109 protein-coding genes, 1 rRNA gene and 2 pseudogenes are annotated in these 111,375 nt (G+C 69.1%); 71 read left to right on the top strand and 41 right to left on the bottom strand.

From position 1 onward, the window contains the following. The 10 genes from rrf to ABZX79_RS25865 form a co-directional block, all read left to right on the top strand. Nucleotides 1-93 (top strand): 5S ribosomal RNA (gene rrf / locus ABZX79_RS25910); the annotation flags it as partial. Nucleotides 94-161: 68 nt separating this feature from the next. Continuing rightward, on the top strand, nt 162-806 hold the full coding sequence (locus ABZX79_RS25905; RefSeq protein ID WP_355262255.1) for an HAD family hydrolase: 645 nt from the start codon (nt 162-164) through the stop codon (nt 804-806). A gap of 43 nt (nt 807-849) precedes the next feature. Next, nucleotides 850-2,043, top strand: a complete 1,194-nt coding sequence (locus tag ABZX79_RS25900; protein WP_355262252.1) for an MFS transporter — start codon at nt 850-852, stop codon at nt 2,041-2,043. Beyond that, the gene (locus ABZX79_RS25895; RefSeq protein WP_355262249.1) at nt 2,012-3,187 is read left to right on the top strand and encodes an acetoin utilization protein AcuC; all 1,176 of its coding nucleotides are present in this window, start codon (nt 2,012-2,014) and stop codon (nt 3,185-3,187) included. The genes ABZX79_RS25900 and ABZX79_RS25895 overlap by 32 nt, the downstream gene beginning before the upstream one ends. Nucleotides 3,188-3,537: 350 nt before the next feature. Then, nucleotides 3,538-4,044, top strand: a complete 507-nt coding sequence (locus ABZX79_RS25890) for an FBP domain-containing protein (RefSeq protein WP_214973177.1) — start codon at nt 3,538-3,540, stop codon at nt 4,042-4,044. A gap of 101 nt (nt 4,045-4,145) precedes the next feature. Beyond that, nucleotides 4,146-4,961, top strand: a complete 816-nt coding sequence (locus tag ABZX79_RS25885) for a phosphatase (RefSeq protein WP_355262245.1) — start codon at nt 4,146-4,148, stop codon at nt 4,959-4,961. Nucleotides 4,962-5,088: 127 nt separating this feature from the next. Next, on the top strand, nt 5,089-5,301 hold the full coding sequence (locus ABZX79_RS25880) for a helix-turn-helix domain-containing protein (RefSeq protein WP_014046653.1): 213 nt from the start codon (nt 5,089-5,091) through the stop codon (nt 5,299-5,301). A 110-nt stretch (nt 5,302-5,411) separates the two neighbouring features. Beyond that, nucleotides 5,412-5,510 carry an AURKAIP1/COX24 domain-containing protein gene (locus ABZX79_RS25875; RefSeq protein ID WP_003948845.1) on the top strand — a complete coding sequence of 33 codons (99 nt, stop codon included), beginning with the start codon at nt 5,412-5,414 and terminating at the stop codon, nt 5,508-5,510. 210 nt (nt 5,511-5,720) lie between these two features. Then, nucleotides 5,721-6,800, top strand: coding sequence for an NAD-dependent epimerase/dehydratase family protein (locus ABZX79_RS25870; RefSeq protein ID WP_355262242.1), 1,080 nt, complete (start codon nt 5,721-5,723; stop codon nt 6,798-6,800). 1 nt (nt 6,801) lies between these two features. Further along, nucleotides 6,802-7,905 carry a lysophospholipid acyltransferase family protein gene (locus ABZX79_RS25865; protein ID WP_355262239.1) on the top strand — a complete coding sequence of 368 codons (1,104 nt, stop codon included), beginning with the start codon at nt 6,802-6,804 and terminating at the stop codon, nt 7,903-7,905. Between the two features lie 76 nt (nt 7,906-7,981). Here ABZX79_RS25865 and ABZX79_RS25860 read toward each other — a convergent pair whose 3' ends face one another. The 3 genes from ABZX79_RS25860 to ABZX79_RS25850 all read right to left on the bottom strand — a co-directional run bounded on the left by ABZX79_RS25860 (nt 7,982) and on the right by ABZX79_RS25850 (nt 11,531). Further along, complete coding sequence (locus ABZX79_RS25860) at nt 7,982-9,202, bottom strand: DUF5667 domain-containing protein (RefSeq protein WP_355262236.1); 1,221 nt, start codon at nt 9,200-9,202, stop codon at nt 7,982-7,984. A 273-nt stretch (nt 9,203-9,475) separates the two neighbouring features. After that, complete coding sequence (locus ABZX79_RS25855; RefSeq protein ID WP_069927590.1) at nt 9,476-10,258, bottom strand: ECF subfamily RNA polymerase sigma factor, BldN family; 783 nt, start codon at nt 10,256-10,258, stop codon at nt 9,476-9,478. 328 nt (nt 10,259-10,586) lie between these two features. Then, the gene (locus ABZX79_RS25850) at nt 10,587-11,531 is read right to left on the bottom strand and encodes an HAD-IB family hydrolase (protein WP_355262232.1); all 945 of its coding nucleotides are present in this window, start codon (nt 11,529-11,531) and stop codon (nt 10,587-10,589) included. A 177-nt stretch (nt 11,532-11,708) separates the two neighbouring features. On the opposite strand from ABZX79_RS25850, the gene ABZX79_RS25845 reads away from it, so the two are divergent. The 3 genes from ABZX79_RS25845 to ABZX79_RS25835 all read left to right on the top strand — a co-directional run bounded on the left by ABZX79_RS25845 (nt 11,709) and on the right by ABZX79_RS25835 (nt 14,696). After that, nucleotides 11,709-11,990, top strand: a complete 282-nt coding sequence (locus ABZX79_RS25845) for a glutaredoxin family protein (protein ID WP_355262229.1) — start codon at nt 11,709-11,711, stop codon at nt 11,988-11,990. 280 nt (nt 11,991-12,270) lie between these two features. Then, complete coding sequence (locus ABZX79_RS25840) at nt 12,271-13,083, top strand: redox-sensing transcriptional repressor Rex (protein WP_355262226.1); 813 nt, start codon at nt 12,271-12,273, stop codon at nt 13,081-13,083. Further along, nucleotides 13,080-14,696 carry a glutamyl-tRNA reductase gene (locus ABZX79_RS25835; RefSeq protein WP_355262223.1) on the top strand — a complete coding sequence of 539 codons (1,617 nt, stop codon included), beginning with the start codon at nt 13,080-13,082 and terminating at the stop codon, nt 14,694-14,696. The genes ABZX79_RS25840 and ABZX79_RS25835 overlap by 4 nt, the downstream gene beginning before the upstream one ends. 44 nt (nt 14,697-14,740) lie before the next feature. Here the strand turns inward: ABZX79_RS25835 and ABZX79_RS25830 are convergent. Beyond that, nucleotides 14,741-14,833: pseudogene (locus ABZX79_RS25830) on the bottom strand (hypothetical protein); the annotation flags it as partial. Here ABZX79_RS25830 and hemC point away from each other — a divergent pair. The 4 genes from hemC to ABZX79_RS25810 all read left to right on the top strand — a co-directional run bounded on the left by hemC (nt 14,789) and on the right by ABZX79_RS25810 (nt 20,562). Then, nucleotides 14,789-15,727, top strand: a complete 939-nt coding sequence (gene hemC, locus ABZX79_RS25825; protein ID WP_355262279.1) for a hydroxymethylbilane synthase — start codon at nt 14,789-14,791, stop codon at nt 15,725-15,727. The pseudogene ABZX79_RS25830 and the gene hemC sit on opposite strands and share 45 nt — an antisense overlap. Then, the gene (locus tag ABZX79_RS25820) at nt 15,724-17,391 is read left to right on the top strand and encodes a bifunctional uroporphyrinogen-III C-methyltransferase/uroporphyrinogen-III synthase (RefSeq protein ID WP_355262220.1); all 1,668 of its coding nucleotides are present in this window, start codon (nt 15,724-15,726) and stop codon (nt 17,389-17,391) included. Before hemC ends, ABZX79_RS25820 begins: the two co-directional genes overlap by 4 nt. A 168-nt stretch (nt 17,392-17,559) precedes the next feature. Beyond that, a complete protein-coding gene (gene hemB / locus ABZX79_RS25815) occupies nt 17,560-18,561 on the top strand; it encodes a porphobilinogen synthase (protein ID WP_355262217.1) in 1,002 nt (333 codons plus the stop codon). Nucleotides 18,562-19,371: 810 nt separating this feature from the next. Continuing rightward, nucleotides 19,372-20,562 (top strand): alpha/beta hydrolase, encoded by a 1,191-nt coding sequence (locus ABZX79_RS25810; protein WP_355262215.1) that lies wholly within the window; start codon nt 19,372-19,374, stop codon nt 20,560-20,562. 922 nt (nt 20,563-21,484) lie between these two features. On the opposite strand, the gene ABZX79_RS25805 is transcribed toward ABZX79_RS25810, so the two are convergent. Then, nucleotides 21,485-22,462, bottom strand: coding sequence for a winged helix-turn-helix domain-containing protein (locus ABZX79_RS25805; protein WP_355262212.1), 978 nt, complete (start codon nt 22,460-22,462; stop codon nt 21,485-21,487). 83 nt (nt 22,463-22,545) lie between these two features. On the opposite strand from ABZX79_RS25805, the gene ABZX79_RS25800 reads away from it, so the two are divergent. Next, nucleotides 22,546-23,697: an alpha/beta fold hydrolase gene (locus tag ABZX79_RS25800; protein ID WP_355262209.1), complete on the top strand. Its 1,152-nt coding sequence runs from the start codon at nt 22,546-22,548 to the stop codon at nt 23,695-23,697. 766 nt (nt 23,698-24,463) lie between these two features. On the opposite strand, the gene ABZX79_RS25795 is transcribed toward ABZX79_RS25800, so the two are convergent. Further along, nucleotides 24,464-24,715 carry a DUF397 domain-containing protein gene (locus tag ABZX79_RS25795; RefSeq protein WP_355262206.1) on the bottom strand — a complete coding sequence of 84 codons (252 nt, stop codon included), beginning with the start codon at nt 24,713-24,715 and terminating at the stop codon, nt 24,464-24,466. After that, the gene (locus ABZX79_RS25790) at nt 24,712-25,536 is read right to left on the bottom strand and encodes a DUF5753 domain-containing protein (RefSeq protein ID WP_355262203.1); all 825 of its coding nucleotides are present in this window, start codon (nt 25,534-25,536) and stop codon (nt 24,712-24,714) included. The genes ABZX79_RS25795 and ABZX79_RS25790 overlap by 4 nt, the downstream gene beginning before the upstream one ends. Nucleotides 25,537-25,647: 111 nt before the next feature. On the opposite strand from ABZX79_RS25790, the gene ABZX79_RS25785 reads away from it, so the two are divergent. After that, nucleotides 25,648-26,055 carry an ATP-binding protein gene (locus tag ABZX79_RS25785; RefSeq protein ID WP_355262200.1) on the top strand — a complete coding sequence of 136 codons (408 nt, stop codon included), beginning with the start codon at nt 25,648-25,650 and terminating at the stop codon, nt 26,053-26,055. Here ABZX79_RS25785 and ABZX79_RS25780 read toward each other — a convergent pair. Next, on the bottom strand, nt 26,045-26,941 hold the full coding sequence (locus tag ABZX79_RS25780; RefSeq protein WP_355262197.1) for an NAD(P)-binding domain-containing protein: 897 nt from the start codon (nt 26,939-26,941) through the stop codon (nt 26,045-26,047). The genes ABZX79_RS25785 and ABZX79_RS25780 overlap by 11 nt on opposite strands. A 172-nt stretch (nt 26,942-27,113) precedes the next feature. Between ABZX79_RS25780 and ABZX79_RS25775 the strand changes: the two genes are divergently transcribed. After that, nucleotides 27,114-27,386, top strand: coding sequence for a DUF1876 domain-containing protein (locus ABZX79_RS25775; protein ID WP_355262194.1), 273 nt, complete (start codon nt 27,114-27,116; stop codon nt 27,384-27,386). A gap of 85 nt (nt 27,387-27,471) precedes the next feature. Here ABZX79_RS25775 and argS read toward each other — a convergent pair whose 3' ends face one another. Further along, the gene (gene argS, locus ABZX79_RS25770; RefSeq protein WP_355262191.1) at nt 27,472-29,241 is read right to left on the bottom strand and encodes an arginine--tRNA ligase; all 1,770 of its coding nucleotides are present in this window, start codon (nt 29,239-29,241) and stop codon (nt 27,472-27,474) included. A 176-nt stretch (nt 29,242-29,417) separates the two neighbouring features. Between argS and lysS the strand changes: the two genes are divergently transcribed. After that, nucleotides 29,418-31,160, top strand: coding sequence for a lysine--tRNA ligase (gene lysS / locus ABZX79_RS25765; RefSeq protein ID WP_355262188.1), 1,743 nt, complete (start codon nt 29,418-29,420; stop codon nt 31,158-31,160). Nucleotides 31,161-31,507: 347 nt separating this feature from the next. Then, complete coding sequence (locus ABZX79_RS25760; RefSeq protein WP_355262185.1) at nt 31,508-31,651, top strand: hypothetical protein; 144 nt, start codon at nt 31,508-31,510, stop codon at nt 31,649-31,651. 114 nt (nt 31,652-31,765) lie between these two features. Here ABZX79_RS25760 and ABZX79_RS25755 read toward each other — a convergent pair whose 3' ends face one another. The 3 genes from ABZX79_RS25755 to ABZX79_RS25745 all read right to left on the bottom strand — a co-directional run bounded on the left by ABZX79_RS25755 (nt 31,766) and on the right by ABZX79_RS25745 (nt 34,904). Then, nucleotides 31,766-33,109 carry a DUF2637 domain-containing protein gene (locus ABZX79_RS25755; RefSeq protein WP_355262182.1) on the bottom strand — a complete coding sequence of 448 codons (1,344 nt, stop codon included), beginning with the start codon at nt 33,107-33,109 and terminating at the stop codon, nt 31,766-31,768. Nucleotides 33,110-33,269: 160 nt separating this feature from the next. Continuing rightward, nucleotides 33,270-34,001: a DUF3558 domain-containing protein gene (locus ABZX79_RS25750; RefSeq protein WP_355262179.1), complete on the bottom strand. Its 732-nt coding sequence runs from the start codon at nt 33,999-34,001 to the stop codon at nt 33,270-33,272. A gap of 12 nt (nt 34,002-34,013) precedes the next feature. Next, nucleotides 34,014-34,904 (bottom strand): DUF3558 domain-containing protein, encoded by an 891-nt coding sequence (locus ABZX79_RS25745; RefSeq protein WP_355262176.1) that lies wholly within the window; start codon nt 34,902-34,904, stop codon nt 34,014-34,016. A gap of 161 nt (nt 34,905-35,065) precedes the next feature. On the opposite strand from ABZX79_RS25745, the gene ABZX79_RS25740 reads away from it, so the two are divergent. The 4 genes from ABZX79_RS25740 (at nt 35,066) to ABZX79_RS25725 (ending at nt 38,217) form a co-directional block, all read left to right on the top strand. Further along, nucleotides 35,066-36,259 (top strand): RtcB family protein, encoded by a 1,194-nt coding sequence (locus ABZX79_RS25740; RefSeq protein ID WP_355262174.1) that lies wholly within the window; start codon nt 35,066-35,068, stop codon nt 36,257-36,259. Between the two features lie 228 nt (nt 36,260-36,487). Then, on the top strand, nt 36,488-37,135 hold the full coding sequence (locus ABZX79_RS25735; RefSeq protein WP_355262171.1) for a hypothetical protein: 648 nt from the start codon (nt 36,488-36,490) through the stop codon (nt 37,133-37,135). Nucleotides 37,136-37,138: 3 nt separating this feature from the next. Continuing rightward, complete coding sequence (locus ABZX79_RS25730) at nt 37,139-37,564, top strand: phage holin family protein (protein WP_355262168.1); 426 nt, start codon at nt 37,139-37,141, stop codon at nt 37,562-37,564. Continuing rightward, nucleotides 37,540-38,217 carry a DUF3618 domain-containing protein gene (locus tag ABZX79_RS25725; RefSeq protein ID WP_355262165.1) on the top strand — a complete coding sequence of 226 codons (678 nt, stop codon included), beginning with the start codon at nt 37,540-37,542 and terminating at the stop codon, nt 38,215-38,217. Before ABZX79_RS25730 ends, ABZX79_RS25725 begins: the two co-directional genes overlap by 25 nt. Nucleotides 38,218-38,296: 79 nt before the next feature. On the opposite strand, the gene ABZX79_RS25720 is transcribed toward ABZX79_RS25725, so the two are convergent. From ABZX79_RS25720 to ABZX79_RS25710, 3 genes are read right to left on the bottom strand one after another with little or no spacing between them, the layout of a single operon-like run. Next, nucleotides 38,297-38,431: a hypothetical protein gene (locus tag ABZX79_RS25720; RefSeq protein ID WP_355262162.1), complete on the bottom strand. Its 135-nt coding sequence runs from the start codon at nt 38,429-38,431 to the stop codon at nt 38,297-38,299. Next, a complete protein-coding gene (locus ABZX79_RS25715) occupies nt 38,428-39,183 on the bottom strand; it encodes an SDR family NAD(P)-dependent oxidoreductase (protein ID WP_355262159.1) in 756 nt (251 codons plus the stop codon). The genes ABZX79_RS25720 and ABZX79_RS25715 overlap by 4 nt, the downstream gene beginning before the upstream one ends. Nucleotides 39,184-39,192: 9 nt before the next feature. Continuing rightward, nucleotides 39,193-39,543 carry a YnfA family protein gene (locus ABZX79_RS25710; RefSeq protein ID WP_355262156.1) on the bottom strand — a complete coding sequence of 117 codons (351 nt, stop codon included), beginning with the start codon at nt 39,541-39,543 and terminating at the stop codon, nt 39,193-39,195. Between the two features lie 61 nt (nt 39,544-39,604). Between ABZX79_RS25710 and ABZX79_RS25705 the strand changes: the two genes are divergently transcribed. The 3 genes from ABZX79_RS25705 to ABZX79_RS25695 all read left to right on the top strand — a co-directional run bounded on the left by ABZX79_RS25705 (nt 39,605) and on the right by ABZX79_RS25695 (nt 41,303). Then, nucleotides 39,605-40,075: a hypothetical protein gene (locus tag ABZX79_RS25705; protein ID WP_355262153.1), complete on the top strand. Its 471-nt coding sequence runs from the start codon at nt 39,605-39,607 to the stop codon at nt 40,073-40,075. Between the two features lie 74 nt (nt 40,076-40,149). Further along, nucleotides 40,150-40,752 carry a TetR family transcriptional regulator gene (locus ABZX79_RS25700; protein ID WP_355262150.1) on the top strand — a complete coding sequence of 201 codons (603 nt, stop codon included), beginning with the start codon at nt 40,150-40,152 and terminating at the stop codon, nt 40,750-40,752. Nucleotides 40,753-40,796: 44 nt separating this feature from the next. Beyond that, on the top strand, nt 40,797-41,303 hold the full coding sequence (locus tag ABZX79_RS25695; protein ID WP_355262147.1) for a MarR family winged helix-turn-helix transcriptional regulator: 507 nt from the start codon (nt 40,797-40,799) through the stop codon (nt 41,301-41,303). Nucleotides 41,304-41,306: 3 nt separating this feature from the next. On the opposite strand, the gene ABZX79_RS25690 is transcribed toward ABZX79_RS25695, so the two are convergent. From ABZX79_RS25690 to ABZX79_RS25680, 3 genes are all read right to left on the bottom strand, one after another. Next, nucleotides 41,307-42,056 carry a Mut7-C RNAse domain-containing protein gene (locus ABZX79_RS25690; RefSeq protein WP_355262144.1) on the bottom strand — a complete coding sequence of 250 codons (750 nt, stop codon included), beginning with the start codon at nt 42,054-42,056 and terminating at the stop codon, nt 41,307-41,309. A 269-nt stretch (nt 42,057-42,325) separates the two neighbouring features. Further along, complete coding sequence (locus ABZX79_RS25685; protein WP_355262141.1) at nt 42,326-42,565, bottom strand: hypothetical protein; 240 nt, start codon at nt 42,563-42,565, stop codon at nt 42,326-42,328. A gap of 130 nt (nt 42,566-42,695) precedes the next feature. Continuing rightward, nucleotides 42,696-43,277: a hypothetical protein gene (locus tag ABZX79_RS25680; protein ID WP_214973260.1), complete on the bottom strand. Its 582-nt coding sequence runs from the start codon at nt 43,275-43,277 to the stop codon at nt 42,696-42,698. Between the two features lie 130 nt (nt 43,278-43,407). Here ABZX79_RS25680 and hemL point away from each other — a divergent pair, with 130 nt between their 5' ends. The 8 genes from hemL to ABZX79_RS25640 all read left to right on the top strand — a co-directional run bounded on the left by hemL (nt 43,408) and on the right by ABZX79_RS25640 (nt 51,716). Continuing rightward, nucleotides 43,408-44,724 carry a glutamate-1-semialdehyde 2,1-aminomutase gene (gene hemL / locus ABZX79_RS25675; RefSeq protein ID WP_355262138.1) on the top strand — a complete coding sequence of 439 codons (1,317 nt, stop codon included), beginning with the start codon at nt 43,408-43,410 and terminating at the stop codon, nt 44,722-44,724. Further along, complete coding sequence (locus tag ABZX79_RS25670; protein WP_355262135.1) at nt 44,721-45,398, top strand: histidine phosphatase family protein; 678 nt, start codon at nt 44,721-44,723, stop codon at nt 45,396-45,398. Before hemL ends, ABZX79_RS25670 begins: the two co-directional genes overlap by 4 nt. 141 nt (nt 45,399-45,539) lie before the next feature. Beyond that, nucleotides 45,540-46,796 carry a hypothetical protein gene (locus tag ABZX79_RS25665; RefSeq protein ID WP_355262132.1) on the top strand — a complete coding sequence of 419 codons (1,257 nt, stop codon included), beginning with the start codon at nt 45,540-45,542 and terminating at the stop codon, nt 46,794-46,796. A gap of 118 nt (nt 46,797-46,914) precedes the next feature. Further along, complete coding sequence (locus tag ABZX79_RS25660) at nt 46,915-47,487, top strand: TlpA disulfide reductase family protein (RefSeq protein WP_355262275.1); 573 nt, start codon at nt 46,915-46,917, stop codon at nt 47,485-47,487. A 4-nt stretch (nt 47,488-47,491) separates the two neighbouring features. Then, the gene (locus tag ABZX79_RS25655) at nt 47,492-48,259 is read left to right on the top strand and encodes a cytochrome c biogenesis protein CcdA (protein ID WP_355262129.1); all 768 of its coding nucleotides are present in this window, start codon (nt 47,492-47,494) and stop codon (nt 48,257-48,259) included. A gap of 5 nt (nt 48,260-48,264) precedes the next feature. Continuing rightward, nucleotides 48,265-50,010: a cytochrome c biogenesis protein ResB gene (locus ABZX79_RS25650; RefSeq protein ID WP_355262126.1), complete on the top strand. Its 1,746-nt coding sequence runs from the start codon at nt 48,265-48,267 to the stop codon at nt 50,008-50,010. Then, nucleotides 50,007-51,086: a c-type cytochrome biogenesis protein CcsB gene (gene ccsB / locus ABZX79_RS25645; RefSeq protein WP_355262123.1), complete on the top strand. Its 1,080-nt coding sequence runs from the start codon at nt 50,007-50,009 to the stop codon at nt 51,084-51,086. Before ABZX79_RS25650 ends, ccsB begins: the two co-directional genes overlap by 4 nt. 51 nt (nt 51,087-51,137) lie before the next feature. Further along, the gene (locus ABZX79_RS25640) at nt 51,138-51,716 is read left to right on the top strand and encodes a hypothetical protein (protein ID WP_355262120.1); all 579 of its coding nucleotides are present in this window, start codon (nt 51,138-51,140) and stop codon (nt 51,714-51,716) included. On the opposite strand, the gene ABZX79_RS25635 is transcribed toward ABZX79_RS25640, so the two are convergent. The 3 genes from ABZX79_RS25635 to ABZX79_RS25625 form a co-directional block, all read right to left on the bottom strand. Next, nucleotides 51,686-53,242, bottom strand: a complete 1,557-nt coding sequence (locus tag ABZX79_RS25635; protein WP_355262117.1) for a hypothetical protein — start codon at nt 53,240-53,242, stop codon at nt 51,686-51,688. The genes ABZX79_RS25640 and ABZX79_RS25635 overlap by 31 nt on opposite strands. An 8-nt stretch (nt 53,243-53,250) precedes the next feature. Next, a complete protein-coding gene (locus ABZX79_RS25630; RefSeq protein ID WP_355262114.1) occupies nt 53,251-55,296 on the bottom strand; it encodes a hypothetical protein in 2,046 nt (681 codons plus the stop codon). Between the two features lie 780 nt (nt 55,297-56,076). Further along, nucleotides 56,077-56,490: a PLD nuclease N-terminal domain-containing protein gene (locus tag ABZX79_RS25625; RefSeq protein ID WP_355262111.1), complete on the bottom strand. Its 414-nt coding sequence runs from the start codon at nt 56,488-56,490 to the stop codon at nt 56,077-56,079. A gap of 90 nt (nt 56,491-56,580) precedes the next feature. On the opposite strand from ABZX79_RS25625, the gene ABZX79_RS25620 reads away from it, so the two are divergent. Both ABZX79_RS25620 and mqnP read left to right on the top strand, forming a co-directional pair. Then, complete coding sequence (locus ABZX79_RS25620; RefSeq protein ID WP_355262108.1) at nt 56,581-58,038, top strand: menaquinone biosynthesis decarboxylase; 1,458 nt, start codon at nt 56,581-56,583, stop codon at nt 58,036-58,038. Continuing rightward, nucleotides 58,035-58,937 (top strand): menaquinone biosynthesis prenyltransferase MqnP, encoded by a 903-nt coding sequence (gene mqnP, locus ABZX79_RS25615; RefSeq protein WP_355262105.1) that lies wholly within the window; start codon nt 58,035-58,037, stop codon nt 58,935-58,937. The genes ABZX79_RS25620 and mqnP overlap by 4 nt, the downstream gene beginning before the upstream one ends. Here the strand turns inward: mqnP and ABZX79_RS25610 are convergent. Further along, nucleotides 58,927-59,526 carry a rhomboid family intramembrane serine protease gene (locus ABZX79_RS25610; RefSeq protein ID WP_355262102.1) on the bottom strand — a complete coding sequence of 200 codons (600 nt, stop codon included), beginning with the start codon at nt 59,524-59,526 and terminating at the stop codon, nt 58,927-58,929. The two genes, mqnP and ABZX79_RS25610, sit on opposite strands and share 11 nt — an antisense overlap. Nucleotides 59,527-59,627: 101 nt before the next feature. On the opposite strand from ABZX79_RS25610, the gene ABZX79_RS25605 reads away from it, so the two are divergent. From ABZX79_RS25605 to ABZX79_RS25570, 8 genes are all read left to right on the top strand, one after another. Next, the gene (locus ABZX79_RS25605; protein WP_355262099.1) at nt 59,628-60,296 is read left to right on the top strand and encodes a UbiX family flavin prenyltransferase; all 669 of its coding nucleotides are present in this window, start codon (nt 59,628-59,630) and stop codon (nt 60,294-60,296) included. 119 nt (nt 60,297-60,415) lie between these two features. Continuing rightward, nucleotides 60,416-60,871 (top strand): Lrp/AsnC family transcriptional regulator, encoded by a 456-nt coding sequence (locus ABZX79_RS25600; protein ID WP_069927547.1) that lies wholly within the window; start codon nt 60,416-60,418, stop codon nt 60,869-60,871. 49 nt (nt 60,872-60,920) lie between these two features. Further along, on the top strand, nt 60,921-62,084 hold the full coding sequence (gene mqnE, locus ABZX79_RS25595; protein WP_215136535.1) for an aminofutalosine synthase MqnE: 1,164 nt from the start codon (nt 60,921-60,923) through the stop codon (nt 62,082-62,084). A gap of 75 nt (nt 62,085-62,159) precedes the next feature. Continuing rightward, nucleotides 62,160-62,843, top strand: a complete 684-nt coding sequence (locus ABZX79_RS25590) for a UdgX family uracil-DNA binding protein (protein ID WP_355262095.1) — start codon at nt 62,160-62,162, stop codon at nt 62,841-62,843. A 19-nt stretch (nt 62,844-62,862) separates the two neighbouring features. Beyond that, complete coding sequence (locus ABZX79_RS25585; RefSeq protein WP_355262092.1) at nt 62,863-63,387, top strand: GNAT family N-acetyltransferase; 525 nt, start codon at nt 62,863-62,865, stop codon at nt 63,385-63,387. Between the two features lie 100 nt (nt 63,388-63,487). Beyond that, nucleotides 63,488-63,778: a DUF4229 domain-containing protein gene (locus ABZX79_RS25580; RefSeq protein ID WP_355262089.1), complete on the top strand. Its 291-nt coding sequence runs from the start codon at nt 63,488-63,490 to the stop codon at nt 63,776-63,778. A gap of 395 nt (nt 63,779-64,173) precedes the next feature. Then, the gene (locus ABZX79_RS25575; protein WP_355262086.1) at nt 64,174-65,565 is read left to right on the top strand and encodes a dicarboxylate/amino acid:cation symporter; all 1,392 of its coding nucleotides are present in this window, start codon (nt 64,174-64,176) and stop codon (nt 65,563-65,565) included. Between the two features lie 160 nt (nt 65,566-65,725). Beyond that, complete coding sequence (locus ABZX79_RS25570; protein WP_355262273.1) at nt 65,726-66,358, top strand: TetR/AcrR family transcriptional regulator; 633 nt, start codon at nt 65,726-65,728, stop codon at nt 66,356-66,358. On the opposite strand, the gene ABZX79_RS25565 is transcribed toward ABZX79_RS25570, so the two are convergent. Next, nucleotides 66,335-67,204: a MaoC/PaaZ C-terminal domain-containing protein gene (locus ABZX79_RS25565; protein WP_355262083.1), complete on the bottom strand. Its 870-nt coding sequence runs from the start codon at nt 67,202-67,204 to the stop codon at nt 66,335-66,337. The genes ABZX79_RS25570 and ABZX79_RS25565 overlap by 24 nt on opposite strands. Before the next feature lie 71 nt (nt 67,205-67,275). Here ABZX79_RS25565 and ABZX79_RS25560 point away from each other — a divergent pair, with 71 nt between their 5' ends. Next, nucleotides 67,276-69,192, top strand: coding sequence for an AMP-dependent synthetase/ligase (locus ABZX79_RS25560; protein ID WP_355262080.1), 1,917 nt, complete (start codon nt 67,276-67,278; stop codon nt 69,190-69,192). Nucleotides 69,193-69,704: 512 nt separating this feature from the next. Here ABZX79_RS25560 and ABZX79_RS25555 read toward each other — a convergent pair. Both ABZX79_RS25555 and ABZX79_RS25550 read right to left on the bottom strand, forming a co-directional pair. Next, the gene (locus ABZX79_RS25555; protein WP_355262077.1) at nt 69,705-70,937 is read right to left on the bottom strand and encodes a lipase family protein; all 1,233 of its coding nucleotides are present in this window, start codon (nt 70,935-70,937) and stop codon (nt 69,705-69,707) included. A gap of 768 nt (nt 70,938-71,705) precedes the next feature. Beyond that, nucleotides 71,706-72,299, bottom strand: coding sequence for a TetR/AcrR family transcriptional regulator (locus ABZX79_RS25550; protein WP_355262075.1), 594 nt, complete (start codon nt 72,297-72,299; stop codon nt 71,706-71,708). Between the two features lie 76 nt (nt 72,300-72,375). Between ABZX79_RS25550 and ABZX79_RS25545 the strand changes: the two genes are divergently transcribed. Beyond that, complete coding sequence (locus tag ABZX79_RS25545) at nt 72,376-72,792, top strand: VOC family protein (RefSeq protein WP_355262072.1); 417 nt, start codon at nt 72,376-72,378, stop codon at nt 72,790-72,792. A gap of 65 nt (nt 72,793-72,857) precedes the next feature. Here the strand turns inward: ABZX79_RS25545 and ABZX79_RS25540 are convergent, their stop codons facing one another. Then, on the bottom strand, nt 72,858-73,904 hold the full coding sequence (locus ABZX79_RS25540; RefSeq protein WP_355262069.1) for an AraC family transcriptional regulator: 1,047 nt from the start codon (nt 73,902-73,904) through the stop codon (nt 72,858-72,860). A gap of 95 nt (nt 73,905-73,999) precedes the next feature. On the opposite strand from ABZX79_RS25540, the gene ABZX79_RS25535 reads away from it, so the two are divergent. Beyond that, nucleotides 74,000-75,769 (top strand): AMP-dependent synthetase/ligase, encoded by a 1,770-nt coding sequence (locus ABZX79_RS25535; RefSeq protein WP_355262066.1) that lies wholly within the window; start codon nt 74,000-74,002, stop codon nt 75,767-75,769. 100 nt (nt 75,770-75,869) lie between these two features. Here the strand turns inward: ABZX79_RS25535 and ABZX79_RS25530 are convergent, their stop codons facing one another. Beyond that, nucleotides 75,870-76,073, bottom strand: a complete 204-nt coding sequence (locus ABZX79_RS25530; protein ID WP_003984261.1) for a cold-shock protein — start codon at nt 76,071-76,073, stop codon at nt 75,870-75,872. Between the two features lie 341 nt (nt 76,074-76,414). Between ABZX79_RS25530 and ABZX79_RS25525 the strand changes: the two genes are divergently transcribed. Both ABZX79_RS25525 and ABZX79_RS25520 read left to right on the top strand, forming a co-directional pair. Next, complete coding sequence (locus ABZX79_RS25525) at nt 76,415-77,278, top strand: menaquinone biosynthesis protein (RefSeq protein ID WP_355262061.1); 864 nt, start codon at nt 76,415-76,417, stop codon at nt 77,276-77,278. A gap of 70 nt (nt 77,279-77,348) precedes the next feature. Beyond that, the gene (locus ABZX79_RS25520) at nt 77,349-78,965 is read left to right on the top strand and encodes a serine/threonine-protein kinase (RefSeq protein ID WP_355262058.1); all 1,617 of its coding nucleotides are present in this window, start codon (nt 77,349-77,351) and stop codon (nt 78,963-78,965) included. Between the two features lie 47 nt (nt 78,966-79,012). Here the strand turns inward: ABZX79_RS25520 and ABZX79_RS25515 are convergent, their stop codons facing one another. Both ABZX79_RS25515 and ABZX79_RS25510 read right to left on the bottom strand, forming a co-directional pair. Then, nucleotides 79,013-79,414: a PIN domain-containing protein gene (locus ABZX79_RS25515; RefSeq protein WP_355262055.1), complete on the bottom strand. Its 402-nt coding sequence runs from the start codon at nt 79,412-79,414 to the stop codon at nt 79,013-79,015. Beyond that, complete coding sequence (locus ABZX79_RS25510) at nt 79,411-79,662, bottom strand: hypothetical protein (protein WP_355262052.1); 252 nt, start codon at nt 79,660-79,662, stop codon at nt 79,411-79,413. The genes ABZX79_RS25515 and ABZX79_RS25510 overlap by 4 nt, the downstream gene beginning before the upstream one ends. Nucleotides 79,663-79,788: 126 nt before the next feature. On the opposite strand from ABZX79_RS25510, the gene mqnC reads away from it, so the two are divergent. Together mqnC and ABZX79_RS25500 are read left to right on the top strand one after the other, a co-directional pair. After that, entirely contained in the window at nt 79,789-80,985 is a 1,197-nt protein-coding gene (gene mqnC, locus ABZX79_RS25505) for a cyclic dehypoxanthinyl futalosine synthase (protein ID WP_355262049.1), read from the top strand. 21 nt (nt 80,986-81,006) lie between these two features. Beyond that, nucleotides 81,007-81,648, top strand: a complete 642-nt coding sequence (locus ABZX79_RS25500; RefSeq protein ID WP_355262046.1) for a hypothetical protein — start codon at nt 81,007-81,009, stop codon at nt 81,646-81,648. A 25-nt stretch (nt 81,649-81,673) separates the two neighbouring features. On the opposite strand, the gene ABZX79_RS25495 is transcribed toward ABZX79_RS25500, so the two are convergent. The 6 genes from ABZX79_RS25495 to ABZX79_RS25470 all read right to left on the bottom strand — a co-directional run bounded on the left by ABZX79_RS25495 (nt 81,674) and on the right by ABZX79_RS25470 (nt 86,151). Continuing rightward, nucleotides 81,674-82,648, bottom strand: coding sequence for a DUF3152 domain-containing protein (locus ABZX79_RS25495; protein ID WP_355262043.1), 975 nt, complete (start codon nt 82,646-82,648; stop codon nt 81,674-81,676). Then, nucleotides 82,638-83,492 carry a hypothetical protein gene (locus ABZX79_RS25490; RefSeq protein ID WP_355262040.1) on the bottom strand — a complete coding sequence of 285 codons (855 nt, stop codon included), beginning with the start codon at nt 83,490-83,492 and terminating at the stop codon, nt 82,638-82,640. Before ABZX79_RS25490 ends, ABZX79_RS25495 begins: the two co-directional genes overlap by 11 nt. Before the next feature lie 9 nt (nt 83,493-83,501). Beyond that, nucleotides 83,502-84,047, bottom strand: a complete 546-nt coding sequence (locus ABZX79_RS25485; protein WP_355262037.1) for a SigE family RNA polymerase sigma factor — start codon at nt 84,045-84,047, stop codon at nt 83,502-83,504. A 67-nt stretch (nt 84,048-84,114) separates the two neighbouring features. Further along, nucleotides 84,115-84,384: a LuxR C-terminal-related transcriptional regulator gene (locus ABZX79_RS25480; RefSeq protein WP_355262034.1), complete on the bottom strand. Its 270-nt coding sequence runs from the start codon at nt 84,382-84,384 to the stop codon at nt 84,115-84,117. Nucleotides 84,385-84,657: 273 nt separating this feature from the next. Further along, entirely contained in the window at nt 84,658-85,623 is a 966-nt protein-coding gene (locus ABZX79_RS25475) for a hypothetical protein (RefSeq protein WP_355262031.1), read from the bottom strand. A 114-nt stretch (nt 85,624-85,737) separates the two neighbouring features. Beyond that, nucleotides 85,738-86,151, bottom strand: a complete 414-nt coding sequence (locus ABZX79_RS25470) for a peptidase inhibitor family I36 protein (protein WP_355262028.1) — start codon at nt 86,149-86,151, stop codon at nt 85,738-85,740. Nucleotides 86,152-86,423: 272 nt separating this feature from the next. On the opposite strand from ABZX79_RS25470, the gene ABZX79_RS25465 reads away from it, so the two are divergent. The 9 genes from ABZX79_RS25465 to ABZX79_RS25425 all read left to right on the top strand — a co-directional run bounded on the left by ABZX79_RS25465 (nt 86,424) and on the right by ABZX79_RS25425 (nt 98,363). After that, nucleotides 86,424-86,966, top strand: coding sequence for a hypothetical protein (locus tag ABZX79_RS25465; RefSeq protein WP_355262025.1), 543 nt, complete (start codon nt 86,424-86,426; stop codon nt 86,964-86,966). A 30-nt stretch (nt 86,967-86,996) separates the two neighbouring features. After that, nucleotides 86,997-88,520, top strand: a complete 1,524-nt coding sequence (locus ABZX79_RS25460; RefSeq protein WP_355262022.1) for a peptidoglycan-binding protein — start codon at nt 86,997-86,999, stop codon at nt 88,518-88,520. Continuing rightward, nucleotides 88,517-89,206 (top strand): ABC transporter ATP-binding protein, encoded by a 690-nt coding sequence (locus ABZX79_RS25455; RefSeq protein ID WP_355262019.1) that lies wholly within the window; start codon nt 88,517-88,519, stop codon nt 89,204-89,206. Before ABZX79_RS25460 ends, ABZX79_RS25455 begins: the two co-directional genes overlap by 4 nt. Before the next feature lie 86 nt (nt 89,207-89,292). Next, nucleotides 89,293-90,450, top strand: a complete 1,158-nt coding sequence (locus ABZX79_RS25450; protein WP_355262270.1) for an ABC transporter permease — start codon at nt 89,293-89,295, stop codon at nt 90,448-90,450. 72 nt (nt 90,451-90,522) lie between these two features. Continuing rightward, on the top strand, nt 90,523-91,218 hold the full coding sequence (locus ABZX79_RS25445) for a demethylmenaquinone methyltransferase (RefSeq protein ID WP_355262016.1): 696 nt from the start codon (nt 90,523-90,525) through the stop codon (nt 91,216-91,218). 46 nt (nt 91,219-91,264) lie between these two features. Then, nucleotides 91,265-92,176, top strand: coding sequence for a glutaminase (locus tag ABZX79_RS25440; RefSeq protein ID WP_355262267.1), 912 nt, complete (start codon nt 91,265-91,267; stop codon nt 92,174-92,176). A gap of 2,290 nt (nt 92,177-94,466) precedes the next feature. After that, a complete protein-coding gene (locus ABZX79_RS25435; RefSeq protein ID WP_355262013.1) occupies nt 94,467-95,429 on the top strand; it encodes a zinc ribbon domain-containing protein in 963 nt (320 codons plus the stop codon). Between the two features lie 120 nt (nt 95,430-95,549). Further along, nucleotides 95,550-96,833, top strand: coding sequence for a geranylgeranyl reductase family protein (locus tag ABZX79_RS25430; protein WP_355262010.1), 1,284 nt, complete (start codon nt 95,550-95,552; stop codon nt 96,831-96,833). A 108-nt stretch (nt 96,834-96,941) separates the two neighbouring features. Continuing rightward, the gene (locus ABZX79_RS25425; protein WP_355262007.1) at nt 96,942-98,363 is read left to right on the top strand and encodes a DUF234 domain-containing protein; all 1,422 of its coding nucleotides are present in this window, start codon (nt 96,942-96,944) and stop codon (nt 98,361-98,363) included. Here the strand turns inward: ABZX79_RS25425 and ABZX79_RS25420 are convergent. Continuing rightward, complete coding sequence (locus ABZX79_RS25420; protein WP_355262004.1) at nt 98,347-99,195, bottom strand: AraC family transcriptional regulator; 849 nt, start codon at nt 99,193-99,195, stop codon at nt 98,347-98,349. The two genes, ABZX79_RS25425 and ABZX79_RS25420, sit on opposite strands and share 17 nt — an antisense overlap. Nucleotides 99,196-99,244: 49 nt before the next feature. Between ABZX79_RS25420 and ABZX79_RS25415 the strand changes: the two genes are divergently transcribed. After that, nucleotides 99,245-99,628, top strand: a complete 384-nt coding sequence (locus ABZX79_RS25415; protein WP_355262001.1) for a cupin domain-containing protein — start codon at nt 99,245-99,247, stop codon at nt 99,626-99,628. A gap of 25 nt (nt 99,629-99,653) precedes the next feature. Here ABZX79_RS25415 and ABZX79_RS25410 read toward each other — a convergent pair whose 3' ends face one another. Together ABZX79_RS25410 and ABZX79_RS25405 are read right to left on the bottom strand one after the other, a co-directional pair. Continuing rightward, nucleotides 99,654-99,869: a DUF397 domain-containing protein gene (locus tag ABZX79_RS25410; protein WP_355261998.1), complete on the bottom strand. Its 216-nt coding sequence runs from the start codon at nt 99,867-99,869 to the stop codon at nt 99,654-99,656. Beyond that, nucleotides 99,866-100,471, bottom strand: a complete 606-nt coding sequence (locus tag ABZX79_RS25405; RefSeq protein ID WP_355261995.1) for a DUF5753 domain-containing protein — start codon at nt 100,469-100,471, stop codon at nt 99,866-99,868. Before ABZX79_RS25405 ends, ABZX79_RS25410 begins: the two co-directional genes overlap by 4 nt. A 763-nt stretch (nt 100,472-101,234) precedes the next feature. On the opposite strand from ABZX79_RS25405, the gene ABZX79_RS25400 reads away from it, so the two are divergent. Further along, entirely contained in the window at nt 101,235-102,101 is an 867-nt protein-coding gene (locus tag ABZX79_RS25400) for a hypothetical protein (protein WP_355261992.1), read from the top strand. 12 nt (nt 102,102-102,113) lie between these two features. Here the strand turns inward: ABZX79_RS25400 and ABZX79_RS25395 are convergent, their stop codons facing one another. After that, nucleotides 102,114-103,505 (bottom strand): serine hydrolase domain-containing protein, encoded by a 1,392-nt coding sequence (locus tag ABZX79_RS25395; protein ID WP_355261989.1) that lies wholly within the window; start codon nt 103,503-103,505, stop codon nt 102,114-102,116. A gap of 222 nt (nt 103,506-103,727) precedes the next feature. Between ABZX79_RS25395 and ABZX79_RS25390 the strand changes: the two genes are divergently transcribed. Continuing rightward, nucleotides 103,728-105,380: an FAD-binding protein gene (locus ABZX79_RS25390; protein ID WP_355261986.1), complete on the top strand. Its 1,653-nt coding sequence runs from the start codon at nt 103,728-103,730 to the stop codon at nt 105,378-105,380. A gap of 8 nt (nt 105,381-105,388) precedes the next feature. Here ABZX79_RS25390 and ABZX79_RS25385 read toward each other — a convergent pair whose 3' ends face one another. Then, nucleotides 105,389-106,384 carry a helix-turn-helix domain-containing protein gene (locus tag ABZX79_RS25385; RefSeq protein ID WP_355261982.1) on the bottom strand — a complete coding sequence of 332 codons (996 nt, stop codon included), beginning with the start codon at nt 106,382-106,384 and terminating at the stop codon, nt 105,389-105,391. 126 nt (nt 106,385-106,510) lie between these two features. Between ABZX79_RS25385 and ABZX79_RS25380 the strand changes: the two genes are divergently transcribed. After that, nucleotides 106,511-107,380 carry an NAD(P)-binding domain-containing protein gene (locus ABZX79_RS25380; protein WP_355261979.1) on the top strand — a complete coding sequence of 290 codons (870 nt, stop codon included), beginning with the start codon at nt 106,511-106,513 and terminating at the stop codon, nt 107,378-107,380. Between the two features lie 130 nt (nt 107,381-107,510). Here the strand turns inward: ABZX79_RS25380 and ABZX79_RS25375 are convergent, their stop codons facing one another. Continuing rightward, complete coding sequence (locus ABZX79_RS25375) at nt 107,511-108,347, bottom strand: C40 family peptidase (RefSeq protein WP_355261976.1); 837 nt, start codon at nt 108,345-108,347, stop codon at nt 107,511-107,513. 720 nt (nt 108,348-109,067) lie between these two features. Here ABZX79_RS25375 and ABZX79_RS25370 point away from each other — a divergent pair. The 4 genes and pseudogenes from ABZX79_RS25370 to ABZX79_RS25355 all read left to right on the top strand — a co-directional run. Next, on the top strand, nt 109,068-109,427 hold the full coding sequence (locus ABZX79_RS25370; protein ID WP_003956195.1) for an NADH-quinone oxidoreductase subunit A: 360 nt from the start codon (nt 109,068-109,070) through the stop codon (nt 109,425-109,427). Nucleotides 109,428-109,445: 18 nt separating this feature from the next. Next, a complete protein-coding gene (locus ABZX79_RS25365) occupies nt 109,446-110,000 on the top strand; it encodes an NADH-quinone oxidoreductase subunit B (RefSeq protein ID WP_069927526.1) in 555 nt (184 codons plus the stop codon). Beyond that, the gene (locus ABZX79_RS25360; protein WP_355261971.1) at nt 109,997-110,731 is read left to right on the top strand and encodes an NADH-quinone oxidoreductase subunit C; all 735 of its coding nucleotides are present in this window, start codon (nt 109,997-109,999) and stop codon (nt 110,729-110,731) included. Before ABZX79_RS25365 ends, ABZX79_RS25360 begins: the two co-directional genes overlap by 4 nt. After that, a pseudogene (locus ABZX79_RS25355) lies at nt 110,728-111,375 on the top strand (NADH dehydrogenase subunit D); the annotation flags it as partial. The gene ABZX79_RS25360 and the pseudogene ABZX79_RS25355, both read left to right, overlap by 4 nt.

Raw genomic sequence — 111,375 nt, 5'->3', positions numbered from 1 at the left:
ACGCCCGGTTACATTCCGAACCCGGAAGCTAAGCCTTTCAGCGCCGATGGTACTGCAGGGGGGACCCTGTGGGAGAGTAGGACGCCGCCGAACAAATTTTACGCCCCGGCCCCTGGACTTATGTCCAGGGGCCGGGGCTTTTTTGCGTTTAAGGTCAAGTCATGCGCTACGACCTCATCATCTTCGACAACGACGGCGTCCTCGTGGACAGTGAGCCGATCTCCAACACCATCCTCGCCGGCTACCTGAGCGAGCTCGGGCACGCGACTTCGTACGAGGACTCCCTCCGCGACTACATGGGTTCCGCCGTCCACCGGATCCACGATCTCGTACTGGAACGGACCGGACAGCGGCTGCCCGCCGACTTCGACAAGACCCTGCATTCACGGATCTTTGCCGCCTTCGAGCAGCAGCTGAAGCCGGTCACCGGGGCGGAGGAGCTGCTGGGGAAGCTGGTGGCGGACGGAGTTTCGTACTGCCTCGCTTCGTCCGGGAGTCATGAGCGGATCCGGGTCGGGCACCTGGTGACCGGGCTCGACGAGTGGTTCGAGGAAAGCTGGATCTTCAGTTCGCAGGACGTCGGGCGGGGCAAGCCGGCGCCGGATCTCTTCCTGCACGCCGCGGAACGGATGGGCGTACCGGCGGAGCGGTGTGTCGTGGTGGAGGACAGTGCGCTCGGGGTGGAGGCGGCTCGGGCGGCCGGGATGGATGTGTACGGGTTCACGGCCATGACGTCGGCCGACAAGCTTCGGGGCGCGACCGGGTATTTCAGTGAGTTGGGGGAGCTGCCGGGATTGCTTGTGTGATCGATCTACCCATGGGTAAGTGACGGGCCTACGCTGTCCGGCCATGACAGACACGCGGCTGCGGCACGGCAGGGCTTCCTTGGGGTTGAGCTTCTTCGCGCAGGGCGTGGCATTCGCTCTGCTCGTGACGCGGCTGCCCGCGATCCAGGACCGGTACGGGATATCCGACGGGCTGCTGCCGGTCTTCCTGGCCGCCGTTCCGATCCTCGCCGGCGTGGGCAGCGTCGCTACCGAGCAACTGGTGAAGCGGGTCCGGCCGAGCGCTGTGCTGCGGTGGTCGCAGCCGGTTGTGCTGTTGGCGCTTCTTGGGGTCGGTGCCGGCCGTGAGATGTGGCAAGTGGCCGTTGCTCTGGGGGTGTTCGGGGTGGCGGTCGGGGCGCTGGACGCGTCCATGAACATGCTGGGGGTGAGCCTTCAGCGGGCGTACGGGCGCAGCATCATGCTCGGGTTTCATGCGGCGTACAGCCTCGGGGGGATTGTGGGGGCCTCGCTCGCGTGGGTGGGGGCGCACTGGGATCTGGCGCTGTTTGTTTCCTATCTGCCGGTGGTAGCTGTGCTGTTGCCTGCGGCGGTGGTCGGCAGTCGTTGGTATGTCGATGGTGCGGTTGTGGTGGGGGTGGAGAAGGCAGCTTCGGGGGGTGGGTTCAAGCTGCTGTTGCCGTTGTGTCTGGTGATGACCTTTGCGTACATCGGGGACTCCACGGTCTCCAACTGGAGCGCCAAGTACCTGGAGGACGTGCTCGGTTCGTCGGAGCAGACGGCGACTCTTCCGTACAACGTCTACATGGTCACGACGTTGGTGGGGAGGGCCGTCGGGGACTTTGGGGTGCGGCGCTTCGGGGCGGTGGCCGTGGTGAGGGCCGGGGCGCTGCTCGCTGCCGGTGGGTTCGCCGTGGTGGCGGGGGCGCCGGGGGTGGGGGCCGGGATGCTCGGGTTCACGATGCTCGGGTTCGGGCTGTGCGTGATCGTGCCGCAGACGTTCGCGGCGGCGGGGCGGATGTTCCCCGGTGCGGCGAGTGACGCGGCTGTGGCTCGGCTGAATGTGTTCAATTACGTGGGGTTCCTGGTCGGTGCGCCGTTGGTGGGGGCGCTCGGGGACGCGTGGAGCTATCGCGGGGCGATGCTCGTGCCGATGGTTCTGGTGCTGGTGACGCTGGTGTACGCCCGTTCGTTCGCTTCCGGGACGGACCGATACGGTGGCGGGCATGAGCGGGCGCGCACTGTTGATGTGGGATGACGCGGTAACGGGATACGACTTCGGGGCGAGCCATCCGATGGACCCGGTCAGGCTCGACCTGACCATGGGGCTCGTACGGGCGTACGGGCTCGACCGGGCGGTGGATGTGGTCGCCGCGCCGGCGGCGGGCGACTCGACGCTTCGGCTTGTGCACCGCGAGGACTATGTGGCGGCGGTGCGGGCGGCTTCGCTGGATCCGCGGCGCGCGGATCAGGCGTACGGGCTGGGGACTGTTGACGATCCGGCTTTCGCGGGGATGCATGAGGCTTCGGCGCTGATCGCCGGGCAGTCGGTGGGGGCGGCGGAGGCGGTCTGGCGGGGGGAGACCGCGCATGCGGTGAACTTCGCGGGCGGGCTGCACCATGCGATGCCGGGGAGCGCGGCGGGGTTCTGCGTTTACAACGACCCGGCGCTCGCGATCGCGCGGCTGCTGGAGCTGGGGGCTGAGCGGGTCGCGTATGTGGATGTGGATGTGCACCACGGGGACGGGGTGCAGGCGGCCTTCTGGGAGGACCCGCGGGTTCTGACGGTCTCGCTGCACGAGCATCCGCGGACGCTGTTCCCGGGGACCGGATGGCCGGAGGAGACGGGCGCGAGTGGGGCGGGCGAGGGCTCGGCCGTGAATGTGGCGCTGCCGGCGGGGACGGGGGACGCGGGGTGGTTGCGGGCGTTCCATGCGGTCGTGCCGGAGCTGTTGGCGGACTTCCGGCCCCAGGTGCTGATCACGCAGCACGGGGCGGATACGCATTTCGAGGATCCGCTGGCCCATTTGGCCGTATCGCTGGATGCGCAGAGGGCGGTGCAGGCGGCGTGTCATGAGCTCGCGCACGCGTACGTGGAGGGCGGGAAGTGGGTTGCGCTGGGGGGTGGGGGATATGCGGTGGTGGATGTCGTACCGCGGTCCTGGACGCATCTGGTGGGGATCGCGGCGCATCAGCCGGTTGATCCGGAGTCGGTGATTCCGGCGTCTTGGCGAGACGAAGTGTATGCGCGGACACGGCAGTTGGGGCCTGGGCGGATGACGGATGGGCTCGCGCCGGAGTGGAAGGGCTGGGACGCGGGGTACGACCCCGCGGACCGGCTGGACCAGGCGGTGCTGGCGGCTCGGCGAGCGGTGTTTCCTTTGCGGGGGTTGTTGGCGTAGGGCGCCGCGACGGCGAAGCTCGCGGCGGTGCCGCCGTGTTCGACGGCCGGCCGGATGATGTCGCGGAGCCGCTGCGGATCACCGCCGACGAGTGCGCCACCTGACGCCGTCCTTCGTGTCCCGGGCGCGCAGAACGGGCGGCTCGCCAATACGCTCGGTGAGACCCGCGGGAGGCGTTTGGGTGGGCGTGGTGGTGGCTGGTGCGGGTCCGGGGCGCTGCGCGGGGCTGTCCCCCTAACCGCCCCTTCCCGAGGTTGGGGGCAAGCCCCCGGGCCCCGGGCGGCCGACCACCACGAATCGGGCAAATAATCGGATGCGGGTGCGGGGAGCGGTCCGTACGGTCGATGTCCGTGGAAGCGCTTAGTGAGAAACAGATCCGCTCGTCCTTCGTGAACTGCACCAAGGGCGAGGCGGCCCGCCTGAAACTGCCCCTCGGCTTCGCCGAAATCCCCTGGGAAGACCTGGATTTCCTCGGGTGGGTCGACCCCGGCGCGCCGCTGCGGGCGCACCTCGTCCTGGCTCGGCCGGACGGCCCGCTCGGGATCACCCTGCGGGTGCCCGGTGCGACCCGTACCAGCGCGGTGAAGTCCAGCCTCTGCCAGCTGTGCCTCACCGGGCACGCTTCCTCCGGCGTCACCCTTCTCGTGGCGCCGCTGGCGGGAGCCCGGGGCCGCGAGGGCAACACCGTCGGCACGTACATCTGCGCCGACCTCGCCTGCTCCCTGTACGTACGGGGCAAGCGGCAGCCCAAGCTGCGCAGTGGCCGGTACGAGGAGAGCCTGAGCCTGGAGGAGCGGATCGCCCGCACGCTCGGCAACCTGGACGCCTTCGTGGCGAAGGTGACGCAGGGCGGCTAGCCGGGGCGTGGTGGGTTCGTTCGTTGGTGGGTTACGCCAAGTGTGGGGTGTGTTCGGGGTTTTGGGGGAACGGCGGCTGGGGGTGGGGGAGCATCGGGAGCGTGTTGAGTACTGGCGCGTTGCGTGCGCATCTGTTGGCGGCCCGGCTGGCCGGCACCGTGGCCACCTCGCGCGAGCAGAGTCTGCGCAGCTACCGGCTGTTCGCCGCGAGGGATCCCCGGGTGCTGCTCGGGCTCGATCCCGAATGGGCCTGGGACGAGCGCGAGGTGATGGCTCTGATGGCCGAAAGGTGTGGGGTTTCCGACGATCCGGGGATGGTCAGTGGGGCCGATGTGATCGATCCCGAGCGGACCTTGGCCGCGCTGGAGGCGTTCGCGGGGCGGCTCGGGGAAGCCGCCGCGCGGCGGCTTCCGGTGATGCTCGGGACCGGGCATCCGCATCGGCTGCTCGGGTTTTACGCCGGTCTCGCAGACGCCTTGTCGGCGGCGGGATGCCTTGTCCTCACACCCGCGCAGGGGCGATGTGTCGACATAACGACCCGGTTCGGCGTACGCACGTACAACCTCGACTACGTACGAGGAGTCGCGCTGGTGCGCGAACCCGGCGCGCGTGGGCCCGTGAGTGGTACCGGCGCACACAGCCACTCACCCCTCCCGGTCAGGGTCGCTCTCGCCGCCGCGGGGGAGGGCGGCGGACCCTTGCCCGGGCTTGTCGTGGGGGACCACGGGTGGGTCTGCGGTGCAGGTCAGTTGGGGTTCGAGGCCATTGGACTGGCCGATACCGATGACCCCGCGCTGTTCGTCGGTGAGGCTGAGGGGCGGGTGTCCGTCGCCGTTCCGCTTGATGATGCTGTGCGGTCTGATTACTACCGACCGCTTACTCGCTATGTACTCAATCGGGCGTGTCTGTCACGGTAGGAGGCGGATGGCTGCTCCTCTTCCCCACTCGCATCACCCGCCCCTAGTCTGGGAGTGAGCGCACAACGACGAAGAGTCACCGGAGGGGAAGCCGGTGCGCGTCGGGTGCGGAAGGTACAGGTGGGTCATGGCTGCTGGCAGCGAGAGGCCTCTCAACGAGGTCAAGTTTCTGACCGTGGCGGAAGTCGCCTCGGTGATGCGAGTGTCGAAGATGACCGTGTACCGATTGGTGCACAGCGGTCATCTGCCGGCGATCCGGGTGGGCAGGTCCTTCCGGGTTCCGGAGCAAGCGGTTCACGAGTACCTCCGCGAGTCCTTTGTGGGGGTGGAATCGGCCTGACGGCGGCCTCGGATTACGTCCCTCTCTCGGTGGCGGGTAGGCTAGGCCCTCGTAGGTCGTGTGGGCCCAGACGCCCCGCACCGAGTGAAGAGAAGTGAGCGAGGGTAGTCGTGGGCTCTGTTATCAAGAAGCGGCGCAAGCGGATGGCCAAGAAGAAGCACCGCAAGCTGCTCAAGCGCACCCGCGTTCAGCGTCGTAACAAGAAGTAAGCGGCCGCTGTACGTGTATCCGCAGCCCTTCCACCTTCATGGTGGGAGGGCTGCGGTGCGTTGTGGTGGGGTGCGGTGCTTGGTGATGCGTCCCTTGCGGCTCGTGTAGCCCATGTGTGTCTGCTGTCACTTCGGGCGCCGGGCGGTCGTCACAGCGCAACGTCCAACCGCTACGGTGGCGCTAGGGGAGACCGAGGGAAGGCGCTGATCTTGGGCAAGGTCGTGCTCGTCACAGGTGTGGCCCGGCAGCTGGGCGGCCGTTTCGTACGGCGGATCCAGCGTGATCCCGATGTGGACCGGGTGATCGGCGTCGATGCGGTTCCGCCCGAGCATCACCTCGGCGGCGCCGACTTCGTGCAGGCGGACATCCGCCAGCCCGCCATCGCGCGCGTGCTCGCCGAGCACGGCGTCGACACCGTCGTGCACATGGACGTCACCGGTACGCCGCTGGGCACCGGCGGCAGTCGTACGTCGGTGAAAGAGACCAACGTCATCGGCACGATGCAGCTGCTCGGTGCCTGCCAGAAGTCGGCGACCGTGCAGCGGCTCGTCGTGAAGTCGAGTACGAGTGTTTATGGGTCGGCGCCGCGCGACCCTGCCGTCTTCACCGAGACCACGCCGCCGAAGTCGCTGCCGAGCGGAGGCTTCGCCAAGGACGCGGTCGAGGTCGAGGGGTACGTGAGGGGCTTCGCGCGCCGGCGGCCCGATGTGGCCGTGTGTGTGCTGCGGTTTGCCAACATTCTTGGCCCCTGTGCGGATTCTCCGCTGGCTGATTACTTCTCGCTGCCTGTGCTGCCGACGGTCTTCGGGTACGACCCGCGGCTGCAGTTCGTGCATGAGGATGACGTGGTCGATGTTCTGCGCATCGCCTCCCACGATCCTCGGCGCGGAACGATGAACAGCGGCACCTTCAACATCGCCGGCGACGGCGTGCTGACGCTCTCGCAGTGCTCGCGGCGGCTCGGGCGGCCGACCGTGCCGGTGCTGCTGCCCGCCGTCACCTGGGTCGGGTCCGCGCTGCGGACGGTCGGGGTGACCGACTTCTCGCCCGAGCAGATCCGGCTGCTGACGCACGGACGGGTCGTCAGGACGGTGCAGATGCGCGAGACCCTGGGGTTTGAGCCGAAGTACACGACCGCGGAGGCCTTTTCGGACTTTGCGCGCAGCCGGGGGGCGGGGCTGCTGCCGCCGGAGGCCATTGCTCGTACCGTCGACCGGATCTCCACCCTCGTCGTCAGCGACGGCGGGAACGTCAGCGACGCCCGCAACGGCAGTAAGGAGCGCATCTGACATGGCCGATGCCAAGGTCATTCCGTTCGGCGACGATCCGAGGACCAGGCGGGCCGCGGGCCGGCCCAAGTCCAAGGATGTGGGCGGGGGCGGGGGTGTGGGCGTCGGTGCTGCCGCGAAGGAGTCCGCCAAGGGGAAGCGGCCTCCGGGCCGTAAGGCGGGGCCGCTCGCGCCCGTACCGGAACAGCATGCGGCGCCGGACGACGCGGGGGCCGCGGAGGCCCTGGTGGCGACGGAGGAGTCGAAGGCGGATCTCGGGGGCGGGGGTGGCTGGGACCGGCGGATCGCGGGCGGACTCGCGTTTTTGCGGCGGCGGCTCACCGGTGACTACGAGGTCGACGAGTTCGGGTACGACGAGGAGCTCACCGACAAGGTCCTGATGTCTCTGATCAGGCCCTTGTGCGAGAAGTACTTCCGGGTGGAGGTCAAGGGCATCGAGAACATCCCGTCGGAGGGCGGGGCGCTCATCGTCGCCAACCACTCGGGGACGCTGCCGCTGGACGGGCTGATGCTTCAGGCCGCGGTGCACGACAACCATCCGGCTGGGCGACATGTGCGGCTGCTGGCGGCGGACTTGGTTTTCATGCTGCCGGTCGTGAACGAGCTGGCGCGTAAGGCCGGGCACACGCTGGCCTGTGCGGAGGACGCGGAGGAGCTGCTGCGGCGGGGCGAGGTCGTCGGTGTGATGCCGGAGGGCTTCAAGGGGATCGGGAAGCCGTTCAGCGAGCGGTACAAGTTGCAGCGGTTCGGGCGGGGCGGGTTCGTTTCCACCGCGCTGCGGGCGGGGGCGCCGATTGTGCCGTGCTCGATCGTGGGGGCGGAGGAGATCTACCCGATGATCGGGAACGCGCGGACGTTGGCGCGGGTGCTGGGGATTCCGTACTTCCCGATCACGCCTACGTTTCCCTGGCTGGGGCCGTTGGGGGCTTTGCCGTTGCCTACCAAGTGGACGATTCAGTTCGGGGAGCCGATTCCTACGGAGGGGTATCCGGGGGAGGCGGCGGAGGATCCGATGCTGATGTTCAATCTGACGGATCAGGTGCGGGAGCAGATTCAGCACACGCTGTACAAGCTGCTGGTGCAGCGGCGGTCTGTTTTCTTCTGAGTGGCGTGTGCGCGCGCCGAAAGCTGTGGGCCCGGTCTCTGGGGAGAGCGGGCCCACTTGTGTTGCCGGGGTGGGGTTACGGTGCGTTCTCCTCCTCGATGCCCAGGCCCGGGAGGATTCCGGGGAGCAGCGGGGGGACGGTGACGTCCGGGACCGGCGGGTTGTTGCCGTTCTTGTCCTTGTCCCTGTCCTTGTCGGACTGCGACGACGAAGGTGTGTCCGCCGACGGGGGGTTCAGGAGGTCGCCCGGGGCGCCGCCGATGAGGCCCTCGTCCTTGGAGCTGCTTCCGGGAGAGGACGGCTTCGGCTTGCTTTTCTCGCCCGTTCGGCCGCCGGAGGACGTGGTGGTGGAAGGGGCGGGGCGGTCGGTGCCCGGTGTGCCCGTACGGTCCTGGGTGGAGCCGGCGGGGCTGTCGGGGTTCTCGGGTGACTTCGGGGTACGGGGGAGGAGCGACTGCAGCGGTGCTACCTCTTCGTCTATGGCGTCGAAGACCGAGCTCACCTGGTCGCCCACGTCGGTCAGCTGCACCGGAAGCCGCTCGCGCAGGCTGCTCCACGCTTGGCGGTGCGACTTGGCGAACGACGACAGGGCCTGGATGGAGCCGATCGAGCCGTCACGCTCGTAGGCCCTGCTGAGAAGGCGGTGGCCTTCGCCCGCGTCGTGCGTCATTCCGCTCAGCGTGCGCCTGACCTCGCCCAGCTGTTCGTGGTCCAGATCGGCGGTTCGGCCGCGCTCCAGGAGGCGGCGAGCCTCCATGAGGCGGGTCGAAGCCTGGTTGAGATAGATCTCGCCACGGTCGGCGTCGTCGCCGGCCATGCCGAGCTTGACGTCTTCCATGCCTCGCTTCAGCCCGTACAGCGAATCACCCGGCAGGGCGTCGGAACTCGCAGCGGCGACTCCGCTGAAGGCTCCAGCGGCCACACCGACGGTGAGCCCGCCCGCAGCGATGCCCTTCGACCAGCGGGAGCGCGGGCGCAGCTTGTGGAGCGGGGATGCCCGGTGGGCGCCCCGTCCCGTTCGCTGCTCGGGCACCGTAGGGCCCGTTGGCGCGCCGCCCTCGGCGACCATCGCTTCCATGGCGGCGATGAGCTGTGCCCGCTGGACGACCTTGACCTCGGGGTCCAACTCCGGTGACGGCAGCTCGCCGAGACCGTTCGCCAGGGCCAAAAGCCGTGTGGGCTCTGGCCCTTCGGCCGTTTCTTCGGGCTGATCTGCCGCCGTGCCCTGGGGCGTCTGTGCCTCCAGCGCCTGGGCGAAGGCGTTCGCCCGCCGGTGCGCCGATACGTTCGCGATCACTGGCGGCACCTCCTCTCGTCATGACGATCGACTCCCCTGGGGGTCCGGAAGGTTGCACGCCATGAGCACATCCACACGATCGAGTGAGTGGCTGCGGACATGGCGTGACCGCAGGGAGCCTGCATCCCGCACAACGAGCGTCGCGGCACTTGGGTTACGCGCGAAGGATGATCGGACCACGATGTCATCGAGGGGCAGCGAGGCGTTACCGACCGTGAGTCGCGGTCGGCCGATCGGCGGGCGTGCGCGGGCGCGTGTCAGTCTGCCGGCGTGTCAGCGGGCGTCGTCGGGCAGGAGCCGGGCCAGTGTACGTACGGCCCGGTACTGGAGGGTCTTGATCGCGCCCTCGTTCTTGCCCATGACGCGAGCCGTCTCGGCGACCGAGAGGCCCTGCAGGAAGCGCAGGGTCACGCACTCCTGCTGCTGCGGGTTGAGCTTGCGGACCGCTTCCAGGAGGGCCGCGTTGGAGAGGGATTCGAGGACGGAGTCCTCCGGGCTGCGCTCGACCTCGTTGGCGTCGAGCATTTCGCCGGTGGTCACTTCGAGTCGGAACCGGCTCGATTTGAAGTGGTCGGCGACCAGGTTTCGGGCGATGGTGACCAGCCAGGCGCCGAAGTCGCGGCCCTGCCAGGTGAAGGTGGAGATGCGGCGCAGGGCGCGCAGGAACGTCTCGCTCGTCAGGTCTTCCGCGGTCGCCTTTCCGCCGACGCGGTAATAGATGTAGCGGTAGACCGTGTCGCTGTACTGGTCGTAGAGGCGGCCGAACGCATCGGCCTCGCCGGCCTGAGCGCGTTCGACAAGGTCCATCATGCGTGCGCTGTCGCTGTCGGCACTGGGCCGACGGGCGGTGGACGTGCCAGTGCCCGAGCCGGCGCCACGGCTGCGTCTGCCGACCGCCGCACCGCCGTCGGCCAGGGCATAGCAGGGGCCGACAAGTGCAGGGGTGGCAAGGGCGGGGACGGCGTACGCGGTGGGGACGAAGCCGCGCAAGCGGTCCACGACCGTTGCGCGCAGCGTAGCCAGGCCCGAGGCGTCAACCCCGACGTGTGGGTACACGGGACTCCCAGAGGCAGAGCTTCCAACACGTTCAGTGCTAGACCGGTCACTCGTCGTGCTGATGAGTGGGGTCCGGTATGCGTCTGAGGAGAATAACGCTTCGTACAGGCAGCGCTACACCCAGTTGCTCAAATCATCGATTCCGTCGCTTCTGTTACGACTTGGCGGCGGTTCGAGTAGCGGATCGTGATCGGTTGTTGATCGGATCACTTCGTAATCTGCGTGATTGCTGGATGCGTTGTGCCCAAGTGGGGCGTGACAGGACTGACCGTGGCCGCGGGAGGGTAGGGGCTCGGGATTGCGGATCGCGCGGAAGCGAAAGCGGAAACTAGCGGCGGCGGCGGTGCAGGGCCATCGCGGCCGCGGTGCCGCCGGCGATGGCGCCGACGCCGGCGGCCGCCGGGATGCCGACCTTGGCGGCCTTGCGGCCGGTCCGGTAGTCGCGCAGCCGCCACTCGCGCTCGCGGGCGTACCTGCGCAGCTTCGCGTCGGGATTGATCGCGTACGGGTGTCCGACGAGCGAGAGCATCGGGATGTCGTTGTGCGAGTCGCTGTACGCCGCGCAGCGGGTCAGGTCGAGGTCTTCGGCGGCGGCCAGGGCGCGTACCGCCTCGGCCTTCGCGGGGCCGTGCAGGGGTTCGCCGACCAGCTTGCCCGTATAAACGCCGTCGACCGATTCCGCGACCGTGCCGAGGGCGCCGGTCAGGCCCAGGCGGCGGGCGATGATCGTGGCCGTCTCGACGGGGGCGGCGGTGACCAGCCAGACCTTCTGGCCCGCGTCGAGGTGGGCCTGGGCGAGGGCGCGGGTGCCGGGCCAGATGCGCTCGGCCATGTACTCGTCGTAGATCTCCTCGCCGATGGACATCAGCTCGGAGACGCGGTGGCCCTTCACGATGGACAGCGCGCTGTCGCGGGCGTCCTGCATGTGCTCGGGGTCCTCGACGCCGGCGAGGCGGAACCAGGCCTGCTGCCAGGCGAAGCGGGCCAGTTCCTGGCGCTGGAAGAACTTCCGCTTGTAGAGGCCCCGGCCGAAGTGGAAGATCGCGGCGCCCTGCATGACGGTGTTGTCGAGATCGAAGAAGGCGGCGGCCCGGTGGTCTCCGACCACGGGGAACGCGGGCTCGGGTTCTTCGGGCTTGCCGGACGGCGTCGCGGCGAGTCCTTCGTACTCCTGCGACGTCTTGCGTGCTGCCTCGGCTGCTGCCTCTCCCGCCAGCACGCTCCGGGCTGTCGCCGAGCGCCTGCGGGGGGTGAGCCATCCCAGTGCGGCCATGTCGTGAGCATAGCCAGTCTGTTCGGTACTTCCGGACCTGCCGGGATGCGGCGGCGTGAACTCTCCGGGGCGCGGGTGTTACGCGGACGGGCGGGGCGACGGCTATGGGGCGGACATGGCGCGGGCGGGCGGGGTCGGGCGGGGTCGGGCGCGGCCGGGCGGGGCGAGAATGGCGGTATGAGTCCCTTGTTGCGACGTACGGCGTCGAAGAGGAAGCCCGAGGAGCGATTGGTCACGCTGATCGGGAAGCCGGGCTGTCATCTCTGTGACGACGCGCGGGGTGTGGTGAGTGAGGTGTGCGGGGCGCTCGGGGTGCCGTGGGAGGAGAAGGACATCACCCAGGACGAGGAGTTGAACCGGGCGTACTGGGAGCAGATTCCGGTTGTCCTGGTCGACGGCGAGCAGCACACCTTCTGGCGCGTGGACGCCGGGCGGCTGCGCAAGGAGCTGGAGGGCTGAGAGGCCGGCTGAAAGACAGCTAGCATTATGGGCGGTTTGAGCGATCTCGGGGGCGTAGTCGTGAGGAGTGTGTACGGTTTTGCCCCCTTCGGATCTTCAACGAGTTCGAGTGGTCCGCGGTTCCGTGATCGGGCGGGCGGCATGCGTGACCCCGGTCACTTTGGGCGGACAAAACGGACACCATCTTTGTGCACGCGTTCACAAAGGCATAGCCTGCTTGCGACGGGGCGGTCCTGGTACATACGGCCGCCTGCAGCCCCGCTCATCCCGCAGGAGCACCGTGGCAACTGGCCGAAATCACCGACCGGCGACCCGTAGCCGAGGCATTCCCGAGGCCACCGTCGCCCGCCTTCCGCTGTATCTGCGTGCCCTGACGGCGCTCTCCGAGCGCTCCGTCCCCACGGTCTCCTCCGAGGAGCTCGCCGCCGCGGCCGGGGTCAACTCCGCGAAGCTGCGCAAGGACTTCTCCTACCTCGGGTCCTACGGGACGCGTGGGGTCGGATACGACGTCGAGTACCTCGTCTATCAGATCTCCCGCGAGCTGGGCCTCACCCAGGACTGGCCGGTCGTCATCGTCGGCATCGGTAACCTCGGCGCCGCCCTCGCCAACTACGGCGGGTTCGCCTCCCGTGGCTTCCGCGTCGCCGCGCTCATAGACGCCGACCCCGCCATGGCGGGCAAGCCGGTCGCCGGGATTCCCGTACAGCACACGGACGATCTTGAGAAGATCATCAGTGACAACGGCGTCCACATCGGCGTCATCGCCACGCCCGCGGGTGCGGCTCAGCAGGTCAGCGAGCGGCTCATCGCCGCCGGTGTGACCTCGATCCTCAACTTCGCGCCGACCGTTCTGTCGGTGCCGGACGGGGTCGACGTACGCAAGGTCGACCTCTCCATCGAGCTCCAGATCCTCGCCTTCCATGAGCAGCGCAAGGCCGGTGAAGAAGCCGCCGCCGTGGCCGCCGCGACGGGTGACGCCGTGACGGCGCCCCCGTTGCGCGGGGCTGCTGGCGCGGGTGCAGGCGCGGGCGCGGGTGCGGGTGCGAGCCGGAAGGGACCCGACGGGGATGTCCCCGCCGTGATGCCGGCATGAGTCTTCTGGTTGTCGGGCTGAGTCACCGCAGCGCTCCGGTCAGCGTGCTGGAGCGGGCGTCGCTGGCCGCCGATACGCAGGCCAAGCTCCTCCTGGACACGCTCGCCTCGGAGCCGGCGGTCGAGGCCGCCGTACTGGCGACGTGCAATCGCATTGAGCTGTACGCCGACGTGGACAAGTTCCACGCCGGTGTCGCGGAGCTTTCCACGCTGCTCGCTCAGCACAGTGGGGTGGGGCTCGAAGAGCTCACTCCGTATTTGTACGTGCACTACGAGGACCGGGCCGTCCACCACCTGCTGTCGGTGGCCTGCGGGCTCGATTCGATGGTCGTCGGCGAGGGGCAGATCCTCGGCCAGATCAAGGACGCGCTCGCGCTGGGGCAGGAGCTCCACACCGCGGGCCGGCTCCTCAACGACCTCTTCCAGCAGGCGCTGCGCGTCGGGAAGCGGGCGCACTCCGAGACCGGTATCGACCGGGCCGGGCAGTCGCTCGTCACCTTCGGGCTCGAACAGCTCGCGGTGGGTAGTGGGCTGTCGGTCGGTGAATGGGCTGCGGGCAAGCGGGCGCTCGTTATCGGCGCCGGCTCGATGTCCTCGCTGGCCGCGGCGACGCTCGTACGCACCGGAGTGGCCGAGGTCGTCGTCGCGAACCGCACGCAGGCGCGCGCGGAGCGGCTGGCGGAGATCCTGGGCGAGGCGGGCGGCGTGGCGCGAGCTGTGCCGATGGCCGACGTGGCGCGTGAACTGACACGAGTCGATGTTGTGGTGTCCTGCACGGGGGCTACCGGTCTTGTGCTTACGGCTGAGAATGTCGCGAGCGCGCTGGGGCTGACGGTGGATCACGCTACGGCGGCGGCCGGGTCTGTGGCGGGGCGTGGGGCTGGGGCTGGTGCGGGTGCTGCTGCCGGTGCGGATGTTGGTGCTGGTGCTGGTGAGCCTGCGGGCTGTCCGGTGCCGAATGAGATCCCCGTCGTGCCTGCCGCCCGGCAGGGTGCCGACGCCGGGTCCATGGAGCAGCACGGGGCCTGGGCCGACAACGGAACCGCCGTCGCTCAGGGGCGTACGCGTGGGCAGGCCGGTGTGCGCAGTGGTGCGCCGGTACGGCTCGCGCTGCTCGACCTCGCCATGCCCCGCGACATCGACGGCGGCGTACACCGGCTCGACGGCGTACGGCTGGTGGACATCGAGTCGCTGGCCGAAGCTTCCGCCGACGCGCCCATGGCCGCCGATGTGGACCAGGTGCGGACCATCGTGTCCGACGAGGTCGCGGCCTTCGGCGCTGCCCAGCGTGCCGCACAGATCACGCCCACCGTCGTCGCCCTGCGCAGCATGGCGGCGGATGTGGTGAGCAACGAGGTCGCCCGGCTCGAGGGGCGGCTTCCCGGACTGGACGAAAAGCAGCGCGCGGAGATCACGCAGACCGTGCGCCGCGTCGTCGACAAGCTCCTGCACGCGCCCACCGTGCGGGTCAAGCAGCTCGCCAGCGAGCCCGGCGGTGCCGGGTACGCGGACGCGCTGCGCGAACTCTTCGACCTCGACCCGCAGACGGTCGCCGCCGTCAGCAGGGCCGACCTGAACGACACCCCTGACGGTGGGAATAGAGGGCGGGCATGACTACTGATGCCTTGAAGAACGGCGCCTCGGAGGTTCGTGCCTCGGAGGTTCGTGCCGCGGAGGCTGGTGCCTCGAAGGCTGGCGCCTTGAGGCTGGGGACCAGGCGCAGCAAGCTCGCCATGGCCCAGTCCGGACACGTCGCCGAGGCGGTGCGTCAGATCACGGGGCGCCCCGTCGAGCTGGTGGAGATCACCACGTACGGAGACGTCTCGCGAGAGCACCTCGCGCAGATCGGCGGTACGGGCGTCTTCGTGACGGCGCTGCGCGACGCGCTGCTGAGCGGTGAAGTGGACTTCGCGGTTCATTCGCTCAAGGACCTGCCGACCGCTCAGCCGGACGATCTGACGCTGGCCGCCGTGCCGGAGCGTGAGGACCCGCGTGACGTGCTTGTCGCGCGGGACGGGCTCAGGCTGGCGCAGCTGCCTGCCGGGTCCCGGGTGGGCACTGGATCGCCGCGCCGCATGGCGCAGCTCAACGCGTACGCGCGGGCCCATGGTCTTGATATTGAGACCGTGCCGATCCGCGGCAACATCGACACTCGTGTCGGATATGTACGGAGCGGGGAACTGGACGCGGTGGTTCTGGCCGCCGCCGGCCTCAACCGCATCGGCAGGAGCGATGAAGTGACCGAGTTCCTCTCGGTCGATGTCGTCCTGCCTGCCCCCGGCCAGGGGGCCCTGGCAATCGAGTGCGCCGCCACGCGCGTCGAACTCGCTGCCGCGCTCGCCGAGCTCGACGACCCGTACACGCGGGTCGCCGTGACCGCCGAGCGATCCCTGCTCGCCGCCCTGGAGGCCGGTTGCAGCGCACCTGTGGGTGCACTGGCCGACCTGCTGGCCGACGGACAGGTTGTCAACGAAATGCGCCTGCGCGGTGTCGTCGGTACGACCGACGGCTCTGAGCTGGTGCAGCTGTCCACTACCGGTCCCGTACCCACGTCGCACAACGACGCGATCACTCTCGGACGCGAACTCGCGGACGAGATGCTCGCGAAGGGTGCGGCCGGTCTTATGGGGGAGCGAGCACAATGAGCCCCACCACCACCTCTACGTCAGTACCTTCGGCGTTCCCCGTATCCGGGCACGTCACATTTCTCGGGGCAGGGCCAGGTGATCCCGGTCTGCTGACGCTGCGCGCCGTCGAGGCGCTCGCGAGCGCGGATGTGCTGATCGCCGAGCCACATGTGCTCGATGTCGTACGCAGTCATGTCAGGGCGGGCGTAAGCACGCCTCAGCTGACGGTGGTTGACGATGCGTCAACTGCCGCCGGTATCCCCGCGATCAGGGATGCGGTCAATCTTGTCATGGAGGCCGCGCGGGTCGGCAAGCGGGTCGTCCGTGCGATCTCCGGCGACCCGGGCCTCGACGGCAACGCGGGCGAGGAGATGCTCGCTTGCGCTGCTGAAGGCATTCCCTTCGAGGTAGTGCCCGGTGTCGCGTCGGCGGTTGGCGTGCCGGCTTATGCCGGTGTGCCGCTGCGGGACGGGCGGGGCGCGGATGTGCGCTTCGTCGATGCGCGGAGCGCTGATGACAGATGCTGGTCCGAGGTTGGGACGAGCGACTGCACGGCGGTTGTTTCCACGACGCTGGATGCCGTCGCGTCGGCCGCGGGGGAGCTTGTTTCGGCCGGGCGTAAGCCCGATACGCCGATGAGCGTCACTGTGGCTGGTACGACGACGCGGCAGCGGACGTGGAACGCGACGCTGGGGACGGTCGCCCAGGTCCTGAAGCAGGCGAAGGTGCTGCCTTCCCCTGATGGCCACCAGCCCGTCATAGCCGTGGTCGGCGAGCGCAGCGCCGCTGCTCAGCGCGAGCAGTTGTCGTGGTTCGAGTCGAAGCCGCTGTTCGGGTGGCGGGTGCTGGTTCCGCGTACGAAGGAGCAGGCGGCGTCGCTCTCCGACCAGCTGCGGTCTTACGGGGCCGTGCCGCACGAGGTGCCGACCATTGCTGTTGAGCCGCCTCGGACCCCGCAGCAGATGGAGCGGGCGGTCAAGGGGCTCGTTACGGGGCGGTACGAGTGGATCGCCTTCACGTCGGTGAATGCTGTTAAGGCTGTTCGGGAGAAGTTTGAGGAGTACGGGCTTGATGCTCGTGCTTTCGCGGGGATCAAGGTCGCCGCGGTGGGGGAGCAGACGGCTGCGGCGTTGGTCGAGTTCGGTGTGAAGCCGGATCTCGTGCCGAGTGGGGAGCAGTCGGCGGCGGGGTTGCTGGAGGACTGGCCGCCGTACGATCCGGTCTTCGATCCGATCGATCGGGTCTTCCTGCCGCGGGCCGATATCGCGACGGAGACGCTGGTCGCGGGGCTGATCGAGCTCGGGTGGGAGGTCGACGACGTGACCGCTTATCGGACGGTCCGGGCGTCGCCGCCGCCGGCGGATACGCGGGAGGCGATCAAGGGCGGCGGGTTTGACGCCGTTCTCTTTACGTCGAGCAGTACGGTGCGGAATCTGGTCGGGATTGCGGGCAAGCCGCATAACGTGACCGTGATTGCGTGTATCGGTCCTGCTACCGCCAAGACGGCGGAGGAGCACGGGCTGCGGGTCGACGTTCTGTCGCCGGAGCCGTCGGTGCACAAGCTGGCGGAGGCGCTTGCGGCGTTCGGCACGCAGCGGCGGGAGGCGGCGATCGCTTCGGGCGAGCATGTGACGCGGCCGAGTGAGCGGCGGCCGGGGTCTCGGCGGCGGCGGACTACTTAGGGCGCGGACCGCTTAGGCTGCGGACCACGTAGGCGTGTGGTGTGAGGGCCGGGACCTGGGGTGATGCCCGGGGTCCCGGCCCTCATGCGTGAGGCGGCCTCCGTGGTGGGGATGGTGCCGACGGGGTGACGGTAAAAGTCGTCGTTTCGGCGGCGTAGCGTGTTTGGCATGACTGTGTATGGATCCTTTCCCGGGGCTCGGCCCCGTCGGTTGCGCACCACCCCCGCCATGCGGCGCATGGTCGCCGAGAATCGGCTGCACCCCGCTGATCTGATCCTTCCGGCGTTCGTACGGGAAGGCATCAGCGAGCCCGTGGCCATTTCGGCCATGCCGGGCGTTCAGCAGCACACGCTCGACACGTTGCGGAAGGCGGCTGTCGAGGCTGTGGAGGTGGGCGTCGCGGGGATCATGCTGTTCGGCGTACCTGAGGACGAGAAGAAGGATGCGGCGGGGACGGCCGGTACCGACCCGGACGGGATCCTTCAGGTCGCGCTGCGTGAGGTGCGGGGTGAGGTGGGGGACGATCTCGTGATCATGTCCGACCTGTGCCTGGACGAGTACACCGATCATGGGCACTGTGGCGTCCTGGATGCGGACGGGCGTGTCGACAACGACGCGACGCTGGAGCGGTACGCCGAGATGGCGCAGGTCCAGGCGGACGCGGGCGCGCACGTGGTGGGTCCCAGCGGAATGATGGACGGCCAGGTCGGCGTCGTTCGCGATGCGCTGGACACGATCGGCAAGGAGGACGTGTCGATCCTGGCGTACACGGCGAAGTACTCGTCGGCCTTTTACGGGCCGTTTCGGGAGGCCGTCGGTTCTTCGCTGCGGGGTGACCGGAAGACGTACCAGCAGGACCCGGCGAACTTGCGGGAGTCGATGAGGGAGCTGGCGCTGGATTTGGACGAAGGCGCCGACATGGTGATGGTCAAGCCGGCGGGTCCGTATTTGGATGTGCTGGCGAAGGTCGCTGAGGCTGTGGATGTGCCGGTTGCGGCGTACCAGATCAGTGGCGAGTACGCGATGATCGAGGCGGCGGCGGAGCGGGGCTGGATCGACCGGGACAAGGCGATCATGGAGAGCCTGCTGGGGATCAAGCGCGCGGGCGCGAACATGATCCTTACGTACTGGGCGACTGAGGTCGCGCGCTGGGTCGGGCGGCAGGGGTAGTCGGTAACTGCAACTGCTGGTTGCTTCTGGGGGTTTCGGGCCGTCCCTGAGCGCTCGAGTGTCGGTGGGCCGTGACGGCGCGTCAAGGGCGCTCCCTGCGGTCGCGTCGCTGCGCGAGAGCCCTTCGGGCTCCCCTTGACCCGCCGCCCCGGCCCACCGCTAACGCTTATAGGGGGACGGCCCAAAGAAAAACGCCCTGCACGCCGACTGGAATATGGGCGCGGGTCGGCTCGGTGGCTTGCGGCGTGGTGGGTGGGGCGCATGAGGTCTATGGGGTGGCTCGGCCCCTGGCTCGGCGGGTGCGGGGACGGTCGCTGGTGCGACATCCCCATTCCCACGCACACGAGCACCCAGGCCGGTGGCCGGCTGGCCGGTCGGGTCGACCTGCGAACTCATGTCTGCGCGGGTGGGGCGCGACAGTGAATGGGGGGACTCGGGACGGTGTGGCGTCCGCCCCGACCGGTGGTCGGTTGAACCACAAGCATGTGGTTGAGGTTGGTGGGTGGAAGGGCATCCCGGGGCTGCGTGGTCCTGCCGATGGATCTCGGTGGGCTGGCGGGGTGGTTCGAGGTGCTCAGGCCTGGCCGGATGAGACGAACCCCGCAGAAGACGAAAAACCGCGCCCGTTTAGCACCATTTCGACGCATTGTTGGGCTCTGGGACTCATCAAGTGCGGGGTTAGTCCCACATCGCCACCCCGTGATGGAGCCGCACCGGTCCCTCCGTGCTGACATGCGCTTTGAGCCACCTGTTCGGCCTTGATCGCACGTGGTCTTACCTCCGCCCAACGCTCCTGAAAGGGTGTTGGGCATGACCATGACTCGTCGTGCTGTTGTCACGCTGCTTGCGTTGATGCTGCCGTTACCTCTGGCGGGAGCCGCGTCGGCCATCCCGGTGGAAGCGGCCCCGTCCGTAGCCTTTGCCGCCCTGCAGCCGGATCGACTTGAACTGCCGAGTCCTACGGGCCCGCATGCCGTGGGACTGACCACCCTTCCTCTGACCGACACCAGCCGTACCGACCACTGGGTGCCCTCCGCGGGGGCTCGTGAGTTGTTGATATCCATGCACTACCCGGCGCGCAGGGGCACCGGGACTGCTCCTGCCAGGCCGTACATGACGGCCGAGGAAGCCAGGCGGCTGCTGGAGAAAACGGCTTCCTGGAAGCTCATTCCCCGGGGAAACGAAGCGAGGCTCAGCGCGACCCGTACGCACGCTCGCGACAACGCCCGCCCCACTCCCGGGAAGTTCCCCCTGCTGGTGCTCTCGCCCGGGTTCGGGCTGTCCCGGATGACCATGACGTCGTTGGCAGAGGAACTGGCGAGCCGGGGCTACGTGGTCGCGTCCGTCGACCACGCCTACGAGTCCTACGCGACCGAATTCCCCGGCAAGGGTGTTCTGCCCTGCACGGCCTGCACGCTGATCGGCCCGGACCGGCCAACGTCCGAGGTCGCGCAGGGACGGGCGCGGGACGTTTCGTTCGTCCTCGACACGCTGACCGGACCGGCCCGTGCGTGGCCGTACGCCCGGATGATCAATGCCAAGCGGATCGGCATGGCCGGACATTCCGTCGGTGGGAACGGTGCGTCACAGGCCATGGTCACCGACCGGAGGATCAGGGCCGGGGCCAATGTGGATGGCGGCTTCCACGCACCCATACCCCAGGCCGGACTGGACGGACGCCCGTTCATGCTGTTTGGAAATGGCAACCCCCAGGACCCTGGCGAGTGGAACTGGGAGACGAACTGGCCGCGGCTGGACGGCTGGAAGCGCTGGATCCAAGTCACCGGCAGCCACCACTTCAGCTTCATCGACCTGCCGGCCCTGGCCGACCAGGTGCCCGACGCGACGATTCCGCCCGGCGCGCCGTCCGGTAAGCGTTCCGCCGAAATCACTCGCGACTACGTGACCGCCTTCTTCGACCTGCATCTGAAGAAGATTCCCCAGCCGTTGCTCGACGGACCGACCCCGGCCAACCCTGAGGTCGTCTTCACCCGCTCCTGAATCCGGCGGACGAGGGTCGGGACCGGCGCTGCCGTGACGGCAATTCTTGGGGTGGTGGCGGTCGTCTCGTTATTGGTGACGGCGGCGCTCGCCGGCTGGACCGGGTCGCAGATCGGCCGTCGGTGCGGCATCCGCAACGCGGTCCTGGAGCCAGGCGAGAAGGTGGTCGGCACCTACACCGTCCGCCCTCCGTGCACCGAGCACATCCCGACCAGATGTGGGACCGCTCAGCCCTTCTGTGGCGGCACTCGGTGGGGCTCGAGGGGGCTCGGTGGTCCGAACCCATCACATGACGACCATGCATGCCCCTTTCGCCCCGCTTTCGACGCATGGGGGTGGCCTGGGCGGGCGTCATGTGATGGATTCGGTCCATGCGATGCCCCGCCAGGCACTTCAGCCCCCACCGACACACGGTTGGGCCGTGCAGACGCTTGCTTTCGTCGTTGATGGGTTCGGCCCGGTCTGGGGTGTTGGAACGTGACGGACTCAGCACTTGATGAATCCCGGCACCCCTCCCGTCCCACCGGTCTCAGCCGTATCGCTCCCGGCCATCGGGAGCCCTTCGATCGTCGTTCGTGGGATTCGCTTGCTCTGACGGCCGGCTTCGGGGCCTTGTGTGCGACGAACCCAGCACTTGACGAGCCGCGGCACCCCTCCCGTCCCATCCGTCTCAGCCCTATCGTTTCCGGCTCTCACGGGAGCGTTTTGACCCATACCGTGACTCTGGCTTTGTTCACGAGTCGTGAAGGCGGGTGTACACGGGTTTCGGAGGCAACCCGGTCCCACGGTCAGGCGATGTTCATGAGTTTTGAAGGCACTGAGGGGCTTGCCGGGACAGTATCGGGGGTGCTTCGGGTTAAAGGTCCTGGTTATGCCTCAGATGTCGAGGGTCGAGCTGTACGCGGCGACCTGCCACTTGCCCTCAGCCGTCGGCCGCGCCGCTGGTCAGCAGTAGCTTTGCCAGGGCTGTTCGTGTGTGGCGCACCGAGCGGCCCGTGCGGGTGGTGGTGATCAGACCGGCGGCGCGCAGGGCGGAAGCGTGGGCGGAGGCCGTCGCGTTGCTGACGCCGATACGGCGCGCCAGGCCCGTGGTCGTGTGCGCTTGGTCCAAGGAGCGCAGAAGAGCGAGCCGGGTGCGCCCGAGGACTCCCGTGAGGGGATCGTCTGGTTTACTGCCCTCGTCCGGGACGAGCGGCAGCCCTTGGCCCGCCGGGTAGGCGAGCGCCACCGGACGGTCCGGCCGGTCCTGGAGGAGCGGACCGTGCCGCCAGTGGAAGGTCGGCCGGAGGATCAGCCCGCGCCCGCCGAGCCGGATCTCTCGCACGCCCGGGACGCCCGGCAGGGACCACTCCCAGACTCCGTCGCGCAGCCGTGATCCCGGGGCCAGGCCGGTCAGGGCGGCGCCGAGGCCCCGTTCGGCGACGACCACAGCATGGCGGGTGAACTCCGCCCGGTGCAGGTCTTGGACCTGGGGCCACACCGGTGCGAGGACCGTCTCGTACGCCGCCCGCTGCGCCCGTTGGAGCGTCTGCCAGGCGCCGGCGTCCCCACTGTGCAGGGAGCGGATCCACGGCGGGGGCGGCCGCCGCCCGTACAGCTGCTCGATCCCGGCCCGTACTGCCTCCGCACGGGCCGCCCTGATCAGCGCGAATCCCTCCTCCGGCGTGTGGCCGAGGACATCGAGAAAGGTGGGGGCGACGCCGTCCGGTGCCAGGTCCGCGAGCGGCCTGACCGCGCTCGGCAGGTTCCGCAGCAGCCGGCTCCGCCAGCGCCCGAACAGCAGCGCCTCGTGCGGGGCGCCCAGCATCATCAGGGCCGCGTGCAGCTCGGGCACGGGCGACGGCCGCGGCGCGAACCGTACCCGGACGAGATCGTCCGCCGTGAAATGGATCCGGATCAACACATCCTCCTGCTCCGCGCCAGCCTTTCGCCCGCGGCCGTAAGCTTCGCCCCGGCTCGGCGCCCGCCCCAAGGATGCCGTCCATGACCTCATCCTCCACACCCGGACGCCGTTCCCTCGCCAAGGGCGCTCTCGCCGGGGCCGCCGCCCTGCTCCTCAGCGCCGCCCCAGCTTCCGCCGCCCCCAACACCACCCGCCGTTCCGACCGCGAGGCGGCGCCACTCCTGCGCTTGCGTCTGCCGGCACCCAGCGGGCCCTACCCCGTCGGCGCCAAGACGCTCTACCTCGTCGACTCCTCCCGCAACGATCCGTGGATGCCGGAAATCGGCGTACGGGAACTCATGGTCACCGTCCTGCAACCAGCCATCCCCAGCCGCGACTTCCCGCGTGCTCCGCAGCAGACTCCAGGCGCCGCCGCCCTCTTCACCAACCTTTGCTGGCGGATCCACCCGCAGCTGCCGAAGGCCGGAGTCGACTGGGCGGCCACCCTCACCCACGCCCGAGCCGGTGCTCCGCCCCTTCCCGGCCGCCGTCCCGTGCTGCTCTACAGCCCCGGCGGCGGCGACGCCCGCACGATGGGCAGCGCCCTCGCGGTGGACCTTGCCTCGCACGGCTGGACGGTCATCACCGTCGACCACCCTGGGGACGCCAGCGAGGTGGAGTTCCCCAGCGCCCGGCCGGGCCGGGAACGGGTCCGGCACACAGTGCTGCTGGGCCCGCCCGATGCGGCCACGTTCCGCACCATGATCGGCACCCGGGTCGCCGACCTCCGCTTCGTCCTCGACGCTCTGGACCTGGACCGAGTCGGGGTGTACGGGCACTCCGCCGGCGGCACCGCGGCCGCGCAGGCGCTCCACGAGGACCGGCGGATCGCCGCCGCCGTCAACCTGGAGGGATACCTTGACCAGATGGACGGCGAACTCCTGCCGGTGGCCCGGCAGGGGACGAACCGTCCGCTGCTCCTGGCCGGCACTGACGGCTTCCGCGACGCCCGGCTGGACCGGTCCTGGGCAACCCTCCTCGCTCACGGCGGCCCCGCCGCCCGGCGGCAGCTCGACAACGCCCATCACTGGGCCTTCACCGACTACGCGGCCCTCGTTCCCCAGCTCCAGAAGGCCGGCCTGATGACCGCCTCCGGGCGCGCCGGCATGGTCGGCCGGGCCGGTCCGCGCGTCACCGTGCCCGCCGTTCGCGACCTCGTACGGTCGTTCTTCGCCCGTCACCTGCCGAGGTGAGCACCGCTGCATCCCGCTCTCCCGGGTGCCTCGACCTACGCAGGGCTGCGGTCCGCTTGCGCGCAGAGAGGTAGAACCGACTGACCCTGGCAGTCCCTCGTAAACATTCACGGCACCGCCGACCATCGGCTGCCTCCCGAACCCGTGGACAAACGCCGTCGCTTGAAGTGAACAAAGCCAGTGACTCGGACGACTGGGAGTGCGGCTTCCGCAGTCCACCTGGGCTGCGCAGTCGCAGTCGGTGCCTCACCACCCACTCACACCGGCAACGGGCTTGCGGCCGAGCCGACCACCGGACGGGGCGGACGCCGAACCCGCCCGAGTCCCCCCATTCAACTGCCGCGCCCCACCCGCGCAGACATGAGTTCGCAGGTCGACCTGGCCGCCCGGCCGCCTACGGCGTGGGTGGCTCGTGTGCGTGGGAATGGGGATGTCGCACCAGCGGCCGTTCCCGTCGGCCGCTGAGCCTGGGGCCGAGCCGCCCACTCAACCTGCCGCGCCCCACTTACCGAGCCCGTCGGTCGGCAGCGGCACAGCAGCCAATTACCGGGCCTTCCCCGTGGGCTCCCCCCGGGGGCCGCCCCCCAGATGCATTGCGGCGGAGGTCCGGCGGTCAAGGGTGTAGCGGAGCGGAATCGCCGTAGGCGACGCGACGTAGGAGCGCCCTTGAGGGGCGGGCCTCCGACGCCACACTTACATGTGGCGGCCCCCACGCCAGACGCAATCACCGCCCCAGGTCAGCCAACGCCCCGGGTTCGTGCGGGACCTAACCCCCGTGCGACGAACCGGCGTACCGCGCGAAGTGCGACCAGGTCGCGGGGGTGAGGGTGAGGGTTGGGCCGTCGGGGATCTTGGAGTCCCGGACGTGGACTGCGGTGGGGCAGGCGGCGATTTCGACGCACTCGCCGCCCTCGCTACCGCTGTAACTGGACTTGCGCCAGTTGTAGGCGACTTCGACGCACTCGCCGCCCTCGTCGCCGCTGTAGGTCGACTTGAACCAGTGCAGTGCGGTGCTCATTGCTCTCCCAGCAGACGGTCCAGCAGGCTACGGGAGTCCTCGGGGGTGAGGGCCTGTGCCCGCAGCATCGCATATTTGCGCGCCAGGATGGACACCTCGTCGGGGTCGGAGACCCACTGGCTGCCGCGCTGCGTTTCGGCGTACGCGAGGTGCTGGTGATCGGCGGTCTCCAGTAAGACAAAGGGGCCGTCGAGTGCTGCGTGAGCCATGCGGTTCAGTGGCAGGAATTGGATGGAGAGGCATGGGAGTTCGGATTGGGCCCGCAAGTGGCGCAGTTGGTCAGCGTGTGTCTTGCTGCCGCCCAAGGGGAGGTGGAGCACCGGCTCCCAGATGACGTAACTGACGGTGGGCGGGACCTTGCGGTTCAGGATTGCCTGGCGCTCGATGCGCGCGGCGGTGAAGGTCTCGATCTCATCCTCGTCGTAGACCGGGACGCGGCTCCGGAAGACCGTACGTGCGTATGCCTCAGTTTGGAGCAAGCCGGGTAGAACCTGGTTCGCGTACAGGGACAGAGCGATGGCCTCGCGCTCGTGGTCCATGAACTGCTCGGCCCACAGCGGGAACAGGTCGATCTCGGGAAGGTTCTCCACCCCCGCCGCCAGCGTGCCCTTCGCGTCCAGCAGCTCGTCGAGCACCTCCGCCAAGTCCGCCTTGAGTGGGCGCCTGCCCTGCTCGATCGAGGCGATCGTCTCCTCGTCGGCGGCGACGCGCTCGCCGAGCGAGCGCTGGGTGTGGCCCGCCGCTCTACGGAGAGCCGCCAGCTGGGCTCCCAGCATCTTCATCGCCGACGCGTTCCTCTTCGGACGCTTCCTGGGGCTCATGCCGTCCAACTCCCCACCCTGCCCGTACTTGACCCCGTGCGAACCCGTACAAGAAATCTGTACGGGTTGGCTCAGTGCTCCACGCTAGTCACGGACCGTGACTCTCGTCTCATGAACGAAGTGAAACAACTCCCCCTCCTGCGCGAGCGGTTCTACCCGCGTGAGCGCAGATCCGTCGCCAGGGCCAGGGAGTTCACGCGCGACGCGGCCGTCGCGTGGGGGGTCGGTGCCCGTGCCGATGACGTATTGCTCTGCGTGAGCGAGCTCGCGACCAACGCGCTCCTGCACGGGGTGCCGCCGGGGCGCGGTTATCAGTTGCGGCTGCTGCTGTCCGGACAGACTCTGCGCATCGAGGTCCACGACAGCGGCGACGGGCTGCCCCACGTCCGGGAGCCGGACGGGGAGTGCGGGCGCGGGCTGTTGCTGGTGGCGGCGCTGGCCGACAAGTGGGGGGTCGGGGAGCGGGAGCCCGGGAAGGTTGTTTGGTGCGAGTTCTACCTGGGGGAAGTTACTTTTTGAGCATCTCCACCAGGCGGGAGAGGCCATCGGCGCCGTGGCCCTCCTCCACCGAGCGGTCGAGCAGCTTCTGCATCGGCTCGAAGAGCTCGGAGCTGATCCCCTGGTCGCGGAACGTCTCCATGAAGTTCGGGAAGGCCGCCTGATTGATGGCGAGGCTGGATACGTCCGTGACGTGCTGGCCGGAGTCCACCGCCTGGGCGATACCGGGTACGACCCCGCCCAGCATCGCGGAGAGCCACTCGTGCAGCGGCTCGGCGAACTCGGTGGCCGTGATGTTCTCCGTACGGATCAGGGCGAAGGCCTGTGCCACTCCCATGAGCATCCCGTACATGCCGGTGAGCAGCGCCAGGTCGTGGAGCGCCGCGCGGCCCGGGTCGGTGCCGACCCACCTTGTGCCGCCGAGGGCCGAGAGGGTGGGGCGGTGGGTCTCGTACGCCTGCTCGTCGCCGCTGTAGAGGATGTACGCGGCCGGAGTCGCGATCATCTGCGGGACCGCCATGATCCCGCCGTCTACGTACGCCGCGCCCTGCTTCTCGGCCCACGTCGCTAGGGAGCGGGCCTGGGCGGGGGTGCCGTTGGTGAGGTTGACGAGGGTCTTGCCGGTGAAGTCGACGGTGGCGAGGGTTTCGGTGACGTTGTCGTTCGTGGTGAAGCAGACGATCACCAGGGGGCTCGCCGCCACCGCGTCGGTGATCGTGTCGGCGGGGGTCGCCCCCTGCGCGACCAGGGGGCCGGTCTTGGCCGCGGAGCGGTTCCAGACGGTGAGCGGGTGGCCGGCCTTCAGGAGGGCGGTGGCGAGGGCTGCGCCCATCATGCCGAGGCCCAGGACGGACACGGGAGGCAGGGACGGCTGGGACAGCTGGGACAGCTGCGCAGGGTGGGACATCAAGGCTCCTTGGTCGAAGAGGAACTTTCCGGTGCCCTTTGATCCTTGCCAAGCGCTGAGTTGTCGACAAGTACCGACTATTAAGTCAGGTACTCACCGTTTGGTAAGCGAAGAGTGGTGATCAGCGGCCCGGCGGCGCACCCTGGAAGGGAACCGCTGGAGGTGATCGGCCATGCAGACACTTGTCGGATGGCACATCGAGATGGAGTTCACCGAGCACGAAGGCAGGACCAGGGCTGCCGCGATGGTGCGGCTCGGTGACGGCGTGGAGCTTCGGGCTCACGGGTTCGCCAAACGGCACCCGACCGACGCCGAACAGCTGCGGGTCGGCGAGGAGATCGCGGGCGCGCGGGCGCTCATGGACCTTGCTTCGCAACTCCTGGGCAAGGCGCACGACGAGATAGATGAGGCCTCGGGCCGGGCGTCGTACCCGTTGACGACTTGAGACCGCAGATACGGCGATGCCCCCCACCGGGACCAGGACCCCGGTGGGGGGCATCGCCGTATCGCGTATCGCGAGCGTCGCGTGATCAGAGGCGCTCGGGGGTGCGGATGCCCAGCAGGGCCATGCCCTGGTGGAGCGTGCGGGCGGTCAGGTCGCAGAGGAAGAGGCGGTTCTCGGCGACGTCGGGCGCGGGCTCGGGCTTGATGACCGGGCACTGGTCGTAGAACGTCGTGTAGAGCGACGCGAGCTGGTAGAGGTACGCGGTCAGCTTGTGCGGCTCGTACGCCGTCGCCGCCTCGGTCAGCGTCTCCGTGAACTGGTCCAGGTGCAGGCCCAGCGCGCGCTCCGCCGGGGCCAGTTCGAGCTCCGGGTGGGCGGCGGGCTTGCGGTCGCCGGCCTTGCGGAGGATCGACTGGATACGGGCGTACGCGTACTGGAGGTAGACGGACGTGTCGCCGTTCAGCGAGACCATCTGGTCCAGGTCGAACTTGTAGTCGCGGGACGCGGAGGTGGAGAGGTCGGCGTACTTGATCGCGCCGATGCCGACCTGGACCGCCCGCTCGGCGATCTCCTCGTCCGTCAGCTCGCCCCTGGTGTCCTTCTCGCGTACGACGACGGCTGCCCGGTCTACGGCCTCGTCCAGGAGGTCCACGAGGCGGACGGTCTCGCCCTCGCGGGTCTTGAACGGCTTGCCGTCCTTGCCGAGGACCGTGCCGAAGGCGAGCTGGACCGCGTGGACGTCTTCGTTCAGCCAGCCGGCCCGGCGGGCGGTCTCGAAGACCATCCTGAAGTGGAGGGACTGGCGGGCGTCCACTACGTAGAGAAGTGTGGTCGCGCCCAGGTTCCGGACGCGGTCGCGGATCGCGGAGAGGTCGGTGGCGGCGTAGCCGTAGCCACCGTTCGACTTCTTCACGATGAGGGGGGACGGCTTGCCGTCCGGGCCCTTCACGTCGTCGAAGAACACGCACAGCGCGCCGTCGGAGCGGACGGCTACGCCCGAGTCCTCCAGGATCTGGCAGGTCTCTTCGAGCATGGCGTTGTAGCCGGACTCGCCTACGACGTCCTGGTCCGCGATCTCCATGTCGAGCTTGTTGAAGACCGAGTAGAAGTAGAGCTTCGACTCGTCGACGAAACGCTGCCACAGGGCGAGGGTCTCCGGGTCGCCCGCCTGGAGGGCGACCACCCGGTTCCGCGAGCGCGCCTTGAAGTCGTCGTCGGAGTCGAAGAGCACGCGCGACGCCTTGTAGAGGCGGTTGAGGGACGACATCGCCGCCTCGCCCTCCTCCGGGCCGCCGTGCTTGTGGTCCAGCTCGTGCGGGTGCTCGGTCAGGTACTGGATGAGCATGCCGAACTGGGTGCCCCAGTCGCCGATGTGGTGACGGCGTACGACCTTCTCGCCGGTGAACTCGAGGATCTCGACCATCGCCGCGCCGATCACGGCGGAGCGGAGGTGGCCGACGTGCATCTCCTTGGCGACGTTCGGCTGGGCGTAGTCGATGACCGTCGTGCCCGGCTTCTCGGCCAGCGGTACGCCGAGACGGTCGTCGGCGGCGCGGGCCGCGAGGGTGTCGATGATCGCCCGGTCGGTGACCGTGATGTTCAGGAAGCCGGGGCCGGAGACCTCGATGTCCTTGATCACATCCCCGGTGGGGAGCCCCGCGACCACCTGCGTGGCCAGCTCGCGCGGGTTCGCCTTGGCCTTCTTCGCGAGGGCCAGGATGCCGTTCGCCTGGAAATCGGCCCGGTCGCTTCGTCGCAGCAGCGGGTCGGCGGCGCCGGCCTCCGGCAGGGCTGCCGAGAGGGCGTCCGCGACGCGCTGGTTGACGGTCGAAGCGAGGGAATGGACCGAGGCCATGAGCTGCCGTTCCTGTTGAGAGGAAGTTGAATGTGCAGACGAGTATTTCATGGGGGTGTGCGGCGCGTCGTCTCGTAATAAATGGGGAGCCTCGGGCGGCGTCGATCCGTCTGGGAGAATGGCTGGCGACAGCTATGGCTGGCGACAGCTATCGACAGCTATCGAGGAAGAAGGACGTGCCGATCGTGGCTCAGAGCAGCACAGAGACCGACTGGGTCTCCCGGTTCGCGGACGAGGTCATCGCCGAGTCGGAGCGACGTGCGCCTGGCAAACCGGTCGTCGTCGCGTCCGGGCTCTCGCCCTCCGGGCCGATTCACCTGGGCAACCTGCGCGAGGTCATGACCCCGCACCTGGTCGCGGACGAGGTCCGGCGGCGCGGGCACGAGGTCAGGCATCTGATCTCGTGGGACGACTACGACCGGTACCGCAAGGTGCCGGCGGGCGTCGCGGGTGTGGACGAGTCCTGGGCCGAGCACATCGGCAAGCCGCTGACGTCGGTGCCCGCGCCGGCCGGGTCGGCGTACCCGAACTGGGCCGAGCACTTCAAGGCGGCCATGACGGCGGCCCTCGACGAGCTCGGTGTCGAGTACGACGGCATCAGCCAGACCGAGCAGTACACGGCCGGGGTCTACCGCGAGCAGATCCTGCACGCGATGAAGCACCGAGGCGACATCGACGCCGTACTCGACCGGTACCGGACCAAGAAGGACCCCAAGCAGCAGGTCAAGAAGCAGGGGCAGAAGCCGGTCGACGAGGCCGAGCTGGAAGCCGCCGAGGGGTCGGGGGCGGCCGACGAGGACGACGGCAGTGGGGGTGGCGCGGGGTACTTCCCGTACAAGCCTTACTGCACTTCTTGTGGCAAGGATCTGACTACGGTCACGGCGTACGACGACGAGAGCACCGCTCTGTCGTATGGGTGCGTCTGTGGGCATTCCGAGACTGTGCTGCTGAGCGAATTCAACGGCGGCAAGCTGGTCTGGAAGGTCGACTGGCCGATGCGCTGGGCGTACGAAGGCGTGATCTTCGAGCCGAGCGGTGTCGACCACTCGTCGCCCGGGTCGTCGTTCGTGGTGGGCGGGCAGATCGTGCGCGAGGTCTTCGACGGTGTGCAGCCGATCGGGCCGATGTATGCCTTTGTGGGCATCAGCGGGATGGCCAAGATGTCCAGCAGCAAGGGTGGCGTGCCTACGCCTGCCGATGCGCTGGAGATCATGGAGGCCCCGCTGCTCAGGTGGCTTTACGCGCGGCGCCGGCCCAACCAGTCCTTCAAGATCGCCTTCGACCAGGAGATCCAGCGGCTCTACGACGAGTGGGACTCGCTGGAGAAGAAGGTCGCCGAGGGGACTGTGCTGCCGGCCGACGCGGCGGCCCACTCGCGCGCGATCAGGACTGCTTCGGGGGAGCTGCCCCGGACGCCGAGGCCGCTGCCGTACCGGACGCTCGCCTCGGTGGCGGACATCACGGCGGGGCACGAGGACCAGGCGCTGCGGATCCTGAGCGAGCTGGATCCGGCGCATCCGGTGACGTCGCTGGACGAGGTGCGGCCGCGGTTCGACCGTGCCGAGAACTGGATCACCACGCAGGTGCCGGCCGAGCAGCGGACGGTGGTGCGCAGTGAGCCGGACACGGAGATTCTGGGCTCGCTGGACGAGGCCGGACGGGAGTCGCTGCGGCTGCTGCTCGACGGGCTCGACTCGCACTGGTCGCTGGACGGGCTCACGACGCTGGTGTACGGCGTACCGAAGGTGATGGCGGGGCTGGAGGCTGATGCGAAGCCGACGCCGGAGCTGAAGGTCGCGCAGCGGTCGTTCTTCGCGCTGCTGTACCGGCTGCTGGTCGGGCGGGACACCGGGCCGCGACTGCCCACGCTGCTGCTCGCGGTGGGGGCGGATCGGGTGAGGAAGCTGCTCGGGGCGTAGCTCTGCTGCTGCTTGCGGTGAGGGCCGCCACTCCTGGGTTTCCGGGGGTGGCGGCCCTTTCGCGTGGCGGGGGGTGAGGAACAGGCGGGTGGCATGCGGACCGCACGGCGTACGGCTCAGCGGGACGACGCGGGGTTAGCAGTGCCGCAGGGAGGCCGCCGTTGCCCCGTGGAACTCTCCCGGCGTGCGTGACGCAACCCGATCAAGATCGTTAGTGGGGCATGACCAACCTCATGCGTTCCTCATACGCACGCACCGTCTTGGCAGCCGCGCTGTCGGTTCCCCTGTTGGCGGGCATTGCGGGCACAGCATCCGCCGCTCCGGCGCAGGCCGGCGCTCAGGCGCGAGTGAAGCTTGACCAAGGGCCGCCGTTCCCCTACGCGGACTGCATCCAAGCAGCCAAGGAGCACCAGAAGGAGACCGACGCCCAGGCCAAGTGGCACTGCGACCTGCTGGTGAAGAAGGGCTGGGTCTCACCGCCGCTCCGCTGAACCAGGAGAGGCTGTGCCGGCCTCCGGTAGTCCGGTGCGGGCCCGTACCCGAAGGGTGCGGGCCCGCACCGTTCCAGGGGCTTCGTGACCTTGCCCATGCTGGGCACCGCGAAGCTAGGCGATGTGTTCGGCGTCCAGTTCCTGCTGGTAGCGGACCTGGAAACGCTTGGCGTAGTCGGACAGTTCGTTGAGGGGCGGGGGCTGGGTGCCCAGGTCCTGGATGTACGAGCCGAACGCGCCGGCTGACGGGACCGTGCCGTAGTCGCCGACGTACTTGCGGAACGCGTCGTAGTACCGCTCCTCGGGCTCGTACTCCTCCTCGTACTCCTCCTCGTACTGCTCCACGTATTCCGCGGGGTCCTGCTCGTGGCGCGGGCCCGGGATACCGCCCAGGGGGCGCGTGCGGCCGGGGCCCGCGGGGACCATCACGGGGGTGGGCTGTCCGGGTCCGGGGGCCTCGGCGTACGCCGCCGGGTCGTAGGCGGCGGCGTAGGTGTTGTCGTAGGCGGCGTCGTACGCGGCGTCCTGCTGGCCCTGCGGTACCTGCGGCGCGGCGAACCACGGGCTCGAATGCGAGCCGGGGCCCTCCGGCTCCTCCGTGACGGGCTCGTCGTCAGTGTCGTCCGGGGCTTCCATCGGCCACTCCTCGTCCGGGTGCGGCTGCCCGTGCTCCGTGTGCTCGCGCACCGGCTGCGGCTGTGGCTGCGACGGCAGTGCCCGGAGTTCCTGGGGCTGCGCCTCGATCTCCGGCGCCGGAGGCAGCAGCGCCGGCTCGATGCCGGCCGCCGCCAGGCCCGCGGGGCCGGTCTGGGCGAGCGGGACGCCGTACTTCGCAAGGCGGAGGGGCATCAGCGACTCGATGGGGGCCTTGCGGCGCCAGCCACGGCCGAAGCGGGCCTGGAGGCGCGCCTGGTAGATCAGGCGGTCCTGCTCCAGCTTGATGACCTGCTCGTAGGAGCGGAGTTCCCACAGCTTCATGCGGCGCCACAGCTTGAACGTCGGCAGCGGGGACAGCAGCCAGCGAGTGAGGCGTACGCCTTCCATGTGCTTGTCGGCCGTGATGTCGGCGATCCGGCCGACCGCGTGCCGCGCCGCCTCCACCGAGACGACGAACAGGATCGGGATGACGGCGTGCATGCCGACACCCAGCGGGTCCGGCCACGACGCGGCGCCGTTGAAGGCGATCGTCGCCGCCGTCAGCAGCCACGCCGTCTGGCGGAGAAGGGGGAACGGGATCCGCATCCAGGTCAGGAGGAGGTCCAGGGCCAGCAGGACGCAGATACCCGCGTCGATGCCGATGGGGAATACGAGGGAGAAGCTGCCGAAGCCCTTCTCCTCCGCGAGCTCGCGCACGGCGGCGTACGAGCCGGCGAAACCGATCGCGGCGATGACCACCGCTCCCGCGACGACAACACCGATCAATATGCGGTGCGTACGTGTCAACTGCATCGCGGCCACCCGCGATCCCCTCCCGTTACGACGGACTTGGCGGGGGTCAGCCTGGCACATGTGTGCGGGTCGCGTTGCGCGGGTAGGGGCGGAGCCCGGCCCTCAAGGGGAAGACCGGGCTCCGGTACGCGTCGGAGATGGGGTGGTATGTGCTGGTTGCTGCGACGGGCTACTTGTTGGCCGCGGTGACCGAGGCCACCGCCTCCTTGGCCGCCTTCTGAGCGTCCTTCAGCAGGTCGGCGCCCTTGGGGGACTTGGCGCCCTGGTAGCCGGCGCCGTTGTAGATGACGGTGGCGACGACGTTCTCCGTACGTGTCACGACCGTTGCGTACTTGAAGTCCGCGTCCGTCTTGCGGAGGTCGTACGTGACCGTGGTCGCCTGGTCACCGGTGCCGGCGGTGGGCTCGTCCTTGACCTTCTTCGCGCCGTCCGTCGCCTTCGCGGCCTCGACCTGCTTCGCGTAGTACTCCTCGGCGAGCTTGTCGCCGGCGCCGCGGGTCTGGTCGGAGTCGTACCTCATGTATGAGACGGACAGCCAGCGGTACTGCGAGCCGTCGACGCCCTTGCTGTCCAGACCGTTCCAGGAACAGCCGCCGCGCGCGGACACGTCGTTCGACTTGTCGGCCGTACCGGACTTGTCCTTCGCCCCGGGCACCAGCGAATCGACCGTCTTCTGCTTGATCGACTTGCACGGCTCGGGCAGCTTCGAGAACGCCGCCGGCTTGACGGTCGGCTTCGCCGATACCGAGGGCGAGGCGCTGGCGGACGGGGACGCGTCCTTGTCGCCTCCGGAATCCGAGGAGCAGCCGGCGGCGACGAGCATCACCGGGACGGCTGCGCAGGCGAGTATGCGAGAGAGTCGCGGGGCTGATCGGTGCTGGTGCATGGTTCCTTCACTCATGGGGGCTGACACTCATTCGCTGAACTGCTCGGCGAGCCTGCGGGCCAGGGCCTGCGTCTTCTCCTGCAGTTCCTTGCTGTCGGGGACATCTGCGGTCAGGGCGGGGTGCTCGCTGTACTGGACGGTCACGATGACGTTCGAGGTACGGAACACCACGGTGACGGTACGGCGCTGGGTGGTCGAGCCGGAGCGGATCAGGGCGTCGTCCAGGAAGGCGGCGTCGCCGAGACCGGCGAGGGTACGGGGTTCGAGGCCCTGGGGGGCCTCGGGGGCCTGGGCGCCGGTGCCGCCGCTCGCGGTGTCGGTGCCTGCGCTGGTTGTGCTGTCGGGCGTCCCGGTGGCGGGATCGCCTTCGTCCCCGGCCTTGGAGGCGCCGGGTGTGGGGGAGTCGCTGCTGCTCGGGGACGCGCTGCCCTCGCCGTCTTCCTCCGCGCCGCCCTCGCCCTCCTCCGGGCCGCGGGTGGGGGTCGGGAGGTCCGCCGCGATCTCCTGCTCCCCGTACACGTCCTTCGCGCGGTCGTCGTCGCTCACGTCGGTGTCGTACGACACCACCCGCTCGAAGTCGACCTTGAGGTCGTGCGAGGCGCCAGGGGAGTCCACCTTCCAGCGGCAGCCAACGCGCCGGTCCGTGTCGTACGTCACGGCGGCGGTGCCGTCGTACGCCTTCTCCTGCTGCTCCTCGGGGAGCGTGGCGGCGCCCGGGAGGAGGTCGCGGAGCATGCCGCGGTCGACGGAGCCGCAGGGCTCACGGAGCGTGCGGTACTTGCCGGGGGCGGCGACGGACGTGTTGGCCTCGCCCGTCTTGGCGTCGGCGGCGGAGTCCTCGGTGCCGGAGCTGCCGGTGCAGCCGGCGGCAAGCGTCGCGAGGAGCGCGACGCCGGGTACGAACACCTTTCGCTGCACGGTCCCAGGCTCCCTTCGATCGGAAATACGGTTGCCGCGCGATAGCGGCCGGTGGACACAATGTGTATCGCACGCGCTGGCCACAACGCCGGTCCGCTGTCTCTTTCGCGGTACTTGGCGCCAGTTTTGCGTTATCTGCATTTCGGGGGAATAGAGGAGTTATGTCGTACGTAGAGGTACCGGGCGCGAAGGTTCCGATCCGGATGTGGGCCGATCCGGCAACGGTCGAGGGCGGCGCGATGCAGCAGCTCCAGAACGTCGCCACCCTGCCCTGGATCAAGGGCCTCGCCGTCATGCCGGACGTCCACTACGGCAAGGGCGCCACCGTCGGCTCGGTGATCGCGATGCACGGCGCGGTGTGCCCGGCGGCGGTCGGTGTCGACATCGGCTGCGGCATGTCGGCGGTAAAAACATCACTCACGGCGAACGACCTTCCGGGTGATCTTTCGCGCCTCCGGACGAAGATCGAGCAGGCCATCCCGGTCGGCCGGGGGATGCACGACAGCCCGGTCGACCCGGGTCGGCTGCACGGGTTCCCGACGGCGGGGTGGGACGACTTCTGGGGGCGGTTCGAGGGGGTCGCCGATGCGGTCAAATTCCGTCAGGAACGCGCCACGAAGCAGATGGGAACGCTCGGAAGCGGCAACCACTTCGTCGAGTTTTGTATAGATTCAACGGATTCTGTTTGGTTGATGCTGCACTCCGGCTCGCGGAACATCGGCAAGGAGCTGGCCGAGTACCACATCGGTCAGGCGCAGAAGCTGCCGCACAACCAGGGGCTGGTCGACCGTGACCTGGCGGTCTTCATCTCGGAGACCCCGCAGATGGCGGCGTACCGGAATGACCTCTTCTGGGCGCAGGAGTACGCGAAGTACAACCGCGCGATCATGATGGGGCTCTACCAGGACGTTGTCCGGCGGGAGTTCAAGAAGGCCAAGGTGTCCTTCGAGCCGGTCATTTCCTGTCACCACAATTACGTCAGCGAAGAGCGTTACGACGGGATGGACCTGCTGGTCACGCGAAAGGGCGCGATCCGGGCGGGCTCCGGCGACTTCGGGATCATCCCGGGATCGATGGGTACGGGCTCGTACATCGTGAAGGGGCTCGGGAACGAGAAGTCGTTCAACTCCGCCTCGCACGGTGCGGGGCGGCGCATGAGCCGCAGTGCGGCGAAGCGGCGATTCTCCGCTCGGGACCTGGAGGAGCAGACGCGGGGCGTGGAGTGCCGGAAGGACTCCGGTGTCGTGGATGAGATCCCGGCGGCGTACAAGCCGATCGAGCAGGTCATCGACCAGCAGCGGGACCTCGTGGAGGTCGTCGCGAAGCTGAAGCAGGTCATCTGCGTCAAGGGCTGAGATGCCCTGAGCGCAGAGAGCGGAAGGCCCCGGTTGTGGTTGCCGGGGCCTTCCGCGCGTGCGGGCGTGCCCGCGTGGCAGTGGATTTTGAATGTGGATTTCCCTCGTTTCGGGCGCTTGTGAGGGGTTACCCGGAAGGTGTCCCAGCCAGCACGAGAGACACGGGGTGTGGCGTGAGGTGTCGGCGTAGTGGTCGGGCTTCGCGCATCCCCGGAGAAGGTGGAATCCATGAGTGGTGTGTCCGCGAATGGCGGAGCCGGGCGTGTCCAGCAGGCCGGGCAGACAGCGAAAGAGGAGGCGTCGGTCACAGCCGGTCAGGCGAAGCAGGCTGCGGGTGAGGTGGCCGGCTCGGTTGCCCAGCAGGCCAAGGCCGTCACCGGTGAGGCTCGACAGCAGGCCGGTACGGCGGCGCGTGACCTGCGGGGACGCGTGAGCGATGAGGTGGAGGGCCAGGCCGAGCGCGCGGCGGGCACGCTGCGGAAGTGGGCGGACGACCTCGACGGGATGGCCCAGAACGCGCCCGGTGATTCCCCGGTGCGCAGCCTCGTGGCGCAGGCGGCCGACGGTGGTCACCGGGCGGCCGATTACCTGGACAGGAACGGCCTGGGTGGCGTGGTGGACGACGTGAAGGGGTTCGCGCGGCGGCGGCCGGGTGCGTTCCTGGGCGGCGCGGCGTTGGCCGGGCTGGCCGTCGGCCGGATGGCCAAGGCCGGAAAGGCGCAGGCGGGCGCGGGTGGCGACGGAGGTCGCAGGGCCGACAGGGCTGGTCAGTTCCCGCAGGATCCGCCGGTGCAGGCTCCGCCGCCGCCTGAAACCGACAGCAGTGTGGCTCAGGCTCCCGGGTGGGCAGGGCTGCCTGGTGCACCGGAGGTGTGAGTGATGGCGATGTCTACGTATACGCGGCAGGCCTCTTCCGGGCGGGCGCAACAGGACAGGCCGGTCGGCGAGCTGCTGTCGGAGATCACCTCGGATGTGCAGCTGCTCTTCCGGCAGGAGATGGAGCTGGCCAAGCTCGAGATCCGTGAGGAGGCCACCAAGGCGGGCAAGGCCGCGGGGATGTTCGGCGGGGCGGGCTTCGCCGGCTACATGGTGGCGCTCTTCGCTTCGCTGGCGGCCGTGTTCGGCCTGGCGAATGTGATGGACGCCGGCTGGGCCGCGCTGATCGTCACCGGGGTGTGGGCCGTGGTGGGCGCCGTCCTGTTCGTGATGGGCCGCTCCCGGATGCGCAGTGTGTCGCCGAAGCCGGAACGTACCGTGCAGACACTTAAGGAGGACGCGCAATGGGCACGTCACCCGACCAAGTAAGGGCTGACATCGAGACGACGCGGGAGAAGTTGTCCGGTGATGTGGAGCTGCTGGCCGATCGCACGAGTCCGCGCCGGATAGCCCGGCGCCGCAGCCGGCGTGTCCGGGGTGCGGTTTCCGGGGTGCGGCGACGGGTCATGGGGACGGCCTCGCACACCACGGGCCGGACTCAGGACCGTACGCAGCAGGCTGCTCAGTCGGTGCAGGAGGGCGCCGGGCAGGCTGCCGAATCTGTACGTCAGACGGCTGGACAGGCGGGCGAGACAGTGAAGAAGGCACCTGAAGAGGCTCTGCGGCAGACGGAGGGCAATCCGCTGGCGGCCGGTGTGATCGCCTTCGGGGCGGGGCTGCTGGTCGGCTCGATGCTGCCGAGTACGCAGGCCGAGGAGCAGGCGGCCGCGCAGTTGGCGGACCGGGCCGGTGGCGCGATCGAGCCGGTCAAGCAGGCGGCGGTCGAGTCGGCGCAGCATCTGAAGGAGGACGCCACCCAGGCGGCGCAGCAGGCGGTTCAGGGGGTCAAGGAGACTGCCACCGAGGCTGCGCGTACTACGCAGGAGCAGGCGCGTGACAAGGCCGGTCAGGTGAGCGAGCAGGCACGTCAGTCGGGACAGACCGTGGCGGGTGAGGCTCGTGATCAGGGCGGTCGGCCGTAGTGGGTGGTGACGGGAGACGCTTCGGTCGGAGGCGGCCCGCGTCGGGAGTTCGTTTCCCGGCGCGGGCCGTTTTCGGGGTTCAGGTGAGGAGCTGTGCGCGCAGGCGCGTGATGAGGTCGTCTGTGGTGCGGTAGCCGCCGAGGTCGCGGACGTTGTGCAGGCGCTCGAAGGGGATGTGTCTGCTGCCGTCCGTGGTGGGCGGTGTCGTGGTCACAGTTCGCGGTGAACCTTGGTGTTGGAGGCCTGGGCGCGGGGGCGGACCACCAGGAGGTCGATGTTGACGTGGCTGGGGCGGGTGACCGCCCAGGTGATGGTCTCGGCCACGTCGTCGGCGCTGAGGGGTTCGGCGACGCCCGCGTAGACCTTGGCGGCCTTTTCGGTGTCGCCGCGGAAGCGGGTGGTGGCGAATTCGTCCGTCTTGACCATGCCGGGGGCGATCTCGATGACGCGGACCGGGGTGCCGACGATCTCCAGGCGGAGGGTCTCGGCGAGGACGTGCGCGCCGTGCTTGGCGGCTACGTAGCCGCCGCCGTTCTCGTACGTGCCGTGGCCGGCGGTGGAGGAGACGACGACCACCGTGCCGTCGCCGCTCGCGGTGAGGGCGGGGAGCAGGGCCTGGGTGAGGTTGAGGGTGCCGATGACGTTGGTCTCGTACATCTGGCGCCAGTCGTCGGGGTCGCTGGTGGCGACGGGGTCGGCGCCGAGTGCGCCGCCGGCGTTGTTGACGAGGACGGCAAGGGTGCGGAAGGCGGTGGCGAACTCGTCGACTGCCTCGCGGTCGGTCACGTCCAGGGCGTACGCCGTCGCCTGGTGGCCGGCGGCGGTGAGCTCGGCTTCCAGCGCTTCGATGCGGTCCTTGCGGCGGGCGGTGAGGACGACGCGGTAGCCGGCGGCGGCCAGTCGGCGGGCGGTGGCGGCGCCGATTCCGCTGCTCGCTCCGGTGATGACGGCGATAGGCGTAGACATGGGGACAGGCTAGCGATGCCGTGGTGCGTACATGATGACGGCCATCCCGGCGAGGCAGATGAGGGCGCCGATGACGTCCCAGCGGTCGGGGCGGTAGCCGTCGGCGATCACGCCCCAGGCGATGGAGCCGGCGACGAAGACGCCGCCGTACGCGGCGAGGATGCGGCCGAATTCGCCCTCGGGCTGGAGTGTCGCCACGAAGCCGTACGCGCCGAGGGCGATGACGCCCGCGCCGATCCACAGGAGGCCGCGGCCCTGGTGGCGGGCTCCGCCGCGTACGCCCTGCCAGACGAGCCAGGCGCCGCCGATCTCGAAGAGGGCGGCGAGGAGGAAGAGGGCGGCGGAGCGGGCGACGGTCATGCGTTCAGCGTGTCATGGGGGGAGAGGCGGCTCCGGCGGGAGAAATCGGTATGTTCTGGGCATGGTTGCGATGCGGGTGCGCAGGGTTGTGGCGGTGGGGGCCGCTGTGATGGCGATGGTGGCGGGCGTGGGGGGTTTTCGGATCGCCCCTGAGGCGGATGTGGCGTATCGCGGGCACGCCATGCTGGACGGGGGACGGCTCGGGGTGTGGCTGGAGACCGGGAATCGCGGGCCTTCGGGGGTGAGGGACGCGACGGTGCGGGTGCGCTTTTCGGTGCCGTTGGAGGGTGCGCGGGAGCTGCCGCCGCACTGCCTTTGGGGCGGGGAGCGTGAGGCGCTGTGCCGGACCGGTGTGTTGCGGGTGGGCGGGAGCGGCCGTGACTTCGCGTTCCATTTGCGGGCGTCCGGGGATCCGTCCGAGGTGGTGGTGCGGATCAGTACGGCGTGGAACGGCGGTGCGACGGATCGCAATCCGCGGAACAACGAGCACGAGGTGCTGGTGCCGGCGAGCGGGGACGGCTACTTCTTCTGAGTTCCTGTGAGCTCCTGTGAGTTCCTTCTTTCGAGCTATGGAATGTCAACGGCTGTTGGCCTACAGTTGTTGACATGAGTGAAACGCCTGCTCCCGACGCTCCGCCACCCCGCCGGTCCGACGCCACCAAGGCGGCGATCCTCGACGCCGCCCGCGAGCGTTTCGCGGCCGACGGGTACGAGCGCGCCACCATCCGCGCCATCGCGCGCGACGCCGGGATCGACCCGTCGATGGTGATGCGCTACTACGGCAACAAGGAGGGGCTGTTCGCCGCCGCTTCGGAATTCGACCTGCGCATGCCGGATGTGGGGCAGCTGGCTGAGCTGGGCGGGCTGCCGGGCAAGCATGTGGGCGCCGTGCTCGTCGGCCATTTCCTCGACCGCTGGGAGGCGGACGAGGTGCTTACCGCCCTGCTGCGGGTCGGTGTCACCAACGCCGCCGGGGCGGCGCGTATGCAGGCCATATTCCGGGAGCAGCTCGGGCCGGTGGCCGCCGGTGTGAGCCCGGATCCGCAGGAAGCCCCGATGAGGGCCGCGCTGGTCGCCTCCCAGATACTCGGCATGGCCATGGCGCGGTACGTGCTGCGGCTGCCGCCCGCCGTGGAGATGACGCGGCAGGAAGTGATCGACTGGCTGGCGCCCACTGTGCAGCGGTATCTGACGGCGGAGCGGCCGTAGCGGTCGTAGCGGGTGGAGCGCTCTTTGCTCCGTACACTTTCTGCATGCCGCAGAAGAAGCGCAGGAGCAGCGACAGCAGTACGGCCCGGCGCGGTGTCCTGGTGGCCGAGCTGACCGCCGAATCCCGCCGCTACATGGCTTCGTACGCTCTCTTCAGCCAGGCGGTCGCCGACCATCTGGGGCTGCACCCCACCGACTTGCAGTGCCTCAATCTCCTCAACCTCGAAACCGGTCCGGTCACCATCGGACGGGTCGCGGAGCTGACCGGGCTCACCACCGGGTCCGCGACCCGGCTCGTCGACCGGCTGGAGCGGGCCGGGTACCTCACGCGGCGGCGCGACACGCAGGACCGGCGCCGGGTGCTGGTCGAGGCGGTGCCGGAGCGGATGGCCGAGTTCGGCGCGGTGTGGGAGAAGCTGAGCGGCCGCTGGGCCGAGATGTTCGACGCGTACGACGATGACGAACTCGCCCTGATCATCGCCCACATGCGGCGGACGGTGGAGGTCAGCGCCGCGCAGGTCGAGCGGCTGCGCGGCGGCGAACTGGACTGACGGTCAGGATGCCTGCCGCTGCGTTTGCGCGTCGCCGTACGTACGCATGACGTCCTCGACGATCGTCTGCAGGCTGGAGTGGTGTGCGCCGTTCCAGTACACGCGGGAGCACGTGGTGCACTGCGCGAAGGCGTCGTACGAGCGCTCCGTGCCGCTTTCGAGGAGGCCACTGACGGACTCCTTACTGGTGTGCTTCAGTTCGCCGTTGCAGGCGACGCAGCGCGTCCAGGGGTCGAGAGCGGGCGCGAACCGGCTCAGTACGTCGTCGAGCTGCTCCTTGGGGCGGTCGCTGTAGACGTACGCGCCGGCCCAGAGCTCGCGGCGCCGCAGCAGCCCCCGGTCCCGCGACAGCAGTACGCGCTGCTCGCGCGCCGAGTGCGTGGCGAGGGCCGGGTCGCCGATGTCCTCGCTGAAGTAGGCGGCGTCGACGCCCAGCAGCCGCAGCCGCCGCGCCAGCGTGCCGAGGTGTACGTCGAGGAGGAAGCGCAGCGGCGCGCCCGGCACCCGCTGCGGCCGTTGCACCGCGCGGACCTCGACGCTCTCGCCCGCCGCCGGGATGTGCGAGACCGGGACCTCACGGCCGTCGACGAGCAGGCGTCCTGCCTCGGTGAGCGGGATCCCCAGCGACTCGACAACGTGGCCGAGCGTCGAGGCTCCGTCGGTGGTCAGAGCCGTACGCCCGGCCCGCCGCTCGGCCGATACGAAGAGGTGCAGTTCGGGGGCGACGCTGAGGTGGATCTCCGGTCCGTTCACGCCGCCAGCATGCCATTGGGGCGTACGCCGCATCCAGGGCTTTCTGGCCCGTGAAGGCCGCCGCGTGTTCCCGCGCCCAGGCGGCGAAGGACCGGGCCGGGTACCCGGTCAGCTCCTCGACGGTGCGGGTGAGGGGTACGGGGGGAGCGGTCGTTGCGCGCCCAGTGGTCGAGGAGTGAGTCCGCGAACGAGCCGGGGAGGTACTGCGCCACGGCGGCTTTCCAGGCGTCGCGGCTGACGGCGTTCCGCCGGTTGGAATGTTCAGGGCGTCAGGGTCTGGTCCCGGGGTCCGACACCGGGGCGCGGTAGAGGTCGTCCAGCTCCGCCCAGGATTCCCTGATGATGCACTCGGTGACTGCCATCAGGTCCAGTTCCGCGAGCCGCGCGGCGCTCTGCGAGTACGGCGGCGGGGCCGGGTGCCTCCGCCGCCACCAGCAGGAACACGCGGCGTAGATGCCACTGGCGCACAACAGGGCAGGTATGGCCAGGGCAGCCAGAACGTCGCCCACGGCGGGCCTCCTTCAGCGTCGATGCCCGTTGCATCGGCACGCTGAAGCGACTGCTGAAGATCACAAACCGGACATGACCGGACCGACCTTTGATCGAGAAGTCACACTCTCGGGTCGGGCCGGGGGAGGGTCATGGCCAGACCAGGCAGTACGGCTGGTGGCCCGCCTCGTGCAGGCGGTGGCTGAAGTCCTGCCATTCGTGGAGCAATTGGTAGACATTGAACGCGTCGCGCGGCCCGCCCCGGTCCGGGACCGTGGACCAGATGAAGGCGGCCGCGCCCACCGACTCCTCGCCGATGCCGCGCAGCGGGTCGACGACCGTCATGGGGAGTTTGACCACCGCGTAATCGGGGTGGAGTACGACCAGTTCGAGCGGCGGCACCTTGTGCAGGGGTATGCCCTCGATACCGGTCAGGACCATCGCCGCCACCGTCTCCGGCTTGATCTTCGTGAACATGCCGCCCATGCCGAGCTCGTCGCCGCCCAGCTCCTCCGGGCGCATCGAGATGGGCACGCGGGCAGCGGTGGCTCCGTTCGGAGCGCCGAAGTACTTGTAGGTCACCCCCACCCGGCCACTCCTGTTTCCCGTGTCCGCGATCGCCTCGCGCTCCCGCTCCCGAGCCTGCTCGCGCTCACGCCGATGCCGGCCGCGCTGGGCCCGCTCAGGACCCAAATCGTCGGTCCCCTCGCCCACTCCGCCACCGCGATGCATATCTCCACCCGACCACTCGCGGCCACGGCCGCGCAACCCGATCATCGTGTCAGTGACCTCCCCCACGCCCGTGCGGTGAAACACGTGTGGTGAAACACCTGTCCGCAAGACCGTCGGAGCCTCTGACACCATGGCTTGTGTGAGCTTCCCCTATGACGCCCCAGTTTCGCAGACGCTTTTCGACCGCGCGTCCCTCGTGACGCCCGGCGGCGTGAACTCTCCGGTCCGCGCATTCCGTGCCGTGGGCGGTACGCCCCGCTTCATGGTGTCCGGTACCGGTCCGTACCTCACCGATGCCGACGGCCGCGAGTACGTCGACCTCGTGTGCTCGTGGGGGCCGATGATCCTCGGCCACTCCCACCCCGAAGTCATCGCCGCAGTCCAGGAGGCTGTCGCCCGCGGCACCTCCTTCGGTACGCCCGGCGAGGGCGAGGTCGCGCTCGCCGAGGAAATCGTCGCCAGGATCGCGCCGGTCGAGCAGGTACGGCTGGTCTCCAGCGGCACCGAGGCGACGATGTCGGCCATCCGCCTCGCCCGCGGCTTCACCGGCCGGGCGAAGGTCGTGAAGTTCGCCGGCTGCTACCACGGCCATGTCGACGCGCTGCTCGCCGCCGCCGGGTCCGGCCTCGCGACCTTCGCGCTGCCCGACACGCCCGGCGTGACGGGCGCGCAGGCCGGCGACACGATCGTTCTGCCGTACAACGATCTCGATGCCGTGCGGGCCGCCTTCGCCGCGCACCCCGGCGAGATCGCCTGCGTCATCACCGAGGCATCGCCCGGCAACATGGGCGTCGTCCCGCCGGGGGAGGGGTTCAACGCCGGGCTCAAGGAGCTGTGCCAGGCCGACGGCGCCCTCTACATCTCCGACGAGGTCATGACCGGCTTCCGTACGTCGAAGGCCGGCTGGTACGGCATCGACGGCGTCGCGCCCGACCTCATGACCTTCGGCAAGGTCATGGGCGGCGGCTTCCCGGCCGCGGCCTTCGGCGGCCGTAAGGACGTCATGGCGCACCTCGCGCCCGCCGGCCCCGTCTACCAGGCGGGCACCCTCTCCGGAAACCCGGTCGCGACCGCCGCCGGGCTCGCGCAGCTGCGGCTGCTCGACGACGCGGCGTACGCGAAGGTCGACGCGGTGTCGAGGGAGATCCAGGAGCTCGTCACCCTGGCGCTCGCCAAGGAAGGTGTCGCGCACCGGCTTCAGACGGCCAGCAACATGTTCTCGGTCTTCTTCACGGCCGACGAGGTGCGCAACTACGACCACGCGCGGACGCAGGAAGCTTTCCGCTTCAACGCCTTCTTCCACTCGATGCTCGCCGACGGCGTCTACCTGCCGCCCTCCGCCTTCGAGTCCTGGTTCGTCTCGACCGCCCACGACGCGCGGGCCATCGAGCGCATCGCCGCCGCCCTGCCCGCCGCCGCCCGTGCCGCAGCGGAGGCGACGGCATGAGCAGCGAGACCACCGTCGTCCACGTGGTGCGGCACGGCGAAGTGCACAATCCGGACGGGGTCCTGTACGGGCGCCGGACCGGGTACCACCTCTCCGAGCTCGGGCGGCAGATGGCCGACCGGGTCGCCGAGCACCTCGCCGGGCGGGACATCGCGTACGTCGTCTCCTCGCCGCTGGAGCGCGCCCAGGAGACCGCGACGCCGATCGCCAAGTCGCACGGTCTTGACCTGGCCACCGACGAGCGGCTGATCGAGGCGGCCAACGTCTTCGAGGGCAAGACCTTCGGGGTCGGGGACGGCGCGTTGCGCAGGCCGGCGAACTGGAAGCACCTGACGAATCCGTTCCAGCCGTCGTGGGGCGAGCCGTACATCGAGCAGGTCGTACGGATGATGGGCGCCCTGAACGCGGCGCGCGACGCGGCGCGCGGGCACGAGGCGGTCGCCGTAAGCCATCAGCTGCCGATCTGGACGCTGCGCAGCTTCGTCGAGCGGCGGCGGCTGTGGCACGACCCGCGAAAGCGGCAGTGCACGCTCGCCTCGCTCACGTCGTTCACGTTCGAGGGCGACAAGATCGTGTCCGTCACCTACAGCGAGCCGGCCCGCGATCTTGTGCCGGCGCATCTGCTGGCCGGCGCCAAGCCCGTAAAGGGTAAAGCGAAGGCATTCGGCGCGTAATATCCGCCGCTTTCCGGCCACTCCTGGCAAAAATGTGCCGGTTCGCCGGAACCCGTTTCCGCACCACCGCCTCTTACCCGATGTCCGTTTGTATGACCGGCGGACGTCAACGGGGACGACAAGCGCGGATGGGGCGACGGTATGCGGGACATGAGTCGAAGGGGTCTGCTCGGACTGGGACTCGGAGCAGCGGCCGCGGTCGGCATAGCCGGCTGCGGCCCTTCCGGTTCGACGGAATCGGGTGCGGGCCGCACCGGCGGCGGCAAGGGCGGCGGTGAAGGCGGTGGCACCCCGTCGCCCACCAAGACCGGTGGGGACGTACGCCTGATAGGTGACGGCTCGACGGCCGACACCGGCAAGCAGCCGAACCAGCCGGACAAGCCCGTCCCCCTCCAGCCCGGCGAGACCCCGCCGCAGTTCGTGATCTTCTCCTGGGACGGCGCGGGCGAGGTCGGCAACGGCCTGTTCCCGCGCTTCCTCAAGCTCGCCAAGGACCACGACGCGGCGATGACTTTCTTCCTCTCCGGGCTCTACGTCCTGCCCGAGTCGAAGAAGAGCCTCTACAAGCCGCCGAACAACCGCGTCGGCGCCTCCGACATCGGTTATCTGACCGACGGGCACATCAAGGACACGCTGAAGTACGTACGCCAAGCCTGGCTCGAAGGTCATGAAATAGGCACCCACTTCAACGGGCACTTCTGCGCCGGCTCCGGCTCGGTCGGCAACTGGACGCCCGCCCAGTGGGAGAACGAGACCGCCCAGGCCAAGTCCTTCGTCACCGAGTGGAAGACCAACAGCGGCTGGACCGACCTCGACCCGCTGCCCTTCGACTACGAGAAGGAACTCGTCGGCGGCCGCACCCCCTGCCTCCTCGGCCAGGACAACCTGCTCCCGACCGCGAAGAAGCTCGGCTGGCGCTACGACGCGAGCTCGCCCGGCGGCCGCCAGATGTGGCCCGCCAAGCGGGGCGGCCTGTGGGACCTGCCGCTCCAGGCGATGCCTTTCCCGGGCCATTCCTTCGAGGTGCTCTCGATGGACTACAACATCCTCGCCAACCAGTCGAAGAATTCGACTCAGGGCATGCCGTCGCGCTACCCCGGCTGGAAGAAGCAGGCCACGGAGGCTTATCTCTCCGGTTTCCGGCGGGCGTACGAGAGCAATCGCGCGCCCTTCTACATAGGCAACCACTTCGAGCAGTGGAACGGCGGAATCTACATGGACGCCGTCGAAGAGGCCCTCAAGGGCATGGCGGGCAAGAAGGACGTACGCCTGGTCTCCTTCCGGCAGTTCTGCGACTGGCTCGACGTGCAGGACCCGAAGGTGCTCGCCAAGCTGCGTTCCCTCGAAGTCGGGCAGTCCCCGGCGGGCGGCTGGAAGTCTTTCCTTAAGGCCTCTTGACAAGGGGCTTTACGGGCACCATGGGGGGCGCGGAAGATCGCTGGAACGCTCATGCGAAACTTTTCACATGAGCCTCAGCCGCGCCCCCCGCCGCCGCTCGAACCGCACCCGCCGCGCCATGTCGGCGGGCGCCGTCGTGATCGCAGGCGCACTCGCGCTCTCCGCGTGCGGAGGCGACGGCAGTACGTCGTCGGGCTCGGGCGGTACGAACTTCGTGACCAGCAGCGCGGGCCTCTCCACCGTCGCCAGGGGTGAGCGGCAGGACGCCCCCAAGCTCGACGGCACGACCCTCCAGGGCGAAAAGCTCGACATCGACGACTTCAAGGGCAAGGTCGTCGTCATGAACGTCTGGGGTTCGTGGTGCCCGCCCTGCCGGGCGGAGGCTCCGTATTTCGCGAAGGTCGCCAAGGAGACCAAGGACAAGGGCGTCGAGTTCGTCGGGATCAACACGCGTGACAACTCCACGCAGCCGGCGATCAAGTTCGAAGAGGATTACGGCGTCGCGTATCCCAGCTTCTATGACCCGATCGGCAAGCTGATTCTCCGCTTTCCCAAGGGAAGTCTGAATCCGCAGGGCGTTCCGTCAACGATCGTGATCGACCGCGAAGGGAAGATCGCGGCGCGCTCGCTGACCGCCCTCAGCGAGAAGAAGCTGCGCGAGATGATCGACCCGCTGATCGCGGAGAAGTGACCAAGTGAGCTTTCTCGCCGCCGCGGTCACCGACCCGAACCCGACGGTTCTGAGCGGTGCCCTGATACTCGCTCTGCCGATCGCCGTCGCCGCCGGTCTCGTCTCGTTCTTCTCGCCGTGCGTGCTGCCGCTCGTACCCGGCTATCTGTCGTACGTCACAGGAATCAGCGGCACCGACCTGGCGGAGGCCAAGCGCGGCCGCATGGTCGTGGGCGCCTCGCTCTTCGTGCTCGGCTTCACCGCCGTCTTCGTCTCGACCGGGGCGCTCTTCGGTTACTTCGGCAACACGCTCCAGGAGTACCAGCAGACCCTCTCCAGGGTGCTGGGCGGCCTGATGATCCTCATGGGTGTGTTGTTCATGGGGGTGATGCCCTGGATCACCCAGCGCGAATTCCGCATCCACAAGCGGCCGGCGGCCGGTCTCGCGGGCGCGCCCGTCCTGGGCGCACTCTTCGGCATCGGCTGGGCGCCGTGCACCGGCCCGACGCTCGGCGCCGTCCAGACCCTCGCGTTCAACGAGGCGAGCGCGGGGCGCGGGGCCATACTGACCGTCGCGTACTGCCTCGGCCTGGGTGTGCCCTTCGTGCTCGCCGCGATGGCTTTCCGGCGGGCGCTCGGGGCGTTCGCCTGGGTCAAGAAGCACTACGTGTGGGTGATGCGCATCGGCGGCCTGATGATGATCGTGACCGGCCTCCTGCTCGTGACAGGGATCTGGAACGGCATCATTCAGGACATGCAGGGCTGGACGAACAGCTTCACGGTGGGGATCTGAGTTCCATGAGCAAGACCGAGACGACGGACGAGGCGACCGCCGCCGACGAGCAGGAACTCGGCGAAGCCGGCGCCCAGCTCTCCACCGCCCCCCAGGAGCGGACGGTCCCCGGCTCCTTCGGCGGCGTGATGCAGCCCGGTGCGGCCGGCCGGATCGCCTGGGCCTGGCGCGAGACGACGGGCTGGGTGCGCTGGTTCTGGCGGCAGCTGACGTCGATGCGGGTCGCGCTGATCCTGCTCTTCCTGCTCTCCCTGGGCGCGATCCCCGGCTCGCTCGTTCCGCAGACCGGTGTGGACGAGACGAAGGTCGAGGAATTCAGGGCGGCGCACGAGACGCTGGCCCCCATCTACGACGATCTTGGTCTCTTCGACGTCTACAGCTCGGTGTGGTTCTCCGCGATCTACATCCTTCTCTTCGTCTCCCTCATCGGCTGCATCGTGCCCCGCACCTGGCAGTTCGTCGGCCAGCTACGTAGCCGCCCGCCGGGCGCGCCGGGCCGCCTGACGCGACTTCCGGCGTACACGACCTGGCGTACGGAGACCGAGCCCGAACAGGTCCGCGCGGCCGCGCTGGCGATGCTGAAGCAGCGCCGCTTCCGGTCGCACACCGCAGGGGACGCGGTCGCCGCCGAGAAGGGGTACCTGCGCGAGGCCGGGAACCTGATGTTCCACATCGCGCTCATCGTGATGCTGGTGTCCTTCGCCACCGGGCAGCTCTTCAAGTCCGAGGGCGGCAAGCTGGTCGTCGAGGGCGGCGGCTTCGCCAACACCCTCACGCAGTACGACGACTTCAAGTCCGGGTCGCTCTTCGACCGGGACCACGACCTGGCGCCGTTCAGCTTCAAGCTGGACAAGTTCGTCGGGACGTACGAGCGCTCCGGCCCCCAGCGCGGCACGCCCCGTACGTACGAGGCCCATGTGACGTACGCCAAGGGGGCGGACGGCGCCGAGAAGAAGGCCACGATCGAGGTGAACCGGCCGCTGGAGGTCGACGGCTCGAAGGTCTACCTCATCGGCCACGGGTACGCGCCGGTCGTCACCGTCCGGGACGGCAGGGGCAAGGAAGTCTTCAGGGACGCGGTGCCGCTGCTGCCCATGGACTCCAACGTCACCTCGTCCGGCGCGATCAAGGTGATGGACGGCTACCGCGACAAGGACGGCAAGAAGGACCAGCTGGGCTTCCAGGCGTTCTTCGTGCCGACGTTCGCGGGCGCGGGCAAGGGCACGATGCTCTCCCAGTACCCGGGTCTCGACTTCCCCGTCCTCGCGCTCAACGCGTACCACGGCAGCCTGGGTGTGAACGCGGGTCTGCCGCAGAACGTGTACCAGCTCGACAAGCGCAAGATGAAGGAATTCAAGGACGACAAGGGCGCTCTGCTCAAGCAGCGGCTGCTGCCCGGCGAGACGATGAAGCTGCCGAACGGCGCGGGCTCCATCACGTTCGAGAAGGATGTGAAGGAGTGGGCGACCTTCCAGATCTCGCAGCAGCCCGGCAACGTACCCGCGCTGGCCGGGGCCATCGCCGCGATCGCGGGACTCGCCGGGTCGCTGTTCATCCAGCGCCGCCGTGTGTGGGTCCGGGCGGTGCGGGGTGCGGACGGCGTCACCGTCGTCGAGATGGCCGGACTCGGCCGCAGCGAGTCCTCGAAGCTCCCCGAGGAACTGGCCGACCTGGCCGCAACGCTCAATTCACAGGCGCCGACGGCACCTGATCCCGCTGAACCTGCACCTGTCGAAGGAGTCCGCGCGTGAATCTCGCGGCCGCAACCAACGAGAACCTCGCCAACATCAGCAACGTGCTGATCTATTCGTCGATGGCCGTCTACACGCTGGCCTTCCTCGCGTACATCGCCGAGTGGGTCTTCGGCAGCCGCAGCAAGGTCGGCCGTACGGCCGCCGCGCTGACCGGCGACGGCGCGGCGGCCCATGCACCGTCGGTGACGGTGCGGTCCGGCGGCTCCACTGCCGTCCTCGACAAGCCCAAGATCATCACCCGCTCGGCCGCCGGCACCCGCGACGTACCGGACGGTCCCGGCGCGGCGGGCGGCACGGAGAAGGGCGACCTCTACGGACGCGTCGCCATCTCCCTCACCACCCTCGCCTTCCTCGTCGAGGCGGGCGGCGTGGTGGCCCGCGCCCTGTCGGTGCAGCGCGCGCCGTGGGGCAACATGTACGAGTTCTCGATCACCTTCTCCACGGTGGTCGTCGGCGTGTACCTGGCCATCCTGGCCGCGAAGAAGAACGTGCGATGGGCCGGACTGCCGCTGGTCACGACGGTGCTGCTGGACCTCGGTATCGCCACGAAGTGGCTCTACACCGACAGCGACCAGCTGGTTCCGGCGCTGGACTCGTACTGGCTGTGGATCCACGTCTCCACCGCGATCTTCTGCGGTGCGGTGTTCTACCTCGGCGCGGTCGGCACGCTGCTCTACCTCTTCCGTGACGCGTACGAGGAGAAGCTCGCCGGCGGCGGCGAGCCGGGCGTCTTCGCGACCTCCGTCATGGAGCGCCTGCCGTCGGCGGCCTCGCTCGACAAGTTCGCGTACCGCGTGAACGCCGCCGTCTTCCCGCTCTGGACGTTCACGATCATCGCGGGCGCGATCTGGGCGGGCGACGCGTGGGGCCGCTACTGGGGCTGGGACCCCAAGGAGGTCTGGTCCTTCATCACCTGGGTCGTGTACGCCTGCTACCTGCACGCACGCGCGACGGCGGGCTGGAAGGGCCGCAAGGCCGCCTACCTGGCGCTCTTCGCGTTCGGCTGCTGGCTGTGGAACTACTACGGCGTGAACATCTTCCTCAGCGGCAAGCACTCGTACGCGGGCGTCTGAGACCCCTGAGCAGGAGGTGCGAAAGCGCCGTCGCGGGGTGAGGCTGGAGCCATGGCGGATGTGATCGGTCCGGGCACCTGCGAGCACCGCGAACACACGGACGTGCTGCGGTTCACGCTGAACCTGGCGCACCCCGTGCACCAGGTCTGGCCGGCCCTCGCCACCCCCGTCGGCCTGCGCGGATGGCTCGCGGTCGCCGAACCGCTGGAGCCGCGCCTGGGCGGCGCGGTCACCCTGCGGTGGCAGCTGGGTCTGCCCGGGGGGCACGCCCACGCCCTGGACCCCCGGCCGGACACGCGGGCCGGACTCGGCGCCGGCGCGGTCTCCGAGGGCACCGTCACCGCCTGGGACCTGGAGCACGTCGCCGAGTACACCGTCGGCGCCCAGGGGCGGATCCGCTTCCACCTGGCGCCGGCCGGGGCGACGAACGGCACGGTGCTCCGCTTCACCAACGAGGTGGCCACGCTCGGGTGGGCCGAGCGGCTGAGCCGCCTGGCGGGCTGGCACGAGCACCTGGAGTACCTCGTCGACTTCCTCGGCGGCCGCCGCCCGGACTGGTCGGCGCGGACCCTGGAGCGCTACCGCGAGCTGTACGCCGCCTACGAGGCGCCCGGCGGCAGACAGTCCTGAGCCGGCGGGCTCCCCTCGGGCCAGGCGATCTCCACGAACCGCTGCGTGCCGTCCCGGGCGAGCTCCACGATCGGTACCGCCTTGTTGTACGGGTTGCCGTGGTTGTCCAGGCAGATCCAGCCGCTCGCGCCCTCCACCTTCAGCGGTCCGTTCATCTGCCGCCACTGGGTGACGACATCGCGGATCTCCGGCAGCTTCTCGCCTCCTCCGGCCGCCTCCCGGATGCCTTGCACGGCCGTCGCCATGGCGTCGTACGCGATGATCGCCTGGCCGTCGGTGAGGGACGTCTTGCCGATGGGGCCGATCTCCGGGTCCGCCGCCGCCTTCGCGAGCCGCTCCTTGAAGGTCGTGAACACCGCCGGGGTCCCGCCCGTCTTCGGCGTGCCGGGCTGCCCCTCCTTCCAGGCGTCGGGGTGCGCCAGCGAGGCGTACCGGACGCTGACGCCGGCGAGTGCCTCCTTTTCGGGGCCGTTGTCGCCGCCGAGGTAGGAGCCCTCGTCACCGGTCAGCACGGTGAACTTCCGGTTGTCGCAGCCGCGCCGGCCCAGCGCGTTCACGAACTGCCGCAGCTGGGTGTGACGTCCGGCGAAGAACACCGTGTCCACGCGGTTGCTGCTGCAGAGCAGCAGCGTGATCTGCCGGAAGGTGTTCGCGGTGGGGCCCTCCTCAGTGGGATCCGGCGGGGAGGTGAACAGTTGTGCCTGGTACGGAGCGTCGGTGAGCAGCTTGGTGAAGGCGTCCTTGAGGGTGGTCGTGTAGTGGTCGCCGGGACGCGTGTCCCGTACCAGCACAGCCCTTTTCGCCTCTACCTTGCCGAAGTCGGCGATGGCGCGGGCCTCGTCGTGATTGGTCGGCGAGACGCGGGCGAGACCGGGGTACGGGTCGGCGTCGGGGCCGTCGCCGGGGCCGTTGGCTATGTCGTCGGCGGTGATGGTCGTCCCGATCACCGGGATGCCCGCGCCGGTCAGCTCCTTCACGGCGGCCTTGGTCTCGGCGCTGCTGGTGGCTACCCCGGAGACCGCCCGCAGGTTGTCGGGGCCGTCCGTCATGGCTTTGAGCCGGTCCACCGTCGTACGCCAGTGGGCGTTCCCCTTGCCCGTGTTGGCCAGTACGAGCCGGATCTTCGGCTTCATCCCGTTGGAATCGTGGTTGGCGGCGTACTGCTGGAGGAACGCGCCCTGCAGCTCGTGGAGGACCTTGGTGCGCAAGCCGCTGTCCGTGGAGGTGAGCGGCAGCATCACGGCTACGGTCGCGTACTCACCGGGCTTCAGTCTCTCGTTTTCCCGGGCGATGGCTTTTGCCACGTCGTTCAGTTTTGGCACTTCGAAGGCGTAGCCGTCTCCGGAGACGCCCACGCACTCCGCACCCTCCTCGGGGCGGGCCACGCCCTTGGCGCAGGAGAGGTCGGGATTGAGTACGTGATAGCCGCCGTAGGACAGGGCTGCGGTGGTCGCCAGCGCGAGGAGTACCGTGAGGCCCTTGCGCAGGGGTGTGAACCAGAAGACCCTGCGGAACCAGTCCGTCATTCCCCGCGTCATTCCCCGCCCCCGTCTGTTGGTGTGCCGGCTGTTTGTGTGCCGGCCGGTAGACGCCACTCGCGTACGGCCTGCGGCCATGAGCGGGACGCCTGCCACAGGACTTCGTTGCCCGAACTGTGCAGCTCCGAGAGCAGGCCCAGTTCGTACCCCATCTTTTCGGTCACCTCGTCGTCCGGGAGCGCCAGCGGGTCGGTCAGCTGCCACACCGCGAACAGCAGGCGGCGTATGCGCAGATGGAGCGTGGTGTCGGCGCCCGGCGGCGGCGCCGGCGCCGGTGCGTCGGTGCGGCCGAGCGCCACGGGGCGGCGTACGTCCGGGGCGTCGAAATGTGGCGCCGACGCTATGAAGCGGAGCTCGTCGAGCCAGACGCGGGCGTCGGCGCGGGGGAAGGTCTCGCGGAGGTACGTGACGGCGCCTTCTGTTGCTCCTAGGGCCAGTTCGTGGTGGAGGCGGTGCGGTGTGCTGTTGTTGGCGTAGTGGTCGCGGAGGGTCTGGTGGACCGCCCTCCAGCGGGTGGAGTCGCGGTCGCCGTGTCGCAGGCGGTGCAGCAGGAGCGTGCGCAGCAAGGGGTCGCCCACGAAGTGGCCTTGGGCCGATGGCCAGTGCTCGTCCGCGAGCAGTGTCCGTACGTCGCGTACGGCGGCCAGTCCGGTACGCCCCTCCTCGCCCGGCAGCCGCGACGCGGCCAGTGCCTCCGCCGACGCCACGTCGTGCGCGGGGGCGAGCACGGTGAGCCAGTCGAGCCGGGACGCGGGCACCAGCCGCGCGAGCAGCTCGGCGGCCACCTCCTGGCCCTCGCGGTCCTCGCGGAGGGTGACGGGCGCGGCGAGCAGCGAGGCGGGGGTGAACCGCTCGGGGTGCTCGTCCTGGCCGGCGGCCTGCGCGAGCAGGTCCACTCCCAGCGGGCGGCCGCCCGTGAGGCGGTGGACCGCGCGGGCCAGTTGCGGCTGGGTCAGCTGGCGGGGGTCCTTGCGGTCGAAGATCTGCCGGACGTGCTCGGGGGCGAGCGGGGTGAGCTCCACGGATATCGCGCCCGATGCGATTTCGCGTCCTCGCCGCCAGCCGAGTTCGTGCCGGACCTCCGGCAGGGTTCGGCGTACGGCGTGACGCAGCGCGGGGTGGTCGTGCCCGCGCAGGGCCGCGATCAGCACCACGCGGTCGCGCTTGCCGTCGGCGCGGTCGCGGAGTACGGGCTCGAGGAGGTGGCGGCCCAGGGGTGCCTGGGCGTTGTCCAGCAGGACCACCGGCCGGCCTACGCGGCGTAACCGGCCCATCCCCTGGTAGGCGGCGTCCAGGTCTGCGCGGAGCGCGCCGATGAGGTGGCGCTCGGCGCGTACGCGGTGCTCGCTGCCGCGCCGGAAGTGCAGGGCGAGGAGGGTCAGGCCGCGCTTGGCCTTGCCGCCGGCGCCGGGATAGTCGCCGTACCAGTCGGCGGAGGCGCGCTGGCCCCGGTTGAACAGGTCGTCGAGGAGTGACTCGACTGTTGTCTCCACGACCACGTCGAGGCCCGGGCCGACGCCGGAAGCCATTGCGGCGAACTTCGCTACGACTTTGGTCAGCCAGGTGCGGGTCTGGTTGCGCCAGCGGGAGCCGGGCTCTACGAGCAGGCCCAGGCGGAGGCCCTCGGCGAGGATGTTCTCGTCGTCGTGGGGGCGCCAGCCGAGGCTGGCGACAGCGAGCAGGCCGGCGGCGAGGCGGGGGAACTCCACGGCTCCGGCGCCGTGCACGGAGGGGGCCAGCTGCTCGCCCAGTTCGGCGAGGGCCTCGGTGACGGGCGACCAGGAGAGGGAGGGGGCAGTCCGCTCGGTGAACTCGGCGCGCTCGCAGTCGATGAGGGCGATGGGGGTGCGGTGGCGGTAGGCGGTGTGGAGTCGTTTCAGTACGGCGGTCTTGCCCATGCCGCGCCCGCCCGTGAGGACTACGGCGGGGAGGTCGTCGCGGTGCTCGAAAGGTACTTTCTGGAAACCGCGGGGCGGCAGACCGATGAGCCGTGGCGCAAGACCGTCGAGGACCGCCTCGCGGCCGAACAGCTCTCTGTCCACAGCACCTCCGCGGGCCACATGTGTCGCTACGTCAACTCCAGCTTACGGTGCGTAAGTTGACGCATGCACGGGTTTTCGAATCCGGGGTCGGTGTTTTTCCGGGGCTCCGGGGTCGGTGCCGCGTCGCGGCGTCTCCTCGGTCGTCGAACGTTCGGGCACTGCGTTGCTTCGTTCGCGGTGGTTGCGTTCAACGCCCTGCGGGGAGCGCCCCGACACGTCCCCTCCTGGCACCGTGATGTGCGAGGCGGCCTCCGCCATACGGCGGGCCGGGTTCCTCCTGGGAGCGGGCGATTGCTCCCCGGTGGGCCGTATGGGCCGCTCACGCCACAGTCCTCGTTACGCTCCCGTCCTCCCTCTGGCGCATCGCGATGGCTGTGGGAGTGCCGGTTGGACACACCCGCGAGCAGATGGTGACGGAGTACGACTCGCCGGGGTGGGGCACGGTGTACATGGTTGGGCTGAGTGTGTTTACGGAGGTGTTGGCTTTGCTGACGCTGGGGCTCGTTCGCTCCTGGGGCGAAACCACTCCGGACTGGCTTCCGTTTGTTGGGGGTAAGCGGGTCGACCCCCGTATCGCCACTGCTGCGGGGTACACCGGCGCGGGCCTGGTCGTCCTTGTCTGGTGGGGCAGCCTGGCGGCGATGCTCGTCAGTGACTTTGACCAGGCCGGCAGCCTCGCGGGTGGTCATTACGCCTTCATGTTGGCCTGCTACGCCCCGCTGCTCGCCTGGGGTCCGTTGCTGGCCGCGGTCACCGTTTCGTACGGTCGGCGTCAGCGGGTCAGGGCTTCGGCGGCGTCGGGTCCTCAGGGCCGCCTTCGTCGCGCTGCTTGAGTTCCTCTTCGCGGCGGCGCAGGTCCGCTTCCCAGTCCTTCATCATCGACTCGTCCTTGGCGTTCTCGTCCTTCAGGGACTTCAGGAAGTCGGGGTTGTCGTCGGGGGCGACCCAGTCCTGCTTGTGGCCTCGGTGCCATTCGGAGGGTGTGCTGCCGGAGCCGCCTCGGGCTCCCTTGCGGACCTTGCCGACGGCGAGCCACGCGACGGGGCCGATCAGGACCTCGCCGAAGAGCAGCACGATGATCACCCACACCACCTTGGGGAGGTGGCGGACCTCTTCTTCGGGGGTGTTCAGGCAGTCGATGAAGGCATAGATCCACAGCGCAAGAACGATGAGGAACGGCAGATACCTGAGCATGAGAAGCAAGCCCCCAGAACGCGGACCGCGGGGCGCCGTAGACGGCCCCGGTGACGGGCCAAGCGTAGTGCGTACCGGATACTGGACCGCATGGCTTACGACGATCTTCGCTCCCTGCTCCGGGCGCTGGAGCGCGAGGGCGACCTCAAGCGCATCAAGGCCGAAGTCGATCCGTACCTGGAGGTCGGGGAGATCGTCGACCGGGTGAACAAGGCGGGTGGCCCGGCGCTTCTCTTCGAGAACGTCAAGGGCTCGTCGATGCCCCTGGCTATGAACGTCTTCGGGACGGACCGCCGGCTGTTGAAGGCGCTGGGGTTGAAGTCTTACGACGACATCCGGGACAAGATTGGCGGGCTGCTGAAGCCCGAGCTTCCGCATGGGTTTGTGGGGGTACGGGAGGCTTTCGGCAAGCTCGGCTCGATGGCGCACGTGCCGCCGAAGAAGGTCAAGTCCGACGCGGCGCCGGTGCACGAGGTCGTGCTCACTGGTGATGACGTGGATCTGGACCGGTTGCCCGCGCTGTTCACCTGGCCGGAGGACGGCGGGTCCTTCTTCAACTTGGGGCTTACGCATACCAAGGATCCGGAGTCGGGGATCAGGAACCTGGGGCTGTACCGGCTCCAGCGGCACGACAAGCGCACCATCGGTATGCACTGGCAGATCCACAAGGACAGCCGGAACCACTACCAGGTGGCGGCCCGGCGGGGTGAGAGGTTGCCGGTTGCCATCGCTTTCGGTGCGCCGCCGGCCGTGACGTACGCGTCTACTGCTCCGCTGCCGGGTGACATCGACGAGTACCTCTTCGCGGGCTTCGTGTCGGGCAAGCGCATCGAGATGGTCGACTGCAAGACGGTCCCGCTCCAGGTCCCGGCGCAGGCCGAGGTCGTACTGGAGGGGTGGCTGGAGCCGGGGAAGATGTTGCCGGAGGGGCCCTTCGGGGACCACACCGGTTTCTATACGCCGCAGGAGGACTTCCCGGCGCTGACGATCGACACGGTGACCATGCGGCGGCGTCCGCTGCTCCAGTCGATCGTGGTGGGGCGGCCGCCGACGGAGGACGGGCCGCTGGGGCGGGCCACGGAGAGTTTCTTCCTGCCGCTGCTGAAGATCATCGTTCCGGACATCGTGGACTACCACCTGCCGGAGGCGGGCGGCTTCCACAACTGCGTCATCGTGTCGATCGACAAGAAGTACCCGAAGCACGCGCAGAAGGTCATGCACGCCATTTGGGGCGCGCACATGCTCTCGTTGGAGAAGCTCATTGTCGTGGTCGACAAGGACTGCGATGTGCACGACTACCACGAGGTGGCGTGGCGGGCGCTGGGGAATGTGGACTACTCCCGTGACCTCACTGTGGTCGAGGGTCCGGTCGATCATCTTGATCATGCGTCTTACCAGCAGTTCTGGGGCGGCAAGGCGGGGATCGACGCCACCAAGAAGCTGCCCGAGGAGGGCTACACCCGGGACGGTGGCTGGCCGAACATGGTCGAGTCGGACCCCGGCACGGCCGAACGGGTGACGAAGCGCTGGAAGGAGTACGGGCTGTGAGTAGTGCTGCGGCGGCGGTCCCGCAGGTCGGCAGGACCCGGGCGTTTCTCCGGCTTGTGATGATCGAGCACTCGGTCTTCGCGCTGCCCTTCGCGTACATCGCCGCCCTCACCGCGATGTTCCAGCTGGACGGAAACATCCACTGGGGCAAGCTGCTGCTCGTCACCATCGCCATGGTCGGGCTGCGTACGTTCGCGATGGCGTGCAACCGGATCATCGACCGCGAGCTCGACGCCCGTAACCCCCGTACCGCCAACCGCGAGCTGGTCACCGGCGCCGTCTCGGTCAGGTCGGCGTGGACGGGCGCGCTCGTTGCCGTGGTGATATTCCTTGGCGCCGCGGCCGCGCTGAACCCGCTGTGCCTGGCGCTGGCGCCGGTCGCGGTCGTCCCGATGGTGGTCTATCCGTACGGGAAGCGCTTCACGAACTTCCCGCACGCCATTCTGGGCTTCGCCCAGGCCATGGGCCCCGTCGGCGCCTGGCTCGCGATCACGGGGGAGTGGTCCTGGGACGCGGTGATACTGGGTCTCGCTGTCGGTATCTGGATCGGCGGGTTCGATCTGATCTTCGGCAGCCAGGACGTCCAGGCGGACCGCGCCGAGGGCGTGAAGTCCGTACCGGCGCGCTTCGGCGTCCCGGCCGCGCTGTACGGCGCGCGGGCGTGCCACGCGGTGACGACCGTGCTGTTGGTCTGGTACGCGCTGGCCACCGGCGCGGGGGTGTTCTTCTGGGCGGGACTCGTGGTGGTGGTTGTGGCGTTTCTTTACGAGCACACGATTGTGAAGCCGCATGATCTGTCCCGGCTGAACCGGGCGTTCTTCTCGACCAATGGGTTTATTGGGATCGCGCTGTTCGGATGCGCGCTGATGGACCTGCTGGTGCGCGGCCTCACCGTGTGAGGGCCGGCGCCCTGTGCCGGCGGAAGAGGAACGCGGCCAGCACGCCGCCGATCAGGCCGAAGAGATGGCCCTGCCAGCTGATGGCGGTGTTCGAGGGGAGCACTCCCCAGAGCAGCGAGCCGTAGACCGCGCCCACCAGCAGGCCTATGACGACGTCGACGGCGTTGCGGTCGACGAAGCCGCGGACCAGCAGGTAGCCGAAGAGGCCGAACACGACCACCGACGCACCCGCCGTGTTGGAGTAGTCGGGCGCCGTGAGCCAGACGCCCAGGCCGCCGACGAGGATGATCGTGAGGACGACGGCGAGGAAGCGGCGAATCCCGCTCAGGGCGGCCAGGAAGCCGAGGATGAGCAGCGGGACCGTGTTCGACGCGAGGTGGTCGAAGCCGTGGTGGAGGAATGACATCGGGAGTACGTCGCGCAGCTCGGTGAGGTCGCGTGGACTCAGCCCGTACGTGGTGAGGGCGCCGGTCGCCGCGTCCAGCGCCTCCAGGATCCACAGCAGCGCGACCCAGCCGAGCATCACCGCGGCGGCGGTCTTGGCCCGGTCGCTCCCGCTTCGGCTCTCTTCAACGGTGGTTGATCGCATGGCGTCCCCCTGCGGTACGTGCGGCCTGTGCGGCCTGTCAGTGGAACGTCCGGGGCACCTGACTCGGTTCCGCGACGCGGCGCCCGGATAAGGTCGGGCACGTGGAGTCAGGACAGGTACGCAGGCCGTGGGTCGTCGGGGTTTCCGGGGCGTCGGGTACGCCGTACGCCGCCGCCGTGCTGCGCGGGTTGCTGGACGCGGGCGAGAGCGTGGACCTGGTGGTCAGCCGGGCGTCGCGGCTGACGCTGCTGGACGAGACGGGGATCGCGTTCCGGGACGCGCACTGGCAGGAAGACCTGCGGACCTGGCTCGCGCGCGGCGCGGACGGGAAGCCGGACACGTTCGTGGCCGATGTGGGTGACGTGCGTTATTGGGCTGCTGGGGACCTGGCCGCCGGGCCTTCGTCGGGCTCGTACCCGGCAAAGGGGATGCTGATCGTGCCGGCGTCTACGGCCAGTGTTGCCGGGGTGGCGCTGGGGCTGTCGAAGGATCTGTTGCAACGGGTGGCGAGCGTGACGCTCAAGGAGCGGCGCAGGCTGGTGGTGGCGGTGAGAGAGACGCCGCTGAGCGGGCAGACCCTCAGGCACATGGTGGCGCTGGACGAGGCGGGCGCCGTGGTGCTGCCGGCCTCCCCGGCGTTCTACGCGGGGGCGACGCACATCCAGGATCTGGTGGACTTCGTGGCGGGGCGGGTGCTGGACGCGGCGGGGGTGCCGCACAGCTTGTACCGCCGCTGGGAAGGTGAGCTCGGTGGTTCCCGTAAGGACTAGCGGCGGACTGCACGCTCTGTTTGATCATCTGAAAGAATTTGCGGGGCGTTGAGCCCTGCGCGCCTTAGATTGCACACATAAGCTCGCGGTACAGCTGAACAATGGAAGGCTTCAGGCATATGGACGCCGTGGACAGGCAGCTCATCCAGGCTCTCAGGGAGAACGGCAGGGCCTCGTACGCCGAACTCGGCCGGCTCGTCGGGCTCTCGGGGCCCAGCGTGACCGACCGCATCAACCGTCTTGAGGCGGCCGGTGTCATCACCGGTTACCGCGCGACGGTCGACGCGAAGTCGCTCGGGCTCGGCGTCACGGCGCTGATCGGCATCTCGCTGTCGGACGCGGCGGACCACGAGGACGTGGCGCGCAGGCTGCGCGATCTCGCGGAGATCGAGGACTGCTGGTTCATCGCGGGCGACGACTCGTACATGCTCAAGATCCGGGCGGGGGATGTCGACGGCCTGGAGAAGACGATCCGGCGGCTGTCCGGGACGCGGGGTGTCTCACGGACGCGGACGACCATTGTTCTGTCCACGAAGTGGGAGAACCGGGTCGGGGAACTGCCGGAAGAAGGCTAGGCGTACCGTGTGGGGGGCTGATTCGTAGACAAATGGGAGGCGGCCGGAGATGGACGACGGACTCAAGCGGGAGCTGGAGCAGAAGGTCCGGGCGGGCGAGCGACTGACCCGCGAGGACGGCATCGCCCTGTACGAGTCCGACGACCTGGCCTGGCTGGGCGGCCTCGCCCATGAGGTGCGTACGCGCAAGAACGGCGACGTGGTCCACTTCAACGTCAACCGTCACCTCAACATGACGAACGTGTGCACGGCGTCGTGCGCGTACTGCTCGTTCCAGCGCAAGCCGGGCGAGAAGGACGCGTACACGATGCGCATCGAGGAAGCCGTCAAGCTCGCCAAGGCGATGGAGAACGAGAACCTCACCGAGCTGCACATCGTCAACGGCCTCCACCCCAGCCTCCCGTGGCGCTACTACCCGCGCTCTCTGAGCGAGCTGAAGAAGGCGCTGCCGAACGTCTCGCTGAAGGCGTTCACGGCGACGGAGATCCACCACTTCGAGACCGTGTCGGGCATGTCGGCCTCCGAGATCCTGGACGAGCTGATCGAGGCGGGGCTCGAGTCCCTGACCGGTGGCGGCGCCGAGATCTTCGACTGGGAGGTCCGGCAGCACATCGTCGACCACAGGACTCACTGGGAGGACTGGTCGCGCATCCACCGGCTCGCGCACGAGAAGGGGCTGAAGACCCCCTCGACCATGCTGTACGGGCACATCGAGGAGCCGCGCCACCGCGTGGACCACGTGCTGCGGCTGCGCGAGCTCCAGGACGAGACCGGCGGCTTCCAGGTCTTCATCCCGTTGCGCTACCAGCACGACTTCGAGGACATGAAGGACGGCAAGATCCGCAACCGCCTTCAGGCCCGTACGACGATGGCGAGCGGCGTGGACGTGCTGAAGACGTTCGCGGTGTCGCGGCTGCTCTTCGACAACGTTCCGCACGTCAAGGTCTTCTGGGTCATGCACGGCGTGCAGACCTCGCAGCTCGCGCTCCAGCACGGGGCGGACGACATGGACGGCTCGGTCGTCGAGTACAAGATCACGCACGACGCGGACAACTACGGCACGCCGAACAAGCTCGGCCGTGAGGACCTGCTGGAGCTGATCCGGGACGCGGGCTTCCGCCCGGTGGAGCGGAACACCCGGTACGAGATCATCCGCGAGTACCCGGGGCCGGAGGCGGACCGGCGCGAGTCGCCGCAGGCTATGCGGGTCTGACGGTCGGGTGAGTAGTTATGGGTGATTTGGGGACTTTTCTGGTGTGACGTGCGGTCCGGGGGGTACCCGGGCCGCATGGCAAGTCGCACCGAGCCCCCTGCGCCTCCTGCGCCTCCTGGCGAGTCGCCCGAGGACGCGTACACCGCCGAGCCCTTCCTTCCCGGCGGCCGCGCCGGACTGCCCGGGCTCCGCAAGGCGGCGGCCGGCTGCCGCGGCTGCCCGCTGCACCGCGAAGCCACCCAGACGGTCTTCGGCGCCGGGTCCGACCACGCCCGGGTCCTGCTGCTCGGCGAGCAGCCGGGCGACCAGGAGGACCGGCAGGGCCAGCCGTTCGTCGGGCCTGCCGGCAAGGTGCTGACGCGGGCCCTGGACGAGGCCGGGATCGATCCGGACGACACGTACGTCACCAATGCCGTCAAGCACTTCAAGTTCGAGATCGTCGCCGAGCGCGGCAAGCGCCGGATCCACAAGTCGCCCAATCTGCGCGAGATGACGGCGTGCAAGCCGTGGCTGGACGCCGAGCTGAAGGTGGTCGACCCCGAGATCATCGTGGTGCTGGGAGCGACCGCCGGGAAGGCGCTGCTCGGGCCCTCGTTCCGGGTGACCAAGCAGCGCGGGATGCTGCTGCCGATGGAAGGGCGCGGGGAGAGCGTGGTCGCCACCATCCACCCGTCGGCGGTGCTGCGCGCCGACGACCGTGAGGCGGCGTATCAGGGGCTGGTGTCCGACCTGCGGATAGCCGCGCAGGCGCTGAGTTGATCCGTTTATCGTCGAAAGCATGCCGCTGACCTTCGAACTCGATCCGCAGATCGGCCCCGGCCTTGGTGACGGCGTCCTCGCTCTGTGGGTGGACGTCTCCAACGCGGGCGGCGCCGTCGGATTCGTACCGCCTGTGATCGCCGACGACGTACGGCCCGAGTGGGTCAAGCACCTCACCGCCATGAGGGAAGGCCGTACGCGGCTGCTCGTCGGGTACGACGAGGAGGGCGCCGTCGCCGCGACGGCCTTCATCACGCACAACACCCACCGGCTGATGACGCACTGGGTGTGGCTCTACACGGTGATGGTCCACCCCGCCCAGCAGGGCAAGGGGTACGGGCGCGACCTGATGGCCGCGACGGAGACGGCGGTGCGCGGCTTCGAGGGCATCGACGCGATACGGCTGACCTGCCGCGGCGGCACCGGAGCGGACCGCTTCTACGGGTCCTGCGGTTACAAGGAGGTCGGGCGCGTACCCGGCGCGATCCGCGTCGCTCCGGGGGACGACCGCGACGACATCGTGATGGTGCGGCAGCTGGGGTGACGCCGGCGGGTGCCGGAATGACAGGGGCGCGGTCGGCACTTTGGGGGCCTGTGCTTGACTGGTAGCGACCCTTTAGGTGCCGTTGAGAAGAAGGTCCCCCGTGAGCACCAAGCACGCAACGATCCGCTACACCGCCATGCGCCTGGGCGTCTTCGTCGGCTGCTTCTTCGCCATCTGGGGCCTGGTCCACTTCGGCGTGCTGCCGGCCGGCCTGGGCGACTCCAACCTGCTGTGGGTCCTGATGCTCGCCATCGTCGTCTCCGCGCCCCTCAGCTTCGTGCTGCTGCGCAAGCAGCGCGACGCGATGTCGGAGCGGATCGTCGCGCGCGTGGACAGCGCGAAGGCCAAGCTGGAGTCGAACCGCAAGCAGGAGGACGGCCTGACGCAGTAAGGGCCGCGTCAGGGCGTTAGGTACGTCACATACGACACTCCCTTCCGCACCCCGGTCCCGGACACCCGTCCTGGGCTGGGGTGTTGGCGTTCGCGGGGCGCGGCGGGACGGGGCGTCGGCGTACGCACCCAAAGAAGAGCTTTGATGTTCCCAAAGTACAAGTGTTAACGTTCTCAGCATGAAGACAGCAGCTGCGCACTCCCCTGACATGAGCGTCCCGCTCGTGCTTGTGGCGCGCCTGCATGTCGATCTCTGCCGCTGCATGTCCGCGGCCTGTCGCCGCCACATCTGACATCAGAAGCGACATCACGCAGCGGCGACCGCCCACAGCTTCAGCACGTCCCGTGCAGCTCACGGCCGCCGCACCCCCGTCCCCGCAACAACGGAGTGTGCCCGTGTCCGCGAACTCCGCGACCACGCCCGACAACGTGCCCGAGAAGCAGAAGACCCGCTTCCGGATATCCGACAAGTTCCCCTTCTGGGCTCAGATCGTCACCGGTCTGGTCCTCGGTGTCCTGCTCGGCTGGCTCGCCCGCAGCCAGGACATCAGCTGGCTCAAGACGACGCTGGAGCAGGTCGGCGGCATCTTCGTCCAGCTGCTGAAGCTGGCCGTCGCGCCGCTCGTCTTCTTCGCGATCCTGGTGTCGATCACCAACCTGCGCAAGGTCAACAACGCCGCCAGGCTCGCCTCGCGCACGCTGCTCTGGTTCATGATCACGTCGCTGATCGCGGTCGCCATCGGCATCGCGATCGGCCTGCTCACCAACCCGGGCGCCGGTACGGGCCTGACGCCGAAGAACGGCAAGCTGCCTGAGGGCTCGGGCTCCTGGATCGACTTCCTGACCGGCATCGTGCCGACGGACGTCATCACGCCGTTCACTGAGCTGAACGTGCTTCAGATCGTCTTCATGGCCGCGGTCGCCGGTATCGCCGCCCTTCAGCTCGGGGAGAAAGCCGAGCCGATCCTCAAGCTCAGCAACTCGGTCCTGGAGCTGCTCCAGAAGGCCCTGTGGTGGGTCATCCGCCTCGCGCCCATCGGTACGGTCGGCCTCATCGGCTTCGCCATCGCGGACTACGGCTGGGACCTGATCAGCAAGTACGCGACCTTTACGGCCGACGTCTACATCGGTTGCGCGCTGGTGATGTTCGGCGTCTACCCGCTGCTGCTCGCGACGGTCGCCAAGGTCAACCCGCTCCAGTTCTTCAAGGGCGCCTGGCCGGCCATCCAGCTGGCCTTCGTCTCCCGCTCTTCGGTGGGGACGATGCCGGTCACGCAGCGGGTCACCGAGCGGCTGGGTGTGCCGAAGGAGTACGCGTCGTTCGCCGTTCCGTTCGGCGCCACGACGAAGATGGACGGCTGCGCCGCGATCTACCCGGCGCTCGCCGCGATCTTCATCGCGCAGATCTTCGACGTACAACTCGGCATTCAGGACTACCTGCTGATCGCCTTCGTGTCGGTCATCGGCTCGGCGGCCACCGCCGGTCTGACGGGCGCGACGGTCATGCTGACGCTGACTCTCTCCACGCTGGGTCTCCCGCTGGAGGGCGTGGGCCTGCTGATGGCGATCGACCCGATCCTGGACATGGTGCGGACCGCGACGAACGTCGCGGGGCAGAGCCTGGTGCCGGTCATCGTCGCGGCCCGCGAGAAGATCCTCGACCACGATGCGTACAACTCGGCTTCGTCCTCGCCGGTCGACGGGTACGACGGGTACGACAAGGACGACAAGGTGCGTGACGACGCGCGTGACGCGGAGCAGAAGGACGCTGTGCCGGTCCCCGCGTAACGGTTTCAAGTGCCCCCGGACGCCTTGCGTTCGGGGGCATTTCGGTTTGTGGGGGGCGGGAGCGCCGTACGCTTACCGGGGAGTAGGCCGCGGTATGCGGTGAGCCGCGCTGCGTGGTGGGAGGATCTGGGTCGTGGGTGGTGCTGTGAAGGGCAAGCGGATGCCGCGTGCCGTGCGCGAGCAGCAGATGATGGACGCTGCCGTGCAGACCTTCGGGCAGCGGGGCTACCGGGCCGCGTCGATGGATGAGATCGCCGAGCTGGCCGGGGTCTCCAAGCCGCTCGTCTACCTGTATCTGAACTCCAAGGAAGAGCTGTTCACGGCCTGCATCCGGCGCGAGGCGAGTGCGCTTGTCGCAGCGGTACGGGCCGGAGTCGAGCCAGGGGTGCCTGCCGACCGTCAGCTGTGGGACGGGCTGCGGGCGTTCTTCACGCACACCGCGGAGAACCCGGACGGCTGGGCTGTGCTGCAGAATCAGGCGCGTACGCACGGGGAGCCGTTCGCCGACGAGGTGGCGGCGATGCGCGCGGAACTCGTCACCTTCGTGACCTACCTGATCGGCTCCGCCGCGCGCGAGGCGGACTGCGACTCGGAACTGGCCGAGCGGGAAGTGGCGGGCCTCGCCCATGCGCTGGTGGGAGCCGCCGAGTCGCTCGCCGGGTGGGGGAACGGCACGCCGGGCGTCTCCGCGAAGGAGATGGCCGCGACGCTGATGAACTTCGCCTGGGCGGGGCTGGAGAACCTCATGAACGGGCAGCGGTGGGCGCCTTCATCGCGCGCATCTCGTGCGTGAGCCGTCCGATCGTGTTCCCGTGAGGTGGATGCGGCCGTCCTGGCCACGCAGTTGGAACATGCCTCCCGCCGCCGCGTAGGTGACTGCGGCAGGGAGCAGGACCGGCGCCCTGAAGTCGGCCCGTACGGACGTCTCGTCGGCGGGATTCAGCTCGGCGACGCAGCGGGCGAACGTCCACATGCCGTGCGCGATGGCGCGCGGGAAGCCGAAGAGCTTCGCCGTCAGAGGGTGCAGATGGATGGGGTTGAGGTCCCCGGACACGAGACCGTAGCGGCGGCCCAGGTTGCCGGATACGTCCCAGGTGGTGACGGCGGGGAGCGGGGCGTGCTGGTGCTGGTGCTTGGGCTGGTGCTGCTGATTCATCGTCAGGCTGTGGGCGCCGGGTTTGCTTTCGGTGGGGTGGCGGGCCAGGTACGTGCTGCGCGACTCCCAGACCAGGGCGCCCGCCAGGCGCGCCTCGGTGACCATGGTGACCTCGGTGCCGCGCCGGTGGGGACTCAAGTGGTCGGCGTACACGGTCAGTTCGGGACGATCGTCCGGGTGCATGGCGCGGTGGCGGGTGATGGCGATGCTCGTGTGGACCAGGCCGGTGAGTGGCAGGGGAAAGGCGCGCCGCGTCATCACGCGCAGCGCGAGGGGGAAGGCGATGACGTGCGGGTAGGTGAGCGGCAGCGGGTCGGTGCAGGGGAAGCCGCAGATGCGGGCGTACGCCGCCAACTGGCCGTGGTCGATGAACGCGTGGGCGAGCGTGAGCCGGGTGGTGGGGAGGGAGGTGGTGGGAGAGACCTTGCGCTTGAGGGGGGATGTGAGTGCCCCGAGTGCGAGGAGTGGTACGAGCGAGGTCATTGTCCAGACTCCCTGCGCAGTCGTAGATTTACTCCGGAGTAAGGTTACTCAAGGGTCAGGAGTAGGTCGAGATGATGCACCTCGCGCCCGAGCCAAAGGCAGTTTCCGTACAGCAGCGCAGCCCCGACAAGACCCGCGTGGACGGCGTCGTGCGGGAGGTGTCCGTGCCGGCGCTCGTGCCACCCGTACGGCGCGGATCGCTCGCCGACATCCCGTTCGACAACGCCCGCGAGGCCCCGGCCGACCCCGTACTCGGCATCAAGCAGAGCGACGGCATCTGGCGTGACATGACAGCGGCCGAGTTCGCCGCCGATGTGCTCGCGGTGGCGAAGGGGCTGATCGCGGAGGGGCTGCGGCCCGGCGACCGGATCGCGATCATGTCCCGTACGACGTACGAATGGACGCTGCTCGACTTCGCCGCCTGGGCGGCGGGCCTGGTCACCGTCCCCATCTATCCCACGTCCTCCGCCTTCCAGGCGCGCTGGATCCTCCAGGACTCGGGCGCGGTCGCCTGTGCCGTCGAGAGCGCCGAGCAGGCCAGGGTCGTCAGCCACGAGCGGCAGAACCTCCACGACCTGGCGCACCTCTGGGAGTTCGACACGGGTGCGGTCGACCGGTTGCGGGCGGCCGGCAGGGCCGTTCCCGTCCCCGACGCGGTCGTCACCGCGCGCCGAGCCGGCCTCGCGCCGGATTCGATCGCCACCTTCATCTACACGTCGGGTACGACCGGCCGCCCCAAGGGCTGCGTCCTCACCCATGCCAACTTCTTCGCCGAGGTCGACAACGCGATCGAGCTGCTGCACCCCGTCTTCAAGTCGGTGAGCAAGGAGCCGGCGTCCACATTGCTGTTCCTGCCGCTGTCGCACGTCTTCGGGCGGATGGTCGCGGTCGGCTGTCTGCGGGCACGGGTGCGGCTCGGTCACGCGCCCAGCATTCAGACCGATGATCTGCTGGCCGATCTCGCCGCCTTCCGCCCGACCTTCCTGCTGGCCATTCCGTACGTACTGGAGAAGGTCTACAACACCGGCCGCGCGACCGCCGAGAAGATGGGCCGCGCCTCGTCGTTCGACCGCGCGTCCCGGATCGCGCAGCGGTACGGGCAGGCGGTGGAGGCACAGGAGCACGGGAAGGGTGGCGGGCCGGGGTTGGGGCTTCGGGCGGCCCGTGCGCTCTACGATCCGCTGGTCTACCGGCGGATCAGGGCGGCGCTGGGCGGCAAGGTGAAGTACGCGATCTGCGGCGGCTCACCGCTCGGGCGGCGCCTCGCGTCGTTCTACGCGGGCGCCGGTATCGAGATCTTCGAGGGGTACGGACTGACGGAGACGACGGCGGCTGCGACCGTGACCCCGCCGCTCAAGCCCCGCCTCGGCACGGTCGGCTGGCCGCTGCCGGGTACGGGGGTACGTATCGGCGACGACGGGGAGGTGCTGCTGCGCGGCGGTCAGGTCTTCGGCGGCTACTGGGACCGGGAGCGGCAGGCGCCCGTGGACGTGACGCGGGGCGGGGGCTGGTTCGCGACGGGCGATCTGGGGGCGCTCGACGAGGACGGGTATCTGACCATCACCGGCCGCAAGAAGGACATCATCATCACGTCGGCGGGCAAGAACGTCGCCCCCGCGCCCCTGGAGGACTGGCTTCGGGCGCATCCACTGGTGGGGCAGTGCCTGGTGCTGGGGGACAACCGCCCGTACATCACGGCCCTGTTGACGCTGGAACCGGACGGTCTGGGGCACTGGCGCCAGATGACGAAGAAGCAGGACGTCCCGCTGCGCGAGCTGGTCGACGACGAGGAGCTGCGGGCCACGCTGCAGCGGGCGGTCGACGAGGCGAACCGGCTGGTGTCGCGGGCGGAGTCGATCCGCCGGTTCGCGGTGCTGCCGGTCGACTTCACGGAGGAGAACGGGTACTTGACGCCGTCGCTGAAGCTTAAGCGGGCGGCGATCGTACGGGACTTCGGGGAGGAGATCGCGGGGTTGTACGGGCGGTGAGGGGGGGAGCTGGGCGGGGAGGGGGCGGCGAGCGTACTTGGGACAGCTCGCAGCTTGATGTACTTGGGTGCCACAGCCGCCGCCTGTGCCGCCGCGTTCACTTTCGGCACTGCCCCTGCCCACGCGGCGGGGTACGTATTCGAGGCCGATTCGGTCGGGCTGGCCACCGAGACCGAGTTCCACCAGGACGGTGAGATCCTGCGCGGCTGGGATATGAAGCCGGACGGCCACGGCGTGGCCGCCCAGTGGCGCTACAACTTCTCGTCCGTGACTCACTCCTATTCATGCCAAAGGGCACGAAGCTGCAGATCCGCTCCTGCCTTCAGGACGGGTCCAGTGGGACGCCGTGGAACTGTGGTGGGTGGGAGTACGCCCAGGCGTGACGCTTCGGTTGCGTGAAGCGTTTGCGTGAAGCGTGAAGCGTGAAGCGTGAAGCGTGAAGCGTGAGGCATGAAGAGGGGCGCCCGGGATGCGGGCGCCCCTCGCTGTTGTCCCCTCGCTGTTCGCTGTGATTACTGGCAATTCCCCTGGGTCGGTTTGCCCGCGAAACGCTCGTCCAGCCAGTCCATCGCCGGGAACGCGCCGACGGTTACCCCGCCGATGTGCCCGAGGAGGGGATGGGAGCGCCACTGGACGTTCGCGCCCCTGCCGCACCAGTCGGCACGCAGCTGCTTGCCGACGGAGTACGGGATCAGCTCGTCGAGGCCGCCGTGGTAGAGGTACACGGGGTGGTCGGGGGCACGCGTGCCGACGTTCGATTCGTTGAGCCGCTGCTGCCAGTCGGGCTGGTCCAGCGGGTTCGTGACGGTGACGTCGGAGATGCGCTGGAAGAGGCCCGCGACGGTGTCGACGGCGACGCAGTTCTTCTTCATGAAGTCGACGAAGACTCGCCCCTTGGTGTTGAGGTACTTGTCGAGCTCCAGCTCGGGGAACGCGGCGTTCTGGCCGGTGGCCGCCATGAGGATCAGGCCGGCACCGATGTTGCCGTCGTTGAAGTCGGCGACTTCGAGGAGGTCGGCCGGTACGCCGCCGGTCGCCGTGCCCTTGACGTTGAGCTCGGGGGCGTACGAGTCGTGGAGTTCGGCGGCCCAGCTGGAGGCCTGGCCGCCCTGGGAGTACCCCATGATGCCGACGGGGGAGTCCGCGCTCAGACCCGCTTCCGGGTGGCGGAGGGCGGCGCGAGCGGCGTCGAGGACGGCGTGGCCCTCGGCGCGGCCGACGGTGTACGTGTGGTCGCCGGGTGTGCCGAGGCCTTCGTAGTCGGTGACGACGACGGCCCAGCCGCGCTGGACGGCTTGGTTGATGAGGCTGGCCTCGGTCGTCTTTCCGTGGGGGAACCCGGCGCTCGGCGCGCACTGATCGGCGAGCCCGACGGTCCCGACGGCGTACGTGACGAGCGGGCGCGGCCCGGTGCGGCCGTCCTTGGGAACGATGACGGTGCCGGAGACGACGTTGGGGGCGCCCTTGGCGGTGGTGGAGCGGTAGGTGATGTGCCAGGCGTTGGTGTGGGTGGGCTGGTTGGGGAGGGGGTGGAAGGAGGTGGGGGCGGAGGTGAGGAGGTCGCCGGGGGCGGTGGGGGTGGCGGCGGCCGATGCGGTGGCGGTGGCCGGTGGGGTGGCGGTGGCGGTGGCGGTGGCGGTGGCGGTGGCGGTGAAGGTGAGGGCGGCCAGGGCGGTGAGGGTGGCTACCGCTCTGGCCCGGAGACGATTGCGGTTGCGGTTGCGGCTGCGGCTCATGTGACTCATACGGCTCTCCCAACGTGCCGAGGGGGGCTGGGGTCGTTGCCGAGACGGTAGTGACTGACCGGTAGGTATGGAGCTGACCGGGAAGCTCAGCTTTGCTGACCCCGGATATCAACGGCGCAGGAGCGAAGCAGGGACGCGGAGGAGGTGGCGAGCCACTGGGGAGCCACTCGGGGCGGGGCCGGGGGCTTCGGTTGCTTCTGCTGGTGGGGCCGCCCTTTTCGGGAGTGTGGCGGTTCCGGGGCGGGTGTAAAGGGCGCTCCTGCGTCGCGTCGCCTGCGGCGATTACGCTCCGCTCCACCCTTGACACCCGCCCCTCCACCGCTGGTTCTTTACGGGGGGCGGCCCCCGGGGGCGGGCCCGGCGCAAGCTGATCTGCTGGCTCGGCTTTCGCTGCCGAGTGGCGGGTGTGTGGGTGGGGCGCGGAAGGTTGAGGGGGTGGTGCGGCCCCTGGCTCGGCGGGTGCGGCGACGGCCGTTGGTGCGACACCCCCATTCCGGACGCACACGACCACCCGCGACGGCAGACGGCCGCGCAGTCGGGTCGACCTGCGGACCGGACGGTGCTCGGGTTGGGCGCGACAGTTCAATGGGGCGACTCGGGCCGGTTCAGCGTCCACCCCCGTTCGGTGACCAGCCGAACCTCAAGCACGTTGCTGATGTGGGCTCGTGGGCCGAAACGCTCCTGTGATGACGGAAGCGGTACGGCTGGGACTGGTGGGGCTGAAGAGGTGCCGGAATTCACCAAGTGCGGGGTTAATCGCATGACACGTCAGCCGGTCCGCAGGCCTTGGAGGAGTTGCCCCAGCGCGGATGTGGTGTGAGCGAGGTCTTCGGGGTCGGAGGAGGAGGCCAGCCACAGGGCCGCGTCGTTCATCGCCCCTGACAGCAGATGGGCCAGCGGGGCGACCGGCTGTGGGGCGATGACCCCTGCGTCGATGAGGGAGGTCAACGCGTCGGCGAGGTGGCGGGCCGAGTTCGCCTCGTCCATCGCCCGCCATTGGCTCCACCCCAACACGGCAGGGCCGTCGACGAGCATGATCCGTTGGACGCCTGGATCGGTGGTCGAGGCGAGAAATTCCTGGCAGCCGGCCGTCAGTTGAGTCCAGGGATCGTCATGGGCGTCGGCGGCCGCAGCTACCCGCCGGCCCACCTCCTGCTGCAACTCCTCGAGGATGGCGCGGAAGAGATCCGCTTTGCCGGTGAAGTGGTGGTAGAGCGCACCCTTCGTCACTTCGGCTGCCTGGACGATCTCCGCCAGGCCCACCGCGCCGTAACCCCTGTCGGCGAACAGGCGCCTGCCCTCCCGCAACAACGCCTGCCTGGTGTGCTCCCGTTGCTGTGCCCGGATGCCGTGCTGCCCCATCGCACTCCTCGTTGACATACCGACGGTACGCAAATACCTTCATTCGCATACCGATGGTATGCGAAGGGGTGCAGGCATGAAACTGACCGGCTTCTATCCCGTGATCGGCACGGCGAAGCTGCAAGCGTCCCGCGACTTCTACACCCGGCTGCTGGGCTTCGAGACGACGTTCGAGGCCGACTGGTATGTCAGCCTGCGGCGACCGGGAGATCCGGAGTACGAACTCGCCCTCCTCGACCACACGCACCCAACCATTCCCGACGGTTACCGCGTCCCTGCGCAGGGGCTGCTGCTCAACTTCGAAGTGGAGGACGTGGATGCGGAATGGGACCGGCTCGTTATTCGTGAAGGGCTGCACCCCGTCCTCGAACTCCGCAGTGAGGAATTCGGACAGAGGCACTTCATCGTGGCCGACCCCAATGACGTCCTGATCGACGTCATCACGCCCATCGCCCCCACCGGCGAATTCGCCCAGCAGTACGTCAATAGCTGAGCCTGAAGGGCGCAGAAGCAACCAACGCCCCGGGACGCGCCCCACGCCCCTTACGCCTCGCGGTGTTACTTCGGGTGGGTCCTGTCCGCCGCTTCGGTGGCCGCGTCCGGCGTCCCCACCCGGTACGCCCCCGGTGTCGTCCCCGTCCAGCGGCGGAACGCGCGGTGGAAGGACGTGTCCTCGGAGAAGCCGAGTCTCGCTGCCAGTTCCGCGATCGGTTCGCGGCCCTCTGCCAGGCCCGCGATGGCCGCGTCGCGGCGTACCGCGTCCTTCAGCTGCTGGAAGGACGTCGACTCCTGCTGAAGGCGGCGCCGCAGTGTCGCCGGGCTGACCGCCAGGCGGGTCGCCGTCTCGCCGAGGGACGGGAGGCGGGGGGAGGCGCGCAGCGACTGGGCCAGGGTGTGGCGGACCTGTTCGGCCACCGTCGTGCCGTACTCGCGGCGGCTGAGGAGTTCGAAGGGGGCACGTCCCAGCATCGCGTGCAGTTCCGCCTCGTCCCGTACGAGCGGGGCGGCGAGCCAGTGCGCGTCGAAGCCGGCGGCCGTACGGTCGGTGCCGAAGTGGACCGGGCAGCCGAAGAGGCTCTCGTACTCGTCCTTGTGCGGGGGCGGCGGGTAGGGGAAGTCGGCCCAGCGCAGGGGGATGCGGCGGCCTATCAGCCAGCTGCACAGCCGGTGCCAGATGATCAGCAGGCACTCGGTGAGGAACCGGTCCTCGTCGCGGTCCGGGGCGATGCGGACGGTGAACACCGCCTCGCTTCCCGCCCGTCGCAGTCCGAGGTCCGGACCACCGGGGAACAGGCCGTAGAAGGCCGTTCCGCGCTCGACCGCCGCCCCCAGGTCCCGGCAGCCCAGCGCGGCGTAGCACATCATCGCGAACGTGCCCGGCCTGCTCGGTACGGAGGCCAGCCCCAGGAACTCGTCCTGCGTGGCCCGATACAGCGCCCGGAACAGGCCCGCGAACTGCGCGGCCGTGACCCGCGCCCGGTCGTCGCCCAGGAGCAGCGGCGGGATGTTGCCCGCCTGGAGCAGCGGCACCGTGTCGATGCCACGGCGCTCGGCGCCGCGCAGCACAGCCCGTACATGGTGCACGGTGATCGTCCGCTTCGCCATGGTCCACGACGGTAGCGGGGATGAGCGGCGAGGTCAGTGGTGGTGACGTTTCCCGTCATCCCCCGCGGCCTCCGCTCGTACCTACCGTCGGGCGCATGAGTCGCATCAGTGGAACTCGACGGCCAGAGACGCTCGCGGTGTTCACCGAGTGGGCGGGCCAGCGGTACGGCGATCATCCGGCGCTGCGGGCGAAGGGCATGGCGCCCGTCTCGTACGCCGAACTGCGCGACACCGTCCGCGAGATCGCGTGCGGACTGATCGGACCCGGCGCCGGTGTCGGGCCGGGCGACCGTGTGGCGATCCTCTCCGACACCCGCGTCGAGTGGACGTACGCGCACTTCGCCGTCTTCGCGGCGGGCGCGGTCGTCGTACCCGTCTATCCGACGGCGGGCGACGAGGAGCTCGCCTGGGTCCTCGCCGACTCCGGCGCCACGGTCGTGATCTGCGAGAACGCCGAGCGGGCCGCGCGGGTGGCGGGCGTACGCGCCAAGACCCCGGCCGTCCGGCACGTCGTCCTGATGGACGAACTCCGCGCGCTGCCCGGCCCGGCCGCCACCGTGGAGGAATCCGTCGAGGTACTCGGCGCGCGGGCCGGCGCCGTCTTGGACAGCGATCTGGCCTCGATCGTCTACACGTCGGGGACCACGGGGCTCCCCAAGGGCTGCTGCCTCACCCACGGCAACTTCGGGGCCGTGCTCGAAGCCAACCTGGACGTGATTCACGGTGCGCCGGGGGACCGCACGTACCTCTATCTGCCGCTCGCCCATCTCCTCGCCCAGCTCATCGAGTTCACGACCCTGCTGTACGGCGGCGAGCTCCGCTACTTCGGCGGCCGCATCGAGGACGTCGTGAGCGAGCTGGCCGAGGTGCGGCCGACGCATCTGCCGTCCGTTCCACGGCTGTTCGAGAAGGTGCACTCGGTGGTGCTGTCGCTGGCCGAGTCGCAGGAGGGCGGGCGCGAGCGGTTCGAGGAGGCGGTACGGATCGGGGTGCTGGCGGCGGAGGGGCGGCTGCCGGAGGAGCTTGCGGGGGCGTACGAGGAAGCCGACCAGCGGCTGTACAGCCTGGTCAGGGACGTCTTCGGCGGTCAGTTGCGCTGGGCGCTGACCGGGGGAGCCCCCATCGCCCCGCAGACCATGGACTTCCTGCGGGCCTGCGGCATCCAGGTCTTCGAGGGGTACGGGATGACCGAGTCGGGCGGGGTCATCTCGCTCAACCACCCGGGCGCTGTCCGTTACGGTACGGTCGGCCGGCCCATCGCGGGCTGCGAGGTCCGGATCGCGGACGACGGTGAGGTGCTGGCGCGCGGCCCCATGGTCTTCCCCGGCTATTACGGCGACGGGGACGAGGCCGCTGCCGCGACGCGCGAGACGGTCGACGTGGACGGCTGGCTGTACACGGGGGATCTCGGCGCGCTGGACGCGGACGGGTATCTCAAGATCACCGGGCGCAAGAAGGACTTGATCATCACTTCCGCCGGTAAGAATCTCACTCCGTCGCTGGTCGAACAGGCCGTCCAGCAGCAGTCGCCGCTCATCTCGCACGTGGTGATGGTGGGCGACCGTCGTCCGTACCCCGTCGCGCTGATCACCCTCGACGCCGAGGAGGTCGCCGGGTGGGCGGCCCGCGCGGGGCGCGATCCCAGCGACCCCGGTGACCGCGACGCCCTCCGGGCCCTGGTCCAGGAGGCGGTCGACGCTGCGAACGCGCGGGTCTCGCGGCCGGCGCGGATCCGCGCCTTCGCCGTACTCGACGAGGACTTCACGGTGGACAGCGGCGTACTGACGCCGACGCTGAAGGTCCGGCGGCGGGCGGTCGTCGAGCGGTACGCCGCCGAGGTAGAGGCGCTGTACGACGCCGGGTGACCCGTGCCTTCCTGTTCGTGCACAGGCAGGAGCCCCGCTCCTTGGGAACGGGGCTCCTTGGGTACTGCTACTTCGACCGCGATCGGGTCGGACCGGGCAACTAGACCGGGGTGACGTTCTCCGCCTGCGGACCCTTCGGGCCCTGCGTGACATCGAAGTTCACCTGCTGGTTTTCCTCAAGCGAGCGGAAACCAGACGCGTTGATCGCGGAGTAGTGGACGAAGACATCCGGGCCGCCGCCGTCCTGGGCGATGAAGCCGAAGCCCTTTTCAGCGTTGAACCACTTGACGGTTCCGGTAGCCATAAGCCCTCCTATGGGCCAAAGGGTTGCCCTGCTCCAGAACCTGCAAAGAAGTCTGAAAACTACAAAAGCCTGCGGGTCACATGCTCCGCAGGCTCTGTACTGCAAGGGAAACCAAACTGCAACTTGCGGCGAGCGTAGCACGCACTCTCAGGAGAGTGGAAGAGGGAAAGATCACGTCACCCGGAAGTTTGACGGCGTCTTCCAGCAGGCCTTTCGCAGTCAATGCGGAGGTCTCCCGAGAGGCTTCCCGAGAGGTCTCCGGTGATCTTCGGCAGTGGCCCCCGACTCGCCCCGGCGGCCCCGGCGTCGGGCTCGGCGGCGGACAGGTCTAGCCTCACGATGTGGACAATTCAACTGCTGTCGACCACCGTCGCAGCCGGCCACGTGTCGGCCACATCCAGTTCCTGAACTGCCTGCCCCTCTACTGGGGGCTGGCCCGTACCGGAGCGCTTCTCGACTTCGAGCTGTCCAAGGACACCCCCGAGCGGCTCAGCGAGCAACTGGTGCGCGGCGATCTCGACATCGCGCCCGTCACCCTCGTCGAGTTCCTGCGCAACGCCGACGATCTCGTCGCCTTCCCCGACCTCGCGGTCGGCTGCGACGGCCCCGTCATGTCGTGCGTGATCGTTTCCCAGGTGCCGCTGGAGCAGCTCGACGGAGCCCGGGTCGCGCTCGGTTCGACCTCGCGTACGTCGGTGCGCCTGGCGCAGCTGCTGCTGGCCGAGCAGTACGGCGTACAGCCCGACTACTACACGTGTCCGCCCGACCTCGGGGTGATGATGCAGGAGGCGGAAGCGGCCGTGCTGATCGGTGACGCGGCGCTGCGGGCCGCGCTGCACGACGCGCCCCGGCTCGGCCTCCAGGTCCACGACTTGGGGCAGATGTGGAAGGACTGGACAGGGCTCCCGTTCGTCTTCGCGGTGTGGGCGGCGCGCAAGGACTACCTCGCGCGTGAGCCGGACGTCGTGAAGAAGGTCCACGAGGCGTTCCTGACCTCCCGCGATCTGTCCCTGGAGGAGGTCGGCAAGGTCGCCAAGCAGGCCGCCCGCTGGGAGGTCTTCGACGCGGAGCTGCTGGAGCGCTACTTCACGACGCTGGACTTCCGCTTCGGTGCCGAGCAGCTCGCGGGCGTACGGGAATTCGCGCGCCGGACCGGCCCGACGACCGGGTTTCCGGCCGACGTGACGGTTGAACTGCTCGGCTGACCACCTCGCCCCCTAGGCTGCTGGCGACAGCAGGCAGTCGGCAGTTGGTGGTACGGGGGAGGACGAGGGCATGCAGCCGCTCGACGCGGGTGATCCGCAGACCGTCGGCGCGTACCGGATCCTCGGCAGGCTGGGCGCCGGCGGCATGGGCCGCGTATATCTGGGGCGCAGCGCGGGTGGACGTACGGTCGCGGTCAAAGTCGCGCATCCGCACTTCGCGCTCGACGACGAGTTCCGTGCCCGCTTCCGGCGCGAGGTGGCGGCGGCCCGGAAGGTGGGCGGCGACTGGACGGCGCCCGTGCTGGACGCGGACCCTGATGCCCCTGTGCCCTGGGTGGCCACCGGGTACGTTGCCGGGCCCACGCTGACGGAGGCCGTCGCCGACGCCGGGCCGCTGCCCGCGTACGCGGTGCGCGCTCTGGGCGCGGGGCTCGCGGAGGCGCTGAGCGCGGTGCACGGGCTCGGTCTCGTACACCGGGACGTGAAGCCGTCGAACGTCATGCTGACGCTGGACGGGCCCCGGCTGATCGACTTCGGCATCGCGCGCGCCACCGACGGCACCGCGTCGCTCACCTCCACCGGCGTGTCCATCGGCTCGCCCGGCTACATGTCGCCCGAGCAGATCCTCAGCAAGGACGTGACGGGCGCGGCCGACGTCTTCTCGCTGGGTGCGGTGCTGGCGTACGCCGCGCTGGGCGAGGCACCGTTCCCCGGCGACTCCTCGGCGGCGCTGCTCTACAAGGTGGTGCACGAGGAGCCGCGGCTGGACGGGCTGGACGCGCTCGACGGTGAACTGCGCGAGGTGGTCGGCGCCTGCCTGGCGAAGGAGGCGGCGGACCGGCCGTCCCCGGAGGACGTGGCGCGGCGGCTCGCGCCGGGCGGGGCCGCGCGGTTGGTGGCGGCGGGGTGGCTGCCGGGGCCGCTGGTCGAGAGGGCGGGGCGGGCGGCGGTGCGGCTGCTCGACCTGGAACCGGCGACGGCGCCGCCGGGGGATTCGGGGCCGGTGCCGTTCAGCAGCCCGGCGGTGGGCATGTTCGGGCCGCCGCCGGCTTCCTTCGGGGGCGGGAGCGGGAGTGGGGGCGTGGGCCTGGGCAGTGGGACCGCGACCGCGACCGATTCGGCGGGCCGCGTTTCGTTCTCGCTGACCACCGAGAACTCCGCCCCCGACGACCGGGGCCGCGGCCGCCGCAGGAGCTGCACGGTGGTTCTCGCCGTCGCGGGGGCACTGGCAGTGGTGACGGTGGGCGGCTCGATCTACCTGGGCGGGCTGTCCGGCGACGACTCCAACGCCGAGAAGGACAGCGGCGGCCAGGACACTCTCCCCGCCGCGCCGGCCGGCGTGCCCGAGGCCTTCACCGGCACGTGGGAGGGAAGCGTCACGGCGGGCGGCGTCGCCAGCCAGTACTCCGTCAAGATCAGCGGCGGAACGAAGGGCGAGGACGTGGCCCGTACGACGAACACCTTCGGCCCGCTCAAGTGCAACGGCCTGGGCGAACTGTCCTCCGTGACCGCGACCAGGCTCCGCATCACCGACCGCGCCGACCCGTCCCGCCCTTCCACCCCCGGCTGCGCGAGCGGCACCGTACAGGTCACGTACACGCTGGAGAAGGACGGCACGCTGACCGTCAGGGCGCAGGGCACGGGAACCGGAAACCCGGCGGGTTCACTGCGCCGTCTGGACCGCTGACAGGGGCCCCCGCTGCCGGCGGTCCGACGCGGCGGACCGGGCGCCGGTCAGATGCCGACCAGGTGTACGGCGCGTCCGCAGAGCTTGCGCATGTCGTCGGTGTCCGAGGTCAGCATGGCGACCGGTCCCGCCTGGCGCAGCGCCACTTCCGCGACCATCGCGTCGATGGCGTACTTGTGGCCGTGCAGGTTCGCGTGCCTGAGGATTCTGGAAGCGGCGCGGGATGCCTGCTCGGTGAGTGGTTCGATCTTGATGCCGGAGAGCAGCCAGCTCAGCCGCGCCATGTCTGTTTTGGCGTGAGTGACCTCGATGATGGTGGCAGCACTGATGACCAGGTCGGCGCCGCGCTCTTGGAACCGCACGATGTGCGCCGAGACCTCGCGGTCGCGGGAAATCCACCCCGACAGGCCCTCGCTGTCGAGGACGACGGTGGAGAAGAGCAGGGTCACGCCGCCTTGGTCCCGGTTCCGCCCGACGCGGACGTGCCGTCGATGTTGGCGTCAGCCCGCGCCAATTCCTCTTCGGTAAACGCGCCGTATTCCTCCTGGTACTGCGCCATTTCCTGCGCGACGAACTCTCTCCGGAGCTGCCGGGCAACGGCATCTGCGACGTACCCGGAAACGTTGTCGGTCTTCTTCTTGAGCGCTTCGACCTGCTCGGCAGGGAGCGTGATGGTGACGCGTGCTGTGTCGGCCATACGGTGAGCGTACTGCGATGCACGCCACGCCCGCCACGTCAACGTCAACCGGGTGCCCGAAGCTCACCCGAGGGGCTGGCGTAGGCTGGGCCGGTCCGTCCACACCCTGCCGAAAGGGACACTCCGGTGACTGAGAAGGCCGACCTCACAGCCGTCCTCGACCGCGCCGCTGAGGGTGGGCGGATCACCCCGGAAGAGGCGCTCGACCTCTACCGCCACGCGCCGCTGCACGCCCTCGGGCAGGCCGCCGACGCCGTACGCCGCCGCCGCTACGCCGGTACCGAGCGCATCGCGACGTACATCATCGAGCGGAACATCAACTACACGAACTCGTGCGTCACCGCGTGCAAGTTCTGCGCCTTCTACGCCGCGCCCAAGAGCGACAAGGTGTGGACCCGCGACCTCGACGACATCCTGCGCCGCTGCGCAGAGACCGTCGAGCTCGGCGGTACGCAGATCATGTTCCAGGGTGGCCACCACCCGGACTACGGCGTCGAGTACTACGAGGAGCACTTCGCCGCGATCAAGGCGGCGTACCCGCAGCTCGTCATTCACTCGCTGGGTGCCTCCGAGGTCGAGCACATGGCGCGGATCTCGGGTGTCAGTGCTGAGGACGCCATCCGGCGCATCCACGCCGCAGGTCTCGACTCCTTCGCCGGCGCCGGCGCCGAGCTGCTGCCCGAGCGGCCGCGCAAGGCCATCGCGCCGCTCAAGGAGTCCGGCGAGCGCTGGCTGGAGATCATGGAACTCGCGCACCGGCTGGGTGTCGAGTCGACGTCGACGATGCTCATGGGTACGGGCGAGACCAACGCCGAGCGCATCGAGCACCTGCGCATGATCCGCGACGTACAGGACCGGACGGGTGGCTTCCGCGCCTTCATCCCGTACACCTACCAGCCGCAGAACAACGCGCTGAAGGGCCGGACGCAGGCCACGCTCTTCGAGTACCTGCGCCTCCTCGCCGTCGCGCGCCTCTTCCTCGACAACGTCGCGCACATCCAGGGCTCCTGGCTGACGGTCGGCAAGGAGGTCGGCCAGCTGTCGTTGCACTACGGCGCGGACGACCTCGGGTCGATCATGCTGGAGGAGAACGTCGTGTCGTCGGCCGGGGCGAAGCACCGGTCCAACCGGATGGAGATCATCGATCTCATCCGCAGGTCCGGGCGCGTGCCCGCGCAGCGCACGACGACGTACGAGCACATCCTCGTGCACGACGACCCGGCGAACGACCCGGTCGACGACCACGTGGTCTCGCACCTGTCGTCGACGGCCATCGAGGGTGGCACCGCGCACCCCGAGCTGAAGATCCTCAGCACCAGCTGACCCGACTGTCAGGGAGCCGAGTTGCTGACGATTCACGCCGCCGACCTGGTCGTCCCCGTCGCCGGGGAACCGGTCGAGCGGGGCGCGGTCGCCGTCGACGGGACGACGGTCGTCGCGCTCGGCCCGTACGACGAAGTGGCCGCCGCCCGGCCGACGGCCCGCGTCCGTCGCTGGCCCGGCGTTCTCACCCCCGGACTGCGCAACGACCGCGGCGGCTTTCTGCTGGAGCACGCTTATTTCCCCGAGGAGCCGGGCGAGTTCGACGAACTCGGACGGGACCCCCTCACCGGCGACGCCTTGGCCGCGCTGCGGATGACCGAGGCCCGCTGGGGCAACAGCGCGCGCCGCTGCACGCAGAAACTCCTGGCCCATGGCGTGGTCGCGGTCACCGGCCCGCTCCTGATTCCGGCCGTCCGCCAGGCGGTGCACCGGGCGGGACTCACGGTTACCGGCACAGCCACAGGCACCGGCATCGGTACGGGTCTCGACCCGCTGGCCGGCGGCGTCCCGCTCGCCTCCGTGGCCGCCTCTCCGCTCACCGTCGGCTCCCGCGCCGACCTCGCGGTCTTTGACGTACCGGACGAGCCGGCCCTGCGGGCGCGCGGGGCCGGCACGTGCGTCGCGACGGTGCTGGGCGGCCGGTTGGTGCACCGGCGGCGCTGAGCCGCCGGGCGGAGCCAAGGGGCGGTTACGGCACGCTGGGGCCGCCCAGGTAGCGGCCGTTCTGGTCGTACGGCCAGGCATTGGCCACGCACCCTTGCAGGCCCTTGATCTGCTGCATCATCGCGGGCGCCGGGCGGCCGGGCCCCGGGCAGGTCTCGTGGCCGCGGCCCAGCCAGTGGCCGACCTCGTGGTTGATGATCAGGGCGCGGTACTCGGAGACCGGTCCGTCGAACTGCGGGGAGCCGAGCTGCCACCGCTTGAGATTCACCATGACCTTCTCGCCGCCGCGGCAGTTGACCTCGCCGTGGGTGTTCAGGCCGTACGAGCCGCACAGCCGGTCGGTGGTCGTCGGGGTGGCGACGCGGATCACCAACCCGGCCGAGTCGTCGGCGACTTGGCGGAACGAGTGGGTGCCGCCGTACGCCCAGCCGCGCGGGTCGGCGAGGATGCCGGCGATGTCCTCGGCAGCCTGGTCCGGGTCGACGCCGATACCGTCCTCCACCTCCACGCGGTAGCGGCTGCCACCGCCGGTGGCGGAGACGCCCGCGCGGGCGACGGTGAACGTGCCGGGGCCCGAGGCGGGCACGGCCGACGGCGGGGTGGAGGCAGTCGCGGTAGCGGTGGCGGTCGGCGACGGCTTGGGTCTGGGCGACGCCTTGGCCTTGGGGGAGGCGGCCGGCGACGTCCTCGGCGCGGGCGGGGACGGAGTGGCGCGCGCCTGGACGCGCCCGTCGGCGGCCGGCGCTTCGGACCCCGCCCCCGCCCACGGCAGGTCCAGGAACACCGCCCCCGCGACGACCGCGGCCACGAGCACGAGCGCGCCGAGACCGTCCCGGCGCCGACGGCGCGTCCGAGTCCGCTTCCCCGCCTGCCTGCGCTGTGCACGCCCCGGGGAACCCGATCGTAAGGAGGAGGAAGCAGAAGAAGGAGTAGAGCTGACCGGCACGCGTATGCGGTACGTGTCCTCGTCGGCGTCTCGTACGGACTGGTCAGCCGCCATGGGTCGATCCGCTCTCGAGTACGGGATGGTCGTCGGCGTACCGCACCAGCTGCTCGAACCGCTTGTTGTCCACGGCGCGCACCAGTTGGGTGACCGACACCGGGGCCGGCTCGCCCGACGACTCCTGCGGGGAGACCGTCAGCGAGACGGCGCTGTCGCCGTACCGGTACTGGACGGAAACCTCCAGGGCATTCCGCGAGTTGACCGGCATCCGGTACGCGTTGGCGGTGGTCCCGTCGGCCAGGGTGACCCGATCGCAGCGCAGGCCCTTCTCCGGTACGCCCTTGCACGCGCGCAGTGAGCCGCCCGGCTCGGCGCGCACCGTGAAGCGCACCGGGAAGATCTTGCCACCCGTCTCGCCCTGGTAGAGACGGACGTCGCTGTCGAGCGGGCGGATGGTGCCGACCGCGGCGGGGAGCAGGTCGTCGAGGACCACGGCGGCCTTTTGCTGGAACGCGGTGAGCCGCTGCTGTTCGGCCTTCGGCAGCAGGGTGCGGGCGAACGTCTCGCCGGGGCTCGGCTCCACGTGCACCGGGGTGCGCTCCGGCGCGGGGCCGGCGGCCGGCGGGCCGGGGGGCGCCGCCGGGCCGGTGTCCGGGCCGGGACGGGCCCACGGGGTCAGTACGGACATGGTCAGCGCCACGGCCGTCACCACCCCGAAGACGCTCCCGGCCACCGCCAGCCGGGCCCGCGCCCGCCGCCGGCGGCCCAGGCGCACGGCTCCCGGCACCAGGTCGGGCAGCGGCGGGAGCATCTCGGTCGCCCGGCTCATGGCGTTCTTGAACAGCGCGTCCGGCGGGTCCGGCAGGTCCTGCTCGGGGGTGTGATGCAGGTTCGTATTCATGGCCGGTCATCAGCTCCCGGTGGCGTAGACATGCGCGTCACCCAGCCGGGTGCGCAGCCGGGCAAGGGAGCGTGAGCACTGGCTCTTCACGGTGGACTCGCTGCACCGCAGCAGAGAGGCGACCGTTTCGACGCTCAGGTCCTCCCAGTAGCGCAGTACGACGATGGCCCTCGCCCGGGGCGGGAGTTCGTCCAGCACGGCGAGGAGCGTGACCCGCAGGTCCGAGTACGGCGCCGGGTGGGGCTGCGTACGGGGAGCGGTGCGGGTGTGCGCCAGGAGGTCGCGCAGGGTTCGCCTGCGCTCGGCCACGAAGGTGCGTACCAGCACGGTCTTGGCGTAGGCGTCGAGGTTGTCGGCGGCGCTTGCCTTGCGCCAGTGCTGGAACAGCTTGGCGAGCGTGGTCTGTGCGAGGTCCCGGGCGCCCTCCGGGTCCCCGCACAGCAGGTAGGCCGTCCGGTACAGCCGCCGCTGCCCGACTCGTGCGTACGCCTCGAAGCTCGCGGTGTCGCGGTCCGAGGCCTCGGCCCCCGGGCCGGTCGCCGTCCCTGCCGGCATCCGCCCGCCCCCTCTCGCTGGTCCTGCCCCGGTTGCTCCGAAGCTCCGGGATCTGCTCCCACCCCCTTCAGAGCGCGCTCGCGTCGGAAAGGTTGAAAGCGGATGTCGAGCACTTCGGCAGCTTTGCGAAAGCTTGCGCGCAGGAAGTGCAGAGGGCCGGAAGTCCTCTGCGGTGCAGGGCGGAGAGTAAGCAGAGCCGCAGCCTTGTCAGGCCGCCGAGTTTCGCGCGGATATTGGCAATGTGAAACTTCACCGTCCGCGTACTGATGTTCAGGTCGGCCGCGATTTCCTCATTGGAAGGCGCGCTGTGCAGGGCGGCGAAAACCTGCTTCTCCATGGGCGTGAGATGGCGCAGAGGAGTTGGCGCGAGGAGGGTCAACGACGCCCGTTCGCAGGCGACATCATGGCTCCGACCAGCGCAGACAATACAGTGAACCGTCATGATCCCCCCCAGGACGTTGGCTCAAAAGCAGCGGAAATCTAACACGGGGGGGTGAGAGCCCCGGCTGTAAGTCCGCAATATGGGCGGGCCGGGAAGGTGCGTCAGGAGACGAGTTGGGCGGCTTGTCCGAGGTGGTCCCGGGGCTGCTTTTTCAGGCTCTTGTGCTTGTTATGAACTGAGCGAGGCGGCGAGCTTGAGCCGGTCCTTGAGTTGCTGCTTGGCCAGGTTGAGGGTCTCGGCATTCTTGTTGATCTGCCGGTTCTGGTAGGCGGACTGGACCGCGAAGTAGACGCCGACGAGGTTGACCTTCTGCTTGCAGGCGACGTCGGCCTTGGCGGCGGTGATCGCGGCGGGGGAGGAGAGGGCGTCTTCGGCGATGCCGAGGTCTTCGCGGGCGTCCATCGGGTCGACGGCCGTGTGGCCCTGCTTGGCCATGCACTCGGACCAGCGCTTGTTGACGGCCTTCACGCGGGAGTCCTCGCGGGACTTCGACTCGGCCTCGGACTTGAGATTGAAGACGTACAGCGCGTCCACGGCGTTCGGCTCGGGAGCGTACAGCTTGAGGAATGCCTCACGGCTGCAGCCGCCGAGCGGCACTGCCTTGCCGTTGATCTTCTGCTTGCTGCCGCCCTTTTTCTCGGCCTCCGCCTGGCTCTTCGGGATGTCGGCCGGTACCAGGTCGGGCGCGCCGTGCAAGGCGAGTTCCTCGGTCTGGGTGAGAGTCTTCGACGTCTTCGCCGGCGGTTCGGGCTCACCGGGGGAGCCGTAGCCGTACTGTGCCGCTTCCTCCGGGTCCACCAGCCCGAAGATCCGCGAGTTCGGGCCGTTCGCCGCCTTCGTGGCGGGCCGCTGCGGGGGGCTGTAGGAGAAGCCGAAGCGTTCCATGCACTGGCTGACGAGCGTGTTCTGGCCCCGCTCGACCGCGTCTCGCTCCTGCTGGGTGGCTTCATAGGCGTCCAGGGGGAACTCCAGGCCCACGGTCGCCGACATCGTGGGGGTGGCCTTCACCTCGGGTTCCGACTTGTCGTCTTTCTGTCCCACGTCGGCGGTGGAGGAACAAGCGGAGAGGAGCAGAGCAGCGCAGACCACACCTATCGAACGGTGGATGTGGCGCGAGCCGGAGAGCGGGAGCATGCGGATCCTTCGGGCGACCGGGTTGTAGGATGCGGCAACCGCTGTTCTGCCCGGCGCTTACGGGCAGAACAGCGGTTGCTTTTTTCACCGGCGGGGTCGTTCCCCGCGGCCTGATCAGAGGGTGTAGTACGCCGAAGAGATCTCGTTCTTGAACGTGGCGGAGGCGTTGCCGTAGTAACCGGACGGCAGCGAGCCGCGGACGCCGCCGCGGTTGGCGTCGGTGTACACGTACCAGGTGTTCGAGTCGCGGTTCCAGTACGAGGCGGTGTTGTCGTTGGTGGACTGCCCCGAACCGGCGCAGCTACCGACGAACTTGTCGTCGTAGAAGTTGGAGTCGCTGACGTACAGGTCGAAGACGCAACCGCCGAAGTCGGAGTTGTAGTAGAGGCCGAACTCGCCGGTCTCCACGACGCCGTTCTTGTGGGTGGCGGCCGAGGCCGTACCGGCCGTCGCGAGGGTCAGGCCGGTGGCGGCGGTGGCTGCCAGGGCGATGCCGGCGAGGCGCCGCGTAACGGTGGAACGAGACATTTTCGCTTCTCCTTGTGTGGTGCTTGAGTTGCTTGTGTTGCTGCTCGAACACGAGCGGTAGCAATTCAATGAGGCGCACCAAGGGGTGTCTACTGTCCCCGGAGACAGTTGTTGTGGGCTTGCGCGCTCTGTACCGTCGGTCGCCTGAGCAGCACTTACGCACCATCAAACTGCCGATTCCAGGCATCTGTTGGTTGCCCCGGCCAGTCACCCCCGCTGCTGTCAGGGGGTCGGCCCCTCCCCACCGTTGTCCCTCTCCCGGGAGTTCCCGTATGCGCTGTGTCCCTGCTGTCACCAGAACTGCCGCGGCGCTGCTGCTGGTGTCCCTCGCCGCCGTTGGCTGCTCGAACGCCACGCAGGGTGGGACCGGTGAGACCCCTGACGCCGACCGGCCGAAGGCCAAGTCCCCGACGAGCGGTGCGCCGCAGGCCGTGGTGAGCGATGAGACGCGGGCGTACTTCGACTGCCTGAAGGACAACGGTCTGACCCTGGAGACGACCGACGGCGGAGAGCTGCGAGTCGAGAAGGGCACGAACAGCGACGCGAAGACCATCGCGGCGGAGAAGAAGTGCGTGGACCTCCGCCCGGCACCGACCGTGTCCGCCCTGCCGAAGGATCAGCTGGCGAAGGCCCGCGAACTGAGTGCGTGCATACGGGAGAAGGGGATCAAGAACTACCCGGACCCCGACAAGAACGGCAACGTGCAGCTCAGCGCCGAGCTGGCCAAGTCGCTCAAGGCGAACCCCGACTTCCCCAAAGCGGAGCAGGAGTGCCAGCCCGACTCCAGCGACGGCGACACGGTCGTCGGCGGCTGACGCGGCCGGATCCGGAGAAGGCTGCTGCGCATGAGCGAGAACAGTGAGATCAAAAGCGCGGAAGAGGGGCGGGACGGCAGCCTGGGCAGGCGACGCCGCTGGGTGATCGCCGTCGCCGTCGGCGCGGCGGTGCTCGCCACCGCCGGGGTCGGCGCCTCCATGGTGATCAAGTCACCGGCGCAGGTGGCGGCGGAGGCGGACGCGCCCCAGGAGGATGTGCTGACGGCGACGGTGGAGCACCGCGTTCTGGTGTCCTCGGTGATCACTCGCGGTGAGGTGAAGGCGGGACAGTCCGTGAACGTCTCCCCGCAGGTGTCCGGCGGCGGTGAGGGCGCCGCGGCCGGACCGGTGATCACGAAGATGGCGGTCAAGGCGCAGGACGTCCTCAAGAACGGCCAGGTGCTGCTGGAGGTCTCGGGCCGCCCGGTGTTCGTACTGAAGGGGAAGCTGCCCGTCTACCGGGACCTGCGCCCGGGCAGCACGGGCGATGATGTGAAGCAGTTGCAGAAGGCGCTGCGCGACCTGGGGCACGGCACGGGCTCGGACGCGAACGGCACCTTCGGCGCGGGAACCAAGTCCGCGCTCAACTCCTTCTACACGGCCGTCGGTTACGACCCCTTGCCCGCCCAGGACGACGACGGCGAGGCACTCAAGGCCGCAGGCGACACGGTGAAGTCCGCCGAGCGCGCACTGGAGGACGCCAAGGACGCCCGGGACGCGGCGAACAGCGGCTCGGACGGCGGCTCGGACGGCGGTGCGGACGGCGACGCGGAGGGTGGCGCGGCCGGGGATGAGGCCGCAGCCACTGACGCCGGTACGGGCAGCGATCTCCAGAAGTCCGTGGACCGGGCGGCGGAAGACCTGCGCGACGCGCGGACGGCGTACGCCGAGGCGCAGGCCAAGTCGGGCCCGATGTTCCCCGCCGGTGAGGCGGTGTTCCTGGAGAGCTTCCCGGCCCGGGTGAACGCGGTCCAGGGGTCCGTGGGAAGCAAGGTGTCCGGGACGGTGATGACCGTGTCGGCGGGCAAGCTGATGGTGCAGGCGTACGTACCCGAGTACCAGAAGGGGCTGCTGCGCGCCGGCCAGAAGGTGCAGATCTACTCGGAGCTCAGCGGGGTGTCGGCCCGCGCGAAGGTCTCCTTGGTGGCCGAGACGCAGACCGTTCCCGGACAGAACAGCAGCGGCAGCAACTCGGGCGGCGGCCAGGGAAGCGGTGAGAGCAGTGGCGGCGGGGGCGGCGCGTCCTCCGGCCAGTCCGGCTACCTGGTGCAGATCACCCCGGACAAGGCCCTCGACACGCAACTGACCGGCCAGGACGTGCGGTTGACGATCGAGGCGGCTTCCACCGGCGGCAAGGCCCTGGTGGTGCCGATCACCGCGATCACCTCGGGTGCGGACGGCAAGACGGTGGTGACGGTCGTCAGCAAGTCCGGGGGAGAGAAGCGGGTCGAGGTACGGCCGGGGACGACCGGCGACGGTTTCGTGGCGGTCGTACCTGCAGAGAAGGACGCCCTCGCGGCGGGCGACAAGGTGGTTACCGGGGTGAAGAAATGACCGCACCGGTCATCGAGTTCCGACAGGTCGCTCTCACGTACCCCGGCCCCCCGCCGGTCGCCGCCTTCCGCCCCTGCGACCTGGTGATCACCCAGGGCGAGTTCGTGACGGTGGTGGGCCCATCGGGGTCCGGCAAGTCGACGTTCCTGAACATCGCGGGCCTCCTCGACGCGCCCACCTCGGGGACGTACCTCCTCGACGGTCTGGACACCGGCGCGATGAAGGACGCCCACCGCACCGCGCTGCGCGGCCGCCGGATCGGCTTCGTCTTCCAGTCCTTCCATCTGCTGCCGCACCGCAGTGCTCTGGAGAACGTCACGCTGGCCATGGTCTACAGCGGTGTCGCCCGCAAGGAGCGGCGACAGCGGGCGAAGGAAGCACTGAGCCGGGTCGGACTCGGCCACCGCGTCGACACCCTGCCCACCCGCTTGTCCGGTGGTGAGCGGCAGCGCGTGGCGATCGCGCGAGCCCTGGTGTCCAGGCCTTCCCTTCTCCTCTGCGACGAACCAACAGGCAATCTCGACACGGCAAACGCGCAGTCGGTACTCGAACTGCTCGAGGAGCTGCACGCCGACGGGATGACCGTCCTGGTGATCACTCACGACCTGGAGGTGGCGGAGCGCGGCGCGCGTACGGTCACCATCCGGGACGGTGTGCTGCGCGAGCGAGACGAGGCGGTGGCATGATCCGCCGCCTGCCTCGCCGGGATACCCGACCGGTGGAGCCCTCGGTGCTCTCCCTCACCGACCTGCTGGCCGAAGCGCTCGCCGGAATGCTGCAGCGCCCGGCCCGTTCGGCGCTGACCGCGCTGGGCACGGTCCTTGGCGTAGGCACATTCGTGGCCATTCTCGGCCTGACCGCGACAGCTTCCTCTCAGATCGATGCCCGCTTCAACTCACTGACGGCCACTGAGGTTTCGGTCGAAGACGTGGCGTCGGAGCAGAGTGAGTACGCCGGTCCGGCCTTCCCCGAGGACGCCGATGCCCGGGTGGAGAAGCTGAACGGCGTACGCAGCGCAGGGGTGTACTGGCCGGTGCGGCTGGATGCCGCGACCACCGTGCGCTCCGCCCCGGTGGGCGGCGCGGCCGGCGGCTCGCGGGCCGAGGTGGTCGCCGCGTCCCCCGGCGTACTCGAAGCGGCCGAGCCCACCCTCGCCCAGGGGAAGCTCTACGACGACCTGATGTCGGAGAACGGCGAGTACGTCGCCGTCATAGGCTCCGGCGTCGCCTCCCGCCTGGGTATCACCACCCTGGAGACCCGGCCCGCCGTATTCGTGGGCGACCAGCCCTTCACCGTCACCGGCATCATCGAGGACACCGAGCGCAAGGCCGACCTGCTCCTTTCGGTGGTCGTCCCGCGCACGACCGCCGAGAAGATCTGGGGCCCGCCCGAGGGCAGCGGAGCGATGATGCTGATCTCGACCGAGCTGGGAGCCGCCCAGCAGGTCGCCAAGCTGGCGCCCACCGCACTGCGCCCCGACCACCCCGAGTACCTCAAGGCCGTACCCCCACCGGACCCGAAGATGCTGCGCTCGGGCGTGAGCGGCGACCTGAGCCAGCTGTTCCTCCTCCTCGCGGCGATCTGCCTGGTCATCGGCGCGGTCGGGATCGCGAACACGACCCTGGTCGCGGTTCTGGAACGTACCGGCGAGATCGGCCTTCGACGCGCGCTGGGGGCACGCGGCAGGCACATCACCGTGCAGTTCCTCGCCGAGTCCGGGGCGCTGGGAGCCCTGGGCGGCCTGATCGGCACCTCGCTGGGCGTGCTCACGGTGGTCGGCGTGGCCCTGGCCCGCGACTGGACCCCGGTCGTACACCCCGCCGCCGCGGCGGCGGCCCCGGTGATCGGCCTGGTCACGGGCGTACTGGCGGGGCTTTACCCGGCGTGGCGCGCCTCCCGTATCGAACCCGCCGAGGCGCTGCGCCGCTGACGGCGGAGGCTGTGCGGCGGATCGCCGGGCCTGCGCGGCCGCTGCCGCGGCGGGCCCGGCACAATGGACGGCGTGACCCGCGCATCCCTGAACAAGAAGCCCGCCGAAGTCGCCTCGATGTTCGACGAAGTGGCGGAACGCTACGACCTCACCAACGACGTCCTCTCCCTCGGGCAGGACCGGATCTGGCGCAAGGAGGTCGCCAAGGCGGTGGACGCCCGTCCGGCCCAGAAGATCCTGGACCTGGCCGCCGGAACCGCCACCTCCTCGCAGCCTTTCGCGCAGGCCGGGGCGTACGTCGTGCCCTGCGACTTCTCGATCGGCATGCTGCGCGTCGGCAAGCAGCGCCACCCGTGGATGCCGTTCACGGCGGGCGACGGAACGAAGCTCCCCTTCAAGGACGACACCTTCGACGCCGTCACGATCTCCTTCGGCCTGCGCAACATCCAGGACACCGACGCGGCGCTGCGCGAGCTGTACCGGGTGACGAAGCCGGGCGGCCGCGTGGTGATCTGCGAGTTCTCGCACCCGACGTGGGCACCTTTCAGGACCGTGTACATGGAGTACCTGATGCGCGCGCTGCCGCCGGTAGCGACCGCGGTCTCGTCCAACCCGGACGCGTACGTCTACCTCGCCGAGTCCATCCGCGAGTGGCCCGACCAGCCTGCGCTGGCGGCCCGCCTGCAGAAGGCCGGCTGGTCGAAGGTCGCGTGGCGCAATCTGACGGGCGGGGTTGTGGCCCTGCACCGCGGCACCAAGCCGCAGTAGGCAGCGGTAGGCCGTGGTAGGCAGTGGTAGGCAGGGGTAGTCCGTGGTGAACTACCAGTCAGTCCTGGAGCGGATCGCGCAGGACGTCGCACCGCAGCTCGGCGCCGGCAAACCCGCCGAGTACATCCCGGCGCTCGCCGCGGTCGACCCGCGCCAGTTCGGCATGGCCATCGCGGATGTCGACGGCAAGGTGTACGGAGTCGGGGACTGGCAGCGCCCCTTTTCCACCCAGTCGATCACCAAGGTCTTCACGCTGGCGCTCGTACTGGCCGCGGGCGGCGACGACCTGTGGGCGCACGTGGGCCGCGAGCCTTCCGGCAACCCGTTCAACTCCCTGGTGCAGCTGGAGTACGAGAACGGGATCCCGCGCAATCCGTTCATCAACGCGGGTGCGCTGGTGGTGACGGACCGCCTCCAGACCCTGACGGGCGACGCGAGCTCGGAACTCCTGGAGTTCCTCCGCGAGGAGAGCGGGAACCCGGACCTGGCCTTCGACCAGGAGGTAGCGGACTCCGAGTCCGCCCACGGCGACCGCAATGCGGCCCTGGCGCACTTCATGGCGTCGTACGGCAACATCACCAACCCCGTCCCCACTCTCCTCGACCACTACTTCTGGCAGTGCGCGATCGAGATGAGCTGCGCGGACCTGGCCCTGGCGGCGCGCTTCCTGGCCCGGCACGGGCTGCGGGCGGACGGCTCGCGGCTGCTGACGCGCAGCGAGGCGAAGCAGATCAACGCGGTGATGCTGACATGCGGCACGTACGACGCGGCAGGCGAATTCGCCCACCGCGTCGGACTGCCGGGCAAGAGCGGAGTGGGCGGCGGGATCGTCGCGGTGGTACCGGGCCGGTGCACGCTGTGCGTGTGGAGCCCGGGGCTGGACGCGCGCGGCAACTCGGTGGCGGGGGTGGCGGCCCTGGACCGCTTCACGACTCTGACGGGGTTGTCGGTTTTCTAGCCCTTCGGGGTTGACCGGGGTCCGTGACCAAGGCTTGCTTCTGGGGGTTTCGGGCCGTCCCGAGCGCTCGAGTGTCGGTGGGCCGTGACGCCGCGTCAAGGGCGCTCCCTGCGGTCGCGTCGCTGCGCGATGTGCCTTCGGCCCACCCTTGACCCGCCGCCCCGGCCCACCGCTAACGCTTATACGGGGACGGCCCAAAGAAAAACGCCCTGCACGGGGGCTGGGGGAGTGGCACGGGTCGGCTCGGTGGCTTGCGGCCCGGTGGGTGGGGCGCATGAGGTCTATGGGGCGGCTCGGCCCCAGGCTCAGCGACTGCGGGAACGGCCGCTGGTGCGACATCCCCATCCCCACGCACACGAGCACCCACGTGGGCGGCCGGTTGGCCGATCGGGTCGACGTGCGGACTCATGTCTGTGCGGGTGGGCGCGACAGTTGAATGGGGGGACTCGGGCGGGTGTGGCGTCCGCCCCGGCGGGTGGTCGGTTGGGGCGCAAGCACGTCGCTGATGTCCCCTGGCCGACGTTCTGGCGGCGCTCGACTGGATCAGCCGGTCTCTGACCACACCGCCGAGACCGCCCCCGCGGCCTCCCGCCGCTCCATGGAGGCGCCCGGACCTCGGGGTGGCCCTGTTCGGCCAGCTCCCACCTTCCCCGCCCTTGGGGCCGTTCGGCCGACGACCGGCCGCGTCGACTTCGCGCTCACGGGCGTCGAGGCGCAGCCGCAGGGCCCGGAGTCGCTGCCGAGGAGCGAGTGGTCCTGCCGACGAAGCGGCAGGCGGACGGCCCGTCGGCGGATGTCAGCTGAGGGTCGGCTCGATGCTCTCGGCCGGTGGGATGGAGACGAACCCGACAGAAGACGACCAGGGGGGTTCGTTATGTCGCGTTTCCGCACATAGGTGGGGTTTCAGTTCGCGTCATGTGGTGGGTTCGGTTCACTCCAACGCATCGGTAGGGGCTCCGGGCCGCAACCAACTCCCTACCAGCCGGGGGTGAGGAACGGTCGAGGCTCCCTTCGCCGCCGTCTCGGGCCTCGGTTCGAGGCTTCGGAACGCGACAAACCCGGAAGAAGGCGATCGGTGATGCCCTTTATGTGCATCTTGGTCCCATTGGAGGGGCCTCACTTGCCATCATGTGCTGGGTTGATTGCATTTCAACGGCCCGGCGGCCGGCCTATGGGCTTCGGAATGCGACCAATCCGGCGGAAGTCGGTTCCCGGCGCCCCGCCAGTCCCACCCGCCCCGGCCGACCTCGGTTGGGGCGGCTTCTGCGGGGTTCCACCCCTTCAACGGTCCGTTGCGGGCGTGGGAACGCGACTAACTCAACACTTGATGAATCCCATTGCCCCTCCAACCCCACTAGTCCCAGCCGTATCGCTTCCAGCTATCAGTGGAGCGTTTCCACCCGCAGGCGGGAAGGGTGGTGAGACTGAACGGACGACGGTTGGGGCGGCCGGTGCGGCAGGTGCCGGTGGGGTGGCGGGGCATCGGAGTGGCCAGGGGGCTCGGTTGGCGGCCCCGCCGTCGTCGTTGGTGGGGCTCGGTCGCCTCAACCGACGGATCGAGGCCCTGGAGCGCTACTAACCTCGCACTTTATGAGCCTCAATGCCACTCCAACCCCACTCACCTCAGTGGTATCGCTTCCCGCTATCACGGGCGCGTTTCGGCCCACACCCGTGGCTCGGACGCCATTACCACCCACCCACACCAGCAACGTGCTTGTGGTGCAACCGGCCACCGGCCGGGGTGGACGCCACACCTGCCCGAGTCACCCCATTCAACTCATGCGCCCCGCCTGTGGACCGGCCGGTTCGCAGGTCGACCCGGCTGCGCGGCCGTCTGCCGTCGTGGGTGGTCGTGTGCGTGGGGATGGGGTGTCGCACCAGCGGCCGTTGCCGCACCCGCTGAGCCTGGGGCCGAGCCGCCCCCTAGGCAGACTGCGCCCCACCCAGACACCCGCCTGTCGGCGGCGAGAGTCGAGCCAGCAGATCAGCTTGCGCCGGGCCCGCCCCCGGGGGCCGCCCCCCGTAAAGAACCAGCGGTGGAGGGGTGGGTGTCAAGGGTGGCCCGAAGGGGCATCGCGCAGCGACGCGACGCAGGAGCGCCCTTTACACCCGGCCCGGAACCGCGAAACTCCCGAAAGGGCGGCCCCCTCACCTCAAACAAGCAACGCCCCGGGCCCCGCCCCCAGTGGGCAACTTCAGCCCCTCCGGCGTTTGAGGAGCGGGGTCCGGGCGCAACACCCCGTCCCCGGAAGCCGGTTGACGCGCCCCGTCCGCCGGGCAAGATGGGCCCATGCCGCTGCACTGCCCGCATTGCGGGACCGAGGTCTCCGACGACGCCCGCTACTGCCTGAGATGCGGACGCGAACGACCGCAGCCGCAGTACGTCCCGCCCGTACCCCTGGACGCGATGGAAACGGCGACGGCCACCCCCGCAAACCCGCACCCCGTGCCCCCAGCGCCCACGCCGCCCTTCCCACCCGCGCCCGCATCACCACTCCCACCTTCACCCCCACCCCCACCCCCACCCCCACGCGCGCGCCGAAGCCCCGCCCTCGTCTGGACGGCGACCCTCGCCGCCGCCTTCGTCATCGGCGGCGGCGCGACCGCCGGAGTGCTGCTGCTCAGCAACGACGGCGGAAGCACCACCGCGTCCCAGTCGCAGGACGAAAAGCCCGCCGTGGCCACGAGCTCCAGCCCCAGCCCCACTCCCACCTCCACACCAACCCCCACCGAACCGCCGACCGCGCCCCAGCCGGCCCCCGCCCCCTCCAGCCCCGCCGCACCCCAAACCTCCGCACCTCCCGAGCCCCCCACCGGCTTCCGCCGCGTAACGGACCCCGCCGGCTTCTCCCTAGCCGTCCCCGAGCTCTGGTCCCGTACGAACGCGGCCAGCGGCCAGATCACGTACTCCGGCTCCACCGGCATGGAGCACCTCCTCATCGGCGTCGTCCACAACCCCCCGTACGCCACCTCCTACGACAACTTCCTCAACCTCGAGCAGAAGGCCAGGGCGAACCAGAACGACTTTCACCGCCTGCGCCTGGAACGCAACACCTTCCAGGGCCGCCCGGGCGCGATCTGGGAGTACACCTTCAAGGACAAGCAGACGGGCGAGACCCTCCACGCCATCGACCAGGGCTACATCGCGCCGAACGGCACGGACTACTCGATCTACACCAAGAGCAGGGACCGGGACTGGCAGTACGCCCGCAAGACCTTCGACACCGCACTCGCCACCTGGACCCTCGGCTGATCGCGGCACTCCCGCACCGCTCCACGCGCACCCTTCCGATTGGTGATCAGCACGCCCCAATAGACTGCCTCCGACCTGTGCCCAAGGCACGCGACGCCGAGTCTTACGGGAGATCCCGCCGTGACCGAGCCCCTCTCCGAGCACACCGCAGATGTGATCGTCGTCGGGGCCGGACCCGCCGGCTCCACCACCGCCTACTACCTCGCCAAGGCGGGCCTCGACGTCCTCCTCCTCGAAAAGACCGCGTTCCCGCGCGAAAAGGTCTGCGGCGACGGCCTGACGCCCCGCGCCACCAAGCAGCTGGTCTCGATGGGCATCGACATCTCCGAAGAGGCGGGCTGGCTCCGCAACAAGGGCCTTCGCATCATCGGCGGCGGCGTCCGCCTCCAGCTCGACTGGCCGGAGCTGGCCTCGTACCCCGACTACGGACTCGTCCGTAAGCGCGACGACTTCGACGAGCAGCTCGCCCGCCAGGCCCAGAAGGCCGGCGCCCGCCTTCACGAGCGCTGCAACGTGGGCGAGCCGATCATCGACGCCCGTACGGGCCGGATCACCGGCGTCAACGCCAAGCTCGGCGAGGAGAAGACCCCGGTCACCTTCCACGCCCCGCTGGTCGTCGCCGCCGACGGCAACTCCACCCGACTCTCCCTCGCCATGGGCCTGCACCGCCGCGAGGACCGCCCGATGGGCGTCGCGGTCCGTACGTACTTCACTTCACCCCGCCACGACGATGACTACCTGGAGTCCTGGCTGGAGCTGTGGGACCGCCGCGGCCCGCAGGACCGCCTGCTCCCCGGCTACGGCTGGATCTTCGGCATGGGCGACGGCACTTCCAATGTCGGCCTCGGCATCCTGAACTCCTCCAAGGCGTTCAAGGAGCTGGACTGGCGCGAGGTCCTCAAGGCATGGTGCGCCTCCATGCCGGAGGACTGGGGCTACACCCCCGACAACATGACGATGCCGATCCGCGGCGCCGCGCTCCCGATGGCCTTCAACCGCCAGCCGCACTACACCAAGGGCCTCCTGCTGGTCGGTGACGCGGGCGGCATGGTGAACCCGTTCAATGGCGAAGGCATCGCGTACGCCATGGAGTCGGGCCAGATCGCCGCCGACGTGATCGTCCAGGCGCACGCCCGCGCGACTCCCACCCAGCGCGAACTGGCCCTGCACGCCTACCCGAAGATCCTCAAGGAGACGTACGGCGGCTACTACACGATGGGCCGCGCCTTCGTGAAGCTCATCGGCAACCCGAAGGTCATGAAGATCGCGACCCAGCGCGGCCTGACCCACCCGGTGCTGATGAAGTTCACCCTGAAGATGCTGGCCAACCTGACCGACCCGACGGGCGGCGACGCGATGGACCGCATCATCAACGGCCTGGCCAAGGTCGCCCCGAATTCATGAGCCCGAATTCATGACGCACCTCCCGTGATGCAGGTCACTACCAAATTTGGTGCGTTCATTTTTGGGCGTGCCGTGCCTGGGCCTGCCGAGCACGGATGGGTGGTGTAAGTGGACAACTTCATCGAGCGCGAGCGCGAGCTTGCCGCCCTAGACCGGATGCTCAAGCGCACCGAGGTCGGGGGCCGGGCAGGGCGCCCCGGCCGGGCTGTCCTGATGCGCGGCCGCCGGAGGGTGGGCAAGTCCCGGCTGGTGGAGGAGTTCATCGATCGCTCCGGTTTGCCCAGCGTGTTCTTCACCGCCTCCGCCCAGTCCACCGTGGAAACCGACCTGAGGCTGTTCATCGAGGCGGCCGCCGCTTCGGATCTGCCCGGAGCCGCTGCCATGGCCGGACAGTCGCCCAGGGACTGGGACGCCGCCCTGCACCTTCTCGCCGCGGCCCTGCCGACCGACCGGCCGAGTGTGGTCGTGCTCGATGAGATGCCGTACCTGATCAAGAACGATCCGGGCTTCGAGGGCACACTGCAGAAGCTCTTCGACCGCGAGCTGTCACGCCGGCCGGTGCTGCTGCTCTGCGTGGGTTCTGACCTGGCGATGATGGAGCGGCTGAACGACTACGACCGTCCCTTTCACCAGCGCGGTACGGAGATGGTGGTACCGCCGCTCAGCCCGGCAGACGTGGCAGACATACTGCGACTGGCACCCGCCGAGGCGTTCGATGCCTACCTGGTGTCCGGCGGACTGCCGCTCGTCCTGGAGGAGTGGCCCCGAGGCGCCGGAGTCTTCGACTACCTGGCCGAAGTGGTGGCCGACTCCACGTCCGCCCTCATCGTCAGTGGGGAACGGTCGCTGGCCGCGGAATTCCCGGCCGACGCCCAGGCGCGCTTGGTCCTGGGAGCCATCGGCTCTGGCGAGCGGACCCATTCGCTGATCGGCCGGGCGGCCGGTGGCCTTCCCGCAACCAGCCTCAACCGGTCACTCCAACTGCTGAGCGCCAAACGGGTGGTGGACGTGGTCAGCCCCCTGTCCACACGCCCGTCGAAGGAGACCCGTTACTACGTCGCTGATCCGCATCTGCGCTTCTGGCTTGCCTTCCTCGGTCCGTACGTGTCGGAGATCGAGCGCGGCAGAGGAGACCTGACGCTGGCGCGCATGCGTCAGTCGTGGACTTCCTGGCGTGGGCGGGCCATTGAACCCGTCGTACGCGAGGGGCTCTTTCGCCTGCGCGAAGGCGGAGTGCCCGACGGGTCGGGCGCGGTGGGCGGCTACTGGACACGTACCAATGACCCCGAGATCGACATTGTCGCGGCCGACCGGGGTCCGATCGCCAAGCGGATCACGGCGGTCGGCTCGATCAAGTGGCTGGAGAACCGGCCGTTCGACGCCCGCGACGTTGCGAGGCTGATCGTCCACCGATCGCAGCTACCGGGGGCGGACGACACCACGCCCCTGCTCGCGGTGTCGCGCAGCGGCGCCGCGGTGGACGGCGTGCCAGTGGTGGGGCCTGAGGAGCTGCTCACCGCTTGGCGGTGATCGCGTAGCGTCCGGGTGTGGTGCCGACGTGGCGGGTGAAGTGGCGGTTGAGGTGTGCCTGGTCGTAGAAGCCCACCGACGTGGCGACATCGGCCGCCCGCCTGCCGGCCAGCAGGAGTCGGCGGGCTCGGTCGATGCGCTTGCCGGTCAGGTAGGCGTGCGGCGGTAGGCCGTACGCCTGCGTGAAGCAGCGGATCAGGTGGGTGGGGTGAGCGTGCAGAGTCGCGGCGGCTTCGTCCAGGGCTATTCCGCTGGATATACGCGAGTCGATCAACTCCCGTAACGATGCGGCGAGTCGGCTCGTCTCGCGACGCGATCCCAGTCGTCGTGGGGCATCTGGGTGATCCAGGTGGAGGAGCAGCCGTTCGCGTACGAAGGCCAGCCGGGACTCGGCCTCGAATTCGTCGCCCGTAGCGGCCGTATCGGCCAGGGCCGCGTGCAGCTGGTGAATGCGATGGCGCAACACCCCGTCGCCGTGGACCGGGCCGTCGACGGCGGCTCCGGCGAGGCGTTCCGGCAGGACCGTCGTGTCGAGATAGAGGACGCGCTTCCGGAACCCTGACGGGTTGACCGTTTTCCCGTCGTGGGGAACGCCGGGCGGCAGCAGTACGACCACGCCCGCCCCAGCGGCTCCATGGCGTCGGCGGTCGACGGAGAAGTCGACCGAGCCGTCGTCGAGGATCATCAGGTCCCACGTGTCATGGGTGTGGACCGGGTAGGCGTGATCGGTGAAGTGCGCGTGGAAGACCTCGCTGACCCCCGGGACTGAAGGCCGCCAGGCCTTGACCTGCGTACGGGGCGTACGGGGCGTACGGGGCCCGTCGGCTGTCATGCCAGAAACGTACAAGACCGGTGATGGCCACCGGCGGCACGCTCATGGCATGACAAAGCCCACCGCATCCGCCACCGCACCAGTCAACTTGGCCCAGAAGCTCTCGCAGTTCAGCGAGCTCTGGTCGCAGAAGAAGATCGCCGACCTGAACGACTACGAGGTCAAGCTCGCCAAGCTGAAGGGCGAGTTCGTCTGGCACACCCACGAGGACACGGACGAACTGTTCCTCGTCATCAGCGGCCGCCTCACCATCCAGCTCAGGGACGCAGACGTGGTCCTGGAACCGGGCGATCTCTTTGTGGTGCCGCGTGGCGTCGAGCACTGCCCCGTGGCCGACGAGGAGACCGCCATCCTGCTGCTGGAACCGGCAGGCGTCATCAACACGGGCGACGCGGGCGGCCCGCTGACCAAGGCCGCCGAGACTTTGCACTGAGGGCCAATACATCTAGGCGCGTGGGTCAGGCGCGGGGCAGCTGGTCGTCCTTCACTGCGGACACGAAGGACGACCAGGCGGTTACGTCGAAGGTGAGGGCGGGGCCGCTGGGGATCTTGCTGTCGCGGACGGGCATGACGCCGTCCAGGCCGTCAGCGACTTCCAGGCAGCTACCGCCGTCCGAATTGCTGTAGGACGACTTGCGCCATGCGGTGGAGCCCAGGTCGTGCGCGTTGCTCATTGTTTGTAGTCCTCCGCCACCGACTCGATCAGGGCCAGGGACGCCTCCGGCGACAGCGCGGCGGCCCGGATCAGATCGTAGGACAACTGGTACTTGGCGACCAGCGTGGGAGTGTCCAACAACTGCCCTGAGTACTGTCCTTCCGAGTATGCAACTGGCGGTGCGTCTTCGAAGGTCATCAGAGCAAACATGCTGCCGCTTGCGGCGTGTGCATTCGCGCTGAATGGGAGCACTTGGACGAGGATGCGCTCGCGGCGGACGAGGTCAGCGACGTGCTTCAGCTGGCGCGCCATGAGGGCCGGTCCGCCCACGGGCACGCGAAGCACGGTCTCGTGCAGCACTGCCCACAACACGGGTCTTGTTGGATCGTCGAGCAGGGCCGCACGATCTGTCCGCGCCCTGATGCGAGTCTCTACCAGGGCGCTGTCCAGCAGGAGCGCTGCCGATGGAGCCATCACGGAGCGTACGTATTCCTCGGTCTGGAGCAAGCCAGGAATCCGGGTCGGAGCGTACTCGCTGATGGCGACGGCTTCGACCTCAAGTGCGGCCGCGTCTGCGAAGTAGGGGGCGTGCGGACTGCTGTCGATCAGCTCCTTGCACATGCGGGCAAGGAGCCCGTCCGTTCCCAGCTCGCTGTCGATGCGCTGTGCGAGGTCGAGCTGGGGCTTGCGGATGGCTGCCTCGATCTGGCCGATGTACGTCCCCGAGACGTAGACCCGCTCCCCGAGCTGCTGCTGGGTGAGCGATGCCGCTTCCCGCTGCCGCTTCCCGCTGCCGCTTGAGTTCGGAGCCGAAGAATGGCCATCCGACCTTGCCCTGCGAGAAGCTCACGCTCTTGTTGGGCTTGTTCACCGTTGAACTCCCATGCGTTTCAGCACCTTTGTTGCCCGTTTCCCCCTGTCCATCGTATGCACGGAGCGCAACGATCGGACACGGAAAGCGACGTATTGGGCGACTGGCAAGGAGCAGAGATGGACGCATCCCGGCGGAGCGAAGCGCGAGCGCAGCTCGCGGAGTTGATGGCCGACTACGGGACCGATGGCGTGCTGCGGCTGGACGCGACCGGCGAGCCGGCGGAAGGGGTGGAGTTCCCGCCGGGGTCCATGGCCTATCCGCCGTGCCGGTGTCCTCGGTGTCGCGACGGCGCTTGAGCTTCGGGGGGCGAGGTTCGAGCGGCTTTTGCTAGGAATGGTGGGTGGGGACTGTTCCCACCTACCCTCCCTGCCAGCGGCGATGACATTTTGTGATCGTGTCGCGACACAGTGCTGTTGCCGTGTAGCGTGCGGCACGACGAAACGACCCCCATGCGGTGTTAGCAGCACCACACAGGGGTCTGACCATCAAGATCGTTACGAGGTCGATCTCATGGCTGTTCAGCAGCTTAGCCGTGCCCTGCACGCACCCGCCCACCCGATGGCCAAGCCCGGCTTCGGGAAACGGTCCGCGCCTGACCAAGAGCCCCGCCGCGCCCGCGACTTCGCACATCTGCCCAAGCGTGAAGCGGCCATCGCCGGTTACATCGACCGGCTGCCCGACGGCGCCGACATCTCCATCAAGGCGCTGGCCAGGGAAGTCGAAGGCTTCGGGCAGTGCGCCATCGGCACCGTCCTGCGGAAGCTGTCCGAGGCCGGGCATCTGCGACGCGTGCGCCGGGACGTGCAGGACGCCGAGGGTGCGCGGTGGGTCTACCGGACGTTCTTCACACGTACCGCCCGGCCCGACGCCTGGTGGGCCGAGTTCCTCGCCGACAACGTCCCGCAGTCCGGAATGGCCGACCCCGCGCCCGTACAGGAGCCGGAAGCGCGCGGCTACGACGCGCTCGCCCGGCTCGTGCACCAGCACCCGCAGCTCGCCCTGTCCGCCGTGGAATGCGAGGCACTCGCAGACCTCGCCGGGGACTGGTTCCGGCGGGGAGCCACCGAGGCGCAGCTCGTGCGGGCCGTTGCCTCGATGCTGCCGGACCCTGTCCGGCACCCCTTCGGCTTCGTACAGAGGCGGTTGATCGACCGGCTGCCGCCCGAGCCCCCGGCGCCCGTACAGGGCCGGTACGTCATGGAGTGCACCGACTGCCACGCCCCCGGTACGCCGGAATCACTGCCGGGCGGCCTGTGCCGCGTCTGCCGCAGTGAGCCGTACGTACGGGATGACGGCCTCCCGGCGGACGTCGTGCGCGGGAAAGCGGCCCGGCTGCGGGACACGGTCCGTACGTACAAAATCCGTCCGGCGCCCTGACTCTCTGCACCCTCAGCGCAGTTGCTCGGGGGTGACCAAGGGGTTGAGCGGGGGTAGCGGGCTGGGCGGCGCCGACCGGCCGAGAGGCGAGGAGGGCTTGCCTGCGCTGCTGAGTGCTCCGTCGACGTACTGGAACAGCGCATCCCCTATCGGGTCCGGCTTCGGCTTGTCGTTCTCGTCGAACCGCTGGTACTTCATGAGGTTGTAGCCGATCGCGACCTGCCTGCGGCCGTCCTCGGTGGACAGCGCCCAGGTCCCCGCTCCGAAGACGCCGCCGTCGTGGCCCCAGTACCAGCCGCCGTTGGGCATGCGCAGGGTGTAGAGGCCGAGGCCGTACCGCATGGCGACTTCCTCGCCCGGTTCGGCCTCGTAGGCCGGGACGGTGGTCTTCATGGCGCGCAGTTCGGCGGGGCCGAGCAGCTTGCCGCCGAGCAGTTGGCGGTAGAAGTCGTTGAGGTCCCGCATGGTCGACACCATCGCGCCGGCCGTACCGGCCCAGGACATGTCGTAGGCGCTGAAGTCGCGGGCCGGCTCTATGTAGCCGTACATCGACTCGTACATCTTGGCGTGCGGTCCGGAAATGTAGGGCGAGCGCGGGAAGTAGGTGTGCCGCAGGCCGGCCTTACGGATGACATGGCGAGTGATGTACGTTTCCGCGTCCTGGCCCGTGACCTTCTGCAACAGCAGCCCGGCGATGACGTAGTTGGTGTTGGCGTACGCATGCGTGCCGCGCTCGGCGGTGGGCGGGGCCGCGAGTCCGAGGCGGGCGAGGTGTTCCGGGTCCAGGCGGCGGAAGCGGTTGTCTTCGAGGACCTTGCCGGGGTTTTCGAGGATGCCCGGGAAGGCGGGCAGTACGTAATCCGCGATGCCGCTGGTGTGGTTGAGCAGCATGCGTACGGTCACCTGCCGGCCGCGCTCGCCCGGTATCAGCTCGGGCAGGTAGCGCCCGATGGGCGCGTCCAGTTCGATGCGGCCCTTTTGGACCTGCTGAAGGACGGCCACTGCGGTGAAGGTCTTGGTGATGCTGCCGATCCGGTGCTCGAAGTCGGGTCGCATCCGGCGCTCGGTGTCCACGTCGGCGAATCCGGTGGCTCCGCGCCACTGCTGCGAGCCGTCGCGAACGGCGGAATAGGCCCCGTACATACCGGCCTTGTGAATCGCGGCGAGGGAGTCGCGCAGAGCCGGCCGGTCGAGACGGCGCTCTGGTGCGGCTAAGGGCGCGGCGGACAGTCCGGACCAGGCGGTGGCGGGGGCGGCCGATACCGGCGCTGTCGCCTGCGCCTGCGCCGGCGCGACCCCGACCGCGAGCGACAGAACGGCGACCGATGCCACCGCCGCCAGGCGGCCTCTCCGATGCTCCGGGTGGTGGCTGTGGCGGCGGTTGTTCGGGTGGGCGAGGCGCATGGTCGCTCCTTTTTCGTCACGCGTTCACGGCTCGTCTTCGATTCCTCCCATCCTCATGGCGCCGCTACGGGCGGTCCTCCACCCGCAGAACGACCTTCGGCACAGGAGTGGATGACAAATGTCAGGCTTCGGCGATTCACCCGAACGAGTAAGTGACGTAGAGCACATCGCTGGTAACTTAGAGTGAGTTCGTGGACGTCTCATATGCCAATGGGGGTTGCCGTGGCCGCGAGTCCGATCGAAGTGGGTTCCAACGACGCGCGCTATGAGGCTCTGCGCCGGGGGTTCAATCAGCGCTGGATCGCCAAGCCTGACTACGTGGTGGTCGCTACGACGGCGGACGACGTGGTGGCGGCGCTCGCCAAGTTCCGCAGCAACCCGGCGAATTCCGAGCGCCGGATCACCGTGCGCTCGGGCGGCCACTGCTACGAGAACTTCGTCTCTTCCGGCGACGTCGGGGTCATCATCGACGTGAGCCAGATGAACCGCGTCTATTTCGACCCGGAGATGGACGCGTACTGCATCGAGGCGGGCGCGACGAACTGGCACAGCACCACCCAGCTCTACCGGTCGACCGGCCTGGCCCTGCCCGGCGGCTCCTGCTACTCGGTGGGGCTCGGCGGCCATGTCTCGGGCGGCGGCTACGGGCTGCTCTCCAGGGACTTCGGCCTGACCGTGGATTACCTGTACGCCGTCGAGGTGGTCACCGTCGCCGACGGCAAAACCCCCAAGAAGACGGTGGCCCGCAAAGACTCGACCGATGCTTCGCTGCGCGACCTGTGGTGGGCGCACACCGGCGGGGGCGGCGGCAACTTCGGCGTCATCACGCGCTATTGGTTCCGTGGCCTGCGGAAGCCGCCCGCCCAGGTGCTGGCCAGGTCCGTCGCCTGGAAGTGGGAGGACTTCCTCGCACGCCCCGACCTCTTCAAGTCGCTCGTCCGCCGGTACGGGCAGTTCTTCGAGTACGAGAACAAAGGCACGCTCCCGGCCGCCTCCTTCGGCACCTACAAGTACCGCGACTTGTTCACCCTGCTGAAGCTCACCCACATGAGCAGCGGCAAGGTCGGTCTGATCATTCAGCTCGACGGTACGAAGGACCACTCGGTGCACCGCCTCGCTGCGTTCATGAAGTGGATCACCGCGGATTTCAAGACCGGCGACACGTACCACGTCGAAGAGACACCACTGGACCAGGCGATTGGCGAGCATCCCGCGATGGGCTCGCTGTTCATCCCGACCCGACTCCCTTGGCTCACGGCCACGCAGAGCATCAACGACTCCGGGCCCAACCGCTGCGGCAAGTACAAGTCGGCGTACATGACGAAGGGATTCACCGAGCACCAGATCGACGCGATCCACCGCCACCTCACCGACGGTAAGTACACGAACCCCGACGCCCTGGTTCAGGTCGACTCCTACGGTGGAGCAGTCAACGACGTGGGCCCGGAGGAGACGGCTGTGCCGCAGCGCTCCTCGGTCATGAAGCTCCAGTACCAGGCGTACTGGACCTGGGGCACGGACGCCGACAAGAACGGGGTCTACGACTACCTGGACGCCGAAAAGGACCCGGAGATCGCCGGGCCCCATCTGCGCTGGATCAGGAACTTCTACCAGGACGTCTACCGGCCCACCGGTGGAGTGCCGGCGGTGGTCGATCCGGCTTACCCCGCGACCAAGGACGCGAACACGGACGGCTGCTACATCAACTACCCCGACGTCGACATCTCGGACACGAAACTCAATACGCTGGGCCAGCCCTGGCACCAGCTGTACTACAAGAACAGCTACAAGCGCCTGCAACGGGCCAAGAAGCTGTGGGACCCGCACAACATCTTCCGCCACGCCCAGTCCGTCGCCGTGCCCAAAACCACCTAGGCGCGCTGTCAGGTCACGGGCTGCGGCGACCGCGTGCGCGGGCCGGCGAAGTTGCGTCTGTAGTCGCTGGGGGAGACGCCGACCTGGAGTGTGAAGTGGCGGCGGAGGTTGGCCGCCGTGCCCAGGCCGCTTTCCGCGCTGACGCGGTCGATCGGCAGGTCGGTCGTTTCGAGGAGCGACTGGGCGTGGGCCAGACGACGGCCCAGTAGCCACTGGAGCGGGGTGGTGCCGGTGGACTCCTGGAGGCGGCGGTAGAAGGAGCGCGGGCTCATACGGGCGCGGCGGGCCATGTCGTCGACGGTGAGCGGTTCGCGGAGGTGGGCGGTGGCCCACTGGAGGGCGGGGCCGAGGTTGTCGTCGTCGGCCATGGGAACGGGCTGGTCGATGAACTGGGCCTGCCCGCCCGTGCGGTGGGCCGGTACGACCAGGCGGCGGGCCAGCTGGTTGGCGACCTGCGCGCCCAGGTCGCGGCGTACGAGGTGCAGGCAGAGGTCGAGGCCGGCGGCGGCGCCGGCACTGGTGAGGACGTTGCCGTCGTCGGTGTAGAGGACGGAATCGTCGACCAGGACCTTCGGGTAGCGCTTGGCGAGCGCGGCCGTGTGCTGCCAGTGGGCGGTGGCGCGGCGGCCGTCGAGGATTCCGGCCGCGGCGAGTGCGAAAGCGCCGGTGCACAGGGACACCATGCGGGCCCCGGAGTCCGCGGCCGCGCGCAGCGCGTCGACGAGTTCGGGCGGTACGTCCTCGCCGTCCTCGGCGCACGCCTCGGGGACCGAGGGCACGATCACGGTGTCCGCTCCGGCCAGCGCGTCGAGGCTGTGGGGGGTGGTGAGGGAGAAGCCCGAGCTGGGGCCGCCCTTGTTGGTGCCGCACAGACGCAGGTCGTACCACGGGTCGGCCAGGTCCGGGTTCGGGATGCCGAAGACCGTGCAGGCGATCGACAGCTCGTACAGCTCCCAGAGGGAGATCCCGGAGTCCTCGACCACGGCCACGGCGACGGTGTGCATGCGGGTGAGCGTACGGCAGGAATTTTGCGGAGGTGGGCAGTCCTGCCACTGTCGGTCGGCGGCGGGCGCTGCGAGGGTTGATCTCGCCAAGAAACAACGCACACCGCATATTTGGGGGAAATGGTTATGAACCGCGAAAACGTCACGGTCCTGGGTCTGGGACATATGGGTACGGCGCTCGCGGACGCCCTCCTCGCCGCCGGTCACCCCACGACCGTCTGGAACCGCACCCCGGCCAAGGCCGACCCGCTCGTCGCCCGGGGCGCCGTGCGCGCGGCGACCCCCGGCGAAGCGGTCACAGCCGCCGGGGTCGTGGTCGTCTGTGTGCTCGACTACGACGCCGTACGCGCACTCCTGGAGCCGGTGGCCGGGTCGCTGGCCGGCCGTACGGTCGTCAACCTCACCACCGGCTCCCCCGAACAGGCCAGACAGACGGCGGCCTGGGCGGCCGGGCACGGCTTCGGCTACCTCGACGGCGCCATCATGTCGACGCCACCCGGGGTCGGCAGCCCGGAGAGCATGTTCCTTTACGGCGGCTCGCCCGCCGCCTTCGCGGCCCACCGGGACACGCTGGCCGCCCTGGGCGACCCCATCGACCTCGGCGACGACCCGGGCGTCGCCTCCCTCTACGACCTGGCGCTGCTCGACGTCATGTGGGCGACGCTGAGCGGCTGGCTGCACGCCACGGCCCTGGTGGGCGCCGACGGGGTGGCCGCGGCGGCGTTCACCCCGGTCGTGACCCGGTGGCTGCGCGGCGCCGTGACGGGCTTCATGGGGGCGTACGCCGAGCAGGTGGACGCCGGTCACTACCCGGGCGACGACGCCACTCTCGACGTACACCGCGCGGCGATCGGGCACCTGGTCCACGCGGGAAGGGACCGGGGGATCGACGGGCGGCTGCCCGAGCTGTCGCAGGCGCTGGTCGAGCGGGCGGTCGACGGGGGGAACGGCGGGGACAGTTATGCGCGCCTTGTTGAGTTGTTCCGCAAGGGGTGAGCCGTGAGCCGTACCGGTACCCGATGAACGCACGGCGGAGGGCCGTCGTTCCCGAAGCCGGGAACGACGGCCCTCCGCCGTACAGAGTTGTACAAGTCGAGCAAGTCGTGCGAAAGGTGCTGAATGTCCGTCAGAGCACGCGGACCGCACCGCTCGCGGGGTAGCCCGACAGGTCCTGGATGACTACGCCCTTGCTGGGGTTGGCGGCGTCGAGGTACTGGCCGTCGCCGATGTAGACACCGGTGTGGTACGCCGATCCGGCGCCGCCCCAGTAGAGGATGTCGCCGACCTGGAGGTTGGACGTACCCACCTGGGTACCGGCCACCGACTGGTCCTGCGAGACGCGCGGGAGGTCGATGCCGACCGTCCGGTACGCGGCCTGTACGAGGCTGGAGCAGTCCCAGGCGTTCGGGCCCGAGGCGCCCATGACGTACGCGTCACCGAGCTGCGCCTTGAGGAAGGAGACGACGGTCGCGGCGCTGCCGGTGCCCGTGGACGAACCGACAGAGACGCCGGAGTCGCCGGCGGAGGCGCTGAGCGTCGTACGCTCGGCGCTGCGCGAGGCGCGCTCCTGCTGCTCGGCCTTCTCGGCTGCTGCCTCAGCAGCCTTCTTCTGGGCGGCCTCTTCGGCCTTGCGCTTGGCCTCGGCCTTGCGTTCGGCTTCCGCCTTGTCCTTCTTTGCGGCCTTCGCGGCCTTGGCGGCGGCTTCGTCCTGCTGGGCCTGGAGGTCGTAGGCGTACGCGACCTGCTGGGTGGCCTCGGCGGAGACGGCGACGGTGTTCGCCAGGTCCGTGGTGATCGTGGGCATCTCGATGGTCGCGGTCACCGGCTCGGCGTTCGCCGGCCCGGCAGCACCTGCCACCCCGATGGTGCTGAGGACGCCACCGGCAACTCCGGCACGGAGCGCGACCTTGGACGCGCTACGACGGGGTTTCCGGTGGCTGGGTATGTGAGCGGTGAGGGACATGGGACAACCGCTATCAGGCGTTCGCGTTCCCTTCAAGAAACGTGGGCTGCGCCACAGTTGTGTCATGTCGGCCCGAATCGGGCTTCTGTCGGGCTTTATTGACGCCGTAACGGGCAATACGGGCACACGTGATCATGCCTGTGATCATGGGCTTTCCGCATTACGCCCCAATTGCCCGGCGCCTACCATCCGTTCACACCGATGGCCAAGCCCGCTTTTATCGGCAGCGGACGAGAGTGGTGCAGGTCACAGATCGGCCACCCCTACTGCGCGGCGACCGCCTTCGGTGCTCGTGAACGCGAGCACGCGTCCACATGCGTCCGCGAAGCTCCCCCGGAGTGATGAGGCGGCGTTTCCTTATCACCCAGGAGCCGTCCATTGCCAATTTGCCTGTACGTTCCAACGCTTGATAGCGCGCACCCCTTGCGACCAGCGGTAACACCATCGCTTGTCACGTCTGGTAGCCACTCGTGCACTTCGCGTATGAAGATCACCGCTCACCCGAGTTGATGATCGTTCGTCGGGTGGTGGAGATCACAAAGACGTTGTCGCAACCCGTGTCGCAGATCACAGACCAGCAGGCATAGGATGCGAAGCAGCCGGGCTTGTGAACTGCCTCACATATACATGATCTTCGCGTGGCGAAGATCATGGAGGCGGCGTGAAGTGCAAGCTCCGGTGCGGTCCAACGGTCAAGGACGACTGGAAGGAGCGAGGAGCGTGAATGCCTACGCGCCCATCCTCGTGCTCGGCGCACTCGGGGCAGGGTTTGCGATCTTCTCCGTGGTCATGGCCACGCTTATCGGCCCAAAGCGCTACAACCGGGCAAAGCTTGAAGCGTATGAGTGCGGCATCGAGCCGACACCCACACCCGCCGGCGGCGGCCGCTTCCCCATCAAGTACTACCTGACGGCGATGCTCTTCATCGTCTTCGACATCGAGATCGTCTTCCTCTATCCCTGGGCCGTCTCCTTCGACGCCCTGGGGCTTTTCGGGCTCGTCGAGATGCTGCTCTTCGTGCTCACCGTCTTCGTTGCCTACGCGTACGTATGGCGGCGCGGCGGCCTGGAATGGGACTGAGGGGCTGAGGGGTCACCAATGGGACTCGAAGAGAAGCTGCCCAGCGGCTTTCTGCTGACCACCGTCGAACAGGCCGCGGGCTGGGTACGGAAGTCCTCCGTCTTCCCCGCGACCTTCGGCCTCGCCTGCTGCGCCATCGAGATGATGACGACGGGCGCCGGCCGTTACGACCTGGCCCGCTTCGGCATGGAGGTCTTCCGCGGCTCGCCGCGGCAGGCCGACCTCATGATCGTGGCGGGGCGGGTCAGCCAGAAGATGGCGCCGGTGCTGCGGCAGGTCTATGACCAGATGCCGAACCCCAAGTGGGTTATCTCCATGGGTGTTTGCGCCTCTTCAGGGGGAATGTTCAACAATTACGCAATTGTGCAGGGTGTTGATCACATTGTTCCTGTTGACATCTATTTGCCCGGTTGCCCGCCTCGTCCCGAGATGCTGATCGACGCGATTCTGAAGCTCCACCACAAGATTCAGAACTCCAAGCTCGGCGTGAACCAGGAAGAGGCTGCCCGCGAGGCGGAGGAAGCGGCCCTGAAGGCGCTCCCCACCATTGAGATGAAGGGGCTGCTCCGGTGAGCGAGATCAACGAGCCGAACCCCGACAAGGAACTCAGCGCGCAGAATCTGCCCGGCCAGCGCGGTGACCACGGCGAAGAGATCCGCGTCCAGCGCGGCATGTTCGGCGCGAAAAACGGCGGCGACACCTCCGGCTACGGCGGTCTCGTACGTTCCGTACGCCTGCCGGGGCCCGCGGCCCGCCCCTACGGAGGGTGGTTCGACGAAGTCGCGGACGAACTCGAAGGCGCCCTGGAGGAGCAGGGCCTCCTCCCGGACAACGCCATCGAGAAGACGGTCGTCGACCGCGGCGAGATCACCTTCCACATCGCGCGCGAGCACCTGGTGCAGGTGGCGAAGACCCTGCGCGACGACCCGGCCCTGCGCTTCGAGCTCTGTACGGGCGTCAGCGGAGTCCACTACCTGGAAGACAAGGGCCGCGAACTGCACGCGGTCTACCACCTGCGCTCGATCACCCACGGCCGGCTGATCCGCCTGGAAGTGAGCGCCCCGGACAGCGACCCGCACGTCCCGTCGCTGGTCTCGGTCTATCCGACCAACGACTGGCACGAGCGCGAGACGTACGACTTCTTCGGCCTCGTCTTCGACGGGCACCCCGCCCTCACCCGGATCATGATGCCGGACGACTGGCAGGGCTTCCCGCAGCGCAAGGACTACCCCCTCGGCGGCATCCCCGTCGAGTACAAGGGCGCCCAGATCCCGGCTCCGGACCAGCGGAGGTCGTACTCGTGACCACCCCACCCGCATCTGCACGTGAGACCACCGAAGGTCCCGTATATACAGTCACCGGCGGCGACTGGGACGAGGTCGTCCAGGCCGCCACCAAGGCCGACGACGAGCGCATCGTCGTCAACATGGGCCCGCAGCACCCGTCGACGCACGGCGTGCTCCGGCTCATCCTGGAGATCGACGGCGAGACGGTCACCGAGGCCCGCTGCGGCATCGGCTATCTGCACACCGGCATCGAGAAGAACATCGAATTCCGGAACTGGACGCAGGGCACGACCTTCGTCACGCGCATGGATTACCTCATGCCGTTCTTCAACGAGACGGCGTACTGCCTTGGCGTCGAGAAGCTGCTCGGCATCGAGGAGCAGATCCCGGACCGGGCGACTGTCACCCGCGTGATGCTGATGGAGCTCAACCGGCTCGCCTCCCACCTGGTGGCCATCGCCACCGGCGGCATGGAGCTGGGCGCGACGACGATCATGATCTACGGATTCCGCGATCGTGAACTGATTCTCGATGCCTTCGAGCTCATCACCGGCCTGCGCATGAACCACGCGTTCATCCGGCCCGGCGGACTGGCCCAGGACCTGCCCCCGGGCGCGATGGACCAGCTGCGCGAGCTTGTGAAGACCATGAAGAAGAACCTG

The organism is Streptomyces sp. NPDC002994, from assembly GCF_040611155.1.
Taxonomy (GTDB): Bacteria; Actinomycetota; Actinomycetes; order Streptomycetales; family Streptomycetaceae; genus Streptomyces.
This window is presented reverse-complemented; position numbering and strand designations above follow the sequence as displayed.

Bases quoted from the DNA above. Each gene is read 5' to 3' on its own strand.
- mqnE (WP_215136535.1), top strand. From the start codon at position 60,921: ATGGACGACGGACTCAAGCGGGAGCTGGAGCAGAAGGTCCGGGCGGGC.
- ABZX79_RS25520 (WP_355262058.1), top strand. From the start codon at position 77,349: ATGCAGCCGCTCGACGCGGGTGATCCGCAGACCGTCGGCGCGTACCGG.
- ABZX79_RS25725 (WP_355262165.1), top strand. From the start codon at position 37,540: ATGGGCACGTCACCCGACCAAGTAAGGGCTGACATCGAGACGACGCGG.
- ABZX79_RS25555 (WP_355262077.1), bottom strand. From the start codon at position 70,937: ATGAGTCACATGAGCCGCAGCCGCAACCGCAACCGCAATCGTCTCCGG.
- ABZX79_RS25905 (WP_355262255.1), top strand. From the start codon at position 162: ATGCGCTACGACCTCATCATCTTCGACAACGACGGCGTCCTCGTGGAC.
- ABZX79_RS25485 (WP_355262037.1), bottom strand. From the start codon at position 84,047: ATGCCGGCAGGGACGGCGACCGGCCCGGGGGCCGAGGCCTCGGACCGC.
- ABZX79_RS25470 (WP_355262028.1), bottom strand. From the start codon at position 86,151: ATGTCTCGTTCCACCGTTACGCGGCGCCTCGCCGGCATCGCCCTGGCA.
- ABZX79_RS25735 (WP_355262171.1), top strand. From the start codon at position 36,488: ATGAGTGGTGTGTCCGCGAATGGCGGAGCCGGGCGTGTCCAGCAGGCC.
- ABZX79_RS25545 (WP_355262072.1), top strand. From the start codon at position 72,376: ATGAAACTGACCGGCTTCTATCCCGTGATCGGCACGGCGAAGCTGCAA.
- ABZX79_RS25385 (WP_355261982.1), bottom strand. From the start codon at position 106,384: ATGCACACCGTCGCCGTGGCCGTGGTCGAGGACTCCGGGATCTCCCTC.
- ABZX79_RS25400 (WP_355261992.1), top strand. From the start codon at position 101,235: ATGGCTGTTCAGCAGCTTAGCCGTGCCCTGCACGCACCCGCCCACCCG.
- ABZX79_RS25710 (WP_355262156.1), bottom strand. From the start codon at position 39,543: ATGACCGTCGCCCGCTCCGCCGCCCTCTTCCTCCTCGCCGCCCTCTTC.
- ABZX79_RS25410 (WP_355261998.1), bottom strand. From the start codon at position 99,869: ATGAGCAACGCGCACGACCTGGGCTCCACCGCATGGCGCAAGTCGTCC.
- ABZX79_RS25900 (WP_355262252.1), top strand. From the start codon at position 850: ATGACAGACACGCGGCTGCGGCACGGCAGGGCTTCCTTGGGGTTGAGC.
- ABZX79_RS25600 (WP_069927547.1), top strand. From the start codon at position 60,416: ATGGACGCCGTGGACAGGCAGCTCATCCAGGCTCTCAGGGAGAACGGC.
- ABZX79_RS25740 (WP_355262174.1), top strand. From the start codon at position 35,066: ATGTCGTACGTAGAGGTACCGGGCGCGAAGGTTCCGATCCGGATGTGG.
- ABZX79_RS25495 (WP_355262043.1), bottom strand. From the start codon at position 82,648: ATGGCGGCTGACCAGTCCGTACGAGACGCCGACGAGGACACGTACCGC.
- ABZX79_RS25435 (WP_355262013.1), top strand. From the start codon at position 94,467: ATGCCGCTGCACTGCCCGCATTGCGGGACCGAGGTCTCCGACGACGCC.
- ABZX79_RS25845 (WP_355262229.1), top strand. From the start codon at position 11,709: ATGAGTCCCTTGTTGCGACGTACGGCGTCGAAGAGGAAGCCCGAGGAG.
- ABZX79_RS25850 (WP_355262232.1), bottom strand. From the start codon at position 11,531: ATGGCCGCACTGGGATGGCTCACCCCCCGCAGGCGCTCGGCGACAGCC.
- ABZX79_RS25590 (WP_355262095.1), top strand. From the start codon at position 62,160: ATGGCAAGTCGCACCGAGCCCCCTGCGCCTCCTGCGCCTCCTGGCGAG.
- hemL (WP_355262138.1), top strand. From the start codon at position 43,408: ATGGCTTGTGTGAGCTTCCCCTATGACGCCCCAGTTTCGCAGACGCTT.
- ABZX79_RS25535 (WP_355262066.1), top strand. From the start codon at position 74,000: ATGAGTCGCATCAGTGGAACTCGACGGCCAGAGACGCTCGCGGTGTTC.
- ABZX79_RS25730 (WP_355262168.1), top strand. From the start codon at position 37,139: ATGGCGATGTCTACGTATACGCGGCAGGCCTCTTCCGGGCGGGCGCAA.
- ABZX79_RS25700 (WP_355262150.1), top strand. From the start codon at position 40,150: ATGAGTGAAACGCCTGCTCCCGACGCTCCGCCACCCCGCCGGTCCGAC.
- argS (WP_355262191.1), bottom strand. From the start codon at position 29,241: ATGGCCTCGGTCCATTCCCTCGCTTCGACCGTCAACCAGCGCGTCGCG.
- ABZX79_RS25820 (WP_355262220.1), top strand. From the start codon at position 15,724: ATGAGCCCCACCACCACCTCTACGTCAGTACCTTCGGCGTTCCCCGTA.
- ABZX79_RS25780 (WP_355262197.1), bottom strand. From the start codon at position 26,941: ATGTCCCACCCTGCGCAGCTGTCCCAGCTGTCCCAGCCGTCCCTGCCT.
- ABZX79_RS25810 (WP_355262215.1), top strand. From the start codon at position 19,372: ATGACCATGACTCGTCGTGCTGTTGTCACGCTGCTTGCGTTGATGCTG.
- ABZX79_RS25510 (WP_355262052.1), bottom strand. From the start codon at position 79,662: ATGGCCGACACAGCACGCGTCACCATCACGCTCCCTGCCGAGCAGGTC.
- ABZX79_RS25480 (WP_355262034.1), bottom strand. From the start codon at position 84,384: ATGGAGAAGCAGGTTTTCGCCGCCCTGCACAGCGCGCCTTCCAATGAG.
- ABZX79_RS25405 (WP_355261995.1), bottom strand. From the start codon at position 100,471: ATGTGCAAGGAGCTGATCGACAGCAGTCCGCACGCCCCCTACTTCGCA.
- ABZX79_RS25570 (WP_355262273.1), top strand. From the start codon at position 65,726: ATGCCGCGTGCCGTGCGCGAGCAGCAGATGATGGACGCTGCCGTGCAG.
- ABZX79_RS25895 (WP_355262249.1), top strand. From the start codon at position 2,012: ATGAGCGGGCGCGCACTGTTGATGTGGGATGACGCGGTAACGGGATAC.
- ABZX79_RS25415 (WP_355262001.1), top strand. From the start codon at position 99,245: ATGACAAAGCCCACCGCATCCGCCACCGCACCAGTCAACTTGGCCCAG.
- ABZX79_RS25585 (WP_355262092.1), top strand. From the start codon at position 62,863: ATGCCGCTGACCTTCGAACTCGATCCGCAGATCGGCCCCGGCCTTGGT.
- ABZX79_RS25530 (WP_003984261.1), bottom strand. From the start codon at position 76,073: ATGGCTACCGGAACCGTCAAGTGGTTCAACGCTGAAAAGGGCTTCGGC.
- ABZX79_RS25665 (WP_355262132.1), top strand. From the start codon at position 45,540: ATGCGGGACATGAGTCGAAGGGGTCTGCTCGGACTGGGACTCGGAGCA.
- ABZX79_RS25455 (WP_355262019.1), top strand. From the start codon at position 88,517: ATGACCGCACCGGTCATCGAGTTCCGACAGGTCGCTCTCACGTACCCC.
- ABZX79_RS25560 (WP_355262080.1), top strand. From the start codon at position 67,276: ATGATGCACCTCGCGCCCGAGCCAAAGGCAGTTTCCGTACAGCAGCGC.
- ABZX79_RS25835 (WP_355262223.1), top strand. From the start codon at position 13,080: ATGAGTCTTCTGGTTGTCGGGCTGAGTCACCGCAGCGCTCCGGTCAGC.
- ABZX79_RS25550 (WP_355262075.1), bottom strand. From the start codon at position 72,299: ATGGGGCAGCACGGCATCCGGGCACAGCAACGGGAGCACACCAGGCAG.
- ABZX79_RS25715 (WP_355262159.1), bottom strand. From the start codon at position 39,183: ATGTCTACGCCTATCGCCGTCATCACCGGAGCGAGCAGCGGAATCGGC.
- ABZX79_RS25880 (WP_014046653.1), top strand. From the start codon at position 5,089: ATGGCTGCTGGCAGCGAGAGGCCTCTCAACGAGGTCAAGTTTCTGACC.
- ABZX79_RS25640 (WP_355262120.1), top strand. From the start codon at position 51,138: ATGGCGGATGTGATCGGTCCGGGCACCTGCGAGCACCGCGAACACACG.
- ABZX79_RS25790 (WP_355262203.1), bottom strand. From the start codon at position 25,536: ATGAGCCCCAGGAAGCGTCCGAAGAGGAACGCGTCGGCGATGAAGATG.
- ABZX79_RS25775 (WP_355262194.1), top strand. From the start codon at position 27,114: ATGCAGACACTTGTCGGATGGCACATCGAGATGGAGTTCACCGAGCAC.
- ABZX79_RS25450 (WP_355262270.1), top strand. From the start codon at position 89,293: ATGCTGCAGCGCCCGGCCCGTTCGGCGCTGACCGCGCTGGGCACGGTC.
- ABZX79_RS25625 (WP_355262111.1), bottom strand. From the start codon at position 56,490: ATGCTCAGGTATCTGCCGTTCCTCATCGTTCTTGCGCTGTGGATCTAT.
- ABZX79_RS25395 (WP_355261989.1), bottom strand. From the start codon at position 103,505: ATGCGCCTCGCCCACCCGAACAACCGCCGCCACAGCCACCACCCGGAG.
- ABZX79_RS25610 (WP_355262102.1), bottom strand. From the start codon at position 59,526: ATGCGATCAACCACCGTTGAAGAGAGCCGAAGCGGGAGCGACCGGGCC.
- ABZX79_RS25460 (WP_355262022.1), top strand. From the start codon at position 86,997: ATGAGCGAGAACAGTGAGATCAAAAGCGCGGAAGAGGGGCGGGACGGC.
- ABZX79_RS25620 (WP_355262108.1), top strand. From the start codon at position 56,581: ATGGCTTACGACGATCTTCGCTCCCTGCTCCGGGCGCTGGAGCGCGAG.
- ABZX79_RS25670 (WP_355262135.1), top strand. From the start codon at position 44,721: ATGAGCAGCGAGACCACCGTCGTCCACGTGGTGCGGCACGGCGAAGTG.
- ABZX79_RS25680 (WP_214973260.1), bottom strand. From the start codon at position 43,277: ATGCATCGCGGTGGCGGAGTGGGCGAGGGGACCGACGATTTGGGTCCT.
- ABZX79_RS25695 (WP_355262147.1), top strand. From the start codon at position 40,797: ATGCCGCAGAAGAAGCGCAGGAGCAGCGACAGCAGTACGGCCCGGCGC.
- ABZX79_RS25800 (WP_355262209.1), top strand. From the start codon at position 22,546: ATGACCTCATCCTCCACACCCGGACGCCGTTCCCTCGCCAAGGGCGCT.
- ABZX79_RS25660 (WP_355262275.1), top strand. From the start codon at position 46,915: ATGTCGGCGGGCGCCGTCGTGATCGCAGGCGCACTCGCGCTCTCCGCG.
- ABZX79_RS25795 (WP_355262206.1), bottom strand. From the start codon at position 24,715: ATGAGCACCGCACTGCACTGGTTCAAGTCGACCTACAGCGGCGACGAG.
- ABZX79_RS25365 (WP_069927526.1), top strand. From the start codon at position 109,446: ATGGGACTCGAAGAGAAGCTGCCCAGCGGCTTTCTGCTGACCACCGTC.
- ABZX79_RS25420 (WP_355262004.1), bottom strand. From the start codon at position 99,195: ATGACAGCCGACGGGCCCCGTACGCCCCGTACGCCCCGTACGCAGGTC.
- ABZX79_RS25540 (WP_355262069.1), bottom strand. From the start codon at position 73,904: ATGGCGAAGCGGACGATCACCGTGCACCATGTACGGGCTGTGCTGCGC.
- hemB (WP_355262217.1), top strand. From the start codon at position 17,560: ATGACTGTGTATGGATCCTTTCCCGGGGCTCGGCCCCGTCGGTTGCGC.
- ABZX79_RS25490 (WP_355262040.1), bottom strand. From the start codon at position 83,492: ATGAATACGAACCTGCATCACACCCCCGAGCAGGACCTGCCGGACCCG.
- ABZX79_RS25475 (WP_355262031.1), bottom strand. From the start codon at position 85,623: ATGCTCCCGCTCTCCGGCTCGCGCCACATCCACCGTTCGATAGGTGTG.
- ABZX79_RS25565 (WP_355262083.1), bottom strand. From the start codon at position 67,204: ATGACCTCGCTCGTACCACTCCTCGCACTCGGGGCACTCACATCCCCC.
- ABZX79_RS25375 (WP_355261976.1), bottom strand. From the start codon at position 108,347: ATGTCCCTCACCGCTCACATACCCAGCCACCGGAAACCCCGTCGTAGC.
- ABZX79_RS25635 (WP_355262117.1), bottom strand. From the start codon at position 53,242: ATGACGGACTGGTTCCGCAGGGTCTTCTGGTTCACACCCCTGCGCAAG.
- ABZX79_RS25865 (WP_355262239.1), top strand. From the start codon at position 6,802: ATGGCCGATGCCAAGGTCATTCCGTTCGGCGACGATCCGAGGACCAGG.
- ABZX79_RS25705 (WP_355262153.1), top strand. From the start codon at position 39,605: ATGGTTGCGATGCGGGTGCGCAGGGTTGTGGCGGTGGGGGCCGCTGTG.
- ABZX79_RS25750 (WP_355262179.1), bottom strand. From the start codon at position 34,001: ATGAGTGAAGGAACCATGCACCAGCACCGATCAGCCCCGCGACTCTCT.
- ABZX79_RS25465 (WP_355262025.1), top strand. From the start codon at position 86,424: ATGCGCTGTGTCCCTGCTGTCACCAGAACTGCCGCGGCGCTGCTGCTG.
- ABZX79_RS25380 (WP_355261979.1), top strand. From the start codon at position 106,511: ATGAACCGCGAAAACGTCACGGTCCTGGGTCTGGGACATATGGGTACG.
- ABZX79_RS25785 (WP_355262200.1), top strand. From the start codon at position 25,648: ATGAACGAAGTGAAACAACTCCCCCTCCTGCGCGAGCGGTTCTACCCG.
- ABZX79_RS25650 (WP_355262126.1), top strand. From the start codon at position 48,265: ATGAGCAAGACCGAGACGACGGACGAGGCGACCGCCGCCGACGAGCAG.